This is a genomic window from Pseudolactococcus raffinolactis NBRC 100932, assembly GCF_001591765.1.
In the GTDB taxonomy this organism is placed as follows: Bacteria; Bacillota; Bacilli; order Lactobacillales; family Streptococcaceae; genus Pseudolactococcus; species Pseudolactococcus raffinolactis.
The window spans coordinates 1-115,343 of the sequence record NZ_BCVN01000002.1 but is presented as its reverse complement, the minus strand read 5'-3'; the positions used below and the strand labels follow the sequence as shown (position 1 = coordinate 115,343).

The following is a 115,343-nucleotide window of genomic DNA, read 5'->3' as shown; positions in this document are numbered from 1 at the left end:
CGCTGCTAATTTGGCAATCGGATATCCTGTTGCTTTAGAGGCAAGCGCTGATGACCGAGAGACACGTGGATTCACTTCGATGACGTAGTAATTAAAGCTATCTGGATCAAGTGCTAGCTGTACATTACAGCCACCCTCGATTTTAAGAGCACGAATGATTTTCAAGGACGCATCACGCAACATTTGGTATTCAATATCACTCAAGGTTTGGCTCGGTGCGAAGACGATTGAATCCCCAGTATGAATCCCAACCGGATCAAAGTTTTCCATGTTACAAACGACAATCGCATTGTCAGCTGCATCACGCATGACTTCGTACTCAATTTCCTTGAAACCAGCGATTGATTTCTCAATCAAACACTGCGTCACAGGTGAGAGTTTCAAACCGTTCTCAGCAGTTTCACGCAATTCTTCTTCATTATCACACATTCCACCACCAGTACCCCCAAGGGTAAAGGCAGGTCGAACGATGATGGGATAACCAATGGTATTGGCGAAAGTCACAGCTTCCTCAACCGTATTGACAATCTCAGATTCTGGAATCGGTTGGTCCAACTCTTCCATGAGTTGTTTAAACAAATCACGGTCTTCCGCTTGGTCAATGGCTGAGAGTTTTGTACCAAGGAGCTCGATATTTAACTCTTCTAAAATACCTGTTTTAGATAATTCCATCGCCATATTCAAGCCAGTTTGCCCACCAAGTGTTGGTAGCAAAGCGTCTGGGCGTTCTTTACGAAGAATTCGTGTGACAAACTCAACTGTGATCGGCTCAATATAAACCTTGTCCGCAATTTCTTTATCTGTCATAATAGTAGCTGGATTTGAATTGACCAAGACAACACTGTAGCCTTCTTCTTTTAGTGCCAAACAGGCTTGCGTGCCAGCGTAGTCAAACTCAGCTGCTTGACCAATAATGATTGGTCCAGAGCCGATGACCATGATTTTTTTGATATCGTTACGTTTTGGCATTAAAAGTCACCTTTCTCAAGCTTAGTTGCATCAATCATTTCCATAAATTCATCAAAGAGATAGTCTGCATCGTGTGGTCCTGGTGCAGCATCTGGGTGAAATTGAACTGAAAAAGCTGGCAAGTATTTATGGCGAACTCCTTCGACTGACTGATCATTAATTTCGATATGTGTCACCATCAGATCAGTTTTATCGATTGAGTCAGCATCTACCGCGTACCCATGATTTTGTGAGGTAAAATCAACACGACCTGTCGCAATTTCACGAACAGCATGGTTAAAGCCACGGTGTCCAAATTTCATTTTGCTAGTCGTTGCACCATTAGCCATAGCAAAGAGTTGGTGCCCTAAACAAATCCCGAAAATTGGAAATTTTTCTTGAATACCACGGATCATCTCTAAAGCCTCTGGCACGTCCGTCGGATCCCCAGGACCATTTGTTAGCATAACACCGTCTGGGTTCATATCAATGATTTCTTTAGCTGTAATGGTATGGGGTACAATGGTCAGATTACATTCACGCTTTGATAATTCGCGTAAGATGGAATGTTTAAGACCGAAGTCGACAACGACGATATTACGCCCAGTGCCTGGACTAGGATAGGCAGTATTCGTTGAGACTTGTTCGACTTGGTTAGTTGGCAAAACTGTCGCCCGAAGTTGATCTTGAACATGTTTGATTTCATCACCGGGATTGACAAGTGTAGCTTTCATTGTACCATGATGGCGGATAATCCGAGTCAAAGCGCGCGTATCAATGCCTGAAATTCCTGGAATATTTTTACGTTTCAAAAATTCATCCAGTGACATTTGATTGCGCCAGTTGCTTGCCAAACGTGCATTTTCACGAACGACAACACCCTTACAGGTTGGAACAATCGACTCATAATCGTCACGATTAATGCCGTAGTTGCCAACCAAGGGATAGGTAAAGGTCAGAATTTGACCGTTGTACGATTGGTCAGTAATCGATTCCTGATAACCGGTCATCCCAGTACTAAAAACAACTTCACCCGTCACTTCTATATCCGCACCGAAGGCCGTCCCCTCAAAAATCGTGCCATCTTCTAAAATTAAAAGTCGTTTCATTCTTTCCTCTTTCTGCACTTTCATTACATGAAAGCTTGAACTTGATCTAGGCTTTCACTCCGCTCAAAGTCCTCATTATTGCCTTTAAGCTTTGCCGTTGAGTATAGCTTCTAAAATCGCCATTCGTATAAACATCCCATTGGTCATTTGCGCCACGATCCGAGATCTTGGTGCCTCAACCAAATCGCTTGCGATTTCTACACCGCGATTGACTGGCGCTGGGTGCATGATGATCGCCGACTCCTTCATCTGCGCATATCTCGCATGGGTCAAACCATACTGGTCATGATAGGCTTCTTTTGAAAATGTTTCGCCGGATTCATGTCTTTCATGCTGCACCCGAAGCAGCATCAGCACATCGACACTGTCAATGAGATCGTCCAAGGCCATATATTGACCATAAACGTCAAACTCATCTGAGTACCAACTTTCTGGACCTGTGAAATAAATGTCTGCGCCTAGACGTTTGAGCATTTGCATATTTGACTTGGCAACTCGACTGTGGGTAATATCACCAGCAATCATGATTTTCAGACCATCAAATGTCCCAAACTCTTCATAAATTGTCATTAAATCAAGCAAGGATTGACTTGGGTGTTGACCTGAACCATCTCCACCATTGACAATGGCAGACTGAATAGTTCGACTATCGACCAACTCTTGATAATAGTGTTCGTCTGTATGTCGAATGACACAGACGTCCACTCCAATTGCACTCATGGTCAAGACGGTATCATACAAGGTCTCGCCTTTTTTAACTGAACTCGTTGAGGCATCAAATTCGATGACGTCTAAACCAAGTTTTTTCTCAGCCACTTCAAAAGATTTGTGAGTGCGTGTTGAGTTTTCAAAGAAAAGATTGGCAACAAAGAATTGCCGATTGAAGACTGGTCTAATCCGTTGATATTTGAAATCTTGGGCACGTTTGATTAAGCCCAAGACCTCGTCATTACTGAGTAAGGCCATACTTGTCAAGTGTTTGATGGACACGATACCGTCTGGTGATATTGTCAAGATGAGATTCCTTTCACAAAAAAATGACTACCCTAAAGGCAGCCATAGCTTCGCCCGCGCTCAAAAAGACGGACGTTTTCGTGGACAACCTTCACAGCCTCACGGGACTGGTGTTAAAGGATTTTTATTCGTTTCTATTATTGTAGCAAATGTTCAGTTACTTTTCAATAGTCTTAGGTAAAATTAAGTGCATGAGAATACCGAGAATTGTCGAGAAGGCAACACCTGAAATAGAGATACCAGCAACATTCAAGGTCAAACCACCAATACCTGAAACGAGAATGACACTAGCAATCAAGAGATTGCGTTTATCATCAAAGTTAACCTTGTTGTCTACCAAAATTTTCAAACCACTAGACGCTATCACACCAAAGAGAGCGATTGAGACACCACCGATAACGGGGGTTGGAATGGAATGAATGAGGGCTGAGATTTTCCCGATGAAGCTGAGAACAACTGCGAAGACTGCAGCGCCAGCAATGACGTAAACTGAATGAATTTTCGTAATCGCCATGACGCCAATGTTTTCACCATAAGAAGTCACTGGCGGCGCACCAAAGAAGCCGGCAATAATTTGCGCTATCCCATCCCCTGTTAAGGTGCGTTCCAATCCTGGATCTTTAAAGTAATCATTACCGGTTAAAGAGTTTAGTACCATGACATGGCCGAAATGTTCGGTCATGGTCACAAAGGCAATCGGTGCCATGGTCAAAATCGCTGATGGGTAGAGTTTAAAGTGATAATCGACAAACATGATGTCAAACTTAGGGACGTCTAACCAAGCGCTTTTGCTAATTTCATCAAATGAAATGATCGTCGTGCCGGTGATTTTTTGGACGATGAGAGTAAAGACGTAACCGACGATGATCCCGAGTAAAATCGGAATCAAGCTCGTCAAGCCTTTGCCGAACATGTTAAAGGCTAGAACCGCAAAGAGGGTTACGAGGGATATCATTAGGAAGGTCAGATTGTATTCACCATTTTTATTCATGGCGTCATTCACGGCTGTCCCTGCAAGACTTAGACCGATGACCATGACGATAGGACCAACAACAATCGGTGGGAGAACCTTATCAATCCATCCTTTACCGACAAATTTGACGATTAAGGCGACTAGGAGGTAGACGAAGCCACCGACTACTGCACCTTGCGCAACAGCTGCTATGCCATCTGATTTCATCAGACTTTGCATGGCAAGGATGTAGGCAAAACTTGAGCCCATGTAGGCTGGGATTTTATACTTGGTAACACTTAAGTGAGCTAATGTACCAAGACCACTTGAAAAGAGGGCGATGGCTGGATCAATGCCGACTAGGATTGGCACTAGGACTGTTGCCCCAAACATGGCGAAGAGATGTTGGAAGGATAATCCTACCCACATGCCAACTGGCGGTTTATCGTGTACATCGTAAATCACGTCATTTTTATTGGCAGTCATTTAGTCCTCTTTCTTAATCAAAATGCTATCGGCATCGTCAATTTCAGAAACATGGACAATGATTTCTTCATCACGCGCAGTTGGAATATTTTTACCGACATAATCCGCTCGAATTGGCAGCTCACGGTGACCACGGTCAACGAGGACTGCTAAGCTCACTTTAGACGGACGACCTAGCTCAACCAAACCATCAATCGCCGCGCGGATTGTCCGACCTGTATATAAGACGTCATCAACTAAGATGATTTCACGGTCAGTGATTGAAACAGGGATTTCTGTCGTATTTTCTTCTGTTTTCTTGTCATCACGGAATGGTTTCGTATCTAGTTCACCGAGTGGGATGTCAATATTTTCTAACTGTTTTAAACGCTCTTGAATCCGTTGGGCAATATAGACACCGCGCGTTTTGATCCCAACGATAACCAATTTATCAAGCTCTTTATTACGCTCGATAATTTCGTATGTGATCCGTGTAATCGCACGTTTCATCGTGACTTCATCAATGATTTCTTTTGTTTTTGACATAATCTCTCCTATTATTTTCAACAAAAAATCCCTGCCAGTATGGGCAGGGAGAAATGATAAAAAACAGTCATTTTGCCTTGCCGCCTCTCTGGACGATTTAAAGGTTTATTGGCTAGAGCACTACCCCCAAAAGGGTTGGTGGTCTCTTCTGTTGCTGATTGTCATTATTATATCAAATTTTTTAAACTTTGGCTATAGTTTTTCTCAGATAGTTTTTATCACGACAAAACAAAAACAAGATCGACTCACGCGTCGTCTTGCTCTTTTACTTATTTTTCAACTTTTTTCTTGTTTTTGCCATGACGTTTTTGGCGGAAATCATTTTGACGGACTTCCATGACAACTGGTAAAACAACTGGGCGACGTTTGGTTTGATCGTATAAGAATTTACCAAGGGCATCGCGAATTTCAGACTTGATTTCAGCCCAATCAAAGTTATCGCCAGCCAAGTATGTTTTGACTTTTTCGTCTACTTTAACGGCTGCCTCTTTCATCAAATTACGTGAGTTCTTCACGTAGACAAAACCACGTGTGTGGACTTTTGTCTTACTGATGATTTTTTTCTCATGTTTAGAAATGGTAATTACAGCGATGAAGATACCATCTTCACTCAAAATTTTACGATCTCTTAAAACAATATTACCAATGTCACCAACGCCAGACCCGTCAATCATGACGTTTTCAGCAGCAATTACACCATTAGGTTCAAGATTTCCATTGGCATCAAAAGTGATAACTTCCCCACGTTTTGCTAGGAAGATATTTTCTGGTAAAATCCCCACTTCCATGGCACGCTCTGCGTGCGCTTGTAATTCACGGTACTCACCTTGGACGGGCATCAAGTTTTTAGGTTGAAGAATGTCTAGTAAGAACTGTAAATCACGGGAATTAGCGTGGCCTGAAACCGTCAAATCGCTTGAAAGCATCTTCATGATGCCACCTGCGCGATAGACGATATTTTCAGTTTTAGCGACCATCGTTTCATAAGAAATCGTTGGACTAGTCACTGTGTAGACCAAGTCGCCATCCTTGATTTTAACGGCACGGTGACGTCCTGTCGCCATGTCTCCTAAGGTTTTAAGTGGCTCACCCATCCGACCAGTTTCCAAAATCAAGAGTTCACGATCTTCGTACTTGTTGATGTCTTTTGGATTGATAATCATTTGCTCATCTTCGATGCGCAATTTGCCTAAATCGCTAGCTGTTTTGACAATTCTATCCATGTCATGACCAGTGAAAGCAATGTGACGTCCAACCTTAATGGCACTGTCAATCACTTGTTGAATCCGTGCTAAGTTACCTGCAACAGAGGCGATGATGACACGGCCTTCCCAGTCAGCAATGGTATCAAAAATTTTATCAGCGATTTCTGATTCACTGGCGGGTTGGAGATTAGTCAAAGCATTGGCAGATTCACTGAGCAATGCCAAAACGCCTTGAGAACCAATCTCAGCCAGACGACCGATATTTGTTTTATAACCTTCGCCAACGGCAGGATCGAATTTGAAATCACCTGTGTAGACGATATTGCCATCTTGTGTACCGACTACAATGCCCAAGCTTTCAGGAATGGTATGGGTCGTTGCAAAGAATGAAATGACAGCCGTGCCAAATTCGATTTCAGTAGATTCATCCACCACATGGAAATCATCAAATTTCTTGCTGCCATCAAAGTTTTTCACGCCAATTTTAGCGAGTTCAATCGTTAATTGACTACCAAAAACAGGGACAGGGACTTCAGACACGAGGTATGGTACAGCGCCAATCGAATCTGGGTGACCATGTGTCACAAAAACACCCGCCACACGATCGGCATTTTCCACCAAATAACTTAAATCAGGAATGACAAAATCCACCCCTAACATCTCAGTTTCTGGGTATTTTAACCCTGCATCTAAAACAAAAATGACATCGTCAACTTCAATGACATACATATTTTTACCAAACTCGCGCACGCCACCTAGCGCGGCTATTTTTATATTACTCATACTTAATTTTTTCTCCAATAATTGATATTTTTGCAAATCAAAAGTCGAAACAGTGCTGCTCCGACTTATCTTGTACAGTTACACTTACTATAAGTGTACCATTTATTTGGGTTTATATCAAATGTTCGTTTTCAATTCATGACACTGTCTTTAAAGTTAAACAGCTAACCTTCATTTCTAATTTTCAATCACTTGAATAATGGTCTTGGCTTCTTCTGCCGTTGCTGCCACGAGTGGCAAACGTAATGGTCCAACTTCAAATCCTTGATGATTAAGGACAGCTTTGACTGGCGCAGGGCTTGGTAGTGAAAACAAGGCATCAATTTTAGGTAAGAGTTGACGTTGTATACTTGCTGCGGCTTTGATATTTCCCTTGTCTAGCTGTTCAAACATTTCATAAAAGTCATCACCATTGGTATGGGCTGCGACTGAAATGACACCATGTGCGCCTAGAGCTTTGGCGTGAAATGCATGCCCATCTTCACCCGTATAGACTAGAAAATCATCGGGCGCCTGTTCGATCAGATAGGTCAAGTTTTCAACGCCTGTACACTCTTTGATGGCGATGATGTTGGGATGTTGCGCCAAACGTAGACTTGTTTCAGGTGTCAATTGTGCGACAGTACGACCTGGCACGTTGTAGAGCACGATCGGTAAGTCTGAGGCATCAGCAATGGCTGTAAAGTGTTGGAAAAGGCCTTCTTGACTTGGTTTGTTGTAGTAAGGGACAACGGCAAGGCCGGCTGCAAATCCACCAAAAGCAGCAACTTCTTGTGTGAAGATCACTGAGTCACGTGTGTCATTAGTTCCGATGCCAGCGATTAGTGGAACGCGCCCTGCCACAATTTCTTGCACCACTCTGAAAAGCTCTAACTCTTCATCATGGGTCAAAGTCGGGGACTCGCCTGTCGTGCCAGCCAATACTAAGCCTTGTGTGTGGTGGGCTAGTAAATGCTCGATTAATTTAGGCAGTGCTTCAAAGTTAATGTCGCCATTTGTTTTAAATGGTGTGACTAGGGCTGTGATAATTTGGGCATTTCTCAGTTGTTCTAATGACATAAGCACTCTTTTCTTTCGGGTAGGCAGGCATCTCAAGGATAAGTTAAGAAGGTTGTGGCAGTTAACAAGATTTTAGAGGATATAAAAACAGCCTTCATTTAAAAATTAAAGGCTGTCAAGTTAGTCAAATTGTCATTTGATTAGCTCACCTCTCGTCAAAAGACAAGAGACAGTTCGCGGGATTTAACCCAACGCCCCAAGTCAAATTTCTGTGGTGAAATGTGACTTTCGGCATCTACGCCGCCTGATAATGTCATCGTGTCCACCACTCGATTATCATTCTTCGTATTTGCAACCTCTAATATAGTTTATATTGTAACATATTGTTTTAAAGCTTGTAAAGTGTTTTGTAAAAGACTGACTGACGATTATTTCATCTCGAATTTCAAGTCTTCTGTTGCGCGGACTAAACCCCGTTCATGCAAAGTTTCTGCGATTTGAACTGAGTTCCAGGCTGCTCCTTTGAGCAAGTTGTCTGAAACGACCCACATGTGAATCCCTTTTTCTGCATCCAAGTCTTTACGAATACGACCGACAAAGGTTTCACGATGCCCAGCAGCATTAACTGCTTGCGGGTAAATTTGTTGGCTTGGATCATCTTCCAAAACTGCACCTGGGAAGGCTGAAATCGCAGCTTTCACTTGGTCAATCGGTGCCACTTCTTTGGTTTCGATGTAAACTGACTCTGAGTGTGCCAAAATCACTGGAATCCGGACACAGGTTGCTGAAACGGCAATGCTATCATCTTCCATGATTTTCTTGGTTTCGTTGGTCATTTTCATTTCTTCATAAGTGTAGTCATTGTCAGTGAAAACATCAATTTGTGGTAAGGCGTTAAAAGCAATTGGATAGTGTTTTTTATCGCCACCTGCAGGTAAGATGTCTGCCTTAACGTCTTTAGGATCAACCTGATCATTGACCACTTCTTTGATTTCACGTTCTGTTTCAGCAATGGCTTTAGCACCAGCTCCTGATACTGCTTGATAAGTTGACACGATGATGCGTTCCAAACCAAACTGTTGGCGAATCGGCTCGAGTGCTACCATCATTTGAATCGTAGAGCAGTTTGGACAAGCGATGATCCCATTATGCGCGTCTAGCGCATGGGCATTCACTTCTGGCACAACAAGTGGCACGTCTGGATTCATACGGAAGTTTGAGGTATTATCAACAACGACAGCACCTGCTTTGACGGCATACGGGGCAAACTTGGCTGAGACCCCACCGCCTGCTGAAAAGAGGGCAATGTCAATCCCTTCAAATGAGTTTTCTGTTGTTTCTTCAACGGTGATGTCTTGGCCTTTGAAAGTCAAGACTTTGCCTGCTGAGCGAATGGTCGCAAACAAGCGCACTTGTTTGATTGGGAGCGTTGATGATTCAAGCATTTCAATCATGCAACTACCTACAGCACCAGTGGCGCCGACAACTGCAACAACGTATTCTTTTGACATGTGGGTATCCTCGTTTGAATTTTCTAAAAAATTTTAATAGTCCTATTCTATCACGTTTTGAAACAAAATGAAAGTCCTTTGTGATTAAAAAAATCCCCTCTGTCATAGACAAAGGGGATCCCCAGAGCAACCATTTTAAAAATAGCTGTGCCAAAAAGTTCACATTTCTTGACAAGATTCCATCAATCCTTGACGGGCTAAGCCCCGAATCTCTCAGCGTAAATAAGGAACTTGCGTTCCAAATCGACTCATCGCATAAATCTATCATACACTATTTTTAGGTTTCTTGCAAACGACAAATTGATAGAGTGCTAATCCACTAACTAATATCAATCCTGAGACGATTAAATAGATAACGCCATTGGCAGCGGTCAAGCCGCCGTATAAGATCATGAAAGCTCCTAGGATCGCAAGTATCGGGCAAACATAGCCGAGGAGCTTACTTTGGATCAAGCCTTTTGCTGTGCGGATCATAACGCCAACATACAAACCTGTATAAAAGAGGTACATGATGACAATCGGAATCGATGAAATATCAATCCCAAAGCGGCTGATACTTGGCACCGTGATTGACAAATAATGAATCCCCAACCAGATCAGCGTCATGACAAAGCTCAGCAGTGCTGATAAAATCGAGAGGTTGTATCTGGCATGCAAGACGCCAATTTTATGACTATAGGGTAGCTCCTGACGTAATGCCAAGAAGTAAGGTGCACGAATGTTTGCGACGACCAACCCATTTAGCGTACCCAAAACAGAGATAATCACCGCAACCAACATGAGCTTCTGCCCCACCGGTCCAAACAAACGCTCAGCCGCAGCAGAAAAAGCTAAGTCACCCATTTTCATGATTTCTGCAGGCCCGATCATCAGGGAAATGCCAACAAAATAACTGACATAGACTGCTAAGATGATAAGTGGACTGATGATCAATGCTAATGGTAAATTTCGTTTGGAATTTTTGATTTCATGTCCAATAGATGGGGCAACGGTCCAGCCATCATAAGAAAAGGCAACAGCGACTATCGCACCTGTGGAGGATAAGACCACTGGTAAAGTGATGGCGTGTGATGAAATCGCCTGAGGATCTCCAAAAATCAAGCCACAAATCGCAATCAAAAGTAAGGGAATGAGCTTGATAAACATAGCCGACGTCTGGAAAATCTCTGATAATCGACTTGACCAAAGATTCATGATATATATAGCAACCAAATAGACCAGAGTCATGAGCCAAATGCCAAATTTAGCACTCCCAAACTGAGGGAAGAGTGCTAAGGTATAATTAGCCGCTACAAAAGCAACAATAGCAACTAAAGCTGGAAAATAAACAGTCGTTTGGAACCAGCCCAATAAAAAGGCAAACAATCTACCAAATGCTTTTTCAGCATAAGAAATCAAGCCACCTGCATCATCTGTCAACTTGGCCCACTCTGAAATGGTAATCCCACCAAATATAATCCCAAGTGCACCCAGTAAGAGCACCAGACAGCCCATCATCACATTACCATTGGTTTGCATGAGAATGTCATCAGCCTTGAAGAAAATTCCTGAGCCGATGACAATTCCAATAATCATCGCAATTGACATCAAAAGGCCAAATTTGCGTGTTTTTTCTTGTTTCATTTGTCTCCTATTTTCGCCGCCTGCAGATTTTTCGTAAGCGGTTCCGCTAGATTATTATAAACTACTTTCGACGTTTTAACAAATAATAGCTTTAAATAACAAAAATATTGTATTTTCGGATATCAAAGAAGAGACTGGGACAAAAGACATCAGCTAAGCAATTTTTAAAAAATTATACTAAAAATAGACTATGATCGATTACGATTAACATCGAAAATCGGTCATAGCCTATTCTTTTAAAGTTTATTTGGGAATTAACAATCGGCTCACAGACTACGGTAAATGTTCACAGCATTTTCAACTGTAAAGCCATATTCTTGGAAGACTTTATCGCCTGGTGCTGAAGCGCCCCAAGTATCAATGGTTAATGTTTTACCAGTTAGACCGATATATTTACCCCAACCGAAGCTCGTACCCGCTTCAATGACCATGCGTTTCGTCACGGCAAGTGGTAAAATTTCTTCTTTGTAAGCAGCTGATTGTTCATCAAAGATATTTTGAGCAGGCATTGAGACTACACGTACATTCGTCCCGTCGTTAGCAAGCTCAGCTTGTGTATCAATGGCAAGTTTCACTTCACTACCTGTCGCAATGATGATCCCATCAAGATCAGCATCTTTTTGCTCAGGTGAAATGATATAAGCACCAAAGTTAACACCTGCTTCAGCCAGCTCAGCTGTACCTGGTAAAACTGGCAAGTTTTGACGTGTCAAAATCAAAGCCGTTGGGCGTTTCGTTTCAGTTACTGCACGACGCCATGCTGCAATCACTTCATTACCATCCGCAGGACGAATGACGTTAAGGTTTGGCATTGAACGGACACTTGCTAATTGTTCAACTGGTTCATGCGTTGGGCCATCTTCACCGACAGCGATTGAATCATGTGTCAAGACGTAAACAGTAGGGATATCTTGCAAGGCAGCCATCCGAACAGCTGGCAATAGATAGTTTGAGAAGACAAAGAATGTCCCGCCATAAACACGTGTCCCACCATGAAGGGCAATACCGTTCATGGCTGCTGCCATAGCAAATTCACGCACACCAAACCAGATGTTGCGACCAGCATAATTTCCTACTTCAAAATCACTTTCGACTTTGACCATGGTATTATTTGAGGCAGAAAGGTCAGCTGATCCACCCCAAAGGTTTGGCATTTGTGCTGATAATTTTTGAATCGTTTCTTGTGACGTCACACGGCTAGCAGCTGATGTACCAAGCTCATACTTAGGTAAGTCAAGCTCAGGTGTGACATTGCTGAAAGCATCCGCATATTGTTTGGCCAACTCTGGATAGTCTTTGGCATAGGCATCAAAAGTTTCGCGCCAAACTTGCTCAAGGCTTTCGCCACGCGCACGAAGCGTTTCAAGGAAACGTTGATTCACTTCTGCAGGGACTGTAAAGTCAGGGTACTCCCAACCATAGTTTTTCTTAGCAAAAGCGACACCATCAGGGCCTAATGGCGCACCATGGACACCCGAAGTCCCTTGTTTTTCAGCACCAAATCCAATGACTGTTTTAACTTCAATAATCGTTGGTTTATCAGTTTCAGCTTTGGCACGTGTAATGGCTGCTTCAATTTCTTCTAAATCATTGCCATCTTTGACCAAAATATGTTGCCAGCCATATGACTCGAAACGCATTTTAATATCGTCTGGGAATGATTTTGAAGTTGGGCCATCCAATGAAATGTCATTGCTATCGTATAGCAAAACAAGTTTACCTAATTTGAGCTGAGCTGCGAGAGATGCGGCTTCTTGCGAAACACCTTCCATCAAATCGCCATCACCATTGAGCGCATAGGTATAGTGGTCAACGATTTCGTAGCCAGGACGGTTGTAAGTCGCAGCCAAATGTGCTTCAGCCATCGCAAGACCAACAGCGTTAGCAATCCCTTGACCTAGCGGCCCAGTCGTTGCTTCAACACCATCTGTCCAATCCACTTCTGGATGACCTGGTGTCTTACTTTGCCATTGACGGAAGTTTTTGAGGTCGTCAATCGTCACATCATAGCCTGCCAAGTGCAAAAGCGAGTAAAGCATGGCAGAACCATGACCTGCAGAGAGGACAAAACGGTCACGGTTTGACCAATCACGGTGCGTCAACGGATTGACATTTAGAAACTTACTCCAAAGGACGTAAGCCATAGGTGCAGCACCCATCGGAAGTCCAGGATGACCTGAATTTGCCTTCTGGATGGCATCGATAGACAAAGTGCGAATCGTATTGACCGCGAGTTGATCAGTGTTGTCAAAAGTCATGTTGGGATAGCCTTTCATTTTTTCAAGTTAATAAAATTATACCATATTTTTTTACAGAATTTTCCGAACAAGGTTTTAAATTTACCTTCTTTTAAATTCTGAGAGTTTACCATAAGTCGTTTGATAATGCGTGAGTAAGTCAGTATAGAGTGCTTCTAGTTCACGGTAAGTAGATAAATGCTCTGTTAAAGGGGTGTAGACTGCTCGCGTCGTCACAAGTTGAGTCACCTCATCAAAACTTGCCATGACCCCCAGCGCTTTTTGCGATAGAATTACGGCAGCTAAACAGCCAGCTTCTTGACTATCTGGGATATGAATCGGCATGTCAAAAATATCAGCCAAAATTTGTAGCCAGATTTCAGAGTTGGTAAAACCACCCGTCGCTTGAATATGTTTGAGTTCACCGACGACTTCTTCAAGTGCAACTGCAATCGCATGTATATTATAGCTGATGCCCTCTAAAACGGCGCGGGTCATTTCTGCCTGACCGTGTTCATAGCCTAGGCCGAAAAAAGAGCCCCTTGCCGTCGCGTCCCAAATCGGTGCGCGTTCACCACCTAGGTAGGGATGAAAAATCAAGCCTCCGCTCCCCGCTGAGATGCTTGCCGCCATTTGTGTCATGGTATCCAAAGTAATTCGATCGTCAAAGATCTTTTCTTTCAACCAAGCCAGCACCGATGCACCCGAATTTGTCGCACCGCCAACAACCCAATGGGTTTCATCTAGGGCATAGGTAAAGGTCCTCATCTTTTCGTCAACAATGGGTCGATTGGTCATGACACGAATAGCGCCTGATGTGCCAATGGTCAAGGCCGCAATGCCGGGTTGAATGGCAGCCACGCCGAGATTGGACATAGGACCATCAGCTGCACCCCAGACAAATGGCGTTTCTGGTGGGATGTGCATCATCTGAGCATCAGCTAAGGATAAGCCCAATTCAAAGGCATAAGGCGAGACGATCTCTGGCAGCTGATCCAGCGATAACCCTAGCAAGTCCAAAATATCTTGATCCCACTGTTGCTTTTCTAAATGATAGAGGCCGGTTGCGCTAGCAAGCGACAGATCAAGCTTGTAGACACCAAACAAGCGATGAAAGACATAAGTCTTGATGTCCATAAAATGATCTGCCGCTTGAAAGAGATCTGGCTGGTCGTGCTTGAGCCAGTGTAATTTTGATAAAGGAGACATGGGTTGAATAGGTGTGCCAGTTCTCATGAAGATATTATGTCCCTGATCGGCATTTCGTAAGGCGGTTGCTGCGGCATTAGCACGGGTATCTGCCCAAGTGATCACGCGCGTCAAGGGCTTGAAATCACTGGTTGTAGCAATCAAAGAATGTTGCTGAGCTGAAAACCCAATGGCACACAGTTTATCGGCAACTGTCAATTTCTCAGAAACCGCACGGATGGTACCCACGACCGCATCAAAAATGTCTTCTGGTGCTTCTTCAGCCATTCCTGACGGATCCCGATAAAGCGTATAAATGATTGATTGTGTTGCTACTATCGTCCCTGATTCTGTATATAAGACAGCCTTCGTTGCTGTCGTTCCCATGTCAATGCCAATCCAATAATCCATGTTTTTTCCTTTAGTTTATTTGTACCTTTATCATATCATATCATATCAGCAAGTTCGTGCAAATCTTTACCGATGCCTAAAAGATTGAGCTGTGCTAGTTCTGCATCGGAAAAGACTTTATCAAAACTACAATCAGGTACAAGAAAGACTTTCAAACCTGCTTGTGTCGCAGAAAAGGCGCCAGTAAAAGAATCTTCTACAGCGATAGCCTGAAACTCATGGACACCTAATTTCGAGAGTGCAGTCAAATAGGGATCAGGTAGTGGTTTATGTTTCATCACCTCATCTCCAAAAATTTTAACATCAAAATAAGCTAGTAAACCTGCATTTCCAAGCAAAGGCAAGGCTCTACTACTGACAGTCGAGCTAACAACTGCAAGTTTCAGACCTTTTTTCTTGGCTACCTTTAAGACTTCAGGAGCGCCAGCTTTGATTGGTAGCTGTCCTTCGGTCATTTGTTGTAAAATATAGGATTCACGTGCCTCACGAATTTCTGATACCATGGCTGCGCCAAATTCTGCTTCTAGCATCGTCCGAGTTTGTAGCCAAGAAAGACCTGACCAAGCGTCAATGTCGTAGGCATTTTTATCAATCCCCATCTTTTCAAAAGCATAGAGCCAACCATCCCGATAAGTATGTTCCGTATCAAGCAAAAGACCATCTAAGTCAAAGCAGATTGCCCTTAGATGATGTTTGCCATGTTGATTTTTTTCTTTTTAATAACCGTCATCTTCTTTCCGTATTATTTTCAAGTGATGCTAGTAAATCTGAGATTGGTTCCTGAATCCCCAAGTCAAATGATGAGCTACTATCAAAAAGCTTATATTTGTCAGCGCTTCCATCTCCTCAAATTATACTGAATTAACCAGTATAAAGCAAACTTGTCTGGTGGGATTTACTCAATGTGATACTATAATAAAAACAGTCTTTCAACTCAATAGTGCCGAATGATAGCATTTTTGTCAAAATAAATCATCTTACTTAACGATCTATCTAAAATCTAAATTTATGGGTAGATCAGAATATGACTATAAAAAAAAGATGCCAGAATTTAACTTCTAGCATTCACTTTTTTTGTGTTTGGTGTTTATAAAGTATCTCGCAAGCCTTTATCAAATTGTGCTTTTTTCGCTTTTTCTGGTGTGATGTCGTTGCCTTCAGGATCTACGACCTTGATTGACTCGACATTGTGGCGCAAGCTAGATTTAACGCCAGAAATATAGGCTTGACGGAGTTCAGCCTGCTCGACTTTCTCAGCTTCTGTGAGGCCTTCTGCTTTTTTCTTGCGGGCAAGTTCATTAATTCTTGCGATATCTTGAGGTGTTACCATTTATTTCCTCCTCGTATGTTTAGTCTTGATTATTTGGTGTTAATCAAGGTGAAATCAGCGATTTGTCCTGCTTTTCCTGAAATATCAGCAAGCAAGCTCAAGCGGTTATTTTTAAGGGCTTGATTGTCTATCATGACCATGGTATTATCAAAGAAATCACTGATTGGTGCTGATAAGGCGAATAAATCACTGATATTTTGTGTGCTGTCGTCTGTCAATGTCAAGGCTTGGTTAGCTGCAAATAAAGCTTTTTCAGACGCATTTTCAAAGAGGCTTTCGTCAAGTGCTGGTGCTGCTTCAAGTTTACTTGCCAAGTTAAAGACACGCGACAAGTTTTCGACTGATGTTTTAAAGTCAGCATCACTTGTTTTCGCATCAATGGCTTGAGCTGCAGCTCTTAAACTTGCCACATCAAGCGAATCAGTCGCTAATACTGCTTCGATAATGTCATAGCGTGCTGTGCCTTCAAGCATCTTAGCCACACGACCGTTGATAAAGGTCATAACGTCAGCTTTGCGGTCATAACTGAAACCATTCAAGTCTAGTGTATAAAGTTCGTCAATAAGCGAGTCTAGCTCGATGTCCCATTGTTGTGCTTCAATGATTCGTAAAATCCCTGCTGTCGCACGACGAAGGGCATAGGGATCGTTTGAACCGCTTGGAATTAAGCCAACGGTAAAGAAGGCTAAAATTGTGTCCAGTTTATCTGCGATGGCAAGGACAGCACCAATCTCAGTTTGAGGCAGGTCACCGTCAGCTGATGTTGGCATATAATGTTCACGAATACTTGCTGCGACTGCTGCATCTTCGCCTGCAAGTCGGGCATATTTTTCACCCATGACACCTTGCAACTCGTCAAACTCACCGACCATTCCTGTTAAAAGGTCAAATTTGTAAATATCAGCAGCTCGATCAAGTTTTGCATCGTAATCTGCTGGCAAATTAGCTTGCTGACGTAATTTCTCAGCGATCAGCTTCACACGTCCCATATGGGCATGGACTGAACCGATTTTTTCATGGAAAGTGACTTTTTTGAGTTTCTCAACCAAGTCAGAAATTTTAAGTTTTTGGTCTTCACGCCAGAAAAATTCAGCATCTTCAAGACGCGCAACTAAAACTTTTTGGTTCCCTTTAGCAACATTTTCAATGTGCTCAGCATTCCCGTTTCTGACTGAAATGAAATGCGGTTGGAGATTACCAGCTAAATCTCGCACTTCAAAATAACGTTGGTGTTCGCGCATCGATGTGACCAGGACTTCTTCAGGCACTTCCAAATATTTGGCATCAAAATCACCAACGAAGGCTGTTGGATATTCTACTAAATTATTGACTTCTTCTAAGAGGCCTGGTTCTAGGTAAATCTCCCAGCTATTTGCTTTGGCAATCGCTGCAATTTGTGCTTGGATAGTTGCTTTACGAGCGTCTGCATCTGCTACGACGAAAGCTTGTTTCAGACTTGCTTCATAATCTGACGCATTTTCTAAAACAATTGTATCGTCGAATAAGAACCGGTGGCCGTGCGTGACGTTGCTCGCTGTGACGTCGAGCAGGTCAAATGGCACGAGGTCTGTGTCGAGCAAGCTGACGAGCCACTGGATTGGGCGGACGAAAAGGAAGTTATTGTTGGCCCACTTCATGTAGGTCGAGAAGTTCATTTTGCTGATGACGTCGCTGCCGATTTTTGTCAAAATATCAGCTGTTACGATGCCAGCGATGTGTTTATTGGCGTAGTAATAATCGCCTTTTAGGACCAAATCATCTGGTGTGACACCTTGACCACGCGAGAAACCTTGGATGGCTTTTGACCAGTTGCCTTCTGCATCTTTGGCAATTTTGGCTGATGGGCCTTTGACTTCTTCGTCGATTGATGCTGAAGCATCTGCTAGACCATTGACCAAGACAGCCAAGCGGCGTGGTGTTGAGAATTTAGTGACACTTTCAAAGGTCACGCGGTTTTCTGTCAAAAAGTCTGCCACACGCGTTGCCAGTTGTTGAGATGCAGCACTTACAAGGTGCGCTGGCATTTCTTCTAAGCCAATTTCAAGTAAATAGTTTGCCATTATTTGTCACCTCCAGCAACTTCTGCATATTTGCCATTTTCTCCCAGATATTTATCGCGTAGTTCTGAATCTTTTAAGAGTGGGAAACCAAGTTTCGCGCGCTCATTGATGAAAGTACGCGCCACTTTACGTGCCATCGTCCGCACACGGTGCAAATAACCCGCACGCTCAGTAACAGAAACTGCACCACTCGCATCTAGCAAGTTAAAGGTATGACTTGATTTCAAGATGAAGTCATAGGCCGGATGCACGAGACCCAAATCAAGTAATTTCGTCGCTTGCGCTTCATAAGTATCAAATAGCGTCAAGAAAGTATCCGTTTCGATCTCCTCAAAGGCAAATTTAGAATGTTCGTACTCAGGCTCCGTAAAGATATCGCCATAAAGCACGCCATTACCCCACTCTAGATCATAAACTGACTCAACCTCTTGGATATAAGACGCCAAACGCTCAAGACCATACGTGATCTCAGACGTCACAGAATCGACTTCAATCCCGCCGACTTGTTGGAAATACGTGAACTGCGTCACTTCCATCCCGTCCAGCCAAACTTCCCAGCCAATCCCAGCAGCACCCATTGATGGGTTTTCCCAGTTATCTTCAACAAAGCGAATATCATGCTCTAGGGCATTAATGCCCAATGCTGCTAAACTATCTAAATAGAGCTGTTGGATATTTTTAGGTGAAGGCTTCATCACCACTTGGAATTGGTGGTGTTGGAACAGGCGATTTGGGTTTTCCCCATAGCGACCGTCTGCTGGGCGACGTGATGGTTGCACATAGGCAGCGTTCCACGGTTCTGGACCATTGGCACGTAAAAAAGTATAAGGCGACATAGTGCCTGCCCCTACTTCGTTATCGTAGGCTTGCATGAGATTAGCACCTTGCTTACTCCAAAATTCTTGGAGTGTTAGGATGATTTCTTGAAATGATAGTTTGTTCGACATAATTCCTCCATTATGACTGTCTTGCCATTTAAAATGTTGCATAGAACACAAAAACGCCCTGACACTCAACACACATTGTGTTCTAGTATCAGGACGCCTTATCGACGCGGTTCCACCTGAATTCTTGATTGCTTTATCAATCAAGCGCTCATATTCAATTCAAGCTCCACCCGCGCCACTTGGTTTCATTGCTTTATGATATTTTAACAAATTTACGCTTGTTTGTCAAAATTACCCAAGATAATTATCTTATCCTGATTATTTTCTTTATCATTTCCCCAACTTTTCCAAAATAGCAAAGGTATTATTCACATAATAGTCAACAGCAACAGGAAGTGTCTCATCTTTAACTGTCATATCTGAAAAATGGAGGCCTGGGCTTCCTGGTGCATTACTGCCAATGAAGGCAAAAACGCCTGGAATATGCTCTTGGTAGGCTGCAAAATCCTCACCTGCATTTGACAATTCAGGCACCACGACATCATCATGCCAACGACTTGTCTCATCAAATAGAAAGCTAGACAATTCTGGATCGTTATAGGTCACATTAGTCCCTAAAATCCAGTCAATCTCAGCTGTCACCCCATAAGCTTTGGCAACATGTTCAACGATGTCATAAAAACGCTGTTTAGCAAGTAGGCGATCAGCTTGATTGAAGGTCCGAATCGTCCCCTCAAAAATGGCAGTATCCGGCAAAACATTCCATGTATTACCTGCTGTCATATGTGTAACAGAGACAACAACAGCACGTTGCGGATCCATATTACGCGACACGATTTGCTGTAAGCTCGATACAATCGCACTGGTCGCCACAATACTATCCACCCCTTCATGCGGATAGGCTGCATGGGAACCGACGCCCGTAACGGTCACGAAAAATTGATCAACTGCAGCCATGACCCCTTTGGCACGGATCCCAATCTGACCAACAGGTAAAGTCGGCATATTATGGTATCCGATGATGGCTTGGACATCTGACAAAATACCTGTATCTAAAACTTCACTTGCACCAAAATGTGCTTCTTCAGCATGTTGAAAGATCAGTTTGACCGTCCCCTTTAACTCAGCTTCACGCTGTTTCAAAATTTTGGCAGCGCCTAACAGACTAGTTTGGTGCAGGTCGTGACCGCAAGCATGCATGACACCAGCATTCTTAGAGGCAAATGATAAGCCAGTATTTTCTAAAATCGGGAGCGCATCAATATCTGCACGCAAGGCAATCACAGGTTCTCCCTGACCAACTTGAGCCACCAACCCCGTTTTGAGACCTATCTCTAAAATCTCAATATTTAAGCCCTCCAGATAGGCTTTAAGATAGGCTGTCGTTTCAAATTCCTGACCTGATAACTCAGGATTTTCATGAATATGATGGCGGATGGTAACGAGTTCGTCATAGTGGTCTGCTGAAATGGTCATCTGTAGCTCTTCCTTTTCTGTGTCATTTATCCTCAAAATAGAGATAACTTTCAGTCCATTGTATCATGTTTGAGTAGCTTTTAACAAAGAAATGGTCTAGTCCACCCTTTTGCCAAACAAAATACCGTGACGCTTATTTGGCATCACGGTATTTAGCTTATTTTATACCTGCTAAACGAATCAGGGCCATATCCATAAGGAATTTCTTATCGGCTTGACCTGACTTGATTCTGAAATCGATATCAATCAACTGTCGCAAGGCTTGAGCCAAAAATGCCTTACTTCTGGCACGCGCTGGCCCAACCAAAAATTTCAAACGAAAAGGATTGATTTTCAAAAACTCAACCAGCTGGCGGTCAGTATAGTGCTTATCTAGCAAAAGCTTGATTTGAAAATACAGCCGAAAATTAGTGGTCAAAATCGCCAGCAACTTAATCTCATCTTCTCCCTGCAACACCAGATCAGCAACCAAGGCTCTGGCTTCGACTAATTTCGATTTCAAGATCAAATCCGTCAGGTCGAAAATGTTGTCAGATAGGGATTTAGGGACTGCTGCTTGGACATCGTCAGGCGTGATCGCTCTGTCATCCGCATAAGTTTTAACCATCTCGATATTCTGTCTGATGATGGCGAAGTTAGCATTTGACTTTTCAATGATTAAATTGATGATATTAGGTTGCAAACCTGAATCCGTTACAAAATACTTGGTCAAATCATTTAACTTCAGATCGGTTGCTTCCAGGTCAAAAGCGAGTTTTTTGAGTTTCTTAACAATCCGACGTTTTCCGTCCAACTTACCATGAAAGATAAAGATGACCTTGGTTGTCTCAAGTGGATTATCCAGAAAACTTTCCAAACGGGTTAACTGCTTTTCAGTTAAGACTGATTTTTTAGTAGTCGTCAAATCCCAAAGATTTTCAAGGACGACAAGCATGCCGTCCCCAAAAAAGGGGAGGCTTTCTAATTCTTCGAGGGCTAGATTGGGATCAGACTCGGTCATGTCGAAATAGGCCTGAGATAAGTCAGATGGGTCAAAGCCGACTTTCTGGAAGATCTGTGTCTTCAACTCAGAAATGATATCGTCATTTTCCCCTGAAATCACAGTGAATTGAGGCAGGTTGTCTGCTGATACTCGAGATAGCTCATCAAATACTGTCATGAGAACCTCCATTTTCCAAATCAGCCGCAGGCTCGTCCAGATGAGCAACTAGAACCTTTCGTGGTTTCGTTCCTTCAGCTGGTGTAATGATGCCGGCTGCTTCTAGCTCTTCCATGATGCGGGTTGCTCTGTTAAAGCCTGTCGATAAGCGACGTTGCAGCATAGAGGCTGAGGCTTTTTGACTTTCGATAACGAGCTGTTTGGCTTGCTCAAATAAGGGGTCGCCAGAGTCGGTAGCACTAGCTCCACCGTTGCTGTCAAAGTTTCTAGCATCATCTTCTGCGACTTCACCTGGGTCAAAAGTTTCGTCATATTCTGCACTGGCTTGGTTTTTGATGAAATCAACGACGCTTGCCACATCATCATCAGAGAGGAAGGCGCCTTGCAAGCGAATCGGGTGATTTTCGTCAATTGGTTTGAAGAGCATGTCACCGCGACCGAGTAGTTTTTCAGCACCATTACTGTCGATGATCGTCCGTGAATCGGTCCCAGATGAAACGGCAAAGGCAACACGACTTGGGACGTTGGCTTTGATCAAGCCGCTGATGACATCAACAGAGGGACGCTGTGTCGCAAGGATCATGTGAATCCCAGCCGCACGCGCTTTTTGTCCAATCCGGATAATGGCATCTTCGACTTCTTTAGAAGCGACCATCATCAAGTCGGCCAACTCATCCACGATAACGACAATGAGTGGTAAGGTTTGCTGTTTTTCCTGATTTTCAGCGTTGAATTTTTCGACTTTAGCGTTGTAGCCTTCGATATTACGCGAACCGACACGACGGAAAAGTTCATAGCGATTTTCCATTTCGTCCACAACCTTTTGCAAGGCTCTTGCTGCCTTACGTGGGTTGGTAACCACTGGAATGAGAAGATGGGGAATGTCGTTATAAACATCTAACTCGACCATTTTAGGGTCAACCATGAGAAACTTAACCTGGCTCGGAAGAGCTTTCATCAGGATACTGGTGATAATGCCATTGACCGCAACTGATTTACCAGATCCTGTTGAGCCTGCAACTAAGATATGAGGCATTTTGGCGAGGTTGAAAGTTTTAATCGAGCCGTCAACTGCTTTCCCAAGTGGGACTTCTAATAAATCCTCTGGGTTAGTCTGCGCATTTTCCCACATCTCACGAAAGCCAACCATGGCAACTTCAGAGTTGGGGATTTCAATCCCGACAACTGATTTACCAGGGATTGGCGCTTCGATTCTGACATCTTTTGCGGCTAAGGCTAGAGCTAAGTCGTCTTGGAGATTCAAAATACGACTGACTTTTACACCGGTAGCCGGTTTGATTTCATATTTTGAAACAGATGGTCCAACGACAGCCGATTCAACTGTTGCTTGGATCCCAAAACTTTTAAAGGTTGTTTCAAGTATTTTAATATTATGTTGAACATTTTTACGTTCATTAGTCTGATTTTTGATTGGTGTTGGCGCAAGCAAGGAAGCCTCTGGTAATTGATACCGAGACATTTCCTGTGTTGCTGTGAAATCGATGGGCAGATTATCATCGACTTCATCTGCTTGTGTCACGTCATCCGTTGGCGCTTCTGGCGTCAAAATTTCACCTGTTTCAGGTTCGTAGTCTGGCATGACGATCTCAGGTTCTTTGTAAGGTAGGACGTCATAGTCACTCGGGGCCGTTAGTTCTTCTGGCGCAATACTTGCTACTTCAAGTGCTTGAGTTGCCGCAGCTGCTGCCTCTTCTGCAACACGCGCTTCCTGACGTCTTAATTTTTCTGCCTGACGTTTGACATGATGATCTGCTGAGCCAGCTTTAAGCTTGGCAAAAATAGCCTGCCAAAATTGGGGTGATAAAAAGTACACCCCTGGTAAAAGTAAAAATCCAGCGATCAAATAAACGCCGATGACTGAAAATAAGAATTTCAAAGGTGAATAGATAGCATGTCCAAGCATCCCTGAACCTACAAATTCACTCACTTTCAGTTTAACAAGCTGACTGGAAACCAGAGCCCAGGTGTGGTTAGTGCCGATTACTTTATCAAAATGCGCTTGGAAGCCTAGCACCATTGACACAAAGATTAAAATCAGACCGATGACAGATTTACGGTGTTCTGATGAGAATTCTTTTTTGAAGATGGGGAGGATGATCATAAGGATGCCAGCGACGATTACTGGATAGGCGAGACTGCCAACTGCGATACGAATCAAATTATAGAGCGAAATTCCGACCATTCCGAGACGTGTTGCAGCAAAGATCAGCAAAAATAAGGCAACAAACAGAGCGACGAGTTTTCGTCTTTCTGCTTGTTCAGCCTGTGCCTTTTTAGATATTTTCCTATTTTTTTGTGTTTTTTTCTGAGTTTTTTTAGCCATAATTACTTTAATTATACCATAATTTGGTATACTAATTGTATGGAAAATATAAACAAGACATATCATGCGATGGCCTTTTTCGATCTTGACGGCACACTGTTGAACAAGCAAAGCCAACTTGATGAAGAAGTCATTCAAGCCCTCCACCATATTCGCGACAACGGTATCTTACCTGTGATTGCCACAGGCCGTGGCCATTTTGAACTCGACAATCTCATGGCTCAGTCCGGCATCACTAGTGCTGTGGCCATGAACGGCCAATTCATCATCGTTGAAGGGGAAACAATTTACCACGAGCCAATGACGGTGGCAAGTATCGATAGGCTGAAAACATTAGCGGACGCAAGAAATCAATCCCTTGCTTTTTATGATAAAGACAGTTATTGGGTTTCTGAAATGACAGATCTTGTCAAAGATGCCTATGGCTATACTGATGCACCACTACCAGTCGTCAACGATACACGCTATCTAACAGATGAAATTAATATGCTCCTGATTTTCAGCGACCAAGCATCTGACGTGACCTACTATCAAAATTTGGTACCTGAATTTAATTATTTCAAAAACACACCTTACTCGATTGATATCATCAATGCCGGATCAAACAAGGGAACAGGGATTAAAAAAGTTGTCGAATTGCTTGGTTTTACAGGTGAAACTTATGGTTTTGGCGATGGCCCAAATGACCTCCATCTACTCGAAGCTGTTGACCATGCAACTGCTATGGGAAATGCTATAGATGACCTCAAAGCCATTGCTGACTTTGTCTCAACTGCTAACACCGACCACGGTATCATCAATGCTTTTAAACATTGGGGTTGGCTATAACCATCCAAAAAAGGCTGGGACATTTTGTCCTAGCCTTTTTCAAATAATAATAGCAGTTTTACCAATTTCGCATTGTTTCCCAGATAGAATACCGATTTGGTATAGAATCACCAAAATTTGATACAAAAAAAGGCTATGAAGGATTTCTAGTGTTAATAGAAATCCTTCATAGCCTTTTTTTTTAGAGGACTTTTGTCCCTGATTCATTTTATACTTGAGCCTTACATCAAAGCTTGAGCAGCTGTGATGATTGATAATTTATAAACATCTTCTTCATTCGAGCCACGTGACAAGTCAGAGACTGGTTTGTTCAAACCTTGAAGAATGGGACCAATGGCTTCAAAATTCCCGAGACGTTGGGCAATTTTATAACCGATATTTCCAGACTGTAAATCAGGGAAAACAAAGACACTGGCGTTCCCAGCAACTGAAGAATTCGGGAATTTCAAACGTCCAACTTCTGGGACAAATGCCGCATCAAATTGCATTTCACCATCAATTTTAAGGTCTGGTCGCAAGTCTTTGGCTATTTTTGTCGCCTCAACAACTTTAGTCACGTCTTCTGAAGCGCCAGAACCATTGGTTGAGAAACTGAGCATGGCCACACGTGGTTCAATGTCAAACAATGCTGCCGTTGTTGCTGAATCAATGGCGATTTCAGCCAACTCTTGAGCACCCGGTTTAATATTAATGGCACAATCACTGAAAATATATTTTTCTTTACCGTAGGCACGTACCATTAAGAAAGCACCTGATGTCCGTGAAACTCCTGGTTTCGTTTTAATGATCTGAAGCGCCGGACGTACTGTATCAGCAGTTGAGTGAACAGCACCAGATACCAGACCATCGGCTAAGCCCATATAGACTAACATGGTCCCAAAATAGTTGACATCCAACAAAATGTCACGCGCTTGTTCCTCTGTCACTTTGCCTACACGACGTTCAACAAAGGCGTTAACCATTTCATCAAACTGATCGTAGTCTGCTGGATCAATAACTGTAAAGAGCGATGATTGCAAGCCACGCGAGCGCAATGTTGCTGAAATTTCTTCAACATTGCCCAAAAGAATCGGTGTAACTAACTCTTCTGTCTGCAAACGGTGAGCTGCACCAATAATCCGCGGTTCAATACCTTCTGGAAAGACTATTTTCAAGTTTTTTCCTGCAATTTTCGCTTTGAGTCCATCAAACAAATCATTTTTCATCTATATTTCGTCCCTTACCTTTTTTAGTTTACCGACACATTATAGCATAATTCACAAAGATTTGTAAACGTTTTCTCACTTATTTTCTTTCAAAATTGATGCAATTTTCGTATTAATGATATCTAAACCGACTAAATTACTGATACCTTCAGGAATAATCAGATCCGCATAACGTTTGGTTGGCTCAATAAACTCATGATACATAGGTTTAACCGCCCCCAGATATTGGGCGATAATGCTATCTAGACTACGACCGCGTTCTGACATATCTCGCTTAATTCGACGGATAATCCGAACATCATCATCTGTATCCACAAAGATTTTGATGGCCATCATATCACGTAAGCGCTCGTCTTCTAGGACTAAAATACCTTCGACGATGATAACATCTACTGGTTTTTGACAGTAAGTCTCTTTACTACGGGTATGATTCGTATAATCATAAATCGGAATTGCGACCTCTTTTCCCTGCTGAAGTTCTTCAAGTTGGCTAATTAAATAAGTCGTATCGTAAGCCAAAGGATGGTCATAGTTGGTTTTAAGGCGTTCTTCAAAGACAAGGTGACTCTGATCTTTGTAGTAAGAATCATGCTCAATTAAAGCGATTTGTTCGTTTGAAAAGTTAGTCAGTATGGCTTGGCTAACAGAAGTCTTGCCCGAAGCAGACCCTCCTGTCACACCAATTATCATTGGTTTTTTCATCATAACTTCTATTATATCAATTTTTCTGATTTTTTGGTAAAATATATACTATAATGAACAAAAAGAACACTTTATTAGCGTTAGAAGATGACCAGCTTGTCATCCAAACTGGCGACAAAATTTTGATCAAAGGCCCTATGGCGAGCGGTAAAACTACCTTACTGAAAAAAATAATCGCTAAACTCCCTAAGCATCAATTTGATATCCTTTTTCAAACCCTAGACGATAATTTTGTGCCTGGTACTGTGGCCGAAAACCTCGCCTTTAACTTAGAAAATAACGCTGTCCCTTTTAGGGAAATGCAGACAAGCATTCTAGCCAGTGCTGAAGCTTATCACTTGACAGATGACCTTAACACTGACATTTCTGAGTTGACTACCTATCAAAAGAAATTACTGGCTTTAGCGCAACTCCTCATCCTCCCCACTGATATTTTGGTCTTGGATGAGCCTTTATTTTTACCAGAAGCTTTTGATGGCACACTGATCGTGTCAGGTGACTTTGATCCAAATTTATTCGATCAAGTAATTGATTTATCAGAAGAAATAACTACTAGACAAATAGCAGAACTTGACCTCACTCGTCAAATTAATCCTGATAAAGCGATTCTCTCAGTGACAGAACTTGTAGACCAAATGTCTTTCACCATTTACGAGGGTGAAAAAGTCGCCATTACAGCTCCAGATGAAATTCCCGTTGCAGATATGCTAGCTGGTTTTCGCCCAACATCAGGTGAAATTGATTTCTACTATGAAGATGTCACCCACCAATCTCTTGATAAACGTGGCCGAAAGATTGGTTACATCATGGCCAATCCTGATGACATGATTTTTGTAGAGCGCGTCCGTGATGCAGACATTTCCAATGAGCTGCTCACACTCTGCCAACTAACTGCTGTCAAAGATATTCGCCTGTCTCAGTTATCTTATCGCCAAAAACGTCTGTTCACAACGGCTTGCATCCTCATGCAAGCAACGCCGATCGTCATCATTGATCAACCTGAATTTGAGGGCTTTCCTGAGATTCTAGCCTATCTCGACCGCCAAGGCGTTACGCTGATCCTCGTGACCGATGAAGATAAGTTACTACCTTTCATGGATAGACAGGAGGTTTTCTAATGATTAAATCTTTGACCCCTTTTACTAAATTCCTCATCTTTATCCTGACCATGGTTGCTGCCTTGATAACTAACGATACGCGATTCTTAGGTGTTCTGGCTTTGATAGCTCTGACTTGTTTTATAAGCGCAAAGCTTAAATTCGCTAAATGGCTTTGGATTTTGATTATCCTGCATCTTGTGATTACTTTTAGTCTTGATCCTGATTATGGTGTATCACTTTACCACTACAATATCAGTTGGATCGCAGATTTAACACTTCAAGAAGCAATTTACTTACTCAATATCTTTTTTAAGGATGTGATTATCCTAACTTTCTTTCAGATTTTCTTGATGACGAGTCAGCCATTAGAGATTGCTGCTAGTTTAAATTATGTAGGATTGCCTTATCGGTTGTCATATACTATCGGTCGTCTTTTCGGTTTGAGTTCTCGTTTTAACGCAGCCTATACCAAACTGTATAAGGCTGCTATCGCCCAAAATCAAAAGTTTTCAAGGTTTGACGCTGTGCGATTTTTGCTGAAAGCAAAGCACGACGAGACGCTAGCCAGCCGTCATTTTGGTAAAAAGCAAAAACGCACTTGGTATCAGATGCGCCCGATAAGCGTACGCGATAAACGGGCCATGTGGCTTGCTGGATTTTCTGTTATAATAAGTATCATCTTGATTGTCGTGAATGGCGGTCGACTTTGGAATCCGTTTCGATAGTTTAGGTAGTTTGTCTTGATTGACGAACCTAATTTAAGGAGATAAAATATGAAATTAAAACTTGGTGTGATTGGAACTGGCTGGATTTCCCGTGCTTTTATTGATGCAGCATTGTCGACAAAGCATTATCACTTTTCTGCGATTTATACGCGCAATTTGGCAAGTGGTGTCACTTTCACTGAAGATTTTCATCATGTGGATGTCTTTGAAAATTTGGCTGAGTTTGTCGGATCTGACTTGGATGTGATTTATGTTGCTAGCCCTAATTCCTTGCATTTCGAGCAGGCTAAGGCTGCGATTTTAGCTGGTAAGCACGTCATCGTTGAAAAACCAGCCTTTTCAAACCCCGCTGAACTGGATGAGATCATCAAACTTGCGGCACAGAAAAAGGTTCTTTTCTTTGAGGCGGCACGCAATTTACATGAAAAATCCTTTGAAATTATTCGTGAATTTTTGGCTGATAAAGTCATTGTTGGCGCGGATTTCACCTATGCTAAATACTCATCTAAAATGCCTGCCTTGTTAAATGGCGAGCTCCCTAATAAATTCAATCCTAAATTCTCAGGTGGCTTGTTAGCTGACTTGGGTGTTTACCTGCTTTATGCAGCGCATGCCTTTTTCGGCAAGCCAAAGTATGCCCAGTACACTGCTGAATTACTAGAGTCTGGTATCGACGTTTCCGGCGTCGGTGTCCTGTCCTATGAAGGCTTTAAAGTTGCCTTTAAAACAGGTGGTAACTACAATTCATTTTTACCTAATGAGATTTATACAACAACTGGAACGCTTGTCCTTGATGCGGTCAATGCGATCCACTATGCGCGTTTCATTGAATTAGATGGCACAACGCTTGAATTACCGATCAAGGCACCCAAAGATAGCATGCAAGAAGAAGCACTTGATTTTGCCAGAGTGATTGAAGACCCAAATACCCCGAAACATTATGACGACTATGAAAACTGGCTAAGTATGGCAATTAACGTTGCTGCAACAAGTTATGCCATGAGAGAAAGTGCAGGAATTAAATTTGACGCTGACAAAAAATAAGCTACCCGAAGTCTGGGCAGACGTATTAGCCTCTGTCTCTGACTTTACAGAGATTCAACAACAATCCTTTGATGTGATTTCATCGGGACAAAACGTGCTCGCAACGAGCCCGACTGGTACAGGTAAAACCTTGGCTTATCTTTTGCCGAGTTTACTTAAAGTAAAAAAAAAACAAGGGCAACAACTCTTGATTTTAGCCCCCAACAGTGAGCTCGCCGGTCAAATTTTTGAAGTCGTGAAATCATTAGCTGAACCTCTTAGCCTAAGCGCTAATCTGATTATTTCCGGTGCTAGTATTAAACGCCAAATTGAGCGCATTAAAAAAGGGCCTGAAATTATCGTTGCAACACCTGGTCGTGCGTTAGAGCTGGTCAAGGACAAAAAAATCAAAATGACCGCCATCAATACAATCATTCTCGATGAAGTTGATAACCTTCTTGAAGATTCTCAATGGAAATTTGTAAAACCGATCATCACACGTACACCAAAGGATTATCAGTTTATCGCATCTAGTGCGACGGCACACGAAGTTTATGAGAACATGGCTAGTTTCGCACCTAACTTGGCTGAGATCAATGTCGAAAAAACGGATGCAACGGTTGACCATTTCATGGTCAAAGTCGAAAATCGTAAAAAAATCGACCTCTTGCGACAAATCGCTCACATTCCTGGTATGCGTGGTCTAGTCTTCTTCAACCGTTTAGAAGACCTCGGCAATGCCGAAGAAAAACTGACCTTCCAAAATATCGCAGCAGTTTCTATCGCTAGCGATGTCAATGGTAGATTCCGTAAAACGATTATCGAGAAATTTAAAAATGGTGAGATAACACTCCTGCTTGCAACTGATATCGCAGCACGTGGTCTTGATATTGACGACCTCGACTATGTCATTAACTTTGATATCCCAGTCAATCTTGAAAGTTATACCCACCGAACTGGCCGAACTGGTCGTATGGGTAAATCGGGTGTCGTTGTTAACATTGTCGGCAATTCATTTGACGAAAAGAATGTCAAAAAATATCAAAAACAACCTGAAAAAATGCTCAAAGCAGGTGAATTTATCAATCTAAAATGATATAATACTAAATGGCTAAATGCCATTTATCCGTCCCTCTAGTATAACGGATATTACGGGCCCCTCCTAAGGGTTTGATGCTGGTTCGATTCCGGCGGGGGACATTTTAGCACCATAATAGGCGATAATACGTAAGTAAAAACCCTTGTTTTATAAGGGTTTTTACGTTTTACCTGAAATAGAAAACAATACTTTCTAAAAAAATTTAGCACAAATTTGGCACAAATAGATTATCACACAATCAATGATTGTATTTATAATTAAAAAATAAACAACAAACCATGTAGAATGAATCTACATGGTTTGTTTGTCACTAGCTGAAATTTGAGGTAATGAGACTTTTTTCATTTTTGCAATAAAACTAGATATCTGACCTCTAAAAAATGCTAACAATATGCAAATCGAAAACACTACTAGTGGCTCAAGTAAACTCCTAAAAAGTAAAAAAGAAGAATTAAAGTGGTTTTTATTATCGAATATTTTCTCCCATATCAATGATCTCATGTAGTTATTATCATGGATTAAATAAACATCAAATACTAATGGCGATAAAAACAAAATAAACCTTGATTTTTTTATTTTTATCTTTTTAATCATAATAAATGTTGTACCAGCAAAAATGATTGCATTTATACTTTCTGTCCCATTTAAAAACCAATAAGGAATTTTTGGTAATTCGTTATAAATATAAGGTTGATATACTACCCCTTTAAAAATAATTAGTAATAAGCTACCTGTAAAGAAAAGTACAACAAATTTAAAATACTTATTTGACAGTTCTTGTTCGAAGGATTTGATAAGGTCACCTACCAAGATAACATAAACAAATACTAATTCTATACTAGGGAAAAATAGTTATCCGTTTGAGAAACTAGACCTATGAAAGATGGAATATGGCAAAGTAAAATAACTAACCCTGTCATTTTCAACTTTTGTATTCTGTTGGCTGAAACAAGAAATGGCTGAAGTATTGGTTGAAGTATTAAAATAACCACAAACGATGTTAAAAACCAATATTCCGAAAAAGAAATGGGAAAAATTGCCTTAACAATATCCTGCAAGGACATATGTAGCCCTTTTTCTATAAAAAGAAAGCTTATCACAAGAGCTGGAATAGTATACTATCTTGCAATTGTTGATAGCTGGAAAATTTTTTTAACACTAAATCTTTGCTTAGAATAAAAATATCCAGTTATCAAAACGAAAATAATAACACCAATTTTTCCAAAATTACCTATAATATTTATCAATGCTGTTCTCTTAGAAAAACTGTTAGGAAAAATCCAGCTACTATGAACTGAATAATGATGATAAACAATCAGTAGCATACTTAGTATTCTAAGCAATTCGATGTTTATATTTCTCTTTTTTTCTTGTTTCACCTATATCCATCCACCATATTTAATCATTTATATTATAACATTTTCATAATTATTTTACAAAATTTTATTTCTAAATTAAATATAATTGCACCTAACCTCATAAAACACTACCAAAAATACCATATAAAATACTTAAATGTTAGAAAGAAAATAAATGCACGAAATACAATCTAACAAGTGAAATAAAGGTAAACAATCCCTCAATAATAATAAAAAAATAATCCATTTTAAAGAAAATCGCTTAATAGCGTTCGAACCTTCCTACGTAATCACGAAAATCAAGACCAATAATAAAACGCTAGGTCTTTTTACCGACCTAGCGTTTTTAAAGTTATTTCATTTTAACCTACTGCTTTTCACGCAGAACACCATCTTCCATGAGATAAACCTTATCACAATAATCAACTAACCGTAAATCATGGGTAACCATGATCGTTGCTTTATTTTTTTCTTTGGTTTCTTCCGCAAGGATTTTTACGACCTCAAATGCCTTGTCAGTATCGAGACTTGCTGTCGGCTCATCAGCTAAGATGATCGTAGGATCATGATAGAGTGCACGAACAATTGCGACACGCTGTCTTTCGCCACCCGATAACTCCTCTGGATATTTATTAACCAGGGAAGCCACACCGAGTTGTTTAAGCAGCTCCCCACCTTTTGTCATAGCCTTACTTTTGCTCACCTTATCGACCAGTTTGAGTTGATTTTTGACCGATAAAAACGGCACAAGATTCGAACTCTGCAAAATAAAACCAATCTCATCAAACCGTAATTTGGCGCGTTCTTTTTCCTTTTTACCACTGAAAGTCTTGCCGTTAATCAAGACTTCACCATCGGATGGCGCCTGTAAGCCCCCTGCAATGGTCAAGAAGGTACTTTTTCCTGATCCAGACGGTCCGATAATCGCTACAAATTCACCTTTTTTAACTGAAAAATTGGTGTTTTTTAAGGCCTCAATGGTTGCATCACCATCTTGAAAAGATTTAGTGACATTTTTAAATTCTATTGCATTCATCAGTTACTCCAATCTATCCAATGGCTTTTAAAGGATCAATTTTAACAATTGAGCGTACTGAGAATAACGCACCCAAAATTGCGACCACTACAATCAATATCGCGATAGTAGCGAGAAATACCGGTTGTGTTTGGAATGGCACAGCATCGGGTAATGCCATGGCAGATAGAACTGTTGCGACCAAACCAATCACCACGCCCGAGAAAGCTAGAATAAAAGTCTGCGCTACAACAGAGCGTGCAATATAACCACTTGAAATCCCTTGCGCTTTCATAACACCAAAAATCGCCATTTTCTGCATAGTCAAAACATAGATGAAAATCCCAATGACAATGGCAGTAATCACCACCAAAAAGCCAATCATAAATCCGAAAGTCATGACCTGCGCATTATAACCAGGTAGTTTATAGATAAATTGTTTAATCGATAACTGACTCAAACCTGCTGTTTCACTCGGTTTACCTTTTGTGACAATGGCATTAACACTTGTAGATTGTTGGCCAGCCATGCTGGCACCATAACGCATCAGATGAAAAGTCTCTAATGATGTATAGAGGACAGGTGACACACTAAATTTGGCCTGATCAGTAAAACCAACGATGGTCAAAATCTGACCATTGGTCGCTAGTTTGACCTTATCCCCTAATGCATAACCGTATCGTGTCTCTAGACTCTTATCGGCGACAACGTCACCTGTTTCTTGAAACATTTTTCCTTCGACAATATTAGGTCTGAGAAATTGCCCAGGGTCAATCCCAAAGAAACTCACATTTTCTTTTTTCTGGTCGTCCTTACTGTCGATAATAATCCCTGGTGATTGCGCAAGAACAGCCTTTTCTTTAGCCTTCACTTGATCAAGAATTTTAGGATCCAGTTGAGACATGGATAAGCTATCGTTTGCCTTATCTGACAAGAGGATATCTGTCGCCTGCCACTTATCAATTGCCATCTGATATTCCTGTGCTAGTCCATAGGATAAGCCTGTCAGGAAAAAGACGAGATAGGCAATTAAAAATGTCACGCCGATCACCAATGCATATCTCAATTTTGAGTGTCGAATTTCATTCAGTGCTAAAAACATAGGAAACGCCCCCTTTATTTTTAGTATAGCACAAAAATATATTGCCGTTAGTATTTTTAAATTAAAAAATCTATTTTATTTTAAATCTCCCTCATTTGATACCAACTAGAAAAAAATTGCAGCTAGGCTACAAGTCTAATATTTCATTCGCTCTCCCTACTATTTATAGGGATTGACCGGATTTCGTTTCAGTGAAAAGTGATCGGGGACATAGTCAACACCACCCTTTACAAAAGGGTTACACCGTAATATGCGTGCTGTGCCCATGATCACACCCAGAAAGCCGTGTTTTCGGATGGCAACAATCATGTAATTGGAACAGGTTGGGTGATAGCGACAAGCACCTGGTAACATGGGCGAGATGGCCACTTGGTAGAATCGGACGGGCGCAATGAGCACACGAGTAATCATTTTTTTTAGCATGGTGCTCTATTTTCTTTCGTTTAATAATGTTGTAACGGCTGTAACTTAAGCGCGTAGTTTGATGATGAACTTGGTACCTTGCGGGTGATTGTCTTGAACGTCAATCCTACCACCACAGGCATCAATAATCTGTTTGGCTAGGGAAAGGCCAAGACCAAAACCACCTTTTTGGCGAGTCCTCGCCTTATCCACACGATAAAAACGGTCGAAAATTTTCTTTTTATCATCGTTAGAAATACCATAGCCATTGTCTGAGGTCGTAATTACTAAGCTTTGACCTGTTTTTTCGACTTTGATGTCAATGCAGCTGCCAGTATCTGAATATTTAACGGCATTATCAAATAAAATCGTAAGGACTTGTTTGATCAGGCTTTCATCTAGTTTGACACGATCCTTAAAGTTGACCGAACTCGTAAACTCTCGACCAGAGTTCTCAGCGAGTAGTTTATAATTTTCAAATATTTTTTCAAAATAAGTCTGGTCGACTGAAGTCAACTCGACTTTTAGACCCCCATCACGTTTAGCTAAATTGAGCAGATTACTGGTCAGCATCCTCATATTTCGGACTTCTGCCAGACTTTGCGAAATGTTTTCGCTTTGATCAATGATTGTAGCCGTCGGTTTTTGAAACAAAAGCTCTAATCGATTTTGTAAAATAGCCAAAGGTGTTCTCAACTCATGACTGGCATTTTCAACGAAGTTCTTTTCTTTCTCATAGGCAGCTAGGACTGGTTTTTGTGACCATCTTGAGAGATATATAGAGGCTACCAGAGAAATTAACCAGAAGCTGACCATAGTCGTTAAGATGATGAATTGGCTCCGAGACAGGCTATCTGATAATTGATCAACGTTAACAAAAAGCTGAATATAGGCGATATTCGTTGTAATATTTTTGTCAAAGGAAACTTTGAAGGTTTTTGTACGATATAAGAGAGACTCTCCTGATGCTGTTTTAATCGTGATCGTACTAATCTTGCCAACATCTGATTTATTGAATTTTAGGCTATCTGCGATAGTAGCTGTCCCTAGGTTCGTATCCGCATTTAAAATCTGACCTTTTTTATCATAGAGAATAACCGTTTGGTTGGGTGAAAAAATAGAAATTTGTGAGTTAACTGAAGATGAATCTGAAGCATTACCTTGGTTAACGACTGAACCATCAGAAAAAATGGTTGTGCTATTGTTGCCATGCAAGGCTAGATTCGTCAACAGGAGTGGATTTTTGACCAATTTTTCGATTGATTCGTCTGTTGACTTATAGATACCAGAGGTCATCGTTTGTAGGATGATGACAGATAAGGCCACGAAAATGACAGTAAACACGACGAAAAAATGCAAAAAATGCTTCACATCAAAGCGAAACAGGTCACGACTAGCAATTTTTTTGATGATTTTTTTCATGCGTTTTGGTCTTCATCTTTTTTCATATGATCTGCCCTATCTTAAAATATATCCGACATTACGTAGCGTGGCAAGGTTCTCCACAAATTCTGTACCTTTGAGCTTCTTGCGTAATTTTGACATATAAACTTCAACAACGGTGACCGTTGTGTCACTATCAAATCCCCAAATTCGATCGAAAATTTGCTCTTTGGGTAAAATGACGTTGCGATTTTGCAGAAAATAAAGGAGCAGGTCAAACTCTTTGCCAAGTATTTCAACAGGTTTACCTGATATGGTTACTTGATTATTGGCGGTATTGACAACTAGCGTCTCGCCATATTTAATGGTTGAGGTATCTTCTAGTTTTCCTGAGCGTTTGAGTAAGGCTTGAATTCGTGCTTTTAACTCATCCAGATAGAAAGGTTTAGTTAAATAGTCATCTGCACCGATTTCAAAGCCATGCATTTTATCATCTAAGCTTTCCTTAGCTGTCATGATTAAGACGGGTGTTTTGACATCTTTGGCCCGTAATTCGGCTAAGACTTCAAAACCATTTTTCTCAGGCAACATGAGATCTAGCAAAATAATATCATAAATATTCATTTCCGCTTCATACAAACCTTCATCGCCATCAAAAACCTGTACGACATCTGCGAAATTTTCCAAAAAATCATAAACTGAATTAGATAGAGATAGGTCATCTTCTACTAATAGTATTTTGATCATCTTTTTACTTCCTTCCTCTTTAATAAGGCTATATTGGCCAATCTTTTCTATTGACTTGCTTTCTTTTCATTCTACACTATTTTAGCTTAAAAAACTTAAGATAAACATAAAAAAGCCATCAGTTGACAGCTTTTGTTGATTCACGGACTTTAAGTTCAAAGGGTACAGTCACTTTTTCTTTAAAATCAGTTGGATCAGCGAGCAAATGCAAGAGCTTTTGCACTGAGCGATGTCCCAATTGCGTGATGTTGATATCGAATGTCGTGAGATACGGGTGAATCAGACTCGCAAAGACTGAGTTATTAAAGGAAATCACAGAAATATCGTTGGGAACATTAACCCCACGTTCTGTCAGTCCCTGGATGACTTTAATGGCAAGAATATCATCCAAAACTACGAGAGCTGTAGTCTCACCTATTGTGAGTTTCTCAGTCGTATTAAGTAAATGACCACTGAGACCAAGGGATTGAATCTTCTCACTAAAGCCACGATAACGCTCATGAAAGACTTCACCTTTATTTGTATTTGTCACAAATGCCATTTTTTTGTGCCCAAGATTCGCTAAGTATTGTGCAGCTTCTGCGCCCATGAGCTTGTTATCATTATCAACAGCAGTGATCTCATTAGCCCGCTCAATAGGGGTGCCGACGATCACAAAAGAAATTTTATCTGCTAATAGGTAATTTCGCACATCATCTGCTTCTCCAGCATATAAGACGATAAAACCATCCACACGTTTTTCCTGGTACATGACTCTGACTTGACTTAAAAGTTCTTCGTTTGTATGGCCGGAAGCGATTGAAACTGTGATTTTGTTTTGACGGGCTTCTTCGTTAATAGCTGTCAAAATCTTCATGAAAAAGGGTTGCTCAGACTTGTTTGCAATCGGTGGAAAAATAACACCAATAGCACCCGCCTTGCCACTTGCCAGCATCTGTGCTGCAGAATTCCTTGAATAGCCAAGGTCAGCCATAGCTTTCTTTACTTTTTCTTTGGTCTTATCAGAAATCGCCGAGTGATTATGAATCGCCCGACTCACTGTTGACGCATTTACCCCCGCGCGCTTCGCCACATCTTTAATCGTAACTGCCATAGATTCCCTTTCTGATCGCTATTTTAGTTGTTACTTTAAATCTATTACTTGCTGTTAAGACGCTCCCTCCGTCTAGCAGCCAGAATAGAATTAGTTTTTTATTTATCCATTTACATCATAAGAGAAAAACGGAAAACAGCTTGAAAGCGTTTCCGTCTACTGACTATTTATTTTCCCATACTTTTGTTAAAAAATCAAGCGTCAGTTGGCTTGTATCCGAAACAAGGGCAATATCTGTCCCCAATACTTCTGCTTTACCAACGCCAATTGGTAACACCTTTGCAGCTTTAATCGCTGCAATGCCAGAATAAGCATCTTCAATCCCGATGGCTTGACTCACATCTACGCCAACACCTTCAGCAGCAGCGATGAAAATATCTGGTGCTGGTTTACTTGCGGCCACTTTAGCTGGATCGGCAATGGCATCAAAATAATCTGTCAATTGCATCTGGTCGAGTAAGAAAGGGCCATTTTTTGAAGCGGATGCCAGAGCAATTTTAATGCCTTGTCCCCGTAAATCCTGAAGTAGTTGTAAAATACCAGGATAGATATCTTTTGGTGACACCGCTTGAATCATCTCAACATAGTTATCATTTTTAAGTTTGGCCATAGCAGCAAATTCTTCTGCTGTATAGTCATTTTCCTTGCCACCATGTTCTAAAATACGACGCAAGGATTCTTCACGTGAGACACCTTTTAAATTTTCGTTGAACTCACGGTCAATCTTAATCCCAATTTCCTGGGCCAATTTTTCCCAGGCTAAAAAATGATATTCTGCAGTGTCAGTAATGACACCGTCGAGATCAAATAATACTGCTTGAAACATCTTAACCACCTACTTTCACAGTATAACTAGACGTCAATTCAACTGATTGACTATAGACTTCCAGGTTCAAAGCTTCTCCAGATAGCAAGCTGACCGTGACATTTTCAGTCACTTCAATTTTCAAAAGGCGACCACGATAGTTGATGTGGAAGGTATAACCCGTCCAATCGCTTGGTAAGAATGGTGCAAAGCTGAGTTTACCGTCCCATGTTTTCATTTGGGCAAAGCCTTGAACGATGGCTAACCATGAACCTGTCATTGACGTGATGTGCAGACCATCTTCTGTGTCGTTGTTATAATTATCCAAGTCAAGACGTGCTGTCCGACCATACATTTCTACTGCTTTGGCTTCTTTGCCAAGTTCAGCAGCAAGAATGGCGTGAATGGATGGTGAAAGTGAACTTTCATGCACCGTCATTGGTTCATAGAAATCAAAGTTGCGGCGTTTTTCTTCTAATGAGAATTGGTTACCAAAGAAGTAAATGCCTTGTAGCACATCGGCTTGTTTGATAAATGGTGAGCGCAGAATTTTATCCCAAGACCAGTTTTGGTTGAGTGGTAAATCTGTCGCGTCTAAGGCTGAAACAGGGCGAAGATCTTTATCCATAAAGCCATCATGTTGTACAAAGACGCCTTCTTTTTCATCATATGGATAGTACATTTTATCAACGATTTCTGACCATTTTGCCAATTCTTCCGCTGTAACATTGAGATCAGCACGGCTGTGTTTAGCCAAACTTTCTGATGTATAGCTTAAGACCCAAGCAGCCAGTGTATTTGTATACCAGTTGTTGTTGATGTTGTTTTCATACTCGTTAGGTCCAGTGACACCATGGATCATGTATTTGTCATTACGCGCTGAATAATGGACACGGTCTGCCCAGAAACGAGCCACTTCGACGAGGACATCGAGACCTTCATGCGCCAAGTATGTTTCGTCACCTGTATAGTTCGTATAGTTGTAAATAGCATATGGAATCGCGCCGTTACGGTGGATTTCTTCAAAGGTAATTTCCCACTCGTTATGGCACTCAACGCCTGTAAAGGTTACCATTGGATACAAGGCACCTTTAAGGCCTTGTTGACGGGCATTGTGTTGGGCTTGTGGCAATTGTTGGCGACGATATTTCAAGAGATTTTTCGTCACTTTTTCATCTGCTAAAGAGAGATAAAGTGGGACAGCGTAAGCTTCTGTATCCCAGTAGGTTGCGCCACCATATTTTTCACCAGTAAAGCCTTTTGGACCAATATTGAGACGTTCATCTTCACCGTAGTAAGTTGAGAAGAGTTGGAAAAGGTTGAAACGAATACCTTGTTGGGCTTCATCAGACCCCTCAATCACAACATCAGCAATGTCCCAACGTTTACCCCAAGCAGCTACTTGTGCTTGATAAAGACTGTTATAATCTTGCGTTTGAACAGATTTTTCAACGATAGCTTGGTTACCAGCTTTAACTTCTGCTAAATCAGCATAGTCACGACTTGTCGTCACAACAACACGTTTTTCAAATGTTAAAACGTCACCAACTGTGACTGTTTGTTCAAAGCTATTGAAGATCGTTTTTTCAGCTGAAGTTTGCCCAACTGCCTCAAAGTTTCCTGCAAAGGTTTGACTGGCAACTACGGTAAACTGGTCCACGCCAAATGGATTTTCGATTGTTTGCGTTGCGATGTATGACCCGTTATTCGTCTGACCTTTATCTAGGATGTTCCAGAACTGTTCATCGTAGTTTGCATCTTCATTTTTAACGTCCGCATCGATGATCGCATCAATTTGAATCTTGTGGTCTTGGCCATCAACTGTTTCAAACATAAAGGCAAAAACGGCAAGTTCTAAAATATCAGCTGAGAAAAAGCGTTCAGCAGAAACTTTGACACCACGCACAACGTAAGTATAGCTGAGCGTGCCTTTTGCCATATCAAGCGAGATATTAAAATCGCTAATCGACTCAGTTGCCAAATCTACTTCTGCGCCATCAATGACGAGTTTGATTTTTGCAATATTGAGGGCATTGATTGCCTTGCCAAAATATTCTGGGTAGCCATTTTTCCACCAACCAACACGTGTTTTGTCAGGATACCAAACACCTGCTAAATAAAAACCTTGGTGCATATCACCAGAGTATGTTTCAGCAAAATTACCACGCATGCCCATATAGCCATTGCCAATGGCTGTTAAAGATTCTTGTAAGCGTCTATCTTCGATTTCTAGTGTGTCTGATTTAATTTGCCATGGGTCAATCGCCATAATACGTTTGATTTGATTCATTGTTGATTTCCTCACTCATTCATTTTAGGTACTTTAATTTCAGTGCATTAATTGCATTTGGTGTTTTCAATTCTTTCGGCATTGTTATGCCAGATTAGGAGCTTTTTAATGCAACCGGTTTCACTCTTATAGTTTACCACGCAACCGTTTGCACGTCAAGCTATTCTTTTATTTTTCCTGTAAATACGATAATCCCAGCCAGCTAAAGATAAAGCTAATTGATCCGGTACAGGTGCTTGTGTGATCACATCTTGATAGTCATGCAAAGGTGCATCAAAGCTAATACTTGTAGGTGTTTCAGACAAATTTGTCACGATTAAGAAATCACCTCGCTCGTAGGCTAAAACAGTCGGATGGTCTGGGCATAAAAATTTAATGCCACCATCGGAGATATCTTGGTGCTCATGACGAAGTTGAATCAGATATTTGTAGAGATTTAAGATTGAGTCTGGATCAGCTTGTGCTGCTGCGACATTTCTCTCCAGATAATTAGGATTGATGACTAACCAAGGTTTACCATCGGTAAAACCAGCGTTTTCAGTTGCTTCCCATTGCATTGGTGTCCGAGAGTGGTCACGAGAATTCACTGTTGCTGCCTTAAGCGCTGCCTCTTCTGATAAGCCTTCTGCTAGTTTTTCATTGTATAAGTAGATCGTATCAGTAGCATCGACTTGTGAGATATTTGTATAGTTAAAGTTTGTCATGCCGATTTCTTGGCCTTGATAGATAAAAGGCGTGCCTCGAAGTAACATATAAGCAACCGCTAGTGCTTTAGCCGATGCTTTCGTACCGTCTCCTAGAACATCAATTACGCGCGGTTGATCATGATTCTCCAAATAAGGCGCATTCCATCCACGATCCAGTAAGTCTTCCTGCCACCGCATAATCGTGTCTTTAAAACTGATGAGATCACCTTGACCTTCATCATCTTTAACAGTGTGCTCCAGTTCAAAGATCATATCAATATAACCCTGATCATCCGTCCAATTTGGCGCTTCCTTGCTAGAGACACCACTAGCTTCTCCGACTGTCAATGCATCAAATTCATCAAAAATCTTCTTAAATTCTGCCATGTAAGCTTCGATACCAGCGACATTCATGAAAGGTTCCCAAGGGTCATTATCTTTAAAGGATTTAATTTCAAAATCCCAAGGCGCTTTTTCAATATGACTAATCGCATCTAATCTAAAGCCATCAATGCCTTGCTCCAGCCACCAACGGACCATGGCATAAATCTCCTCGCGCACCTTAGGATTATGCCAATTCAAATCGGGCTGTTCTTTAGCAAAAACGTGAAAATAGGCTTCGCCCGTCGTTTCATCAATGGTCCAAGTGCTACCACCAAAAAATGAAATCCAGTTATTGGGCAAGTGATCCGGTGTCGCTGGCTGCCAATGGTAATAGTCACGATAAGGATTGTCCTTGGACTTGCGACTCTCGATAAACCAAGGATGTTGATCCGACGTATGATTGACGACTAAATCCATGATGACCTTCATACCCATTGAATGCGCTTGCATGATCAAGTTTTGCAAATCAGCCATCGTCCCGAAACGTTCTTCATCCAAGGCATAGTAATCAGAAATATCATAGCCCCCATCAAACTGTGGGCTTTTGTAGATTGGATTAATCCAAATAAAATCAACGCCTAAGTTTTTTAGATAAGGCAACTTTTCGATAATGCCATTGATATCCCCAATGCCGTCGCCATTCGTATCGCGAAATGATTTGGGATAAATCTGATAGCCTACTGCTTGTTTAAACCATTTACTTTTCATGTGTCACTCCATTTTTTATGTCATCGTTTGCAACCATTATACAATGCAACCGATTGCATTGTCAAGGAAAACTCTTATCATTTAAAACTTATATATTGCTTCACCACAGTCTGACCATTTTTTTCTGACAAAAAAGACCGATGGTCATCGGTCAATTTTTATGTTAAACTGTCAAACTTATTCTGAAGCCACTTCAATTGCAAAAGCGTCCCATGGTTGAAGCGCTACGTGCGTCAAATCTTTAGGAATTTGACGGTTGGCGATGATGCCTTTTCCACCCACAAACTGACTGTCAAAACTAGCAACTTCGTCAGAGAAATTGACAACAACTAAGTATTGCTTGCCTTCAAAATGGCGAAGATAAGCAAAAACATTGTCAGACGTTTCGAGTAACTCATAATCCCCATAAACCACCCAGTCATTTTGTTTGCGCAGGGCAATCAATTTCTGGTAGGTATAGAAAATAGAGTCCTTATCCGCTAAGGCTGCTTCAACGTTGATCGTCTTGTAATTACTATTAACGGCTAACCAAGGTTGACCTGACGTGAAACCTGCATGATCAGTCGCATCCCATTGCATTGGTACACGAGCGTTATCGCGACCCACAGCACGGATACTCGCCATAATGTCTTCAGGTTTGTAGCCCTGTTCAAGACGTTCAGCATACATATTGAGCGATTCGATATCCTCGACTTGGTCAATCGTTTCAAATGGATAATTGGTCATGCCAATTTCTTCACCCTGATAGATGAAAGGCGTCCCACGCATGAGGTGAAGCAAAATAGCAAAAGCCTTAGCACATTGCACACGATATGCCGTATCATTGCCCCAGATAGAGATGGCACGAGGCAGGTCATGGTTATTCCAAAAGAGTGAATTCCAACCTTGACCTACCGCTAAATCAGTCTGCCATTTAGAGATAACCGCTTTTAATTTCGCCTTGTCAAGGTCGATGACATCCCATTTTGGCTGATCAGGTTCGTGTGACAAACTGATATGTTCAAACTGGAAGACCATGGACAACTCTTCACGATCAGGCGCTGAGTAAAGTTTGGCGATTTCAGGTGTTGCGCCCCATGTTTCGCCCACTGTTAATAGATCTTTATCGCCAAAAGTGGCTTGATTCATTTCATGGAGATAGTCATGCAGCTTAGGCCCATTCCCAGTGATTTCATCGTCAGGAATTTTTCCAATCAAATCAATCACATCCATTCGGAAACCACCAACGCCCTTATCAATCCAGAAATTCATCATGTCATAGACAGCTTGACGAACTTTCTCATTTTCCCAATTCAAGTCGGGCTGTTTTTTAGAAAATAGATGGAGGTAGTATTGACCACTTGCTTCATCAAGTTCCCAGGCAGAACCTGAGAAAGCTGACGTCAAATTATTGGGTTGATCGCGCCAAACGTAGTAATCACGGAAATCATTATCCTTAGATTTTTTAGCTTCAACAAACCAAACATGTTCATCAGAAGTGTGGTTGACCACTAAATCCATGATGATTTTAATGCCATGTTTATCTGCCTCCGCTAAGAGTTCGTCCATGGCTGCCATGTCTCCAAAAATACTGGCAATATCTTCATAGTCTGAAATGTCATAGCCATTATCGTCCATGGGACTCGCATAAACCGGACTGAGCCAAATCGCTGTGATGCCAAGCTTTTCCAGATAATCAAGACGGCTGGTAATCCCTTTAATATCACCAATCCCGTCGCCATCAGAATCTTGATAACTCCGCGGATAAATTTGATAGGCAACAGCCGTCTGCCACCATTTTTTCTCGAATGTCATGATTTTCTACCCTCCTCAGGCATCTGTAATGTGTTTTTTTAGGATACGAGTACAGTTTAACACAAGTCTTTTGATATGTAAACGTTTCCATATTTCTGATATATTTATACCATATATAAAATTATGGTCAAGTGACTCAATTGATAGTTTTAGATTCAAAAATACTAAAAACACAGATACGCAACAGTATCTATGTTCAATTTTTATTTTCAAACGTTTGACTAAACTTCTTTCAAAATCATAGCCTGATGAAAGGCGACCTTACCATTATTACTTTGAACGATATCACCGGTCAAAAGATCCTCATACTTGCCATTGAGATGTGCTATGCCAATGCCTTGAACTGGGAAAAGACCCACGATTTCTTCAGCGCCTAGAACATATTTACCAATCAAAGCTTGACCATCCGCTTCAATCGTATAATAGCCAGTCTTAAAAATTTCTGCTGAGGTAATCTCTGCTAACCTTGCCAGATAGTCACTCTGATCAAGGCCAGTTTGCCACTCCACCTTGTCCGCATCAAAAAGACTTGGGATGTGTTTGGCATGCACTTCTTGGCCGGCATAAAGTTGTGTTGTGCCTTGTTGAAAGTACATGAAGGCAGTCCAAGTAGCGAGTTTTTCTGGGTCAGGAATCAGGGCTGCGGCCCGGAAATTATCATGGTTTTCCAGGTAGCGCATCTTGATATAATTATCCGGATAAATAACGGTTTGACGTGCCAGAGCCTCAGCATAATCTGCCAAGCTACGTTTGCCTGTCAAGACACCGTTAAAAACCTCAAAGACATCATAGTCATATGCCATGTCAAAGGCTTGGAAGATCTCAGATTCTGAAAGCGCCGTTTGACCTTGACTTCTGTTATAGCTGACGAAACTCTCTTCGACTGATTCGGATAACCAGATAGCATCAGGACGTACTTTCGCGACACCTTGACGGGCTTCTAACCAAAAATTTAACGGCACAAGAGATGCGACATCACATCGGAAACCATCCACAAATTCTGCCCACATTTGAAGCGTTTCAATCTGATAATCCCAGAGGTCATGGTTCAGACTATAATCCAAGTCTTTGACATCCGTCCAATCTCCAGTCTTATTTCCAAAATCTCCATTAGGTTTGCGATAGAACCATTCAGGATGATGCTGGATGAGCCAAGAATCTGGCGAGGTATGGTTATAGACGACATCAATGATGACTTTCATGCCTCTAGCATGGATCGCTTCAGTTAAGTGGATAAAATCGGCTTTTGTGCCATACTCTGGATTGATTTCACGATAGTCTTGAATGGCATAGGGTGAGCCGAGAGAACCCTTACGGTTGACGGCGCCAATCGGGTGAATGGGCATGAGCCAGATGATGTCTGTCCCTAAGGCCTTGATGCGGTCAAGCTCAGGCTCAATCGCCGCAAAAGTGCCAGCCTCGCTGAAATTACGTGGGAAAATCGAATAAATGACTTGTCCTCGAAGTGTTTTAGGTGTATCTACTGCCATTAAATGGCCTCGCTTTCTAAAATAACAACAAATCCTTTAGGTTCTAAGTTGCCGTCATTAAAATGATTAGCAAAAATCACTTGGCTACCGACAGTTAGCATCTCATAGGCAACTTCACTCGCATTAAAAACAGCGGTCAAACGCTTGCCAGATAGACAACGCGTCAAGCTTACGACATCACCCTCAATCTGCCAAGCCAAATCACCGTCAACAAGAACCGCCAACTGATCCTTGCGAAGTTGGATCAAGGCCTTCATAAAAGCATACATATCGTGATCCTGCTTTTCAGGACGCCATTCCATGGGCTTACGGTTATCGGGGTCATTGCCGCCAGTCACGGCATATTCACTACCATAGTAAATATCCGGTGTCCCTTGTTGCAGGAACATAAAGGCATACATTTGTTTGACAATGTCTTTATCACCATTAGCAAGACTGAGCACACGCGGAGCATCGTGAGAATCCAATAAATTATACATCATTTGATTGGTTTGATCACGATTGAGCATGAGCTGGGCATTGAGATTGCTGACAAGTTTGTCTGCTGAAATTTTTCTATTGGCGAAATAATCGATAATTGAACCCGTAAAGGCATAGTTCATCACGCCATTAAATTCATCGCCATTAAGCCATGACTGGGCACTAGTCCAAATCTCACCTAGAATATAAAAATCTGGATCAATGGCAGTGACTGCTTTGTAAAATCTTTTCCAGAAATGGTGGTCAACTTCATTGGCCACATCAATTCGCCAAGCATCAATGCCAAATTCACGAATCCAATAGGTACTGATATCTAATAGGTAATCTTGAACTTCAGGGTTGGCCGTGTTGAGTTTCGGCATGTGGCGCGTGAAGGCAAAGGTTTCATAGTTAGAATTATCGTCATACTCGCTTTTTGGTGTCGTTGTGATTGGCCAAGAATGAATGTGGAACCAATCCGCATATTTAGAATTTTCGCCATTTTCCAGTACATTCAACCATTCTGGGCTTTCATCCCCTATGTGGTTAAAGACTGCATCTAACATGACCTTAATGCCACGCGCATGGGCTTTATCGACCAGTTCTTTAAAATCAGCTTTGGTGCCAAAATGAGGATCTATTTCTAAGTAATTTCTAGTGTCGTACTTATGATTGGTAGGTGCTTCGAAAATCGGGTTGAAATAGATACCATTGATGCCCAAATCTACCAGATGATCGAGATGATCAATTACCCCACGTAAATCACCGCCATAAAAAGCCTCCCGTGTTGGATGCGCTTCTGGATCCCATGGCAGTGTGCCTTCATTATCATTAGACGGGTCGCCATTAGCAAAACGCTCAGGAAATATTTGATACCAGATGGTTTCCTTGACCCATTCAGGTGCTTTGAAGCGATCAATTTCTTGGAAATAGGGCATTTTGAAGTAAGCATTAGAGCCCATGAGACCATCACTGCCAGCCGTTTCATCAATTAATGGTTCAAAGCCTTGATCGCCAAAGAAGAGTTCCTCTCCATCAAGTCCTGTGATATTAAAACCGTAATTCAGTCGATTATGGGGCGCCTGTAGCTTGGCTTCCCAGTATTGATGGGTCTCTGTTGCAAGTCCTCGCATCATTTCAATATCGGCTTCTTTTTGCCATACCCCATTTGAAAAGTCATAGGGATCACCATATACGACGACAATTTTGGCGATATCATTTAAAGCGGTACGAATACGGACTCGCATTTCACTTGCCGTGTAGAGATAGGCATACTCAGATTCGGGTCTGTGGTAAATTGCTGATAAGTTCATCATTATGATCTCCTCTATATAGATAGGTATTCTGTCAATTTTTAGAAATGTAATTGCTTTCAAAAATAGTTTAACATAATAAAGTTAAATTGCAACCGTTTGCACATAGAATGGTCAATATTTTATTTATATAGGAGTCAAACTCTATCATCCCACGATATTAAAAAATGTGACAACCTTATCAGACAGGCGCTATTACTTGATAAAGAGAGAAAAAAGGAAGACTTTTCAAAAAAATAAAAATAATGCTTGACTTTTTAGACAAACGGTTGCATAATAGAGATGTAAAATAAAAACGCTTTCATAAAAGCGATGGAGGATTAACTTATGAAAACTTGGAAAAAAGCTTTGCTCTCAACAGCAGTCCTTGGTACTGCAGCTGTAGCACTTGCTGCATGTGGCTCGTCTAAATCATCTGATGGTGGCTCAAAAGCTAAAACAGATGGTAAAACTGTCCGTCTTTATGTTGATACTGAACAAAAGAAAGCTTACGATGAAATCGTCGCTAACTTCGTAAAAGAAAACAAAGATGTCAAAGTTGAAGTTAAAGCAAACAACTCAGGTGCATCTAATGCTAAAACTGACATCGCAAAAGACCCTGCAAAATATGGGGATGTCTTCCAAGTACCTCATGATCAATTGGGCGATATGGCAGAAAAAGGCTATATCAATGAAATCGCACCTAAATATGTGGATGTTTCTAAAGCAGAAAACAGCGAACTTGCTTTCAACGCTGTTAACTACAAAGGTAAAACTTACGCACTTCCTTACGAAGAACAATCACAATTCATCTACTATGACAAAACAAAACTTACTGCTGATGATGTGAAATCTTGGGACACTTTAACATCTAAAGGCGTAATTGGTACAAACTTTGCCGTACCATACAACGTTTACCCTATCTTCTTCTCAGCTGGTACAACACTTTATGGAGAAAATGGTGAAACTCTTGGTGACATGTCCGTTGACTCAGATAAAGGTGTCAACGCAATGAAATGGTTTGCAGAACAAAAATCTAACAAAGGTGTTATGAACACAGATAATACACTTAACCAATTGAAATCTGGTAAAGTATCTGCTATCATCGACGGCCCTTGGTCATCTACTTCAGTTAAAGAAGTTCTTGGCGACAACATGGCAGTAGCGCCATACCCAACGATTACTATCGGTGGTGAAGAAAAACAAATGCAAGCTTTCCTTGGTATTAAATCAATCGCTGTTAACTCTAAAGCACCTGACCAAGCCGGCGCACAAAAACTCGCAGCCTACCTCACTTCTGAAGCAGCACAACTTGTTCTCTTTAAAGATCAAGGTCTCGTACCAACAAATACTAAAGCACAAGAAAATGCAGATGTTCAGGCTTCAGACTTGACTAAAACAGTTATCACAATGGCACAAACAGGTCACTCTACTTTGATGCCTAAATTAGCTCAAATGTCTATCTTCTGGGACAAAGCAACACCACTTATCAACGGTGCTTACACTGGTCAAATCAAAGAAGCTGACTACAAAGCACAATTGGCAACATTTGCTAAAGACATCAATAAATAATAAATTCGATCAGTGATAAAACAAACATAAAGAGTTAGGTGAAACTAACTTTTTATACTTTAACTTAGCCTAGTCGTCATGGTTAGTGCTAACCAATATCAGCCCGTCATGCGGGCTCGGTCTTATTCAATTTATTTCACTAACTGAAAATTAGGAAGAAACATTATGGCTAAAAAAAGAAAAATTAATGCAGAATCCATCATTTCGGAAGCTGAACGCAATCTGACTATCCGAGATGTCTGGAATGCCGGCAGTGCAGAAAAGCTAACCTTCTTCATCATGGGTCTAAATCAGCTCAAACACAAACAATTTGCTAAAGGTGCCATGTTCTTGGCCTTGGAAGTTGCCTTTCTCGGTTGGCTCATCTTTAGTGGTATCAGTGCCTTGTCGCTCATGACAACACTTGGACCGAATAAGGAGATGACAACTGGGCTTGATAAAGACGGAATTCCTGTCACGATTCAGCCCGACAACTCTGTTATCATCTTACTTTGGGGCGTGCTTGCGTTTCTGATTATCGCTGCTTTTATCGTCCTCTTCATTCAAAACTACAAGTCAAATAAGCACTTGGTTTATTTGAAACAGACAGGGCAGCACGTGCCAACTAACAAAGAAGAGTTGGCATCACTTCTGGATAGCAACTTGCACAAAACCTTGATGGCTGTGCCACTCTTGGGCGTCTTCCTCTTCACAATTTTACCAACGCTTTACATGATCACCATGGCTTTCACCAACTACAATAAAGAGCATGCCATTGCCTTTTCTTGGACTGGGTTTACGTCCTTTGGTCAAATTCTCTCTGGTAACTTGGCTGGGACTTTCTTCCCAGTTCTGATCTGGACACTCATCTGGGCTGTTCTTGCAACTGTCACAACCTTCCTTGGTGGTGTACTACTTGCCATGCTGATCGAATCAAAAGGGATCAAAGGTAAGGGCATGTGGCGTACAATCTTTGTCATCGTCTTTGCGGTGCCACAATTTGTCACTTTACTTTTGATGGCGCAATTCCTTAACACGCAAGGTGCCTTAAATAACCTGCTCATGGATTGGCACATCATCTCTGAACCAATTAAATTCATCACAACAGATTCAAATGCTTGGGTCTCACGTGCTACCGTTATTGTTGTCAACATGTGGATTGGGATTCCTGTATCCATGTTAACCTCAACAGCGATCATCCAAAACTTACCGCAAGATCAAATTGAAGCGGCCCGTATTGATGGTGCCAATAGCTTCAAAATCTTCAAATCAATCACTTTCCCACAAATTTTGTTTGTCATGACTCCAGCCTTGATCCAACAGTTTATCGGAAATATCAACAACTTCAACGTCATCTACCTCTTAACGGGTGGCTGGCCGATGAATGCCAACTATAATTCAGCTGGTGAGACGGACTTGCTAGTAACTTGGCTCTACAAACTGGTCTTTGGTCAGACGCAACAATACAATGTGGCTGCAGCGCTCGGTATCTTAATCTTTATCGTTAATGCCAGCATTTCACTTGTTGCTTATCGCCGTACTAATGCATTTAAGGAGGGGTAAATCATGAAATCTTATGCACATCAACGTCTCTTATCATTAGTCGGACGCTACGCTTTACTAATCTTCCTTGCAATCGTATGGCTATTCCCGATTGTCTGGATTGTCCTCGTGTCATTTACCAAAAACTCAACAGGTTTCGTAGACACGATTATTCCTGATAACTTTACAATCGACAACTATGTTTCACTTCTTAAAAATGAAAATGGTGTCTTCCCATTTGTCAACTGGTTGGTGAACACATTGATCGTTTCTGTTCTATCAACTGTGATTTCTACCCTCATCATCATCATGATGAGTTACGTGCTCTCACGTTTGAAATTTGCCTTCCGTAAACCTTTCTTACAAATCGCCTTGGTACTCGGTATGTTCCCTGGCTTCATGTCAATGATTGCCTTGTACTACATCTTGAAGTCTTTCAATATGCTGAGTATCGGTGGTTTGGTCATGGTCTATGCAGGTGGCGCAGGACTTGGTTTCTACATCGCTAAAGGCTTCTTTGATACGATTCCGCCGTCAATCGATGAAGCTGCTAAAATAGATGGTGCTAACAAATGGCAAGTCTTTACCAATATTACCTTGCCACTTTCAAAACCGATTATCGTCTATACAGCGCTGATGGCTTTCATTGCGCCTTGGACAGACTTTATCTTCTCAGGTATTATCTTAGGTAACAATGATTCAAAATCATTTACCATTGCCTATGGTCTTTATACCATGGTCTTTAACTCAAAAGGCTCTGCAACAACCTACTTTACTCAATTTATCGCAGGTTGTGTGATCATCGCGATTCCGATTACTTTACTCTTCATCTTCATGCAAAAATTCTATGTCAATGGGATTACTGCTGGGGCTGATAAAGGTTAAAATCGACAAAGCTTGTCATTTACTTGACAGGCTTTTTGCTTGCTTAGATATTTTACTGCTATAAAAAAAGCCTAGCGTTTAGCTAGACTTTTGGATTTGATTAATGGTCCATATTAGCCTAATAAGTTTTTCAACTTAGCTTGGTATTTATCAAAATCTATCAATAATCCTGAACCACCATACTGATCTAGAGCTTCAGCCCAGTCTCCATTTTCAGGTACTGTATAACTTTCAATACCTTTTGCTGCATCTAAAGCCAATCCTGGTGCATGCGTCAGCATAAAGAAGTCACTGACATTAGTCGAGGTTACGCCTTTGATCGTGCCAAGAGCTGAACTCCCTGTGAAAAGGGTCAACGGACTCTTCACACCTGACATAATCGCTTGCATGACTTGCTGCTGACGTTTCGTTCTACTAAAGTCGCCTTCATCATCTTTACGGAAACGTGCATAGTTCAGTAATGTTCGACCATCCATTCGCTGTGTTCCGACCTTAATCGTTTGAATCGGATCTTGATGTTCTGGTGTCCAATTCAAATCATCAGGCACATCAACGGACTTAACAACTTGCCCATCAATCGTTGAGAACTTAGCATCAATTTTAACCCCCATAGGATAAAGAGAGTCGATGACAGTCGCAAAACTATTAAAGTTCACTAAGGCATAATACTGGATATCAATATCAAAGTTTTTCTTCAAAACCTCGCGCATATACTCGGCCCCTTGATGATTATCTTGCTCACCAATGTTATAGGCCACATTGATTTTAGTATCAGCGCCATATTGGCTGACACCTGGCTGGTAGACCAAGGTATCCCGCATGAAGCTTACCAGCTTGACTTTATTATCTTTGGCATTGACTTGCATGACCATGATAGAATCACTCCGAGCATCACCAGTCGTCTGGAAGTCACGCTGGTCAGTCCCCAAGATTAGGATATTGGTTGCGCCAGATGGCGTTTTATGTCCGGAAAACTTCTCAGTTTGTAAGCCCTCTGGTGCCCGACTCTTACCTCGATGGTACCCATAGATGAAGAAACCAATCATCAAAACTAGAACTAGCAAAAGAAAGCGTCGTAATTTTTTCCAAAAGCCCACTTTCTTGCGTTTCTTCTTATTTTTGGGCTTTTTGAAAGGACGAGACTTATGATGTTTATTAAAACCATCTGAACTGTTTTGCAGGTCAAAATTTGATGCCTGATCATAGGCTTGCTGCGACTGATAAGCCTGATCTGCTTGATAGGTTTCTTGCACCTGCTGATGTGTGTGTTGTTGGTGCTGTTGTTGGTGCGTCAAATGTTGACCTGTCAGTCGATTATATTCTGCTAACTCGACATCGTTAAGATACTTGAGATTGGCACGTAAATATTCTATTCTTAATTTTATTCGTTGATCCATTCCCTTATTTTATCAAATTCCTGAGCAAATGTAAAAAAAACTGAAATCAATCAGAATTTTTTAACAAAACTTTCAATTTTAGAAACTACTGCTGCAATACTCATTCCAGTCGTGTCAATTAGAATCGCATCATCTGCTTGCTTGAGAGGGCTGACTTCACGTGTGGAATCTTTACGATCCCGCTCAGCAATTTCAAACTTCAATTGCTCGTAATCCGTTTCAATCCCTTTTGCCAAATTCTCCTTATAACGGCGTTCTGCACGTTCTTCGACGGAGGCGACCAAAAAGATTTTAAGTTCGGCATCTGGCAAGACAACTGTTCCTATGTCGCGACCGTCCATGACGATACCACCGTGACTTGCAATCTCACGCTGAGCATCAACAAGGTACTCTCGAATTTCAGGAATAGCTGAAATCTTAGACACAGCATTGGTTACATCATTTTGACGAATGGCATGCGTCACATCCACTTCACCGACATAAACCAATTGCCCTTCTGATGAGGTACCAAATGAAATCGGATTTTCCTTTAAGATGGCAATGATTTGCGCAAAATCGTCATCTAAATCGTTAGATAGCGCGACGTAAGTTGCTGCACGGTACATAGCACCCGTATCTAGATAGATGATATCAAAATCTTTAGCAATAATCTTAGCGACTGTTGATTTACCGCTGGAAGCTGGGCCGTCAATTGCAATTCTAATCTCGTTTAAATTCATTTTAACTTAATGACATCTCCTGGGTTAGCATACCAATTCTCAACAGTCATGCCGTTGGCTTTGGCAATGGTTTGGGCATCTACACCTGTTCTAGCAGCGATTGAATAAAGACCTTCGCCTGCTTCAACAGTCGTTGTAGCACCAGCTACAGCTGAACTAGATTCAGTTGTTTCTGACGCTGAAGGCTTCTCTTCTGACGATACACTTGATTGACTAGCTGAATTTGAAACGCTAGACTTACTGGTATAAAAACTTGACGAAATTTTGGTATTGTCAACTAATCGATTATTCCAGACGATAATAACAACAATACCGCCAATAATCATAAACAAAAGCACAACTAAAAAAGTTAAAAAATTGGTAGAGGCCTCATTTTTTTTCGATGAACGTTTAGGTGGCATGTCACCACGCGATTCTTGCATGGCACCATAAACTTCATTATTCCATGGTTCGTTTTTCTTAGTCATGATGTCCTTTCTCTGTTATACTAGTAGTATGATCATTCAAATACTTCCTGAGCAATGTATTGCTTGTGGCCTCTGCCACACTTATAATCCGATTTTTAACTATGATATTGATGGTTTAGTCCGCTTTGATACAGGGGATACCGAACTTGATATCGCACCTGATGCCAGTCTTGTTCAAGCTGCTAAAGAGTGTCCCACCAGAGCTATCGTCGTTAAAAAAAACTAATGTTAACGCACAGTTATCCTGTGCTTTTTTGATACATTTTAAATTTGACTAAGTTTATTTTTTTTATCTTTAGAGTAGCTATCAAAATAATGGTCAATATGACCAATTAATTCAACTTCTCCTTGGAAAAAAGGATTGGTCGTCAAGGTATCCACAAAATATTTTTTGGGCCATTTTCGCATATAAAAAATCTTACCCTCGACGTTGTGATTGGTATAAATAATAATAGCACGTTTACTGATCTTTATCTTAGAGATACTTGAAATCACTGTTTTACCAGCATAACCTGGCACTAAACCGCGTGACAACAATAAATCTTTATCATCAGAAATTTCAAAATAACGTTGGAAACCAATCCAGACTAAAACGACGAAAATAATAAAAAGAATAAACGACGATCTTGAAATCTTGGTATTTTCATACAATAAAGCTAAACTGATAAAAATAGGCGCAATGGATAAGCACCAATAAGTTATCGTGATAGACAACTCTGGTTGCCAATGATAACGTAATTTACCGAATATTTTAATCATACACCTAACACCCTTTCTACAATTTCACTTCATAAAACCTTGAAACTCGACCTACGCATACGCTCCGTCCATACGGGGCGTTCACGAAACCAGGTCCGCTCAAAGTCTTTCTTTATCAAAGTCCTTACACTAAGTTTATCATATTTTCTGAAATAAAACATAAAAAATAGCGTAAGAATATCCTGTTTTTTAAAAAAATCATCCTCAAGATGTAGGATGATTTATTTTTATAACTAAGTGAATTTTAAAATATTACTTATTTTTAATTTTTTCGATTCGTTTGTCTGGTACAACCCATAGGAGAAAAGAAAGAACATTAATAATCAATCCACCAATTGGTACAAAGAAAGCAATCACTAAGGCTAAGACATTTAACAGCAAAGTCCGGTAAGACTTACGATAGTCTCCCAAAATTTTTGTCACGCAAGCATTATGAGCATTGACCTTAACTAAATTTTTAATCATGCATAACCAAGTCAGATTTGCCAGTAAAAACAAAGCAGCATAAAGGATTTCTGGATCATGTGCCCAGATATTATCACCCAACCAGTTGGTCGTAAAAGGCAAAAGGGTGATTAAAAAGATAAAAGCATTATTCCACCATAGGGTTTGCCCACTCACTTTATCAATGATTTGGAAAATATGGTGATGATTACTCCAGTAAATCACTAAAAAGATAAAACTGATCACATAAGCTGGAAAAATATCTTTCAGGACAATCAAATCTGCAAAGGTAGACCCATGGACATGTGGGAATTCCAATACTAAAATCGTCATCACGATTGCTATGACGGCGTCTGTAAAGGCTTCTGTTCTACTTTTTTTCATATTCTATTTCTGCTCTCTCTCTATTAATTTTTTTAGTGCTTATTTTCCCCAGACGCATGCTTCGCTACTAAAAGATTCACCCGAATCTTTTACCAACGCTCGAACTGTAAAGGCTTCTGTTCTACTTTTTTTTCATATTCTATTTCTGCTATCTCTCTATTAATTTTTTTAGTGCTTATTTTCCCCAGACGCATGCTTCGCTACTAAAAGATTCTGTTCTACTTTTCTACATATTACTACTATTTTCTTAGCAATAACTGATTGTAACGCTCGACCTCAGTCAGAATCATGTCTGTCATTTCAGGCGTTTCATAAATGTTCGACTCAAACCAAATTTTTTTGATTTTCAAGGTATCTTGACGTGTTTTGGTTCGATCTGGTTCAAATCGCCCAATAAAATTATCCCCTAATAAAATAGGTAGAACATAATAGCCGTACTGCCGTAATTTTTCTGGCTTATAGACTTCCCAAACGTACTCAAAGTCAAAAATGGCTTGGACAAATTTTCTATCCCAAATGAAATTATCTAAAGGTGCTATAAATCTGACCTGATCCGCTTTAATTGGCTGATTTTTAACCACTAATAATCGCTGATAGTTATCTTGTGTCAGATACAGCGCTTCTTTCATATCCGTCACCTGAATTTTGACGACTTTGCCTTGCTCAAGGAAGCGCTCAATGATAGCCTTACGTTCTTTCATAGACTGCCCTAGCCACCCAGAACCAGATTTCAACCAATAAACACCCAGACCAGATAACCTTCGGTAAACGAACCAGTCTAAAAAGTCTGCCTCCGAGTCAAATGTCGGCAGATTTGCCAGCCCCTTGGCTTGCATATAGTGTTTATACAGTTTACGCCGCTCTTTTCTCTCAGCGATAACTGCAACACCTTGACACCATAGATGATATAAAACAGTATTACCTAAATTTGAACTTCCCCAACTACTATCTGCTAGCCTACCAAGGTTCAAATCCTGTGGTGAAACTGGCTCAGGACTATTCTGCAAAAGATTTGTCACCTCTTCCAGATAATCCAGTGCCTTATCTTGATCGCGATAACTTAGCGTTCTGAGATTAGCTGCTACCCTTTGATCCCGAGCAAAGGCAAACTGTCCCCACTCATCTCGTAAAAAAAGACAGGCTTCCTTATCAAAACCTTCTATCAGGAGCTCATCCTGATAAAGCAACTCAGTTAAGACCTGAGGAGAATAGTCTGAAAATCGACTTGCCAAAATAATATCGATGTTTGTCCCTATGATATTGATTGGGTCTTGTTGCAAACTCGCAACTTGCTTAATATAGGTTAAGACACCTGATTTTCCTTCACCGTAAGCATCTAGCCGATCTAGCCCAAAATGGTGGATCATATATCGCCGGATGTCTTGTTTTGAAAAAATGATATCAGTCATTCACACATCCCCCTATGTTTTTATACCTTAGCTTTAAGTTCTTTCAAAAAGCGTTGGCCGAGTTCTGATAACAGACCTTTTTTATGGCAAATATAGCCAATCTCAATCTTCTCATCCACTTGCAGCGGGACGCTGACAATATCATCGCCGTTCAAATCGCTGTTTAAAATCCCCGTGGAAATGGTGTAGCCGTCAAGCCCGATCAGTAAATTGAATAAGGTCGCACGGTCAGATACGACAATTGATTTGTCGTGTCTAGAAGTAGACAAAATCTCTTCAGAAAAGTAAAAGGAGTTGCGCTCACCCTGCTCATAACTCAGATAAGGAAAGGCTGCCATTTCTTCAATTGTGACCGACGTTTTACTGGCTAGTGGATGGTGTTTGGAGATAAACACATGCGGAACCGCCTGAAAGAGTGGTGTAAACTCAAGGTTGTTATCCAAGAAAAGCTTGGTCAGAACATCTCGATTAAAATCATTGAGATATAAGACACCAATTTCTGAACGAAAATCACGGACATCATCAATCACTTCATGCGTCCGAGTCTCACGCAAAATTAACTCATAATTACGCATATCATTTTCACGCAAAATGCTTGCAAAACTTTCAACAACGAATGCATAATGTTGCGCAGAAACTGCAAATAATTCTTTTTTCTCACGATTATATTTATAACGTTCTTCTAAAAGTTCAGTCTGCTCAACAATTTGTCTTGCGTAAGATAAAAACTCTACACCGTCTGACGTTAACGTGATGCCTCGCGTCGAACGGGTGAAAATTTTAATTCCCATCTCTTCTTCCAGTTCTCTCACTGCATTTGAAAGTGAGGGCTGAGTCACAAATAAATGCTTTGATGCCTCATTCATAGAGCCTGTTTCAACGATTTTGATGATGTATTTTAATTGCTGGATTCTCATAGTGATTTCCTATTCAGATTCTAATTTTATTTATACTTATAGTTTATAACATTTTTACCAATATACCTAGGGAAAACCGTTTATTTTTTATCAGATTATTTTCCCATCTTCTTAAATAGTCTGTAATAATACAATCTGATGACAAGGAAAACGTTTCCACATTTTGACTTGACAAACTGTTTCATATAGGGGCATAATAGAGTGTAATAATTTTTTTATTTACAATTTCTTATAAGGAGGAACTCAAATTTGAGTATCGGAATCGTAATTGCGAGCCACGGCGAATTCGCCGAAGGTATCCATCAATCAGGTTCAATGATTTTCGGTGAGCAAGAAAAAGTCCAAACAGTGACTTTCATGCCTAGCGAAGGTCCTGATGACTTGCGTGCTAAAATCGACGCAGCCATCGCGACATTTGACGCTGATGATGAGATTTTGGTGCTTGCGGATTTATGGAGTGGTTCTCCATTTAACCAAGCAAGTGCTGTTCTGGCTGAAAATCCAGATCGCAACATCGCTATTATCACAGGTTTGAATCTACCAATGTTGATTCAAGCCTACACTGAACGTATGATGGATGCTGAAGCCGGCTTAGAAAAAGTCGTTGCTAACATCCTCAAGGAAGCGAAAGACGGGATTAGAATTTTACCAGAAACGCTTCAACCTGAAGAAACGGCAACTGCTGCCCCAGCTGAAACAGCAACAGCATCTGCTATTCCTGAAGGTACTGTCATCGGTGATGGTAAGATTAAAATCAATCTTGTCCGCATCGATACACGTTTACTGCACGGTCAAGTCGCAACGGCTTGGACACCAGACTCTAAAGCAGATCGTATCATTGTTGTTTCTGACGCTGTTGCTAAAGACGACTTGCGTAAACAATTGATTGGTCAAGCTGCTCCAAATGGCGTGAAAGCCAATGTTATCCCAATCTCTAAAATGATTGAGATTGCCAAAGACCCACGTTTTGGTAACACACATGCTTTCTTACTATTTGAAAATCCACAAGATGTTTTGGCAGCCGTTGAAGGTGGCGTACCAATTGAGTCAATCAATGTTGGGTCAATGGCACATTCAACTGGTAAAACAATGGTTAACAAAGTGTTGTCAATGGACAAAAAAGACGTTGAAACCTTTGAAAAACTTCGTGATTTGGGAGTTAAATTTGATGTGCGTAAAGTACCAAATGACTCTAGAGCTGACTTGTTCGATTTGATCAAAAAAGCTAACGTTCAGTAAAACGAAAGGAACTAAACATGTCTATTATCTCTATTATTTTAGTTCTCATCATTGCTTTCTTCGCTGGTCTTGAAGGCATCCTCGATGAGTTCCAATTTCACCAACCAATTATTTCTTGTACATTGATCGGTCTTGTAACTGGTCACTTGACAGCTGGTATTATCCTTGGTGGTACAATTCAAATGATGGCACTTGGTTGGGCTAATATCGGAGCTGCAGTTGCACCCGATGCTGCCCTTGCCGGTGTTGCCGCTGCCATTATCATGGTTCAATCTGGTAACTTTGATACAAAAGGTATCACAGTCGCTTTCTCAACAGCTATCCCACTTTCAGTTGCTGGTCTTTTCTTGACAATGATCGTTCGGACGATTTCTGTCGGTTTGGTTCATGGTGCTGATGCTGAAGCTAAAAAAGGTAACTTTGCGGGTCTTGAACGTTTCCATTTCGTCGCACTTTTATTACAAGGTATTCGTATCGTTATCCCTGCTTTGGCCCTTATCTTGGTACCAACTCAAGCCGTACAAAATGCGCTTGAAGCAATGCCAGATTGGTTGACTGATGGTATGGCCATCGGTGGTGGTATGGTTGTTGCCGTAGGTTATGCCTTGGTTATCAACATGATGGCGTCACGTGAAGTTTGGCCTTTCTTTGCCATTGGTTTCGCCCTTGCCGCAGTTAGCAATTTGACACTTATCGCCCTTGGTGCGATCGGTGTTGCCCTTGCCCTCATCTATATCAATCTTTCTAAAATGGGTGGTAACGGTAACAACGCTGGTGGCGGTTCTGGTAGTACAGATCCTATCGGCGACATCTTGAATGACTATTAGAAAGGACGACAAGATTATTATGAGTGAAAAAATTAAACTTTCAAAAAATGACCGTTTAGCCGTTGCTTGGCGTTCTACTTTCCTTCAAGGTTCTTGGAACTACGAACGGATGCAAAACTTAGGTTGGGCTTTCTCTTTAATCCCAGCGATTAAAAAGCTCTACACAACTAAAGAAGACCGTGCTGCTGCTTTGACACGTCACATGGAATTCTTCAATACACACCCATACGTTGCTAGCCCAATTATCGGTGTAACACTTGCCCTCGAAGAAGAACGTGCCAATGGTGCACCCATTGATGACGTTGCTATCCAAGGGGTTAAAGTTGGTATGATGGGTCCTCTTGCCGGTATCGGTGACCCTGTCTTCTGGTTTACTGTTCGTCCTATCTTGGGTGCGATCGGTGCATCACTTGCCTTGAGCGGTAACATCCTTGGACCTATTTTGTTCTTCGTCCTTTGGAACGTCATTCGTTGGGCATTTATCTGGTACACACAAGAATTCGGTTATAAAGCTGGTTCTTCAATTACTTCTGACTTGTCTGGTGGATTGTTGCAAGACATCACTAAAGGTGCATCAATCTTAGGTATGTTTATCCTTGCCGTTCTCGTAGAACGTTGGGTATCTATCAAATTTGCACTTGATGTTTCTAAAGTCAAACTCTCTGAAGGTGCATACATCGAATGGGACAAACTCCCTGCAGGTGGCAAAGGTATCCAAGAAGCCTTCCAAAAAGTTGGTGAAGGACTTTCTCAAACACCTGATAAAGTGACAACTTTACAACAAAACTTGGATGGCTTGATTCCAGGTCTTGCTGGCTTGCTCTTGACTTTCCTATGTATGTGGTTACTTAAGAAAAAAGTTTCACCAATCGCGATCATCATCGGCCTATTTATCTTTGGTGTTGTGATGCACGTCCTTGGTGTAATGTAAGCCTAAGCACTTCTGCTTTTGAAAAGCTTGCCAGTTATGGCAGGTTTTTTTATTAAAAAATTGGTATACTATAACTATGATACAATCACTGAATACACAAACTTCCGCTCCTCTTCAAGCTATTGCCTATGTCGGCCTTGGTAGCGTCTATGGTAAACTCCTCATTGGTGATAAAGCATTTGAGTTTTTTAATGATGCCAATATTGCTGATGCCATTCAAATTCCTTGGGAAACGATTCACCATGTTGAAGGGGTCGTGACACGTCAGCATAAAGTCCGACGACAATTTGTCATTGTTTTAAAAAAACAAGGCAACAGCAAGCGACAAAACAATTTGCGTTTTTCTTCAAAAGACGCAGGTAAAGTCCTGAAACTGGTTCGTGAACATTTAGGCAATGATAAGGTGGTTAAGGCCCCAACACTGGTTAGCAAAGTCAAGAAATTATTGACTAAAAGAAAAAGTTGATTATTCTAGGCTATCTTGCTATAATGTGTTTAGCGGATAAGTAATGCTAATCATTGGTTTAGAAAGGTTGCGGTTGTTGCAAGCAACTCCTTGGTTAGTATGAAATTCTACCGCCCTTAAACAGATCATAATAAAAACGAGATGCTTTCAAAGCAAGACAGGTGGAACCGTGTTGAAAAACGCCCTGTTCATTTTGAAGGCATCTTTTTCATTACTCGGAGGACAGCTATGTTAGACATTAAACAAATTCGCAACCAATTTGATGAGGTAGAAGCCAAACTCAAAACACGTGGTGTGGCATCTGAAAAACTCTATGAATTACGTGATTTCGATGCTAAAAGACGTGAGTTAATTATCGAAACGGAAGACCTCAAAAAGCAACGTAATGAGGCGTCTGAAGCCATTGGCCTTGCCAAACGTAACAAGGAAGATGCTAGCACTGCAATCGCGCAAATGCAGGAAGTTTCAAGTCAGATCAAGGCACTCGACTCAGAGTTGACTTTCTTCGATGAAAAAGTGACAGGTATTCTCGAAACGCTACCTAATATCCCCGCTGACGATGTCCCTATCGGTGCTGACGAAGATGATAATGTCGAAGTCAAACGAGTGGGTGAAGTGCCAAACTTTGATTTTGAACCACAAGCGCATTGGGATTTGGGAGAAAAATTAGGCATTTTGGACTGGGAACGTGGCGCTAAAGTCACTGGATCACGCTTCTTATTCTATAAAGGTTTGGGCGCACGTCTTGAGCGCGCACTCTACAACTTCATGCTAGATGAGCATGCCAAAGAAGGCTACACTGAAATGATCACACCTTACATGGTTAACCACGACTCAATGTACGGTACAGGTCAATATCCGAAATTCAAAGAAGATACTTTTGAATTAGCAGATAGCGATTTTGTTTTAATTCCAACTGCTGAAGTCCCTTTAACTAACTACTATCGCAATGAAATTATTGACGGTAGCGAACTACCAATCTATTTCACTGCTATGAGCCCATCATTTCGTTCTGAAGCGGGGTCAGCTGGCCGTGATACACGTGGTCTCATTCGCTTGCACCAATTCCACAAAGTAGAGATGGTTAAGTTTTCTAAGCCAGAAACGTCTTATCAAGAACTTGATAAAATGGTCGCTAATGCTGGTAATATTCTTGAAAAATTAGGCTTAGCCTATCGTGTTGTCGCTTTATCAACTGGTGATATGGGCTTCTCTGCTGCTAAAACTTATGACTTAGAAGTCTGGATTCCATCACAACACACTTACCGTGAAATTTCTTCTTGTTCTAATACGGGAGATTTCCAAGCACGTCGTGCCCAAATCCGTTACCGTGATGAAGCAGGTAAAACACAGCTCCTTCACACCCTCAATGGTTCTGGTTTAGCGGTTGGTCGTACTGTCGCTGCTGTACTTGAAAACTACCAAAATGCTGACGGGTCTATTACCATTCCTGAAGTCCTTCGCCCTTATCTTGGCGGCGTTGATGTGATCAAATGATGACGGCAAGTTTTGGTGAGAAGGGCTTGACCCTTGTCTTTCCAGATGAATTAGGACAGCTTGAGGTGCAGGATTTGGCAGCCTTAGTAGCTGACAATTCTCAAGCAGTCTGCTACTTCAAGGGACCAAACCTTGTCATGCAAAAAGCGAAAGCTGATCGTGCCCTCGTTTTCAGCCTACCAGTAGATATTGATCCCACTTATTTTAAAAAATATCTGACGGATCAAAAAGTTCCGAGTCATCAAACGAAAGTCTTGACGGCTTATCTGGACAAGCTCACACCCTATCTAGATCTCCTTGGCTATCAATTCAAACCAATGCAAGAAACACCTGCTGCGCCCGCTAAAAGCTCAGGAAAGGCTCAGTATCGCTTTACCAAGGCAATTGCTGAGATACCTTTTTATGTTGATTATGACGGTGCGAAAGCTGAAGTTCAGTGGTTAAAACGTAACGACATGGTCATCAAAAAAGGTGCTGTCCTGAAGCAAGATATGCCCTTGAATCAAGATGGGTCTGTTGGTTTTTCTCAAAAATTTGCTCTGACCTTGCGTCAAGAACATGCGGATGCCATCGGGTCTGATTTTGTGACGACAGCTGATATTCATTTAAAATCAGTCAATGAAGTTGGTCACTTGCTTTATTTTGCGGGGACAAATTCTTGGTTGATCCTCAAAGATCAAGCGGGTCAAACACTTTCAAGTCATGCGATTGTTAAATAAATCAAAAAACTGTCGATTTTTCGGCAGTTTTTTCTTGTTTTAATCAGGCAATCTTTTAGTCATCCAGTAATCATTCAGCATAAAGTCACCTAAGGGCGTATCAACTGTCTTGACAATCTCAAAGTCATAGTGCTGATAGACGGCAACAGCACGCACATTGTAACGATTTACATGCAAGTACAACTGATGCTTGCCAAATTGTTTGGCGGTGTTCTCAAGACGCTTAAAGACTTGACGCGATAGTCCCTGACCCCGACAGCTTGATAAGAGGTATACTTTACTGATAAAAAGCTGACTGTCTTGAAGCTCATAAGCGAGATAGCCGACAGGCTGGTCATCTAATAAGATCAAGTCATACTGGACGCCTTGACTGATTTCCCTTTTGATTTGCTCGACTGACTGGTATGTCGCTAGCATATAGGCGACTTGCGCTTCCCCGATCACTGGTGTAAAGACTTCCGGCCAAATGATTTGGATCAAATCTGATAAGTGTGCTAGTGTTTCTGTCGTCTCTACTTTTTGGTAGCTTAACATCCTGCTTATTTTCCTCCCCCATTTTTCACATTAAAATGACCTTAAAATAAAAAAATCATCTTTCTCGGATGATTATTTATGCTTAATCTCTGCTGCCACCAACTCCGAAGATTCTCAAGATTGAGATGAAAAGGTTGATGAAGTCAAGATAGAGGCTCAAGGCCATGCTCACTGCCCAGCCGTCGGTTACATTGCCGTTGGCTTGGTTATAAAGTGCTTCGATTCTTTGGTTATCCCAAGCGATCAAACCTGAGAAGACGATAACTGAAAGAATTGAAATCATGAAGTCCATGCCTGAAGAACCGACAAATAGGTTAACGAGGCTTGCGATGATAATCCCAATCAAGGCTGCAAACATGGCTTTACCCATGCCTGATAAGTCACGTTTGGTCGTTTTACCAAAGACTGAAAGGGCGAAGAACATACCAGCCGTAATGGCAAAAGCAATGGCAATGCTACTGAGATTAAAATAGGCTAGGGTAAAGGTCAAGGTAAAGCCATTGAGGGCTGAAAATCCGATAAAGGCTGGTAAGGCCATTGGTGAATTTTTAGCAGCCATTGGTGTTACGGCAACGACCAATACCATTTCCAAAATCCATAAAACGAATAACAGCCATGTATGACCCGTTAAGATTGCTGAGATATTATCAGCAAACATTGTCAATGTGATGAAGGCTACCACAGCACTGACGGCAATCCCCATGCCAACTAAAGCATAGATACGCGCGAAGAAATCAGCGAGTGAAAATTTACCTGTATTTTGATTTATTTCGAAAATTTGATTATCCATAATATCCTCCTTTTTGAAAACTCTTCTCTGTTTATTTGGGAACTTTTTTTGTGCTAACACTAAGCCTTGATTACTCTGATTCAGTGAGCTCTTCTAAAGGTGGTTGCACCAAGACGATGGCATCTGCTACTCGTTCCTCATTTCTCATGATTTCAATGTTAATCGTTACCAAATCTTTGTTAGTATCAATTTTGATAATTTCAAAATTGAAACTTAACAAGTCATTGCGAAAAATCTTTTCAATGAGGTTAAGATTGACATTCACCACATGACTACCAGGACCTGGTAGATGTTTGTTAATCGTTGAGGTGATGATGCCGAAAATCAGAGCAGTTGGTACCACTGGCTTGGTCAAACCAAGTTCCTTAATATAATCATACTGCGAATAAAGCGGATTGTCATCGTTCGTAAGACCGAGATAAAGTAAAATTTCTCGATTTTTAATCGTTTCGGACAGACTAAAGGTCTCGCCTTCCACTAGTTCATCAATCGTTTTACCTATTTTGATGTCTTGATTTTGCAATTTCATTAACTTAATTTTTCTTTCTTGAACAGTTTATGATGTTTCCATTTCATCTTCATCAACTGTGTCCATTCCTTAATGGCCACATAATCATCAACGAAAGTCACGACAAAACTTTCTTTATAACGTGGTGGTGCAATGGTTGCGCCCCACATATGTTTGATGATGATGTCTTTTTCTAATTTTGAAATCGTCGTCAATTTTTGGGCGTTTTGGTAGGCGATTCTTGGATGAACATAGGCATGACTGCCTTCGGCAAATTTCGTTTCCCGCCAGTCATAGTAAAAGAGGTCATGTAAAAGTCCTGCACGAGCCGTTGCTTTTTTGTTCCAACCAAATTTTTTGGAAATTTTGTAAGCGGTGTAGCTGACATTCAAAGAATGGAGCAAGCGCGTTGAAATGTAGTGATGTGTAAACTCATTTAATTTTTGAACTTCTGGTGTCTCTAAGAGCCCACCGACATAGGACATGTACTCAGCATCGTACAGCCAGGGAAAATCTTTTTTAGTCATAAAACAATTATACCACTATTTCTTAAAAGCAACTAAATTATTTCTTAATTCTTGGAAGATGTCATCATTTTCTTGTGCTGAATAGCTGTTAGCACCACTGGCCAGCGGATGACCACCACCTGCATGCTCTTTGGCAATGTCATTAATCGGGGCGACTTTTGAGCGCATTCTAACTCGAAAATGACCATCAGGCTGCTCAACAAAAATCGCCCAGGTTTGGATTTCTTTAATTTTTCCTGGTGCAGAGACAATGGCTGATGTTTCAGAATCTGAGATACCATGATTTTTCATCAGCTCTTGTGTGATAAAAATTCGCGCCACACCTTCAGGTGAAATTTCAAGATTTTCATAGACGTAGCCTTGGAGTCTAGCGATTTTCATATCAAAAGAATCCATTTCACGCATGAGGCCTGCTCTATCAAAGCTATGCTCTGCTAATTTTGCAGCAGTGTAAAGCGTTTTGGGTGTTGTCGCTGGATAAAGAAAACGTCCCGTATCGCCAACAATCCCTGCGTACAAGACTCTTGCTGCATCATCAGAAACCTGCAAGTCATTTTCAAAGGCAAAATTCGCAATGATTTCTGACGCTGAACTTGCTGTCGTATCAACGGCTAATAAATTTCCATAGGCATCATCATTAGGATGGTGATCGATCTTGATCAGAAAATCACCCGTCTGATACCGCGCATCATCAATACGAGGTGTATTCGCCGTATCTGTCACAATGACAAGTTTCCCTTTGAAAGTCTCATCAGTCAGCTGATCCATCTGGCCAATAAAGGCAAGCGTCGGCTCATCAAACCCAACTGCTGAGATTTTTTTATCTGGAAAATTCGTCCGTAAGATGTCCCGCAAACCCAATTGGCTCCCCAAGGCATCCGGATCTGGATTTTTATGGCGATGAATCACGATCTCGTCGTAGGCTTTGATTTTATCTAAAATGTCGTTCATAGAGGGTTATAATCCTTTTTCTAGTTAATTTGTAGGGTGACTAAAATCTTGCTGATGATCTGGTAATCCAGATAGACCTCAAAATCAATGGTCGCGCCAAGTCTTGACTCACTGATAATTTTCGGATAAACTTCCAGTTCGTCATCAATGGCAACGGCACCCATAAAATAAATGCTCATCGATTCGATAATAATATTTTTATTTTTCGTTTTGGTCATGACGCGATCGGTGATATTACTGATAATCTCAGCCATCATCCCATTGGCAATGTTACCAACATTATTCATCATGAATGGCTCTACTGTAAAGGTGTAATAGGATTGCACTTCTTTTACAGCACGTGCCACATCATCCGTCATCGTATGTGAAAATTGGCTTTGTTCAGAAGACTCCTGCATACTCCGAAGCATGTCTGACTTACTGATAATCCCTGCATAAGTACTGTCGCTATTGACCACAGGCATCATGTCATAGCCATCAAAAATCATCTTCTGACTGGTTGAAGCAACTGTCATGTCAAACTTAGCCAGTTTGGGATTGCGGGTCATGACTTTATCAATAGTTGTACTATTTTTCTTACCTGTGACATCTCGCATACTGACCACGCCAACAACTAACTTATGTTGGTTGATAACTGCAAATCTGGAACCATTGGTTTTCTTGACCAAATCTAAATAGTCTTTAACCGTCGAAATTTCATAAAGGGTCGGCGCTTGACTTTGATAGACATCTGCTACCGTCGTGATTTCTTTTTTGATCAGTTCATTAGAAAGCGCGCGGTTAATCCGACTAGCAACGGTAAAGGTATCAAAATCCGTCCGTAATACCGGTATCGCTTGCTCATTGGCATAGTCTAACACTTGTGGTTCAATATCAACACCACCTGTAATTAAGACAGCATTGCCTTCTTGTAGGGCTAGTAATTGGATGGATGTCCGGTCCCCTACGATCACTAAACCACCATGTGTCAAGTATTTTCGAATATTTTCTTTAGTCATGGCAGCGATAGCAAACTTGCTGAAGGCCTGGGTTAAACCGGCTTCTCCTGCCATGACTTCGGCACTGGCGATTTTAGCAATCTCGCCAAAGGTCAGGGTTTCAATCACGCGCTGTTCCTGAGTGGCAATCCGCGTTGTACCTGAACGGTCATTAATAGAAACGAGTCCACGCGCCTGTGCTTCCTTAATCGCGCGATAGGCTGTGCCATCAGAGACTTTGAGGCGGGTCGCAAGCCCACGAACACTGACCTTCTTGCCAATTTCCAAATCATCGATGTAGTCTAGTAATTCTTGGTGTTTACTCATGTTCTACCTGATTAACCTTTCTAAAGCGCTTGAAATTTCTCAAAATTTTGGTGTAAGGATTGAGTGCTTTATAGTTTTCTTGCAGGCTAAAGCCTGACTTTTCTGCGACCTTGCAGGATCCTATATTTTCTGAATCGACGACGATATCCAGATGACACAAACCAAACTCAGTCAAGCTAATCTCAGCTAAAGTTCGAACTGCTTCTGTCATAAACCCCTGTCCCCAATAGGTCTGGTTAAGCGTATACCCAATTTCTGCTGTTCTCGCTCTCTCATCTAGTTTCACAAATGTAATCGTGCCAATCATAGCAGACGTTGCCTTCAATTCCATGGCCCATTTGCCCAAGGGTTCTTTCATGAATAAAGCCGCAATTGTCGCACGTGTTTCTGCTAGATTATGATGCGCAGGAAAAACGTAAACCAAGTTTTCTGGTTTACTAGCATAGTCAAACATATCTTCTGCGTCCGTCATAGACAAAGGGCGCAAGATCAGCCGTGGCGTTTCAATAACACTGAAAGTTGCCAATTTCTCGTAGATATTCATGACTGTATTATAACATATTGACTTGAAAGTCGCATAGAAAAAAAGTATTTTACAATGAAAACGGTTTATTTATGGTAAAATGACAGTATGACGAATTTAGAAAATAGGCTTGATCGCGCCTCAAGCGGTGAATATCGACTAAATCCCGATGAACAAAAATTGTACCTGAACACTTTTCGTGAGCGTATTTTTCTTGCCATCACTTTTGATGATGCTAAGACACCTCAAGTAAAAACAGCTTTTGAACGTATTTTGAGCCATTTTGACATGGCAGAACAGCCAATTTTTGTCAAAATTTGTGGTGATTTACCAGATGACTTGACTGGTTATTATCTGAAATTAGCCACTGACCATCATTTTGAGGGCCAGATTTTAACTGAAGCTGCTTCTGATCAGTATGGACTGGTCATTCATACAGATCATGCCATCAATCAGGATAAGATTGAATTAACCGATGTTTTTCCTGATCTCATTTTAGACGAAACACCCGCTCCTCCTCCTCAGAAAAAAGGCTTTTTCTCTAAACTGTTTGGTTAAACTGCCGCAAAAGCTTATAGTTTTAATAAACTACAGAAGAGCCAGATGCTTTTCTGTAGTTTTATTTTTTAGATTATTAAAGCGCTGTGCCCTGTTTCGGGACGTATAAATCGGTCATATCAACACCTTCCAGGGTCAATAGCTTGATTTTATTGGGCAACCCACCAGCATAGCCAGTCAGACTGCCATCACTTCCGACGACACGGTGGCAAGGGATAATGATCGAAATCGGATTATGACCGACAGCGCCACCCACAGCTTGACTAGACATGGTTGATCTGCCCATGTCTAATGCCATTTTTTCAGCAATCTGGCCATAGGTCACGACTTGACCGTAGGGGATTTCTTCTAAAATTTTCCAGACGGCTTGCCTAAATTCGCTGCCAATTGGGGCTAAAGGCAGGTCTGCTATGGCTGGTGCTTCACCTGCGAAATACTGATCTAACCATTGTTTAGCAAGCTCAAATACAGGTAGACGATCATTTTCTACCCATTCTTCAAATAGCGTTTCTCCGTGATATTTTTGACCTTCCAACCACAGACCGATGACATTTTGACCATCACTCGCTAGCGTAATCATGCCAATTGGTGAGGCATACTTTGTTATCTCATAAATAAAAATCACACACTTTCTTATAATGTTTATGTTGAAGCAGATGATACTGTAGTTGCCGCAGCAAGCATTGCAATCATAGCAGTTTGTTGAGCAATCATAATAGACGTAATACTTGTCGAAAGTGCTGCCCTCGTCATTCATCCTTGAACTTATCTGCAAAATCATTCACAACCATTGATGCTGCAAGCATCAACAATTCTTGTTGCGAAACAGAAAATGAACCGAAATCTTTTTGATTTCTCAAAAATGCCTGTGCCCTATCAATCTCAGGAATAAGGCTATTGCTATCAACAGGTAACAAGGCAAGAATACCTAAAATTGGCAAGGTATAAGCCTTGTCCAACTTAATTTTTTCTGAACGGAAGGCGTCACGCAAAACTAATACACGATCAACACCCGCATCATCTGATTCACCAAGTACTAGTACTTGCGCCAAAGTCTGTACACTATTTTTCGTCCAGAATTCATTTTTCAAAAAATCATAAATTTTTTCAATGCGCGCCGTACTTGCTGTAACATCCAGATTGCCCAAGCCCAACATCGTCGCAAAGATATAATCGTCTGCACCTGTATAGAAAAAATGTTTGGCTTTCATGTCATCATAGAAAGCTCGTGTCCGTTGTATCACACGCGCATAATCCGATTTCTGGGACTGCGAAGCGACTTGAAATGCTGCAACGATAAGAAAATCAGATGCCCGAAATCTTTCAGCCTTGAGAAAATCATAAACTATCAACGTTTCTCTAAAAACTGCCTGAGGATCTTCAGTCAAAGACAGCAAGGTCGCAATATACAAACCCATATCGCCTCGAAAAGTAGAAAAAATCCCCGTGTTTTGCTTCATCATATCCTGACAAACTTTAATCGCATCGCAATCAATTTGCTTGCCTTCTTGCGCATACGTAAGCGCTACCAATCTTTTGGTTAGTGCATTTTGAAAGACAAATTTTTTTTGATAACTTGTGCATTTTCTACAAATAGTGCTAATTTATCCATAACATTTTCTCCTACCCTTGAATTTCTCTAGTACAAATCGCATCATCTTCATTAATAATTTTATTTTACTATATTTTTAGATAATTGTATACCTTTTAGAAAGGTAACATAAACTTCACAGATAGCGAAACAGCCAGAGTATTCAAATTTAAGCCCATCAAAAAAGGCACATAGGAACCCTACTTAGGGCTGCTTGCTTCCGCATCTGACCCACTTCATAGAATTACTATTGCCTCACTTATAAGTATATCATAAAATTTATTTTTTGCGGCGATTTTTGAAAAATTTTTGCATCATTTGTGCACATTCTGCTTCCAAAATGCCTGATTCGACATGGAGGCGGTGATTGAGCCGCGGATCCTCTAAGATTTGGTAAAGGGACACAGCCCCTCCAAATTTAGGGTTAGTTGCACCAAAATAGACCTGTGGCAATCGCGCAAGTGAAATCGCCCCCGAACACATGACGCAGGGTTCTATCGTCACAAATAGTGCGCAATCAATCAAGCGCCAATTGCCCACAACGTCATTGGCCAAGTCGATGGCACAGATTTCAGCATGATGTGTAGCTTTCTGATGTAGCTCACGCGCATTATAGGAACGCGCAATAATTTCACCATCCTTGACGATGACAGCACCAATCGGTACTTCTTCATGATCTGCCGCTTTTTGTGCTTCAAGCAAGGCTTGACCCATAAAGTATGCTTTTTCTTCTTCTGTAAAGGTTATCAAAATGTATTAAAATCCCATGTCTTATGTGGCGTAGCAAGGTCAGTTGGCACACCTTGTGCTTCATCAGCTGCTTCTTGACGCAATTGCTCCAAATCACCAAACTGCGGTAAATGCGTGAGGACTAATTGCTTGACCTTTGCTTCTCGCGCGATACGCCCAGCCTCTAGGCTTGAAAGATGATTAGGCATGTTTGACTTGTCTGAGAAAAAGTACACATCCGCTAATAACATATCCGCATCTTTTGAAAAGTCAACTAGACCATTGAACCAGCCGGTATCGCCAGTAAAAACTAGGGTCTGACCTGTTTTACGTTCAGTGATTCGCATGGCGTAACAAATGATCGGGTGTACTGTTTTTGTAAAGGTGATATCGAAAGGTCCGATCTTCTGCACGCCATTGACATCATAAGCAATCCCTTCAGAAACACCGTCAAGTGTGAGGTTTTGAAATTCATGAGTATCTTCGTTATGACCATAGATTTTGAGGATAGCACTGTCCCAATCTGGATCTGTTTTCGGCCAAAGCTGGCGATATTGGCGCAAGACACCGAGATCGGCGATATGATCTTGATGGTAGTGACTCACAATGACTGCGTCGATGCAGAGAGGTGACACCTCGTGTTCTAACTCCGTCACAGCGCGACTGCCGGCATCAATCATGAGATTAAAACCTGAATTACTGGTCAATAAATAAGCGGTGGTACCCGCATCTTTGTAGGGATATCCTCCCCAAACTCCCAAAGCTGTTAATTTCATATAACTCCTTCCATGTGTCTTATGTAGAGCATTTATCTATTTTTATTTTAACACAAAAGATTTAAGTTTACTTTAAGGAGGATGCTCTATACTAGAAACATTCCTAAAAAATTTTTTCATAAGTAACTCCTGAAAACCACCGCCTACTGGATATAGACGGTGGTTTTTTTGGATTGTTTAGGTTTAATAGTAAATTTTATCAGTTAAATTGAGAACTGTTGGAAATAAGCTCTGATAACTCACTAGTACTTTTGATTAGATTGCCTTTAGATGGTATCGTCACTGAAACTTTTTCATTAGAATAAGTGACATTATAAGACAATTTCCCACCAAGGCCATAACCTTGTACTTCTTTTCCAGTAAACTTAAGGACAACATTTGATGTTTTATTTTTGCTATCTACCGTGATGGTCAAGGCTTTAATCACTTCTGGCAATGTTTTTTCAAAATCTTTATCTTTTAACAGATCATCAAATGATTCTCTTGATTTTTTAGGCAACTCAGACAGATAAGCTTTGACAAATTTAGCAAGTTGATCACCAGATAAAGTCATGGTAATAGCTGATCCTTCTTTACTAAAATCTGTTTTATCCAAAGAATTATAAGCCTTATCCAGTGCCTTTTTAGAAGCTTCAGCATCTAAGGAAGAGACTGCCTCTGTCTCTTGTCCGTTTTCTTCAGAAATAGCATTGAGATCAAGATACTTCCCTTTAATCTTTGTCATATCTAATCCTTTACTAGACAGATCATCACCAGAAGACTGAAGATAAATATCAAGTATTGGTTTTAAGGTTTCAAGTTTGAGATAGGCATTGGTATCCTTGGTCACAATTTCTAGAGGTATCTCTTGCCCCGCAAGAGATATATCCATGTTAACCTGAGCATTTTTGCCATCAGTCAGCGATTTGCCAGATAACTTGATACTTGATAAATAACCATTAATGATAGGTGCATAAGCTTCCGCATCACCACTAGCAATGACTTTTAAATCATCTGTTTTAAAATTAAATTTTTGCGTAGAAGATTTCGCTAATATCGCGCTATCTTTAATAAATTTTTCCTTGTCATTCGTCCCACATGCTGTCAATACAACTGCACTGACTACTAAAGCCACGACTGTTCCTAGTTTCTTAAACTTCATTTTTTTCTTCCTCCAATTTTTTCATTCCCCTATACTCAATGTAACATATCTATTATAACATGAATTCTTTATTTTTCATTACTAATTATCATTTTATTTTCAAATAATTAGAGTTTTTCTGAATTTATTATACTTTCTAAGAATATAAAAACACCTCTGCTTAATTATTTAGCAGAAGTGCTTATCTTTCATGTTTAAAAAAACTTTGTACAATGTCAACACTTGCCATGGCGTCTTTAGCATAATAATCAGCACCAACAAATTCACGGTATTCTTCATTAAGTACTGCACCACCAACCATAAAAACAGTGTCCGGTGCAACAGCTTTAATTGCCGCAATCGTTTTTTTCATATTTTGAACCGTTGTTGTCATCAAAGCTGATAGTCCGACCAGTTGAATCTTCTGTGTGACAACCGTCTCCACTACCGTCTCAATCGGTACATCTTTTCCGAGGTCAATAACATCGTAGCCGTAATTTTCTAGAATCATCTTAACGATATTTTTACCAATGTCATGAATGTCACCTTCGACTGTTGCCAATAGCAATTGACCTAGAGATTCTGATTTTTGACCTGACTTAGCAAGTGCTTCCTTCAAAACTTCTTGCGCTTGTTGGGTGGCTTCAGCAGACTGCATCAACTGTGGTAAAAATAGCTCACCTTTTTCAAACTGAGCGCCTACTACATCTAAGGCAGGAATGAAATAAGTATTGACAATCTCAAGGGGTGTCAACGCCTCAAGTAATTTTCTAGTTTCATCAGCTGTCAACTCTTTGCGTCCTTTGATAATCATCCCTTTCAAATCTAGGGTGTCCTCAGACTTTGCTTGCTCACCACTACCATTGGACGATGTCACTGTGAACGTCTCGTTTTGAGTTTTAGCAATGTAGTCTTCTGAGTTAGTATCTTGGCCGGTAAAGACCTTGAGGGAGCGAACAACGCGCATCATCTCATCTGATAAAGGATTCATAATCGGTGCGTCAAGTCCTGCACCAAAGGCTTGTGCCAAAAATGTACTATTTAATAGCGCACGATTGGGGAGGCCAAAAGAAATATTGGATAAACCGACAACTGTTTTGCAGCCTAAACGTTCTTTGACTAGGCGGATGGTATCTAATGTAACGGGTACCTGATCTTGTTGCGCAGAAGCTGTCAAGACCAGCGGATCAATCATCACACGATCCGGTGTAATTCCATATTTACCAGCTTCATGTACGATTTTTTCGGCGATTTGATAGCGCTTCTCAGCCGTTTCAGGAATCCCTGCTTCATCCAGACATAAGCCTAGAATGACACCGCCATATTTAGCCACAATTGGCAAAATTTTAGCCATGCTAGCAGGTTTGCCATTGACCGAATTAATCAAGGGAATCCCATTATAATGACGTGCGCCTGCTTCTAAAGCAGCCACTTCTGATGAATCAATCTGCAAAGGTAAGTCAAGTAAAGCCTGCAGTTCTGTAATCGTTTTGACCATCATCTGGGCTTCATCAATCTCAGGTAAACCGACATTAACATCCAAAATATCTGCACCAGCATCTCGCTGAGCAACGGCCTCCTGAATAATATAATTAATATTATTTTGACGTAACGCTTCTTTCAAACGAGGTTTGCCCGTCGGATTAATTCGCTCACCAATCAAACTCAGGCCCTGACCAATTTCAAGCGTCTTCAGGCCTGAGGTAATAAAAGTGCCAGATTTTGGCTCTGCATAAACTTTTTCAGTTTTATCAATGCAAGCACGCAATTGGCGGATAAATTCTGGTGTTGTGCCACAGCAACCACCAACGACTGCCACACCCTTAGCCAACAGTTCTTGTGTATAAGACACATAAGCTTCAGGCGTAATTTTATAGACCGTCTCACCATTTTCCATCTGCGGTAGACCAGCATTGGCCTGGACCATGACAGGGATTTGGGCATATTCTAAAATCGTCTCAACAATCGGCGCTAACTCTTTTGGGCCAAGTGAGCAGTTAACACCTAGCGCATCAACACCTAAATTTTGCAAAGTCAAGGTCGCAGTTTGCGGGTCAACACCAACAAAAGTTCGCCCATCTTCCTGATAAGTCAGGGTGACAAAGACAGGTAGCTTGGTATTTTCTTTGACAGCTAAAATTGCAATCTTAGCTTCTAATAAATCCGCTACCGTCTCAATGATAACCAGATCAGCACCAGATGCCTCCGCAATGACCGCCTGTTGGGCAAACATCTCATAAGCCACATCAAATGATAAGGTTCCCATTGGCTGTAACAACTGTCCCGTTGGTCCCATATCATAGGCGACGTATTTAGGTTCAGCATTTTTAGCCAACTTGATGGCTACCCGAATCGTCTCCGCCACCTCATCAGCAGTCATTTTCGTCGTATTAGCCTGAAACGTATTAGTTGTGATGACATCTGCGCCAGCCGATACATAATCTCGATGAATTGCTTCTACGATCTCTGGATGGGTCAGATTAAAGTGCTCAGGAATTCCTCCGATTGGCAAACCTCTCTCTTGAAGCTGCGTCCCCATCGCTCCATCAAAAAGCAAAATTTGCGTCTTTAAAGCCGTTAATATCGTCATCTCATATCTTCCTTTATTTGAACTTCAAGCTAACTTCTTGTCAACGCCTAAGTGATAAATCACTAAGGCACGTTGCCTTTAGCTTTTTTTTCGTATACTGCTAAAGCGGCAACTACAATGACATAGGAAAATAAATGATTTCCTACAGAAGTTTCCGACTGCATCGCATCGCTTTCAACATCTTGTTTTTAAGATATTTTTGAAAATGGTCATTAGGATTGGGAAAAAGAGTGCCGTTGACACGGCATGTGCAAGGTCAAACGTCAAGCCACTGATCCAAAAAGGCCAGAAGGGGCTACCGAATAGCTGAGCAGAAAAAATCGAGATAAGAAAACCATACAGCATGGTCAAAATAAAAATCAAGAGTGTTCTCAAAATAATCGATTTTAACCATCTAAAGATCATAGCCCCAAGGCTTAATATCAAGACATAGCTGATGATTTGTCCCAAGATGATCACCGAAAAACCCATCAAGAAGCCCGTCACGATCATAGTCAAAGTACTCACGATAATGGCGTCTGCTAAACCATAGGCTAAAATTAATACAAAAAACAGGGCCGTAATCGGCTTGACGTTTGGAAATGCGCCAAAAGCAATCCGAAGTACACAGGCGAGCGCGGTTAAAATCGCTAGTCTCGTTAGTCTTGTCGTAATCATGGTGTAACACCCATCACATTAAAGTTACCCGTTTTCACCATATTAATCGTCAGATTTTTAGACGGCTTGCGTCTAGGTCGAGCCACTTTATCATCCTCAAATAACCCGAGAATCGCTGTAATAGATTTTCTGGGAATCATCAGATAATTTTCCGTCAAGGTCAGACCAAGTAGCCGATCAGCGCCTAAGGTTTTTAAAAATTGAGGTTGAATCTCTAGGGACAAATCGCCATACCCTGGAGAAAATCTACGATTCAGCACACAATCCGGAAATTGTGCATCAATATCTACTTCTGCTAAATCACAGATTTTTTCAATGTAATCCACACAAGCCGAATCTAGCACAAAAGCTTTTGTCATCTCTGAAAATTCATAGCATCTAACTTGTCGTTCAACTTCGATACCTAGGGTGGCAGCAAGTAAAACGATTTGTTTAGCGTATTTCAAATGGCTATAAAGTTGTTTGGACTTGAGTACCAGATCGGTATTGGTGAGGTGGATGGCTTGATTAGCCTCGTCCAGTGTGAAATCATAAGCTTGATATAGGTAACGAGCATTTGACACTTCTTGAACCTCTAGCATCATCTCATCTACTAGTGTCGAGATAGCCGACGTCAGTACTTGTTTGCGTCTATAGCCAAGATAGCGCAGAACTTCTGATTTTTCTAAGGGTAGATATTGCATAGTCTCTCCATTATTCTCTTAGATTTATGATAGCATAGTTTTAAGTAGTCGACTTATACTTAAACATTACGTCAGGCTATAAGCTATACTTATAGCCAAGCTAACAAAAAAACTTCTCAGATACCAAGAAGTTTTAAGGTTTATCATTTAGTGATCCCAGCAGGATTCGAACCTGCGACCGTTCGCTTAGAAGGCGAATGCTCTATCCAGCTGAGCTATGAGACCAAACACAACTACTAAATTTTACCAAAATTCAGCAGTTTAGTCAACTTTTTAATAAATCGGGTTACCATAGACATCATATTGTGTTTCAGATGTCACAGCTGTTTCTGAAGTGCTCTCTTGAGACGCTTTTTCTGCAGAAGCTTCTTCACCATCAGTGAGCAAGGTTTTTTCGGTTGATTTACCATTTACCGTTGTCGTCACAGTTGGCAAGGTCGCTGCTGGTGCATAGCCACCATAATAATTTTCAAAAGTAATGATATTTGGAGATAAACTTTTCTCAATTGGCTTACCAAGCGAGAGACGCAAGGCATTTTGAACGCTCAGTAGATTATTAGCTGGCATGACCTGATAGGAAATACCATTAATCATCTCACCAAGACCTTGAAGTTTAATTGAACGCATTTTTTGGAATGCGTCTTTATAACCCAATAAGCTTTTCAAAGAATTACCATTCACAGCAAAGTCTGTTTTCATATTACCTGAAATTGCCGTCAAAATTTTCTCATATTTGGTAATTGAATCCAAACTTAAGATTTTACTCACAATTTGTGTGATAACTTCACGTTGGCGTGCTTGGCGGCCAATATCCCCTTCAGGATCTTGATGGCGCATCCGAGCGTAAACCAAGGCTTGGTCACCATTGATATGCTGCTTACCAGGTTCAACTGTCGCGGTATAATCAGGTTCTGTTTCTTCAATCGAAATCGTTTCCCCTAACTTATTATCCACTTCAATACCACCAACAGCATCAACGAGATCTTTCAACCCGTTCATGTTAATCAAGGCATATTTGTCAATATCTAAACCAATTTGTTGCTGAATCGTTGAGACTGCAGATACAGCGCCACCATTGGCGTAGGCGGCATTTAACTTGGCAGTCTCAACAACATCACCGTCTTTATCGATGATACTCGTCAACATATCACGCTCCAAGGATACCATGGTCGTCGTATTGGTCTGAGGATTGATTGTCATCACAATCATTGTATCCGACTGACCTGACCATAAATCTGAACGCGCACTGTCACCTGTATCAACACCCATCAGTAAGATGGTCAAGGGATTAGTCGCCTTGATGATATCGTCCGATTTTTTACTAGAACTCAAGCCTAAATCAGAAAAAGTGGTTTTAAAAGCACTTTCTGTTCGGTTCAAGACAACAGTGGCATAAGCAAAAATGAGGCCTGCAAACACTAAAATTGTCGCTAAAAAGCCGAGTAGCACCTTCTTCCAAAGTCGCATCTTAGGCTTACCATTTTTCTTTAGCTTCCTGTTTTTAGTATTTTTAGAGCCGTGTCTAGCTTCATAATTTATTCTTTGACTTCTTTTCATTACTCCATTTTACCAGAAAAACTGGATTCAAACCTGAATTGGTATAAAATGTTACAAACTTGTAATCTTAATCAAAAAATATTACCATTTCTAATACGTCAATAAGGGTTCCTGATTCATCTCTTGCGCCGAATTTTCGAGTGGATTCAATCTCAAAACCATGTTTTTGGTAAAGATGAATAGCTCTCTCATTGCGTTTCTGAACTTGGAGTTCCAAGCGTTTGATTACACCAATCTCCTGGATGAAGTCTAACATATCCGTCATCAGAATGTGACCGATACCATAGCCTTGAAAGGCTTGACTGACAGTGATAAATAAATCACCGATATGTCGAATACGTTCATGAAAATCAGCTGTCAAACTAATGACACCCGCAATTTGATCGTCTACTAAAGCTAATAGGTAAGCATTATTATCTTTTTCAGAAATTTGCGCTAGATAATCAGACATTTGTTCTTCTGTCATCAAGATCCCTACTTCATCAAGCGTTAAAAAATGGGATTCTTTACCCACTTGATTTAAAAAATTGATTAATTTTTGAGCATCTTGTGGTTCTGCTTCTCTTACAATAATTTCAGTCATATGCCTCCTTTGGCAAATAGCTAAGCTCTAATCTAGATAGGTGTCATAACGATGACCATGGGCAACTAATGTTACCTCTCGTTCATCAACTAGGTAATCAAATACAATCTCCAAATACTCACTCGGCAAATCTTGTGCTAATAGATTTCCCCACTCGATTACAGTGACACCATTGCCAAATAAATAATCGTCTAAATCGATCGAGTCCGGATCATCTCCGATGCGATAAACATCCATATGATAGAGAGGCAAGCGACCTTCATATTCCCGAACAATGGTATAGGTCGGACTTTTAATCATCTGATGAATATCCAATCCGAGACCGAGACCTTTTGTAAAGGTCGTTTTGCCTGCACCTAATTCGCCTGTCAAGACGATAATATCGCCTGCTTGTAATTTTTTGCCTAATCTTTTAGCAAAATCCAACATTTGTTTTTCATTCAATTTCATAGTTTTATTATAACATACTGCGTCCCTTGATAGATACTGATGCGGACTCATTCTGTGTAAAATTAAAGTCTGTTGTTAATAGACAATGACGACTTTTCCAATCATGTGATTACTTGCGACATCACGATAAGCGGCTTCTAAGGTTTCCGCTGAAAAGCCCTTGTAGTTTTTTGTAAGGGTAGTTTTAAGCTTGCCCGATTCAATCAGGTCTGTTAACTTGGCCAAGGCTTGACCTTGTTCTGCCATCCGAATGTCAAAATTGCCTTTGGCAAACATGAACTCCCAAGCAAATTGTGCACCAATATTTTTAAGAGGCCCCATGTCAAGCAGCCCTTCTGTCTCAACAATACTTGCAATGCGACCAAAGGGTGCAATATAGCGTGTTGCAAGGTTCCAATATTTATCCGTCGAATGGAGGAGAACAATGTAAGGAAGCTGATCAATGCCAAATTCTTTGAGTTGCATCCCTAAATCCTCATGGTGATTGAGCACGATATCTGCACCTAGACTTTTAACCCACTCTACACTTTCTGGACGAGAAGCTGTTGTGATGACTTGCAAGCCTATGAATTTAGCCAGCTGAATTAAGATAGAACCAACACCTCCAGCACCATTGACAATCAAGATCGTTTTTCCAGTTGCAACCCCTTCACTGATAGCAAGACCGAGCGCATCTGTTAAAATTTCATAGGCAGTTATTCCCGTCAAAGGTAGCGCTGCACTTTCTGAAAGCGTTAAATTCGCAGGAGCTTTTGCAATTAATCGGCTATCTACTGCTTGGTAAACTTGATTTGTCCCTGACCGAAGTTGTTGGCCTGCATAGTAAACGCGATCACCAGGTTCAAAACCTAAAACGTCATCGCCAACTGCCATCACTTCACCAACGCCATCAAATCCAAGTACAGTGAAGTCGTGTCCTTGATAAGCTTCTGCCATTTTAACATCTACCGGGTTAACAGCACCAGCTAATACCTTGACGATGACATCTAACTGACTGGTCAACTCTGGCATAGCAAGCTCTTTCTCCTCAAAAAGTGTGCCGCTCTCACCGAAATCAACCGCTTTTGAAAAGCCAATTCCTTTATTCTTCATACTAGTTTCTTCTTTCATAAATATTTTTATAAATTCATTATAGCACTTGAGCTCAAACATATTAACATTTTAAATCGCTGTCAACTTTTTGTACCTTCTCTTATGTCATGATTAACGCCCTTAAAATATAAAAGCCTAGGTATCAAAAAACAGCCTTTCGACTGTTTTTTATAATTGGTTAATTTCACGAATACTTTCGACCATCAGGCCCAAGCCTGCTAAGACAATGAGACCTTGTAAAATGGTGGTTTTATTTTGGACAATGAGTGAGATCACGATTGTCACAGCTAAAACTGTCCCAATGATGGCTACAAAAAGATTCAAGCTTTTCTTGATTTCATCAGAAGCCAGAAAGAGATAACACAAGACAAAGAGCCCTAATGCGACTAAATAAAACATCTTATCCCCACCCTTATTTGAATTTTTAGCTAACTATTGCTTAACCTTTTTTCTTTTTGTTGGCTTTTTCGCGCTCTGCTTTGTTCAAGATTTGTTTACGCAAACGAATTGATTCTGGTGTGATTTCGAGATATTCGTCATCAGCCATGAATTCGATTGATTCTTCCAAAGTGAGGATACGTGGTGTTTTGATGACGTTAGTTTGGTCTTTATTGGCAGAACGAACGTTGGTCATTTGTTTTGCTTTTGTAACATTAACTGTCAAGTCATTTTCACGAGAATGTTCACCGATGATCATACCTTCGTATACTTCAGTTCCTGGATTAACAAAGATTGTACCACGTTCTTCAACACCCATAATCGCGTAAGTCGTTGTTTTACCAGTGTCGATAGAGACAAGAGCACCACGGCTACGACCACCGATTTGTTCATGAATCATTGGCATGTATTGGTCAAAGGTGTGGTTCATGATACCGTAACCACGTGTCATTGACAAGAATTCAGTAGAGAATCCGATCAAACCACGAGCTGGTACAAGGAAGATCAAACGAACTTGACCATTACCAGTGTTGACCATATCAAGCATGTTTCCTTTACGTTCTGAGAGTGCTTGGATGATTGAACCTTGATATTCTTCAGGTGTGTCGATTTGTACGCGTTCAAATGGTTCTGAGCGAACACCATCAATTTCGCGTTCGATAACTTCTGGACGTGACACTTGGAGCTCATAGCCTTCACGACGCATTGTTTCGATTAAGATAGACAAATGCAATTCGCCACGACCAGAAACGATCCAACGGTCAGGTGAGTCAGTTGGGTCAATACGAAGTGAGACGTCTGTTTGCAATTCTGATTGCAAACGTTCTTCAACTTTACGTGATGTTACCCATTTACCTTCGCGACCAGCGAAAGGTGAGTTATTGACGAGGAAAGTCATTTGCAAAGTAGGTTCGTCAATATGAAGGATTGGCAATGGATCGATGTGGTCAGATGGTGTCACAGTTTCACCAACAAAGATGTCATCCATACCAGATACTGCAATTAAATCTCCAGCTTTTGCTTCTTGGATTTCAACACGGTCAAGACCGAAGAAACCAAAGAGTTTTGTCACACGGAAGTTTTGTTTCGTGCCATCTAGTTTTGAAAGTGTAACACTGTCACCAACTTTAATCGTCCCACGGAAAACACGTCCGATACCGATACGACCAACGAAGTCATTGTAATCAAGCAATGATACTTGGAATTGCAACGGCTCATCAGAGTTATCAACTGGTGCAGGAATATGGTCGATGATTGTTTCGAACAACGGTTCCATTGTGTGTTCTTGTGTTTCAAGATCATCTGAAAGACTTGATGTTCCGTTGATTGCTGATGCGTAGACAACAGGGAATTCCAATTGTTCTTCGTCAGCACCAAGTTCAATCAAAAGTTCCAAGACTTCATCGACAACTTCTTCAGGACGTGCTGAAGGTTTGTCGATTTTATTAACAACCACGATAGGTGTCAAACCTTGGTCCAAGGCTTTTTTCAACACAAAACGTGTTTGAGGCATTGTACCTTCGTAGGCATCGACAACAAGCACAACACCGTCAACCATTTTCATGATACGTTCAACTTCGCCACCGAAGTCCGCGTGACCCGGTGTGTCCAAGATATTGATGTGCTTATCTTTATATTTAACAGCTGTATTTTTAGCAAGAATGGTAATACCACGTTCTTTTTCAAGATCGTTTGAGTCCATGGCACGGTCATCAAGATGTGCGCGTGCGCTCAAGGTATCTGATTGTTTCAAAAGTTCATCCACAAGTGTTGTTTTACCATGGTCAACGTGGGCGATGATTGCGACGTTACGAATGTCTTCGCGTAATTTAGTCAAGATTTATACCTCATAATTTGAGATCACTTCTAAAAATCCTATTGCGACTTTCATACCCTGCCACTTGAACATTTTTTAGAGATGATCTTTATTCTATTTCAACTTTATAAGTATAACATATTTTTTGCAAAATGCAACAGGAATGCCTACATTAAGCGTTTTCAGTCGATATTCTCTTGACTTAATTTCAAAAGCCCTTTATAATGAAATAATGAATAGAAAAAACTATAAAAAGTATTCTGGGACTGTTGATAGCTCTCTTTATTGTCTAGGTCGTCGTTATCTTAATTGTTATTTTTGCCAAACCATTCGACAAAAATAACATCCGCTAGTCAATATCTTATGGCCGGTGCTGAACAATCCTGTAGTTTTGGTAAAATTCTAATCAAAAATAGTAACGTGCTGAAACATGATACTATTATGAATCAACTTGCTAATTTCAATCTAACAAACCTTGTCCTCATGGCCGGTGGTTACTCTTCCCAAATGGGATTGAGTGGTCAAACCATTGTACCAAGTCAGGACAATCGCCAAGTAGGAGACTTTATTGTCCTAAAATAAATGATGAAAAATACTAAACAATCTAAACGTAGCGCTTCTAAGAACTCATCAAAGGATCAAAAGAAGAAAAAAGCACCTTTAATCATTACCATGATTATTTTACTCTTGGTAGGATCAAGCATCGCTTATGTCCTCCTCAAACCTAAGCAAACTTCTTCTTCAGCGCTCAAACCAATTAAAACGACAGCACCTGATGCGATTATTCCACCAACTTCCGTCTCAATCGCACCTGCACCTGAGGTTGAAGATACAGGTGAAGCTGGTTGGGTTCAAGTCAAATCCAAAACAAAACTTGAAAAATTTACTGATTTATCTGTGCCTGGCGTCACCATTTACCGCGCCAATAATCCGAAAGTTTTGAAAACAGCTGCTGCACAGATTCCGGGAACTGTCATGATGTCGGATATCGTGGCAAAGTATCCTGACTCACTTATTATGAACACCTCTGGTTTTGATATGAACACCGGTCAAATTGTTGGCTTCCAAATTAACAACGGTCAACTGTTTTCAAACTGGTCAAATACAGCATATGGCAGTGCATCTTTTGTCATCAATAAAAATGGTTCCGCTAACGGTTACGATCTCACAACACCTGCAACTGAGATCCTTGAAAAAGGTGGTGAACAAAGTTATGGCTTTGGTAGCATTCTCATTAAAGATGGTGTTGTCTTACCAAATGATGGTTCTGTCAACTGGATGATCCATTCCCACATTGGTAATGATGCAGATAATAACATCTACCTCATTATTTCAGATACCAGTGTTGGTTATGATGGTACGATGGCAGCAGTAGCCAATCTCAATCTCAAAAATCTTGTTGTACTTGATGGTGGCGGTTCCTCACAAATGTCTCTGAATGGTCAAACTATCTTTGCTAGTCAAGACGGTCGTCCAGTAGCTGACTTTATCGTACTACGATAAGTAAACTGATGTAAACTCATGATTTCAAAATCACATAAAAACGCCCAATTACAATTGTGAAATTGGGCGTTTTTGTTATCTATAATGTTGCGTTAAAACTTATTCGTTCAATGCGGCTTCAATTCTATCATGTACCTTATTAATGAGGTCTTCTGACAGAATTTTTTGCACTTTACCATCAATCGTCGTCTCAATTGGTTTAAGATTTTCCTTTGTAATATTACCTAATACACCATTATAATTGACGCCAAGAGCTTTAATGTTACCAAAAACAAAGTCTGTTTTGATATTATCACCAAATGCCGTCACAAATTTTTTATATTTAAGAAGTGTATTGGCAGATTTCATCTTAGGAATAATCGCAATCAGGACTGATTGTTCACGGTCAATCAGGCTTGATTCAGCCTTAGCTGGATCGTCATTAGGACCCGAAACTTTGGTTAGAAAGGCCTTGACTTCATCCTCTTTCTTCAGATTCAGGGTACCAGGCTTAAATTCATAACCACTTGATATAAAATTCGTATCATTTTGCACATCAACGCCACCGACAGCCTCAACAAAATCGCCTAGACCACGCATATCAAAAGTCATATAACGAGGAATTTCAACACCTAAAAGTGTCTGCAAGGCATCTACTTCACCTGCTGTACCTTTTGTCCCATAAAGTTCTTTCAAGGTCGTCGCTTCAGATTGTAAATAAATATTGCGATTTAGGCTAACAACTGTCGTCTTATTTTGCTTGGGATTAACTGTTAAGACTAAAATATCATTAGCTGTTTTCCCATTAACGCCTAAAAACAGGAAGCTAAATGGTGACTTTGATTTGAGACTTGGCAATTTGGCAGATGTTTTCCGGTCAATAGGCTGGTAAGATTTTTCTGATGCTTTTTTAACATCCAGATATCCTTTACCACCAATAGCACCGCCAATCAAGGCAATCAACAAGACAATTAAACCAAATATTTTGAGCCCACGATGTTTTTTCTTATTTTTAGTTTTTACTTTTTTTTCAGGTATGCGCTCGGCACGTCGTCGTCTTGTTTCCATGAGGGATCAAGCTCCTTTTTTTATTTTACCGTGCCAACCCTTCATCCCAGTTTTCAGGATAACAATGTTGGTATAGCCAGCTTTTTTGAGCTTGAGCGCTGCACGAACTGCAAACACTGGCTTAGCATCTTCATATAAAAGAACTGCTTTATCTTTACGAATGGCTGAGATACTTTGGTCAAATTGTGAGAACGGCAAATTTCTAGCACCCAAAATATGGACAATACGGTAAGCCGATGATTCTCGTAAATCAATCAGCTGTGCACCATTAAGCTGTTCAGCAAAAGTAGCATTATCTACAATTTTAGCGACAGATTTAATTCTGAATTTATTAACAATTGGATAGCCAAACAGGCCAATAACAATTAGAAGTAGTAAAATATTAACGTATAACAACATGTTAGACAGCCTCAGTTTCAGTAAATTTCAATGCTAGGCTGGCTGCGCCAATAATCCCAGCATCATTGCCTAGTTTAGCAATTTTTATTTTAGTCGAATTTCGAACTTGTGGGAAGGTATAAAGATTGAAGTATTTTTCAATCCGTGAGCGCAAGAATTCTCCTGCTGCAGAAACACCTCCACCAATGACAATAGAGTCTGGATTCAGAGTGTTACCTAAATTTCCAGAAGCCAAGCCGAGATATTGACTGACTTGCTCCACAACTGAATTGGCAAATTTATCATCTGCTTCAGCTGCTATAAAGATATCTTTTGATGTCACAGCATCGCCATTGTCAATCGCCGCTTTAATCGTTGATTCACCTTCGTATTCCTCAGCGAGTTTACGGGCAACACGGACAACACCTGTTGCTGAAGCGACAGTTTCTAAACATCCTGATTTACCACATGTACAAGCAAAAGCATTGGCACTCGTATCAACCGTCACATGACCAATTTCTCCACCAGCACCAGCAACACCGTGAATCAAGTTGCCTGCAGCGATGATGCCCCCACCAACGCCAGTACCAAGTGTCATAAAGATGACATCAGGATTATTTTCTCCTGCACCAACCCAACGTTCACCAAGTGCTGCCACATTTGCATCATTATCTATGGCAAATGGTAGACCAACACCAGATTCAATGGCTGCCCCTACTTCTTGCAAGGTTTCCCAACCTAAATTATAAGCACCAATGACCGTATTTTTGACGATATCAACAGATCCTGGAGAGCCCATACCAATCCCTAGAAAATCAGCTTTATCGAGTTTATAGAGTTCTAGTCGATGGTTGATGGATGCGATGATATCAGGCACGATATGTTGACCGTTACCGATGATATTTGTTTCAATTGCCCATTTATCCTGAACTTCACCAGCTACTGTCAAGATTCCAAATTTAATCGTAGTCCCGCCAAGGTCAATCCCGATAATTTTTTTCGTCATAAGTCTTCTTCTCACTTTCAAGTCTGTGTTCTCGCCGTAGAATTAAGTCTGCGGTAAAATAATCGTTTTGATCCGGAATCAAGCCAGCATCGTATAAGGTTTTCAGCTCTTGTGCCATGAAAAAAATAGCATCAAGTCGATTGCTAAAAAGATTAATATAACCATGCTTTTTCAAAAATTCCTGAACATCATATAAAGTTTTCATCCTTTCACATTTTATCATATTTTGAAAACATTTTCAAACATGAATTGATTGATTGACAGCGCTTTTGTAAAACTATTTGTTTTATGATAGATTACAAAAAACTCGCTTAATAGCGAGCTTCTTTATCTTTATTTTTTATCAGATACCTGGTGCTAAACCAAGTTCAGATTCTAACATCCAAATCGTTTTTTCAATGTCACCCTTGGCATCAGCAAAGAGACCGTTCGTCACATCATCATCTTCTTCATCTGTCGCATGGACACCATCTTGGAAGAGGTTTGATAGATATTTGTAAGCTTTAACAACTTCTGTCAAACGTTCTTCTGTCGTCTTATCCCAAGTAGCTGTTTCAAGTTCGATATTTGACAATTCATCAAATTCTTTCAAAGTTGAAACTGGCGAACCACCGATGGTAATCAGACGTTCTGATAAGACATCTAAATGATCATTTAATCCTGCCATCAATTCATCCATTTTAGGATGCAATTTCATGAAACCAGGACCACGTAAGTACCAATGTACTTGATGTACCAAAGCTGCTGCTTTTGATAAATCTGCAACGGATTGATTCAAAACTGCTTTTGTTTTTTCTCTTGACATTTTCTCTCCTCCTTCAGGACTAATAAGCTATTTTTCCTAAGAAACAACTGCTTACAAGTCATCTTGCTAAGTTGATGAAACCAGGAACATTTGCTTAGGGTATCTCTAACATCAGTTGATAAAGATTACCCCAACACTTTCATTATAGAAGAAAACAACTATTTTATCAAACATTTAAGTCCTTTTTTCGTATAAGTAAATATAACTATTTTTTTTATTTTTACAGTTGGTACAGTTTGGGGCTCATTCTTTGGTTTGGTCATAGATCGCTTTCCAGACACTTCTATCATCAGGCCTAGATCTCATTGTGGACAATGTGGACAAACACTGATTTGGCGTGACCTAATCCCTATCGTGTCACAGTTCATCAGTCAAACAAAATGTCGCTATTGCGGTGTCAAGTTGACGCATTGGTATAGTATATTAGAATGGTTTTGTGGTTGTCTTTTTGTCATCGGATGGTTAGAAAAAGTTGATCTTACTTTTTGTTTGATTTGCCTTGCCTCTTTTTTAATGGTGGGCTTTGATCTTAAAAATCACGCCTTTCCGTTGTGGATCTGGACTATCTCTTTTCTACTCCTCAGCTTCACCAGTCCTTACAAGTCTCCCATTTTTTTTTGTATCCTACTAGCAATTTTGACAGAATTTTCATCCCTCAAGATAGGTAGTGGTGACTGGCTTTATTTAGCTTTAGTTTCTTTTTCTGCAGACTTTTTCCAATTAACCCTTTGTCTATTTCTCGCAAGTCTTGGCGGACTTCTTTATTATGCTTTAAAAATCAAACAAAAAAAGGCAGAAATTCCTTTTCTACCTTTTCTATTTATCGGCTACCTCTGCAGCATACGCATGATGACCATATTTTCTATTCTTGATTAGGTTTCACATTTGATTTTAAGTGACTTTCGCCTGGTAAAATAGTGACAAATCTTGAGATACATTTTGAAGGTTCAAGTTTTTTTTGAGCGCACTAAAGTATGATGACTCTGTCTACGCGACAGAATTTGATTGCCACGTAGACGTGCATCTTCTTTGTTATCTTGAATGACAACAACAGCACACAAAAGCCCAATGACAATAAGGGCAATTTCGATAAGATAGACAATCTTATTCTCAATTACTTTTTTCATATTGTGACCCACCCTATTGGCTAATATTGTATCACAAATTACAAAATAAGCAACTTTATTGTTTTTATAAGCCCGTCACTGTCACACCTAAAAGGCGGATACCGATATTCTCACGCAAAGCATCATCCAATAATTTTTGTGCACTTTGGTCAATTGTGCTGACATCAGACACTTTTTCATCTAAAGATAGACGCTTGGTAAAAGTCGTAAAGTCCGCATAGCGAATTTTGATGACAATAATATGCCCTTTCAACTTTTTATTTTGTAAAACCATGGCCACTTTTTTCGATAATTTACTGACTTCAGCTTTGATATCTGTTTCCAAATATAGCAACTTTCCATAAGTTTTTTCTTTGCCGACTGACTTTCGAATTCGATTAGGTTTGACAGGTGACCGATTGATACCATTGGCTTTGAGATAAAGTTCCCAACCAAAGACACCTAATTTTTCGGCTAAAAATTGAGGGGAGCTATTTTGAATATCTCGGCCTTCAGTAATCCCCAAAGCTTCCAATTTCTCCGCTGTTTTAACACCAACACCATGGAACTTAGCCACTGGTAAGTCGGCCAAAAAAGCTAAAGCCTCTTCTGGTGCAATCAAGGTCAAGCCTCGTGGTTTTTCAATATCAGAGGCAATTTTAGCTAAAAACTTATTATAGGAAACGCCTGCAGAACTCGTCAGATGCAGTTCCGTAAAAATATCGTGCTGGATCATCTTAGCAATCTTCACTGCACTTGTCGCATTGATTTTATTCACCGTCACATCCAGATAAGCTTCATCTAAGGCCATGCCTTCTACTTCATCCGTATAGCGATGAAAAATTTCATGCATCTGGCATGAAATCTCTTGATAATGGGCATAGTTACCTGATACAAAAATCGCTTGCGGACAAAGGTCGTAAGCTTCTTTGGCTGACATGGCAGAATGAATGCCGTACTTTCTTGCTTCATAGTTTGCAGTTGAGACGACACCACGCCCACCTGTCTCTAAAGGATTTCTAGCAATGACAACAGGCTTACCTTTTAATTTTGGGTTATCCCTTTCCTCAATAGACGCAAAAAAGGCATCCATGTCAACATGGATGATTTTACGACTGGTATCATTGATGAGTGGGAATACTAGCATAATTACATTTTACCATTTTACGTTAGTCAAAACAACTAACACGCAATACTTAAAATTTCAGGGATCAAAAAATGACCGCGAAGGCCATTTTCATTAAATATCAATTGTTGAATACTGGGCATTGGCTTCAATGAAGTCACGACGAGGTTCCACACGATCCCCCATCAGCATGTCAAAGATTTGATCTGCTTCTGCGGCATCTTCAACACTGACTTGTGCCATTGTCCGATGTTCAGGATCCATGGTCGTTTCCCAGAGTTGGTGATCATCCATTTCACCAAGCCCTTTATAGCGCTGAACGATAGGCTTGCGATTACCCGTTGTCATCTCAAGCACAGCTGTTTGCAGTTCTGTCTCTTGGTTCACTCCAGGTTGAATATAGGTAATCTTATCACCTAGTTTTACCCCATAAATCGGTGGCTGAGCGATGTAAACATAGCCCGCTTCGACAACAGGACGCATATAGCGATAAAAGAGGGTCAACAATAAGGTTCTAATATGAGCACCATCGACATCGGCATCGGTCATGATAACCAGTTTTTGGTAGCGGGCTTTAGACACATCAAAATCAGCACCAAATCCTGTTCCCATAGCTGTAAATAAGGAGCGAATTTCTTCGTTAGCCAGGATTTTTTCCATGCTAGCTTTTTCAACGTTGAGGATCTTACCACGAATTGGCAAGATGGCTTGGAACTCACGGTTCCGACCAGACTTAGCTGACCCACCGGCAGAATCTCCTTCGACGATGAAAATTTCAGTTTGCGTCGGATCATTTGACGAACAGTCTGCTAGTTTCCCTGGTAGATTTGAAATTTCAAGACCAGATTTTTTCCGTGTTACTTCACGCGCACGTTTGGCTGCGATTCTAGCCTTGCTAGCTAAAATCCCTTTTTCCACGATACGTCTTGCGACCTGTGGATTTTCCAAAAGGAAAGTACCGAATTCCTCACTAAAGAGTTTGTTAACAATCCCTGAGACTTCAGAGTTACCAAGTTTCGTCTTCGTTTGACCTTCAAACTGTGGGTTCGGGTGTTTAACCGAAATCACGGCTGTTAAGCCTTCCCGCACATCATCACCGGTCAGGTTTTCTTCATTTTCCTTAAGGAGCTTGTTCGATTTAGCATAGTTGTTAATCACGCGCGTCAGAGCAGTTCTAAAGCCTTGTTCGTGCGTCCCACCCTCGTGGGTACTGATATTATTGGCAAATGATAAGACCATTGAGTGATAGCCACCCGTGTATTGCATGGCAACTTCAACAGCGATCCCATCCATCTCACCTTCTGTGAAAATGGCGGGTTCAAATAAGACAGTCTTTTCTTCATTGAGGTATTCGACATAAGACTGAATCCCACCTTCATAGTGATAGTGGAGGCTTTCGGATTCGTCTGGTCGTTTATCGGTGATTGAAATGCGCAAACCACGGTTCAAGAAAGCTAACTCACGCACACGTTTTGCCAATTTTTGAAAATCAAACTCTGTTGTTTCCGTAAAAATCGTTGGGTCTGGCGTAAAGTGAACAGTCGTCCCGTGACGGTCTGTCTCCCCAATCATTTCCAAATCACCACCTACAACACCGCGATGGTACTCTTGGTAGTATTTTTGACCTTGTTTAAAAACAGTGACATCTAATTGGGTAGACAAGGCATTGACGACAGATGAGCCAACACCGTGCAGACCACCTGATACTTTATAGCCGCCACCGCCAAATTTACCACCAGCATGAAGGACTGTAAAAACAGTTTCGACCGCAGGACGGCCCGTTTTTTCTTGGATATCAACTGGAATACCACGGCCATCATCCACAACCGTAATTGAATTATCAGGCTCGATAAAAACCTCGATATGCGATGCAAAACCAGCTAAGGCTTCATCGATCGAGTTATCCACGATTTCCCATACCAAATGGTGCAGGCCTTCGGATGAGGTCGAGCCGATATACATCCCTGGCCGCATCCGAACAGCTTCAAGTCCTTCTAAGACTTGGATCTGACTGGCGTCATACTCCGCTGCTTTTTCTTTTTTATCTTGTATCGCTTGTAATTCTTCTGTTGTCAACTCTTGCCTCTTTCATTATATTCAATCAGTTAAAAAGTAACACATATCTATTTCAATCAGAATGATCACTTTCTTCTATCACCAGTTCATAACTGGTAATAGCGTTTCTACCACAGAAAATCATTTTGTGATCAAATAACCTAAAGATGTGCTACTTTTAAGGGATTCAATACACAACACATTGGTTTAATTATACCACAATTCACGATTTTTTGCTTGATCTTTCCGTTAATCCTAGATCCCTTTAAAACTCATTTAAAACAGGGCTTTGTTGCCTATTTATTTTAACTCTTGATCATCTCGTTTGCCTTGTTTGACAATCTCCTGATAATGATCCTTACCACCTGTCAAATTATAGACGGCTTTAAATCCTTCATGCCGTAAAATATTTTGCGCAGCATTGCCTGCCACACCTTTATAACAGTAAACAATGGTCAACTTCGCTTTATCCAGTTTGGCGGATTCTTCACGAAGTGCTGTCAAAGGAATGTGAACCGCTTCAGGAATATGACCCTCAGCGTAGCTTTCAGCTGTCCGTGTATCAATAATCGTCATATCTGTCTGTTTGGCTTGTAAGGCTAATAACTCTTGAGCTGTCATCAAGGGAGCTGTATTCAAAGCATTGGTCAGGGCCATGCCCGTATAGGCAACCGCATCTTTAGTCGTTGAAAAAGGTGGCGCATATGCCAGATCCATATGAAATAAATCCTCTGCTTTCACCCCTAAAGTAATGGTTGATGCAAAAACATCAATCCTTTTGTCAACCCCCTGTGGGCCTATGATTTGAACCCCTAAAATTCGATGCGTCTGCTTATCTGCAATCGCTTTAATCACCATTTCTTGTCCCGCCATATAAGCAGGTTTATCAGGTTTGATATTGAATAAAACAGCAACATCATACCCTTCACCTAGCGCTTCTTTTTCAGTCAAGCCAGTTTGGGCAATGGTTAAGTCAAAAAAGCGTAAGATGCCTGTGCCAAGAATACCTTGAAAACGAAGCGTGCCACCTGTCATAGCATCGCCTGCAATTCTGCCCATTTTATTGGCAGTTGTCGCCATGGGGCGGTAAATGGGCTTTCCTGTGATCACATGAAAACTCTCAGCCACGTCGCCAACTGCATAAACCCCTTCAAGGTTGGTTTGCATGGTCGAGTCTGTTACAATCGCGCCCGTTTCACCCAAATCAACTCCGATAGAAGTTGCGAGCGCTGTATTGGGGAGCACACGTGTCGCAATGATATAAAGGTCAGCTTCAAGCACTTCTCCTTTGGTCGTAACAGCTGATTCAAGTCGCGTCGTTCCGCTGACCTCAGCAATCGTTTCTTCTGGTCGAAAGTGGATGCCTTGCTTGCGCATCTCATCTTCAATTCGAATCGACATATCCCAATCCAAATGCGGCATAGGATGTTGACCTCGCTGGAGAACAGTCACGTCAATTCCTTGTGCTTTCAGTTGTTCTGCCATTTCAAGCCCAATATAGCCAGCACCAACAATGACCGCAGTTTTGGGCTGATGAGTCGCTATATAGGACTTAATGACTTTCCCACTCTGAATATTTCTAACTTGAAAAACATTGTCAAAATCATGGCCTAGAAAAACTTCAGGCGTCTGATAGCGGGCACCTGTCGCAAAGACAAGTAAGTCATAATGATCTTCAAATATCTCACCCGTCAAGAGATTTTTGACCCAAACTGTTTTAGCAGTGTGATCAATCCGCAAGACCTCATGTGACGTGTGAACGTCAACATTGTGACGCGCCTTAAACCATTGGGCGTCGCGTGGCGTTAGCTCATCAAAGTCGCCAACTTCCCCACCGATGGCATATGGAATCCCACAGACAGCATAGGAAATATCTGTATCCTTATCATAGAGCGTAATCATCGCACTTTCAGAATTACGGCGTGCCTTGGTCGCGACACTTGTTCCCGAGGCAACGGAACCAATAATTATAATTTTCATAGCCGTTCACTTTCTTTACTTATTTTTTCTAATCTTTATCTCCAATGTAACCAATTGCGCCAGTCTTGTCAAGAATAAAAGCATCCTGCGCGGTTGGCACAAGATGCTTCTCTTTTATAGAGTCAAAATATCAAGTAATTGCGTCACATGATGGGTGGCTTTAACCGTTTCTTGATTTTCTGGCGCAAAATAAATCGTCTCAATCCCCGCATTTTGACCGGCGAGAATATCAATATCACGATCCCCGATCATAACAGGTTGCGTTGGGCTATATTTATCTAGCAAATAACGAATCGAATCTGGGCTCGGCTTTCTAGCAAAACCATTACTAGACGTCACGACTTCAGTGAAATATGCCGCGATGCCAGCCGTCTCAAGAATTTCTAAAACCTGATCATTGCGGTGTGAAATCATAAAGTTCCGATGACCATTTTGGACAATGGTTGCAAGCACACGCTCAGCGTCAGGAAATAAAACCGGCTTGGTCAGGGTTTGGGCCTCTCTTTTTTTGTAGATGGTTGTAAAATCAGGCAATCCAGCTGCAAATTGAGAGACTGCAAATTCTGTCGAGACCCGAAGCGCATCGTAGACTGCGTCATATGCAACATTGATTCCAAATTCTTCAAGTAAGACCTCTTGGAAAGCTGTCGCTGAGGTTTGGTAGTTATCAAGTAAGGTGCCGCCTAAATCCCAAATGTAATCTGTATAACTCATGATTTTCCTTCTTCTAATGACAATAAGATAACGCTGACTAAGGTCACCAACATCGAGATGCCAACCACTGCGTCAAATGGCATGTCGAATAAAAAGATACTGAAGACTGCTGCTAAAATCGGCTCCATGGCCGCACAAACTTCTGCGACGATGGCAGAGACGTACTTGATCGCACTCATGTTAAACATGAAGGCGATGGCTGTACCAATAACTGCGACACCAAGAGCCAGTAAGAAACTCTCAGTCGTCAGCGTAAAGTCCAGATGCCAAACTGGATGGACACAATTCATGACAAATCCTGCGATAATCATCCCCCAACCGGTCACATTCATGACATCGTAGGTCTGTAAGAGTCGCTTAGGAATCAAGGAATAAGACACCACCGCAATCGCTGATAATCCGCCAAGGAGCAGCGCCAGTGGTGATAAAGCCATGGTCGAGATATTCCCGTGGGTTGTTAGGAAAAAGATCCCTGTCATAGCAATCAAGACTAAGATTAGTGATTTGAGGTTGGGTTTCTGACGCCGAAAGATGGCTAAGTAGGCCAGTAAGAAAATTGGTGACGTGAACTGAAGCACCGTTGCGGTTGCAGCTCCAGCTACCTGAATACAAGCATAGAAGGTCAGCTGAACCATCAGGACACCAAAGATGGCATAGCCAAATAATGGTGCGTAATTTTTTTTATCCTTCCAAATTGAAAAAAACTCGGACGGCTTTTGTATCAATGAAATCGTTAGCAAAATAATGCCTGCAACAGTTAAACGAAAGGTTGTAATCCATAGCGCATTCCCACCATACTGTTCAAAAAAGATTTGACCAAAGACCCCTGAAAATGCCCATAGAACGCCTGCTAAAATGGCATATATTGTGCCTTTAAAAATGTGAGATTTGCTATTTTTCATTCTTTTATTTTAACATAAATTTTGAGATTTTTTTCACTTACTGACAACATTCTTGAAGGGAACGAGTGCGATTATCTGATCAGCAATATTTTTGACAAAGGTGACATCATGTTCAACGACTAGCAATGCGGGTTTAACCGTTTTTAACAAGGTCTCAATTTGCTCATGGTTGAAGACATCTAAATAGTTCAAGGGTTCATCCCAGATGAAAAGTTCAGCGGATTGAGACAGGGATTTTGCCAACTCCACCTTTTTTTGCTGACCCATGGACATATCTTCTATTTTTTGATGGAAGACTGTGCGTTCCATGCCTAGTTTTCTCAGGTTATTGAGAAAGAGACTATAGTCTAGCTGATGATCATCCGCAAATGCTTTCAAATCCCCACGATTGTCATCATAAATCTGGCGGACGCGAGAAATTTTAAGCTGTTTACTTTCGGCTAAGGTAACCATTTTTTCTAGGAGTTGTGATTTGCCAATACCATTGGGGCCTGTGATGGCTGTGATTTGACCAGCGTTTTGTTGCAAATTAATGGGCTCAAATATGGGCTGTGCCTCAAAAGAGACGGTCAATTCTTTTTCGTCCAATAAGACTTGGTGATGACTTGGCTGATAGACCATTGATAAGACATCAACTTTTTCAATATTTTTGAGTAATTTTTCTTTTTCCGAAATCTCTGACTGCATCCGATGCTCTAAGACTTTGGCCTTTTTCATCTGACGGGCACTTCTAGCGCCGATAAATCCTGTGTCTCCAATAGCACCACTACCTTTTTTACGGGGATCACCGTATTTATCCTTTTCTCGACTACGTGACCAGTCAGCCTTGTCACGTGCCGTCTGTTTCAGGCGACCAATTTCTGACTTGAGTTTATCATTTTGCGCCCACTCAAATTCATCGCGCTGTTTTTTCTGTTGTTCATAAGTCGAGAAATTCGCTGCTAGGAGTTCCAGACCATTGCGCTCGATGGCAAGTAAGTGATCCGATACCTCGTCCAAAAAATGACGATCATGGCTGACGACGATATAACCAGATTTACGTCGTTTTAAATAGTTGGCGATTTTAGCGCGACTAGCCGCATCCAAGTGGTTTGTCGGCTCATCAATCAAGGGGAAGTTTCCTTCATTTAGAAAAAGCCCTGCGAGTAAGACCTTAGTTTGTTCGCCACCGGATAGGGTATTGAACGGCCGCCATAAAATGTCTTCTGGTAGCCCTAGCAAGTTCAGCTCTCTGTGAATCTGCCAATCTTCTGCATCATACAAATCGTCCAAAACAAATTTGGTTAACTGCGTTTTGTCTGTAATCGTTTGTGGGAAGTAGACAAAATTCACGTCCGACTGAATCCGTCCTGCATGGGGTAGATCACCCAAGAGTAGTCTCATCAGCGTCGTCTTGCCACGACCATTTCGCCCGACCAGAGCTAGTTTCCAGCTGGCATCAAAAGTGACAGATACATCTTCAAAAATCATCTTGTCATCGTAGCCAAAGCTTAATTGTTTTATTTCTATCAAAAAAAGCACCTCCATTGACTTAAATTACTTAAGCTGAGTGTGCCTTAAAAAGCCTTGTTTTTACTACCAGATCAAGACGACAAAAAAATATCCTGGATTAGGTAGTCAAGGTGAAAAGTCCGCACAAATAAGCTTAAGAAAAATTCGTTAAAAATTTTCAATCACTTAAATGCGCAATGGACCCCACCTTATCAACGTTTGAACGCCGATACCTTCTTTATTTTTTCTAATTTTAACACAAAAAAACCACCTTTTCAAGTGATTTTCTTAAATTTTTTATCCTTTAAGTTCGATGGCAAGATCAAGACCTTTGTCACCTTGCATCAAACCATACATTTGCATTGGGATGTCTTTAACAGGTGTTTCAGGGAATTTTTTAGTCACTTCGTCAACCATGTAACGTGCTTGTGGGCCAATCATGATAACGTCTGCTTTAGGCCCTTCTGAATCAACTTCTGCAAGTCCGTATGCTTTAACGTCAAAGTCAAGACCACGTTTTTCAGCTTCTTGCTGCATTTTTTGTGCAAAAAGTGAAGTTGACATGCCTGCTGAACAGAATAATTTTACTGTAGTTGTCATTGTGAGTACCATATCCGTTTACAATCTTTTTATAATTGCAAACGCTTTCTTTTATTTGATAATCTTATTATATACCAAAAATACTACTTTGAAAAGTAGTATATAGTTTTATTTATTATGAGACAGTTTATCTGTTCTATAATGCCTAGGACTACTTGACCGTTTTTTGATATGTTCTATCGGAAAATTTGGTTCTTGATTATATTTCATTGATAGCACCAAGCCTATCCCAATCAAGTTTCCAATGAGTGAGCTACCGCCCTGAGAGATGAAGGGCAGCGGAATTCCGGTTAGGGGTAGGACACCGATATTGGCACCGATATTTTCAAAAACGTGGAAGAGAATCATCATCGTAATCCCAGTCGAGACATAGATGTAGAATTGATTATTGGCACGAATCGTCACGCGAATCATCCGATAGATAAGAATAAAATACAGTAAGATAACAAATGCTGAGCCTAGAAAACCAAAGTTTTCTCCAATTACCGTAAAAATCATATCAGACTCACGCACAGGAACGCTAATATTGGCAACATTAAAGCCTTTACCAAACAAACCACCAGTTCCAATCGCAAGTAACCCTTGGGCTTGCTGATAAGTAGAACCTTGAGCATTGGCAAATGGATCTCGCCAAGCATCAATCCTTAGAATTTGGTAGTTATCCATACCGGCAGATTTTAAGAACTCACGTCCAGCATCAAATGTCGTCAGATAAATGACTCCGCCTCCAAGTAGCGCAACAATGATCACAACAGGCAAAATTAGTCGCCAAGAAACGCCCGATACAACGACGATCCCTGCAAAAATCGCCATAAAGACGAGCGCTGTCCCGAAGTCTTTTTGTGCAGCTAGAAGCACCATCACCGGTACCGTCACCAGAAACATGAACAAAATCAGCAAGATATCATCTTTTAATAAGCGCTTCTTCAGGCGGTTTTGAAAGCTCACAACGACCCGCGCCATTAATAAGATATAGGAAATCTTCATGAATTCTGAGGGTTGAAAAAGATTGCTGCCACCCAGATAAACCCAGTTTTTAGCACCTGTCAATGCAACAGTTAACGGATCATAAAACTTCAAAGGCAAAATCATCAGCACAATGCCCAGACCATATAAAATCGGTGTAAATTTCCAAAGCATCTTGGCATCGAAATGCATAACGATAAGCGCCACAATAACGCCAGCAATGCCCCAAGTAATCTGTTGGGTCATGACTTTCGCTAGGCGACTTGGATAATCATGACTCGTCGCAACATAGAGAACTAATAAACCTATCAAATTTAGTAAAAACGCTGGTAATATTAAAGCATAATCTATTCGGCTATCAAAAGTTAGTTTTTGTTTTTTCATTATGCTTTATTATATCACACCCCACTCAGCAGTCCAAGACCAGACCAACCAAAATTTCCTTAACCATTTTGCAACAGACTTACGACCACCTAGAAGTCTATCCAAAAAAATCCGACACACGGTCAGATTTTCTTCGTATTCAGTAAGAGCGAACTAATAATCACGCTGACACTTGATAAGCTCATAGCTAAGGCTGCAAACATAGGATTGAGTAACCCAAATGCCGCAAGCGGAATCCCCACAAGATTGTAGATAAAGGCCCAGAAATAATTTTGATGAATCTTTCTGACCGTTTTTTGAGATAAGCGAATCAAACTGATAATTTTCGACAGCGAATTTTCAGACGTGATGACCACATCTCCCGACTGCATGGCGATATCACTACCTGATCCCATGGCCACACCAACCAAAGCGCTAGATAAAGCGACAGAATCGTTGATGCCATCCCCAACCATCATAGCATCAGGGGTATTACTAACGACTTGCGCTTTTTTCACTGGGTTAGCTTGCGCAATCACAGTATCTGCCTTAACTAACGCATTGATCTTAGCGGCGGCCGTTTCATTATCTCCCGTCAGCATAATCGTTTTGATGCCCATTTGGGAAAGGTCAGCTAGCGTTTGTACAGCGTCTGCTTTGATCTCAGAAGAGAAGGTCGCAATGCCAAGTAGATTAGTCGCAGTAGCTAGATAGATGCTAGTGTCTGAAGATGCTTCAACCGCTATGCCTTGTTCAGCCATCAACTGCGCATTTCCTGCAAAATAAGTTTGATCTTGAATCATCCCTGTTAGACCTCGCCCAGCCAATTCTTGAAAATTTGAGACAGGCAGTATATCAATCCCTTTCAAGGCTTGTGCCAAGGGGTGGTTAGAGTAACTTTCTAGGCTTGCCAGAATTTGAAAGTCAGCGTCAGAACCTGACCAATTGGCCAACTGAAAGTGACCTGTCGTAATCGTGCCAGTCTTATCAAAAATAACTGTCGAGATATGTTTGCTATGTTCAAGTGCGTTGGCATCTTTAATCAAAATACCGTTTCTAGCGCCCAGACCTGTTGCCACCATGACGGCCGTGGGTGTCGCTAAACCTAGGGCACATGGACAAGAAATGACGAGCACACTGGTCGCATGTAAGAGCGCTTGACTGATATCTTTAGTGAAGATGGCTGTCAGAAGGAAGGTTATCAAGGCGATGCCTAATACGACGGGGACAAAAATGGCTGAAATCCGGTCTGCCGTTTTCTGAATTTCTGGCTTGGTGGCCTGTGCTTCTGCCATAGCTGCCATCATTTGTGAAATGGCAGAATCATCCAACGTATGGATGACACGTGCTGTGATAACACCATCCAAGTTGACTGCACCTTCCATGACTGTTTGACGCACTGTTTTCGTTACGGGAATCGCTTCACCAGTCAGTGAAGATTCATCAAAACTTGCACGTCCTGTTAGGATTTCTAAGTCTAGTGGCACACGCTCACCTGGTTTAACGAGAATGACTTGATTTTCAGCAATCGTATCAACTGGTGTATCAATTTCCTGGTCATCTTTTAAGAGATGAACCGTTTTAGCCTGTTTCTTTTGCAGGCTATAAATCGCTGCAGACGTATTTTTTTTGGCACGATTTTCTAAATTTTTACCAAGCAGGACCAGTGTGATAATCACCGCAGCAGATTCAAAATTGACTGCTGACATATTGCCCATGAACAAACCAAAAACGAGACTTGAGACATAGGCAACGCTTGTGCCGAGTGCGACAAGCACATCCATATTGGCTGACTTATTTTTCAAGGCCATGTAGGCACCTTTATAAAATCGCGCCCCAAATACAAACTGAACAGGTGTCGCAAGGAGAAACTGGATCCTGGGGTTGTGAAAAATCATCAAGCTGTGCACATGTAGCGTCCCTGCAAACATCCCCAGTAACATGGGTAAGGTTAAAATCGCAGATAGGACAAAGGACCAGAAAAGGTTTTTCTCAGCACGTTGTTTAGCTAGCCGTATTTTCTCACGATGGGCCTTGTCATCGACGATCGCGCCATAGCCTGCTTGACGGACGGCCGCAATAACGGTTTCAACATCACAGTCATCTTGCATGACGACTTTAGCTTTTTCTGTGGCCAAGTTGACACTGGCTTCTAAAATTTGATCCGAGGCATTCAGCGCTTTATCAACCCTCATGACACAGTTGGCACAGGTCATGCCTGTAATGACAAAAGATTGTGTTTTCATATCAAAAGTCTTTCCTATTTTTTAAAAAAGCAGTGGCCTATATTAGAGCCACCGCTTAATCACGATACTAGACTAGACCACTTTGTAGCCAGCTGCAGCAACTGCTGCGCTTAACTGTTCAAGCGATGCGTCTTCTGATTTCACGACTGCCTCACCTTTTTTAAGGTTAACTTTTGCAGAGGCAACACCAGCAACACCTTCAAGTGCTTCTGTCACGTGTGACACACAGTGTTGACAAGTCATGCCTTCAATTTCTAAATGTGTTTTATCCATCATACAGTCTCCATTATTTCCATATCCTCAGTTGCATGATCATGATCACAAGTGCACGCACTGAATTTTTCTAAACAGTCACAATTAACATGACAAGCCGGTGTCTTAGCAGCTAAAGCTTCTGAGATCAATTGCAGATTTTCAGCTGTCAACATGGCATCATCGATTAAATTTACCAAGACATTGACGTGCTTTTGAGCGCAAACCTTATCCAATAATTCTTGCCCCATCAAGCCGACTGCCTGACATTCTGACATGGTCGGGGTGTAGATAAATTTCCGTCCCGATTTTGTCGTTGTCAGCATTTCTTTTTTTACTAAACGCCCTAAAAGGGTCTTTATAGTTGCCACAGACCAATCATTAGATGCCGCGATTTGACAGGCAATTTGGTCAACGGATGCTTGCTCCAAAGTCCAAATCGCTCGCATCACGATCATCTCTGAGTCTGATATATTCATTTTCATATTATCACCTCTATTCATAGTTTACAATTGTAAACGAAAATTGTCAAGTCAAACACTCTCTAGTTTAACTGTTTATCCCCATTAACTTAGTCCCTAGCTTGAATCACTGCAACAATGCCTGACTCAAGCTCAATGGTCACAGACTTATCACCAACAAATTCATTTGAAGAAAGCGAAAAGTTTGTCGGATAATCTGTCTTTGCCAATTCGTACTTGGCTTCCTTTATCGAAAACCCTAAGACGGGCGTCAGACTGGCAAAGGCCAAATAAGTCATCTCAGGCATCTTCGTTAAAACATGACGCCCAGCCCCGACAAATCTGATGATGTTCTGCGTATCTAGCAGGGTAATTTTAGATAATAGTCCAGAAAATCTAGCCTGTAAGACCAGATAAAAAATCTGAATTTCATGGTCAAAACGACCACCCAGTCCGCCTAAAATCAAAATTTCACTAGCATCTGGAAACTGTTCTATGGCAGTCAAAACCGCAAGTTCTAAATCTGTGTCATCTTTTTCAGCAGGTGATTGCTCAATTTGGTCTGCATAGGCACGAACTGCCGCATACTCTTCCGGATTCAAACTATCAAAATCCCCAATCGCAAGATGGACTGGAAAACCAGCCTGCATCAAGCGAAAGGCGCCACGATCGACACCGATAAAAAAAGTATTCGTATTATCTGTATGCGCCTTGATTAAAGTATCGAAAGCTGTTGCAGGCCCACCTGCTAGAATGACTATTTTCATAAGTCTCATTATACCAAAAAAACGCCCGAAGACGTTTGATTCTGGTTGATTTATAGATAATACGTGCTCAAGTATCAAAATACAAAAGATTACGACTAGTTTCAGCCCGCTCTTCGTCAAATATATTGGTTTGCATACTGATACGATTGCGCTTATTTTCCTTGAATCGATTAAAATTATCTCGAAATCTTTTATATCATTTTTGATAGATTGAAAACGTCCATCTTATTTATAGAGTGACTTAGACTTGCCATACCACCAATTAAAGAAGTGTTTTTGTATCCATGGTTGGATCCATTTATCTAAACCAAACGATCGACCTGAACCATTCATGAGGGCGATAGCGGCAAAGATGAACCAGATGTTAACCCAGTAGAACATACCTGAAAGGGAGAACATGACGGTTAAGGCTGCTGTTGCGGCTGCTGCGATCCAAGTGAAGGCACCAACGATCAAAGCAAGCGCTAGGGCTACTTCGACGATTGACATGAATTTCTGCATGAAAAGGGCCACTTCTTTGTTTGGAATCATAAACTTGAAGACAGGTTCTAACCAGCTAGGTATTTTGTCGAGGACTGCCATTGGTTCATGACCATAAGAGTATGAAAGACCGAATTCAGCGGCAGATTTTGTTGCTTCAGCTGCACCGGATGTTGCTGCACCACTGGCTGCTGCTGTGGCATCAGATGCTTTTGTAGCAGTTTCAGCTGCACCAGTTGAGGCACCAGCGGCGGCATCGGCGGCAGTTGCCGCAGTTTCTTTGAGCCATGCAAATGGAAAGTGGAGATCGTTAGTAAACCATGAACCTTTACCAAACCAAGTTGTCGGATTCAAGAGTTTGCCATCGCCGACCACTTTGGCAGAAGCTTCTACCAACCATACCAAACCATAGAAAATACGTAAGGGTACTGACCAGAGAACGTTACCTAAACGAGAGGTGTGTCCACGGAAAATGTTACGTTCATTTGGTGTGTGGAAGAATTCATTTTTTAGGTAAGTAAAGAAATACCAGAGGCTGCCAATTTGAAAAATATACAAGATATTGATCAAGTGTTTAACTGCCATGGCAAAGAAACCTGACAAATGGAATTTGCCCATGAGGGATGCGACACCCCACTTAGAGCCCACTGATACCATAGTACCTTGATATTTACCAACAAACTTGTGCTTTTCCCCGCCCTTGATATCTGCGATGATATTTTCAGAGGCTGTATGCGCTGTTTGTTCAGCAGCTTCAACGATTTGTGGTGTTGGGCGACCTGTTGTCTCTTCGATGAAACCTGACACGTCACCAGCGACATAAATTCCTTGACCTTCAAAGCCTTGTGCTTCCATATAGGCGTTGGCTGTCAAACGATGACCGCGTTCACTTTCGGAAAGACCATAAGCTGCGGCTTGGGTATTGCCTTGTACACCAGTTGTCCAAATCAAGGTATGGGTTGGAATATCAGCGCCATCTTTGATTTTGATGTGATCAGGTGCGACTTCTGTAATCGCGTGATTTAAGAGGAGGTTTACGTTTTTCTTGTCGAGATATTTGACCACTTTATCGGCATCAGAACGATCTAAAGTGTTGAGAATCGTTGGCATCATTTCAACGACATTAAGCGTGATTTCTGATTCATCAAGCTTGTAGTCACGTGCAACGACTTGGCGCCAGTCGATTAACTCACCAACCATTTCGATCCCAGTAAAGCCTGAACCTGCGATGACAAAATTAAGTAAAGCCTTACGTTTAGCATCATCATGCTCAAGTGCTGCTTGTTCAACGACTGTTTCTAAATGACGTTTAATTTTAAGTGCATCTTCCATTGACCATAGCGTGAAGGCGTTTTCTTTTACGCCCGGCACGCCAAAGTCATTTGGTTCACCACCGATGGCAACGATGACATAGTCAAAGTCTAGGACACCACTTGCTTTAGTTGTGACTTTTTTAGCAACCTTGTCCAAACCGTTAACTTCATCTGTCAAGATTTGCACATTCTTACGATGAGCAAATAACTTCTGCAAATCATACTGGGTATTGGCAAATGGTACACGGCCAGCTGCAACTTCATGTAACTGCGTCATTATCGTTTGATAGCTGTGTTTGTCTATCAAGGTGATTTCTGCTTCATTTTTCAGTTTTTTCGATAGGGTTTTTGTCGCCTTAACGCCGGCAAAGCCAGCACCAATCACGATAATCTTCTTCTTAGACATTTAACGTCTCCTAATATTACAAATTCTAATTTTTTTGTAAAAACCTACATTTTAATTATAATTTATTTGATCCAAAAAGTAAAACTAAAATGAGTTAATTTTTGAATTATTTGATAAATAAGCGCATAATAAAATTGTAAAGTTTTGATGAGTCTTCTATGGCTAAATACTCTCAAAGTTTGACTAATAAAAAACGTCTCAGCTATACTCATCACATCGGTCTTTACCTATCGTTTTTCTTATTTCATAGAAAAAGGAGCACATCATGAGCTACATTACCTCAACACAAGAACGCCACATTGACATCTTGGATATTCCAGCACTTGAAACCAAGGTCGCAGCCAATATGGAAAAGGGCGCTTTCGGCTATCTATCAGGAGCTGCTGAAGACGAGTTGGTTTTAAAAGCCAACCCTCTTGCTTTCAACCATAAGCTGATAGCCCCGCGTGTCCTGCAGGACATCGAAAATCCTGATTTGACAACTGAATTTCTTGGACTCAAACTCTCAGCACCGATTATTGCTGTACCGATTGCCGCACACGGGCTAGTTCATGAACACGCTGAACTCGATACGGCACAAGGGGTTGCGGATGCTGGAACCATTTTCAGTTTGTCAACTTATGGCAATGCAACCGTTGATGATGTTGCAAAAATTGCTCCTGAATCTCCTAAGTTTTTCCAACTTTACATGAGTAAAGACGACAACTTCAATCGCTGGATTCTCGACAAAGCCGTCAAAGGTGGCTATAAAGCGATTATCTTAACCGCTGATTCCACACTTTGTGGTTATCGTGAAGCTGATATTGTCAATAACTTCACCTTCCCAAATGTCATGCGCAACCTAGAAGAATGGTCTAAACTCTCTTCCGACGGCGAAACAGGTTCTGGTGAAGGGATTGCTGCTATCTATGCCAAGGCCAAACAAGCCTTGAGCCTGAAAGATATCGCCTTCATCAAAGACTATACGAAACTTCCTGTTTTCGTCAAGGGCGTTCAGTCATCAAAAGACGGTGAACCTTTGATTGAGGCTGGCGTTGATGGCATCTGGGTTTCTAACCACGGTGGCCGGCAATTAGACGGTGGCCCAGCTAGTTTTGATGTCTTGGCTGATATCGCCAAAGTCGTCAACAAACGTGTACCTATCGTCTTTGACTCAGGTGTTCGCCGCGGTCAACATATCTTCAAAGCACTCGCAATTGGTGCCGATGTTGTCGGCATCGGCAGACCCATGCTTTGGGGTCTTAACCTCGGTGGTAGCCAAGGCGTGACCGATGTCTTTAATCATTTCAAAAAAGAGCTCATGATTACCATGCAACTTGCAGGCACGCATAATGTTGCTGAAATTAAAGCAACCGAGCTATTGGACGCCAAGTTAACAATTGGATAAAAACACCTGCTCTTAAAAATAGGTGATGAACGATCAGCGGTATTAATCGACGGTTGTTCATCGCCTATTTCTGTATGATAACTCGATTAATCGTAGAAACAATACGTAATTGGTTAAAAATTCGCTGATTTTCTACCAAAAAGGTATTCTTTCTGGGAAACAATGACAAATCGGTAGAAAAAATGCTAATTCTTTACCAAAACAGCATTCTTTTGACAAAACAATGACAAATCGGTAGAAAATAAGCGAATTCTCTACCAAAACAGTATTCTTTTGACAAAACAATGACAAATCGGTAGAAAAATCGCTGATTTTTTACCAAAACGGTGTTCTTTTGACAAACAAAGATAAATCAGTAAAAATCTGCTGTTTCAATGCGAAATAAAAAAACGCCTATTCTTCAGAAAAGGACGTTCTAATTCGCATACTCTTGAATCACTTTAAGAAAAGCTTGACCAAATTGATCGGCCTTTTTTTCGCCAATTCCTGAGACATTGAGCATCTCGGAAAGTGATAAGGGTTTGGCATCTGCCAAGTTCATTAAGACTTGATCTGAAAAGACCATGAAAGGTGGGATAGCCAGTTTTTTGGCGAAGACTGTGCGCTGTTGCCGTAGGAGTTCAAAGAGCTCTCCACCAACTTCGCGTTTCGATGAACGGGACTTCTCTAGCGTTTCTTTGACTTTAATTTCGCGCATGGTTACCGTCAGCTGCCCTTTTAAGACTTGGACACCATTTTCAGATATACTGAGACCATTGTACTCACCGGCGACGTCTAGATAGCCATCTGCGACTAAGTAATCGACAAAACTATTGATTTTTTTGAGCGACCAGTCTGACATGAGGCCGTAGGTTGAGAGCGTGTCAAAACCGGTCCAAAGCATTTTTTCGGGCAATTTACCGCGTAAGACATTGACCACTTGGGTCCGTGAATAGCTGCCATCACGCATCTGACTCATCCGTACGATATTTGATAGAACTTTTTGGGCATCGACTGTCACGTCAATCAGCTCACGTTCATCGGTACAGTTGGAACAAATGCCACAATCGGCCATTTCTTCGCCAAAATACTGAATGATATAGCGCTGCAAACACATCTGCGTGCTGGCAAAAGCGGTCATTTCCTGTAATTTTGCAAGTTCTTTGTGGCGATAAGCAGGATCTTGATTTTCAGCCATATCAATGAAAAATCGCTGGAGCTGGATGTCACGTGCCGAATACAGGAGGATACTTTCGCTAGGTAGGCCGTCACGTCCTGCACGACCAATCTCCTGATAATAAGCTTCAATGGCGCCAGGCATGGTAAGATGCAGGACGTATCGTACGTTGGTTTTGTTGATCCCCATACCAAAGGCATTAGTGGCGACAATGACTTGGTAGTCATCATAGAGAAAGCCATTTTGCGCCGCTTCACGTTCTTGATCTGACATACCTGCGTGATACCGACCAGCTGAAATGCCCGACTGATTCAGCAACTCCCATAATTCATCAACTTTCTTGCGCGTTCCGGCGTAGATAATCCCGACATCATCTGGATGATTTTTGACATAGGAGACCACATACTTCCGCTTTTCGGCATCACTCAAACCTTTCTCGATTTTGATGGCAAGATTGGCTCTAGCAAATCCTGTAACAACCGTTTCATCAATGTTTAAGATTCGAACTAAATCGGCTTGTACTTTTTCAGTCGCTGTTGCAGTCAATGCCATGACATTGGGATGATTGCTCAAGCCTTCAATTAAATCTACAGCTCTCAAATAGGCCGGTCTGAAATCATGTCCCCACTGGGATAGCACATGAACTTCGTCGATGACTACCAAACTCAAGTTTAAAGACTGGATGAAGTTATAAAAGTAAGGATCTTCTAGCCGTTCAGGGGCGACGAAAAAAATTTGATAAACACCCTGACGAATGTCGTACGTGCGAGCTTTGATGTCCTCAAAATCTAGTGAACTGTTGATCATGGTCGCTGAAACGCCAGCAGCAATAAGCTCATCAACCTGGTTTTTCATTAGTGAAATCAGAGGTGAGACAACCATCGTTAGACCATCTGATAAAATCGCAGGAATCTGGTAAGTCAATGACTTCCCACCACCTGTGGGCATAATGCCAAGTGTGCGTTTCCCCGATAAAACACTATTAATAATCGCTTCTTGTCCATCTCTAAAACTATCATAACCATAGATGGACTTTAATATGTCGTGTGCATTTGTCATATTTTAATTATATCATACCCCACCATCTGAGATGGGACCAAGCCATTTCATTTTCAATTTTCAGAATACTCAAATTAGCTTCTGCTTTCATTAGTTGGCTTGACGATACGTCTAGGAAAAAATTATTTTCGAGTACATCTTATAAGTCAAGTAAAAATACACAAAATAAATCATCAAGAAATCAGTGATTGGTAGGGCAATTGAATCATAGGGATTGGTTAACAATACCTTGAAAAGTTGTAAGCCAAATAAGACATGTAGCGTACCAAGAAAAGCTGGAATTGTAAAGACAACTAACAACTCTTTTTGGATCACACGATTTATCCCACTTTTATTTGCTCCTATTTTTAGCAAAATTTTATATCTTTCTTGATCTGTCTTATAACTTGTCAAAATCTTAAACATGAGGCAACTCGTTAACATGGTTAGAAAAGCAAGCCCTAGGAAAAAGCCCATATATTGAAACCCAACAAAACCTTTTGCATGTGCTTGATAGCGATGTACTTTTTGAGCTGATAGAAAGATAAAATCTAAGTTCTTATTTGGCTCAATTTTCTTGACAATTGAGGCCAACATCTCATAATTCTTTTTAAAATTTTTCGTCTTCACTAAAACAAGTGCTTGAGTAACACCATTGGAAACCCCAAATTCTTCCTGAGAGACAAAGGAGATTTTCTTATCTTGTAGAGCTTCTGGCAGCATATTGCTGAAGTTTTTCTGTGCTATTTCACTTTTTTCCATAGCACTACCATTAAAGCTTTTCTGAACAACATCCCCTTGCGCACTTATCGGGCCATTAACAATAAAAGCTCGTTTATCAAAATCACCTTTATTAATCAAAACATGTTCACCAACTGCTTTGAAGCGATATGCTGTTTTACTTTTGATATTATTTTGATCCAATTGATTGAGGACATGACTGTTTTCTTGAGTCAAAATCAAGTCATAAAATAATGCCTTGTCCGCACTTTTGTAGGCTTCCTGACCAAAACCTAAACCAACCGTAAGCGCACCTAAGGCTAATGCAAACAACATGGCAATCACAGTCAAAATTTGCGTATAGGATTTGATCCGATACTCGATTTGAGCGACTAAAATCGCATTCATCTCCTTGAAGTAATAATTTTTCCTTTGTTTGACAAAACTTAATATCAAGATGACGCAAGAGTGTATGATCAGATAGCTTCCCCAAAAAATGGTGATCATCGCGATGACAACAGCTTTCACTTTCCAACTCAAAACATGATACATAGCATAATAGCCCAAACCCAGACAAAAGCTGCCTGAAATGAATTGTAGGACCAAGTACCAAAGCTTCGAATCTGTAAAGTCTGGGGTAGCTTGTTTTTTCATTAGATTAATCAGTTGTTGTTTAGCTAAACTACTACCATTAACAATTGCTGTCAGGAAAAAACAGATGACGAAAAAGACTAAGGTGATCAAAAAAGCTTTTAGATTAACAAGAGAGTTAGCCATTAATTCAGTGTCCAAAATATTTTGCAAGAATAAAGTCACAATTTTGGATAGCATAAATCCCACTAAATTACCTGCCAAGGTTGATACTAAACCTATCCCTATCGTTTCAAGAAAATTCAGGAATATGATTTTAGATTTGCTGGCACCTAACATCAGTAGCATGCCATATTCTTTTCTTTTCAGATTCATCAAAAAAGAGTTAGCATATAGGAGATAAAAGAATGTGATTACCCCTAATAAAATACTCCCCAAATGAATGACTATCGTAATCGTTGAAGCATTTCCTGATTGATGAATTAAACGGTCATTGGTTGCCAAAGACTGAAACATATAAAAAATACCCGATGCCATGATCAAGCCTGAAAATAGCAGTAAGTAATCTTTTATTTTTCCTTTGGTACTATACCAAGCAATTTTCGTTATCAAATCATAATCCCTCCGGTCCAGTTGGCCAATGCTCGTTAATAGCTTTTCATGGAATTCCTGTCTAGATTGATCTTCTTTGGTAATTTCTTGAAAAATCTTTCCATCTTTAATCAAAAGGATGCGATCACAATAACTTGCTGAGTAAGGATCATGCGTCACCATTAAAATAGAAACATTTGCGTGAACATTGAGCGATGCCAACATTTCTAGCAGACCTTTAGCACTCTCTGAATCCAAAGCCCCTGTCGGTTCATCAGCCAATACAATTTTGGGATTTGTCACAAGAGCACGCGCAGATGCGACGCGCTGTTTTTGACCTCCTGATAATTGAGCAGGGTGTTTATCTAATACCTGATGGATACCTAAACGACTTGAGATGTCGTTTACTTTTTGAATGATTTCATCGGTATCCATGCCTTGTAATGCCAGAGGAATCGAAATATTATCAAAAGCACTAAGGTTATCCAATAGACTAAAATCTTGGAAGATAAAGCCTATTTTCTCCCCTCGAAAAGTCGAAAGCTTCTTGCCTTTAATCTTTGAAAGATCTTCACCGTCTATCAGGACTTGTCCATGTGTTGGTGTATCAAGCGTTGAAAGGATATTGAGTAAAGTTGTTTTACCAGATCCAGACGCCCCCATGATACCAACAAATTCACCAGCCTTAACTGTAAAGGAGAGGTTATTTAAGGCTGTCGTCTTCTCCTCTTTTCCATTGCCGTATATTTTGGTTACTTTATCAACTGTAACTACTGATGTCCTCATTTATTTTCCTCCATTGCTTTCAAGACCTTTTGGGGTAATGCCGCTTCATCAATGTAGTCATAGCTTCTAACACTCTGCCCTTTTGTTTTTATCTTTAAAAATTTAACATCCTGACTTATTTTTGAGCCAAAGGTTGCGACCTGTACAGTCCTGTTCTTACCAGATTTAGAGTAGGTCTTCACATGATAACCATAATCTTGTCCACCATTAGCAGCATCTTGCCAATTTGAAACAGGTTCTGCTGGTACTTTACCATAAACTTCTTCCATGGTGACAAAAGGATTGAGCAAATCAATCGTATAAGCTAGCATGCCTGTTTTATTTTTCGTCAATTGTGATGCAAGCAAAAGCGATGCCATAAGCCCCACAACTACTATTACAGTTATTTTTAGTATTTTTTTCATTTTATTTCCCTTTCAAAGGCTTTCTGAAATCTCAGAAAATTAACCGACGTTAATGCGACGTACAAACGGGGAGCATTCAACAATTTAGTCTACTCAAAGTCTTCCTGTTATAACTCTAGTTTAAGCTATAATTTTGAAGAAATGATGAAGAAAAAGCCATGTTTTGAGTTAACATGACTTCTTTAGTTAAGCGACTAAGTTTTAGATATTATGAACAATAATTTATTGGGGAATTGTGATCATAACGCTAGCACCTCCTAAAGCAGAGGATTTACCGAGTGTAATTTCTCCGCCACAGCGTTCTACATTTCGTTTAGCAATCGTCAAACCCATACCAAAATGATTCATCCCAGACCGACTAGAATCTCCCATATATGATGTCGTAAATGCTTTTTCTAAAAGTTCAGAAGAAAATCCTGGTCCATCATCTTCAATTATTAGATTTAATTCCTGCTTATCTCTATGAATGACTAGTTTGATTGTGCCATTGAGTGATACAAAGTCAATCGCATTAGAGATAATACTTGTGAGCGCCTGAGTTAATAGAAATGGATCTAAACTTATCTGTCCATCATCTAGCTCAAAAGTTGTATCAAAAGAAATTTTCTTCACTTTTATCACAGGCATCAAATTTTGCTTTATATCGTCGATGAGTTCAACCAGATTCACCTGACTGATACTTAGTTCAATTTCTTTAGCCTCACGAGTGACTTGCATCAAGGTATTGACCAATTGCTCAATTGCTTCCGTACTTGCTTGTAAGTTTTTTAAATAGACTGACTGCTCCACCGTCAACTCTGTTTCGCTCAGTAACTCTCCCCAACCGATAACACCTGTTAAAGGGGTCTTGACATCATGAACCAAAGCAGTAAGTTGGCTGCGATGATTCTCCTCAGATTGCCATCTTTCTTCTAGTGCCCCTCTTAAAGACTCTTTTAACTCAGTAAAACTTACTAATACATCATCAAATTCAGTAATCGTTGAAGTCCCAACTGTAAAATTTAAGTCATTATCTTGGATATGCTTCACAGCACGTGTAATAGGGGATAAATTAAGACGAATCATATGACTAAATCTTTTGACAGACATGACGACTGTAATAACCAAGATGATGATAATCCCTACAAGTATCAAAGTATCAGGAGAAAGAAAATACTTGTTTAAAAAATCATTTGTATAACTCGGCTTCAGCTTATAGTCTATGACAAGATAACCAGTTCCTAACCTGGTTTGTAGGAAACTACCACTATCTATTTTTCCTATTTTAACTGCTTGAATCGCTGCTTGTTATAGAGACTTATCCATAGATGATCCCATCAACTCATAGTTTTGGTTTAGCTGCACGTATTTATTTTGAGAAGATACCCAAGTCGGGTCAAAAGATTGCATTTTTTGAGTCTTCATAATAACAGCTCTGGCCGTTTTTTCACCAGCATTCGCTTCATTCACGTACCCAAATTTTTCACCGATCAAAAAAAGAAGGAGTGGGATGACGATACTTAGGATGACACCGACTAGTAAGGTTAATATAAACTTTATGAATAACCTATAAAGCCCGTAACTTTTTTTCACTGCCATAAATACCCTACACCCCACTTAGTCTTAATTGGATAATCATCTGGGTTGGCAAATTTTTGTCGAATATTTTTAATATGTGTCGCAATTGATTGACTGTCTCCTCCAGCGTCATAGCCAAAAACAGCCTCATAAATTTGTTCCCTAGAATAAATACACTGTTTGTTTTGCCCTAAATATTCGCAAATTTCATACTCCCCTTTGGTCAAGATGACTAATTGATCATGAAAATAAAGTACTTTTTGAGCGAGATCAAATCGAAAAGCGCCAATGTTCAGCGTGATATGATGTTCTCTATTTTCTCTTCTTAGATGCGCATTAATACGTGCCCTAAGTTCAGTAATGCGAAATGGTTTCGTCAGATAATCATCAGCGCCTAAACCCAAGCCATAAGTAATAGATGTTTCCGTGGCTAATGCTGTCAAAAAAATGATTGGATTATCTGTCATTTTTCTAATTTCTTGTAATACATGATAACCGTCCTTTTTAGGCATCATTACATCCAATAAGATAAGATCGTAAAAATGTAAATTTTTTTCTAATAGTTTTTCAGGGTCATCTATCACCGTCACCAGATGGCCATCTTTTTCGACCCCTATTTTGATTATTTCCAAAATACTCGCTTCATCATCAATTGCTAAAATATTTGCCATTGCACGCTCCAATCATAAGCTCTATACCACTTTATAACTTATATCAAAATCAACCATAAGTTGTCATTATCATAGGCTTATTATAACATGCACCTACCTGCATTGTCATTTTAAACTTATAATAAAACAGCTTTCCTCACAAAAATGTGAACCAATCACTTTCCTTTGTAAAATGTCAATCAGAGCGGTATAATAACAGTAGGAGGTAATCTCATGAAAATTACATTTGACGAACAAGTACTTGCTAGACTGTCTAACTGGTCTAATGCGGATGTCGTTTTAGATTTTGACAATACGCTTGGTGAGACAGGTCGCCCTGTCGAAGGTTGCTCTATCGGCACCAACTATCGCTTGATAGCAATCGATAAAGGTACGGTGCCTGAGGTCTTTGATATCATCATTGACTCAAATCTTGCCCCCCTTCATTTTAAGAAATATGGTGAAATGTTCCTAGAAAATGGCATGACCATCACAGAAAATACTGACAAACGCATCCAATTTAAAGCCGCTGGTGAAATCATTGATAGCAACGTCCAAGTCTTAGATTATCGACAAGCTAAATAACTTATTGACGACATCACAAACAGATAAAAACACCATCTGAAAAT

General features: G+C 40.8%; 108 protein-coding genes, 2 tRNA genes, 1 other RNA gene and 1 riboswitch (1 of these 112 running past the window's edge). Of the genes, 22 read left to right on the top strand and 89 right to left on the bottom strand.

Translation table 11 applies throughout. The features are described 5' to 3' along the window. The 18 genes from carB to LRA01S_RS01505 all read right to left on the bottom strand — a co-directional run. A protein-coding gene (gene carB / locus LRA01S_RS01600) for a carbamoyl-phosphate synthase large subunit (protein WP_061773901.1) crosses the window boundary here: on the bottom strand, positions 1 to 969 show its 5' end (the start). The gene continues 2,220 nt to the left of window position 1, outside the view; 969 of the gene's 3,189 nt are visible here — the first part of the coding sequence; the start codon lies at positions 967 to 969; its stop codon lies off the left edge, out of view. Continuing rightward, a complete protein-coding gene (locus LRA01S_RS01595; protein WP_061773900.1) occupies positions 969 to 2,057 on the bottom strand; it encodes a carbamoyl phosphate synthase small subunit in 1,089 nt (362 codons plus the stop codon). Before LRA01S_RS01595 ends, carB begins: the two co-directional genes overlap by 1 nt. Positions 2,058 to 2,141: 84 nt before the next feature. After that, positions 2,142 to 3,065: an aspartate carbamoyltransferase catalytic subunit gene (locus tag LRA01S_RS01590; RefSeq protein WP_373279972.1), complete on the bottom strand. Its 924-nt coding sequence runs from the start codon at positions 3,063 to 3,065 to the stop codon at positions 2,142 to 2,144. A gap of 163 nt (positions 3,066 to 3,228) precedes the next feature. Continuing rightward, a complete protein-coding gene (locus LRA01S_RS01580) occupies positions 3,229 to 4,509 on the bottom strand; it encodes a uracil-xanthine permease family protein (protein ID WP_061773897.1) in 1,281 nt (426 codons plus the stop codon). After that, positions 4,510 to 5,034, bottom strand: coding sequence for a bifunctional pyr operon transcriptional regulator/uracil phosphoribosyltransferase PyrR (gene pyrR / locus LRA01S_RS01575; RefSeq protein WP_061773896.1), 525 nt, complete (start codon positions 5,032 to 5,034; stop codon positions 4,510 to 4,512). 269 nt (positions 5,035 to 5,303) lie between these two features. Then, complete coding sequence (locus LRA01S_RS01570) at positions 5,304 to 7,022, bottom strand: ribonuclease J (RefSeq protein WP_061773895.1); 1,719 nt, start codon at positions 7,020 to 7,022, stop codon at positions 5,304 to 5,306. Positions 7,023 to 7,199: 177 nt separating this feature from the next. Next, positions 7,200 to 8,081, bottom strand: a complete 882-nt coding sequence (gene dapA, locus LRA01S_RS01565; RefSeq protein WP_061773894.1) for a 4-hydroxy-tetrahydrodipicolinate synthase — start codon at positions 8,079 to 8,081, stop codon at positions 7,200 to 7,202. A gap of 133 nt (positions 8,082 to 8,214) precedes the next feature. Further along, positions 8,215 to 8,390: riboswitch (Lysine riboswitch) on the bottom strand. 59 nt (positions 8,391 to 8,449) lie between these two features. Next, positions 8,450 to 9,532, bottom strand: a complete 1,083-nt coding sequence (locus LRA01S_RS01560) for an aspartate-semialdehyde dehydrogenase (protein ID WP_061773893.1) — start codon at positions 9,530 to 9,532, stop codon at positions 8,450 to 8,452. A gap of 264 nt (positions 9,533 to 9,796) precedes the next feature. Then, positions 9,797 to 11,155, bottom strand: coding sequence for an APC family permease (locus tag LRA01S_RS01550; protein ID WP_061773891.1), 1,359 nt, complete (start codon positions 11,153 to 11,155; stop codon positions 9,797 to 9,799). Positions 11,156 to 11,421: 266 nt separating this feature from the next. Further along, a complete protein-coding gene (gene tkt, locus LRA01S_RS01545; RefSeq protein ID WP_061773946.1) occupies positions 11,422 to 13,413 on the bottom strand; it encodes a transketolase in 1,992 nt (663 codons plus the stop codon). A gap of 81 nt (positions 13,414 to 13,494) precedes the next feature. Beyond that, the gene (locus LRA01S_RS01540) at positions 13,495 to 14,991 is read right to left on the bottom strand and encodes an FGGY family carbohydrate kinase (protein ID WP_061773890.1); all 1,497 of its coding nucleotides are present in this window, start codon (positions 14,989 to 14,991) and stop codon (positions 13,495 to 13,497) included. 35 nt (positions 14,992 to 15,026) lie between these two features. Continuing rightward, complete coding sequence (locus LRA01S_RS01535; RefSeq protein WP_061773889.1) at positions 15,027 to 15,668, bottom strand: HAD family hydrolase; 642 nt, start codon at positions 15,666 to 15,668, stop codon at positions 15,027 to 15,029. A 410-nt stretch (positions 15,669 to 16,078) separates the two neighbouring features. Beyond that, positions 16,079 to 16,321, bottom strand: a complete 243-nt coding sequence (locus LRA01S_RS01530; RefSeq protein ID WP_061773888.1) for a DUF896 domain-containing protein — start codon at positions 16,319 to 16,321, stop codon at positions 16,079 to 16,081. 29 nt (positions 16,322 to 16,350) lie between these two features. After that, positions 16,351 to 18,381: a glycine--tRNA ligase subunit beta gene (gene glyS, locus LRA01S_RS01525; RefSeq protein WP_061773887.1), complete on the bottom strand. Its 2,031-nt coding sequence runs from the start codon at positions 18,379 to 18,381 to the stop codon at positions 16,351 to 16,353. Continuing rightward, entirely contained in the window at positions 18,381 to 19,331 is a 951-nt protein-coding gene (gene glyQ, locus LRA01S_RS01520) for a glycine--tRNA ligase subunit alpha (RefSeq protein ID WP_061773945.1), read from the bottom strand. The genes glyS and glyQ overlap by 1 nt, the downstream gene beginning before the upstream one ends. A 267-nt stretch (positions 19,332 to 19,598) precedes the next feature. Next, positions 19,599 to 20,744: an amidohydrolase gene (locus tag LRA01S_RS01515; RefSeq protein WP_061773886.1), complete on the bottom strand. Its 1,146-nt coding sequence runs from the start codon at positions 20,742 to 20,744 to the stop codon at positions 19,599 to 19,601. A 157-nt stretch (positions 20,745 to 20,901) separates the two neighbouring features. Continuing rightward, positions 20,902 to 21,903 carry a DNA polymerase III subunit delta gene (gene holA, locus LRA01S_RS01510; protein ID WP_061773885.1) on the bottom strand — a complete coding sequence of 334 codons (1,002 nt, stop codon included), beginning with the start codon at positions 21,901 to 21,903 and terminating at the stop codon, positions 20,902 to 20,904. Beyond that, a complete protein-coding gene (locus tag LRA01S_RS01505) occupies positions 21,890 to 24,247 on the bottom strand; it encodes an FtsK/SpoIIIE family DNA translocase (RefSeq protein WP_096824021.1) in 2,358 nt (785 codons plus the stop codon). Before LRA01S_RS01505 ends, holA begins: the two co-directional genes overlap by 14 nt. A 39-nt stretch (positions 24,248 to 24,286) precedes the next feature. On the opposite strand from LRA01S_RS01505, the gene LRA01S_RS01500 reads away from it, so the two are divergent. Then, positions 24,287 to 25,075, top strand: a complete 789-nt coding sequence (locus LRA01S_RS01500) for a Cof-type HAD-IIB family hydrolase (RefSeq protein WP_061773884.1) — start codon at positions 24,287 to 24,289, stop codon at positions 25,073 to 25,075. 221 nt (positions 25,076 to 25,296) lie between these two features. Here the strand turns inward: LRA01S_RS01500 and pta are convergent, their stop codons facing one another. Next, positions 25,297 to 26,280: a phosphate acetyltransferase gene (gene pta, locus LRA01S_RS01495; protein WP_061773883.1), complete on the bottom strand. Its 984-nt coding sequence runs from the start codon at positions 26,278 to 26,280 to the stop codon at positions 25,297 to 25,299. 75 nt (positions 26,281 to 26,355) lie between these two features. Next, positions 26,356 to 26,982, bottom strand: coding sequence for a uridine kinase (gene udk, locus LRA01S_RS01490; protein ID WP_061773882.1), 627 nt, complete (start codon positions 26,980 to 26,982; stop codon positions 26,356 to 26,358). A 53-nt stretch (positions 26,983 to 27,035) separates the two neighbouring features. On the opposite strand from udk, the gene LRA01S_RS01485 reads away from it, so the two are divergent. The 5 genes from LRA01S_RS01485 (at position 27,036) to LRA01S_RS01465 (ending at position 31,030) form a co-directional block, all read left to right on the top strand. After that, positions 27,036 to 28,100, top strand: a complete 1,065-nt coding sequence (locus LRA01S_RS01485; RefSeq protein ID WP_061773881.1) for an ATP-binding cassette domain-containing protein — start codon at positions 27,036 to 27,038, stop codon at positions 28,098 to 28,100. Beyond that, positions 28,100 to 28,807, top strand: coding sequence for an energy-coupling factor transporter transmembrane component T (locus LRA01S_RS01480; protein ID WP_061773880.1), 708 nt, complete (start codon positions 28,100 to 28,102; stop codon positions 28,805 to 28,807). Before LRA01S_RS01485 ends, LRA01S_RS01480 begins: the two co-directional genes overlap by 1 nt. 48 nt (positions 28,808 to 28,855) lie before the next feature. Continuing rightward, the gene (locus LRA01S_RS01475; protein ID WP_061773879.1) at positions 28,856 to 29,851 is read left to right on the top strand and encodes a Gfo/Idh/MocA family protein; all 996 of its coding nucleotides are present in this window, start codon (positions 28,856 to 28,858) and stop codon (positions 29,849 to 29,851) included. Continuing rightward, positions 29,817 to 30,926: a DEAD/DEAH box helicase gene (locus LRA01S_RS01470; RefSeq protein WP_061773878.1), complete on the top strand. Its 1,110-nt coding sequence runs from the start codon at positions 29,817 to 29,819 to the stop codon at positions 30,924 to 30,926. Before LRA01S_RS01475 ends, LRA01S_RS01470 begins: the two co-directional genes overlap by 35 nt. 32 nt (positions 30,927 to 30,958) lie before the next feature. Then, positions 30,959 to 31,030 (top strand) — tRNA-Arg (locus LRA01S_RS01465). A 190-nt stretch (positions 31,031 to 31,220) separates the two neighbouring features. Here LRA01S_RS01465 and LRA01S_RS01460 read toward each other — a convergent pair. The 14 genes from LRA01S_RS01460 to LRA01S_RS01390 all read right to left on the bottom strand — a co-directional run bounded on the left by LRA01S_RS01460 (position 31,221) and on the right by LRA01S_RS01390 (position 47,958). Continuing rightward, entirely contained in the window at positions 31,221 to 31,739 is a 519-nt protein-coding gene (locus LRA01S_RS01460) for a hypothetical protein (protein WP_061773877.1), read from the bottom strand. A gap of 308 nt (positions 31,740 to 32,047) precedes the next feature. Then, positions 32,048 to 32,308: an acyltransferase family protein gene (locus LRA01S_RS11390; protein WP_061773875.1), complete on the bottom strand. Its 261-nt coding sequence runs from the start codon at positions 32,306 to 32,308 to the stop codon at positions 32,048 to 32,050. A 346-nt stretch (positions 32,309 to 32,654) separates the two neighbouring features. Further along, positions 32,655 to 33,323 (bottom strand): ABC transporter ATP-binding protein, encoded by a 669-nt coding sequence (locus tag LRA01S_RS01445; protein WP_061773874.1) that lies wholly within the window; start codon positions 33,321 to 33,323, stop codon positions 32,655 to 32,657. 13 nt (positions 33,324 to 33,336) lie between these two features. Next, positions 33,337 to 34,404, bottom strand: coding sequence for an ABC transporter permease (locus tag LRA01S_RS01440; RefSeq protein ID WP_061773873.1), 1,068 nt, complete (start codon positions 34,402 to 34,404; stop codon positions 33,337 to 33,339). A 159-nt stretch (positions 34,405 to 34,563) separates the two neighbouring features. Then, complete coding sequence (gene yidD / locus LRA01S_RS01435) at positions 34,564 to 34,815, bottom strand: membrane protein insertion efficiency factor YidD (protein WP_061773943.1); 252 nt, start codon at positions 34,813 to 34,815, stop codon at positions 34,564 to 34,566. 57 nt (positions 34,816 to 34,872) lie between these two features. Further along, positions 34,873 to 36,228 carry a sensor histidine kinase gene (locus tag LRA01S_RS01430; protein WP_061773872.1) on the bottom strand — a complete coding sequence of 452 codons (1,356 nt, stop codon included), beginning with the start codon at positions 36,226 to 36,228 and terminating at the stop codon, positions 34,873 to 34,875. 36 nt (positions 36,229 to 36,264) lie between these two features. Then, positions 36,265 to 36,936 carry a response regulator transcription factor gene (locus LRA01S_RS01425; protein ID WP_061773871.1) on the bottom strand — a complete coding sequence of 224 codons (672 nt, stop codon included), beginning with the start codon at positions 36,934 to 36,936 and terminating at the stop codon, positions 36,265 to 36,267. A gap of 118 nt (positions 36,937 to 37,054) precedes the next feature. Further along, positions 37,055 to 38,029 carry a LacI family DNA-binding transcriptional regulator gene (locus LRA01S_RS01420; protein WP_061773870.1) on the bottom strand — a complete coding sequence of 325 codons (975 nt, stop codon included), beginning with the start codon at positions 38,027 to 38,029 and terminating at the stop codon, positions 37,055 to 37,057. A 163-nt stretch (positions 38,030 to 38,192) separates the two neighbouring features. Continuing rightward, positions 38,193 to 38,855: a beta-phosphoglucomutase gene (gene pgmB / locus LRA01S_RS01415; RefSeq protein ID WP_061773869.1), complete on the bottom strand. Its 663-nt coding sequence runs from the start codon at positions 38,853 to 38,855 to the stop codon at positions 38,193 to 38,195. 1 nt (position 38,856) lies between these two features. Continuing rightward, a complete protein-coding gene (locus LRA01S_RS01410) occupies positions 38,857 to 41,124 on the bottom strand; it encodes a glycoside hydrolase family 65 protein (RefSeq protein ID WP_061773868.1) in 2,268 nt (755 codons plus the stop codon). 155 nt (positions 41,125 to 41,279) lie between these two features. Further along, positions 41,280 to 42,902 carry a glycoside hydrolase family 13 protein gene (locus tag LRA01S_RS01405; protein ID WP_061773867.1) on the bottom strand — a complete coding sequence of 541 codons (1,623 nt, stop codon included), beginning with the start codon at positions 42,900 to 42,902 and terminating at the stop codon, positions 41,280 to 41,282. 177 nt (positions 42,903 to 43,079) lie between these two features. Then, positions 43,080 to 44,696, bottom strand: coding sequence for a glycoside hydrolase family 13 protein (locus LRA01S_RS01400; protein ID WP_061773866.1), 1,617 nt, complete (start codon positions 44,694 to 44,696; stop codon positions 43,080 to 43,082). A gap of 221 nt (positions 44,697 to 44,917) precedes the next feature. After that, positions 44,918 to 46,186, bottom strand: coding sequence for an alpha-amylase family glycosyl hydrolase (locus LRA01S_RS01395; RefSeq protein ID WP_061773865.1), 1,269 nt, complete (start codon positions 46,184 to 46,186; stop codon positions 44,918 to 44,920). Then, the gene (locus LRA01S_RS01390) at positions 46,186 to 47,958 is read right to left on the bottom strand and encodes a glycoside hydrolase family 13 protein (RefSeq protein WP_061773864.1); all 1,773 of its coding nucleotides are present in this window, start codon (positions 47,956 to 47,958) and stop codon (positions 46,186 to 46,188) included. The genes LRA01S_RS01395 and LRA01S_RS01390 overlap by 1 nt, the downstream gene beginning before the upstream one ends. Positions 47,959 to 48,285: 327 nt before the next feature. On the opposite strand from LRA01S_RS01390, the gene LRA01S_RS01385 reads away from it, so the two are divergent. The 3 genes from LRA01S_RS01385 (at position 48,286) to LRA01S_RS01375 (ending at position 51,915) form a co-directional block, all read left to right on the top strand. Then, positions 48,286 to 49,509, top strand: a complete 1,224-nt coding sequence (locus LRA01S_RS01385; protein WP_061773863.1) for an extracellular solute-binding protein — start codon at positions 48,286 to 48,288, stop codon at positions 49,507 to 49,509. A 165-nt stretch (positions 49,510 to 49,674) separates the two neighbouring features. Next, the gene (locus LRA01S_RS01380) at positions 49,675 to 51,051 is read left to right on the top strand and encodes a carbohydrate ABC transporter permease (RefSeq protein ID WP_061773862.1); all 1,377 of its coding nucleotides are present in this window, start codon (positions 49,675 to 49,677) and stop codon (positions 51,049 to 51,051) included. Positions 51,052 to 51,054: 3 nt separating this feature from the next. Then, positions 51,055 to 51,915: a sugar ABC transporter permease gene (locus tag LRA01S_RS01375; RefSeq protein ID WP_061773861.1), complete on the top strand. Its 861-nt coding sequence runs from the start codon at positions 51,055 to 51,057 to the stop codon at positions 51,913 to 51,915. A 113-nt stretch (positions 51,916 to 52,028) separates the two neighbouring features. Here the strand turns inward: LRA01S_RS01375 and LRA01S_RS01370 are convergent, their stop codons facing one another. From LRA01S_RS01370 to LRA01S_RS01360, 3 genes are read right to left on the bottom strand one after another with little or no spacing between them, the layout of a single operon-like run. After that, positions 52,029 to 53,312: an LCP family protein gene (locus tag LRA01S_RS01370; protein ID WP_061773860.1), complete on the bottom strand. Its 1,284-nt coding sequence runs from the start codon at positions 53,310 to 53,312 to the stop codon at positions 52,029 to 52,031. Positions 53,313 to 53,362: 50 nt separating this feature from the next. Next, the gene (cmk, locus tag LRA01S_RS01365) at positions 53,363 to 54,031 is read right to left on the bottom strand and encodes a (d)CMP kinase (RefSeq protein WP_061773859.1); all 669 of its coding nucleotides are present in this window, start codon (positions 54,029 to 54,031) and stop codon (positions 53,363 to 53,365) included. Next, positions 54,028 to 54,498: an SAG1386/EF1546 family surface-associated protein gene (locus LRA01S_RS01360; protein ID WP_061773858.1), complete on the bottom strand. Its 471-nt coding sequence runs from the start codon at positions 54,496 to 54,498 to the stop codon at positions 54,028 to 54,030. The genes cmk and LRA01S_RS01360 overlap by 4 nt, the downstream gene beginning before the upstream one ends. A 28-nt stretch (positions 54,499 to 54,526) precedes the next feature. Between LRA01S_RS01360 and LRA01S_RS01355 the strand changes: the two genes are divergently transcribed. Then, a complete protein-coding gene (locus tag LRA01S_RS01355; protein ID WP_082785343.1) occupies positions 54,527 to 54,724 on the top strand; it encodes a ferredoxin in 198 nt (65 codons plus the stop codon). A gap of 38 nt (positions 54,725 to 54,762) precedes the next feature. On the opposite strand, the gene LRA01S_RS01350 is transcribed toward LRA01S_RS01355, so the two are convergent. The 4 genes from LRA01S_RS01350 to LRA01S_RS01335 all read right to left on the bottom strand — a co-directional run bounded on the left by LRA01S_RS01350 (position 54,763) and on the right by LRA01S_RS01335 (position 58,411). Continuing rightward, positions 54,763 to 55,257 carry an EbsA family protein gene (locus LRA01S_RS01350; protein ID WP_061773856.1) on the bottom strand — a complete coding sequence of 165 codons (495 nt, stop codon included), beginning with the start codon at positions 55,255 to 55,257 and terminating at the stop codon, positions 54,763 to 54,765. A 252-nt stretch (positions 55,258 to 55,509) separates the two neighbouring features. Then, complete coding sequence (locus LRA01S_RS01345) at positions 55,510 to 56,085, bottom strand: TMEM175 family protein (RefSeq protein WP_061773855.1); 576 nt, start codon at positions 56,083 to 56,085, stop codon at positions 55,510 to 55,512. A gap of 239 nt (positions 56,086 to 56,324) precedes the next feature. Then, the gene (locus LRA01S_RS01340; protein WP_061773854.1) at positions 56,325 to 57,494 is read right to left on the bottom strand and encodes a DNA glycosylase AlkZ-like family protein; all 1,170 of its coding nucleotides are present in this window, start codon (positions 57,492 to 57,494) and stop codon (positions 56,325 to 56,327) included. Between the two features lie 20 nt (positions 57,495 to 57,514). Next, entirely contained in the window at positions 57,515 to 58,411 is an 897-nt protein-coding gene (locus LRA01S_RS01335; RefSeq protein WP_061773853.1) for a LysR family transcriptional regulator, read from the bottom strand. Positions 58,412 to 58,660: 249 nt separating this feature from the next. On the opposite strand from LRA01S_RS01335, the gene LRA01S_RS01330 reads away from it, so the two are divergent. The 6 genes from LRA01S_RS01330 (at position 58,661) to LRA01S_RS01305 (ending at position 64,090) form a co-directional block, all read left to right on the top strand. Next, positions 58,661 to 59,650: a PTS sugar transporter subunit IIB gene (locus LRA01S_RS01330; protein WP_061773852.1), complete on the top strand. Its 990-nt coding sequence runs from the start codon at positions 58,661 to 58,663 to the stop codon at positions 59,648 to 59,650. A gap of 17 nt (positions 59,651 to 59,667) precedes the next feature. Beyond that, positions 59,668 to 60,477, top strand: a complete 810-nt coding sequence (locus LRA01S_RS01325; protein ID WP_061773851.1) for a PTS mannose/fructose/sorbose transporter subunit IIC — start codon at positions 59,668 to 59,670, stop codon at positions 60,475 to 60,477. A gap of 19 nt (positions 60,478 to 60,496) precedes the next feature. Next, a complete protein-coding gene (locus tag LRA01S_RS01320) occupies positions 60,497 to 61,408 on the top strand; it encodes a PTS system mannose/fructose/sorbose family transporter subunit IID (protein WP_061773850.1) in 912 nt (303 codons plus the stop codon). Between the two features lie 76 nt (positions 61,409 to 61,484). After that, a complete protein-coding gene (locus tag LRA01S_RS01315) occupies positions 61,485 to 61,874 on the top strand; it encodes a DUF956 family protein (RefSeq protein WP_061773849.1) in 390 nt (129 codons plus the stop codon). Positions 61,875 to 62,102: 228 nt separating this feature from the next. Further along, a complete protein-coding gene (serS, locus tag LRA01S_RS01310) occupies positions 62,103 to 63,371 on the top strand; it encodes a serine--tRNA ligase (protein ID WP_061773848.1) in 1,269 nt (422 codons plus the stop codon). After that, positions 63,368 to 64,090: a hypothetical protein gene (locus LRA01S_RS01305; protein ID WP_061773847.1), complete on the top strand. Its 723-nt coding sequence runs from the start codon at positions 63,368 to 63,370 to the stop codon at positions 64,088 to 64,090. The genes serS and LRA01S_RS01305 overlap by 4 nt, the downstream gene beginning before the upstream one ends. 39 nt (positions 64,091 to 64,129) lie before the next feature. On the opposite strand, the gene LRA01S_RS01300 is transcribed toward LRA01S_RS01305, so the two are convergent. From LRA01S_RS01300 to LRA01S_RS01270, 7 genes are all read right to left on the bottom strand, one after another. Next, the gene (locus tag LRA01S_RS01300; protein ID WP_061773846.1) at positions 64,130 to 64,624 is read right to left on the bottom strand and encodes a GNAT family N-acetyltransferase; all 495 of its coding nucleotides are present in this window, start codon (positions 64,622 to 64,624) and stop codon (positions 64,130 to 64,132) included. Positions 64,625 to 64,706: 82 nt separating this feature from the next. Then, a complete protein-coding gene (locus LRA01S_RS01295) occupies positions 64,707 to 65,414 on the bottom strand; it encodes a Bax inhibitor-1/YccA family protein (RefSeq protein ID WP_061773845.1) in 708 nt (235 codons plus the stop codon). 70 nt (positions 65,415 to 65,484) lie between these two features. Then, on the bottom strand, positions 65,485 to 65,943 hold the full coding sequence (locus LRA01S_RS01290) for a hotdog family protein (protein ID WP_061773844.1): 459 nt from the start codon (positions 65,941 to 65,943) through the stop codon (positions 65,485 to 65,487). Then, positions 65,943 to 66,449, bottom strand: a complete 507-nt coding sequence (locus tag LRA01S_RS01285; RefSeq protein ID WP_061773843.1) for an HD domain-containing protein — start codon at positions 66,447 to 66,449, stop codon at positions 65,943 to 65,945. Before LRA01S_RS01285 ends, LRA01S_RS01290 begins: the two co-directional genes overlap by 1 nt. A 15-nt stretch (positions 66,450 to 66,464) precedes the next feature. Beyond that, positions 66,465 to 67,400: a DHH family phosphoesterase gene (locus tag LRA01S_RS01280; protein WP_061773842.1), complete on the bottom strand. Its 936-nt coding sequence runs from the start codon at positions 67,398 to 67,400 to the stop codon at positions 66,465 to 66,467. A 20-nt stretch (positions 67,401 to 67,420) separates the two neighbouring features. After that, on the bottom strand, positions 67,421 to 68,704 hold the full coding sequence (locus LRA01S_RS01275) for a DRTGG domain-containing protein (RefSeq protein ID WP_061773841.1): 1,284 nt from the start codon (positions 68,702 to 68,704) through the stop codon (positions 67,421 to 67,423). Beyond that, positions 68,697 to 69,248, bottom strand: a complete 552-nt coding sequence (locus tag LRA01S_RS01270) for a GNAT family N-acetyltransferase (protein WP_061773840.1) — start codon at positions 69,246 to 69,248, stop codon at positions 68,697 to 68,699. Before LRA01S_RS01270 ends, LRA01S_RS01275 begins: the two co-directional genes overlap by 8 nt. 87 nt (positions 69,249 to 69,335) lie before the next feature. On the opposite strand from LRA01S_RS01270, the gene LRA01S_RS01265 reads away from it, so the two are divergent. After that, positions 69,336 to 69,785, top strand: a complete 450-nt coding sequence (locus LRA01S_RS01265; protein WP_061773839.1) for a DUF1694 domain-containing protein — start codon at positions 69,336 to 69,338, stop codon at positions 69,783 to 69,785. A 76-nt stretch (positions 69,786 to 69,861) separates the two neighbouring features. Here the strand turns inward: LRA01S_RS01265 and LRA01S_RS01260 are convergent, their stop codons facing one another. The 16 genes from LRA01S_RS01260 to typA all read right to left on the bottom strand — a co-directional run bounded on the left by LRA01S_RS01260 (position 69,862) and on the right by typA (position 83,888). Next, entirely contained in the window at positions 69,862 to 70,401 is a 540-nt protein-coding gene (locus LRA01S_RS01260; protein WP_061773942.1) for a methylated-DNA--[protein]-cysteine S-methyltransferase, read from the bottom strand. Positions 70,402 to 70,534: 133 nt separating this feature from the next. Further along, positions 70,535 to 71,380, bottom strand: coding sequence for a DUF4003 family protein (locus LRA01S_RS01255; RefSeq protein WP_255211710.1), 846 nt, complete (start codon positions 71,378 to 71,380; stop codon positions 70,535 to 70,537). Between the two features lie 165 nt (positions 71,381 to 71,545). Further along, an RNA gene (ffs, locus tag LRA01S_RS01250) (signal recognition particle sRNA small type) lies at positions 71,546 to 71,644 on the bottom strand. Positions 71,645 to 71,655: 11 nt separating this feature from the next. After that, positions 71,656 to 72,123, bottom strand: coding sequence for a tRNA adenosine(34) deaminase TadA (gene tadA / locus LRA01S_RS01245; RefSeq protein WP_061773941.1), 468 nt, complete (start codon positions 72,121 to 72,123; stop codon positions 71,656 to 71,658). Continuing rightward, positions 72,123 to 72,881 carry an MBL fold metallo-hydrolase gene (locus LRA01S_RS01240; RefSeq protein ID WP_061773837.1) on the bottom strand — a complete coding sequence of 253 codons (759 nt, stop codon included), beginning with the start codon at positions 72,879 to 72,881 and terminating at the stop codon, positions 72,123 to 72,125. Before LRA01S_RS01240 ends, tadA begins: the two co-directional genes overlap by 1 nt. 199 nt (positions 72,882 to 73,080) lie before the next feature. Further along, a complete protein-coding gene (locus LRA01S_RS01235; protein WP_061773836.1) occupies positions 73,081 to 74,022 on the bottom strand; it encodes a hypothetical protein in 942 nt (313 codons plus the stop codon). A 181-nt stretch (positions 74,023 to 74,203) separates the two neighbouring features. Continuing rightward, entirely contained in the window at positions 74,204 to 76,591 is a 2,388-nt protein-coding gene (locus LRA01S_RS01230) for a homocysteine S-methyltransferase family protein (RefSeq protein ID WP_061773835.1), read from the bottom strand. A 174-nt stretch (positions 76,592 to 76,765) separates the two neighbouring features. After that, on the bottom strand, positions 76,766 to 77,248 hold the full coding sequence (locus tag LRA01S_RS01225) for a hypothetical protein (RefSeq protein ID WP_061773834.1): 483 nt from the start codon (positions 77,246 to 77,248) through the stop codon (positions 76,766 to 76,768). After that, positions 77,245 to 77,931, bottom strand: a complete 687-nt coding sequence (locus tag LRA01S_RS01220; RefSeq protein ID WP_061773833.1) for a methionine synthase — start codon at positions 77,929 to 77,931, stop codon at positions 77,245 to 77,247. The genes LRA01S_RS01225 and LRA01S_RS01220 overlap by 4 nt, the downstream gene beginning before the upstream one ends. Before the next feature lie 151 nt (positions 77,932 to 78,082). Then, positions 78,083 to 78,156, bottom strand: a tRNA-Arg gene (locus tag LRA01S_RS01215). A gap of 48 nt (positions 78,157 to 78,204) precedes the next feature. Next, on the bottom strand, positions 78,205 to 79,488 hold the full coding sequence (locus tag LRA01S_RS01210; protein ID WP_061773832.1) for an LCP family protein: 1,284 nt from the start codon (positions 79,486 to 79,488) through the stop codon (positions 78,205 to 78,207). 67 nt (positions 79,489 to 79,555) lie between these two features. Then, a complete protein-coding gene (locus LRA01S_RS01205; protein WP_061773831.1) occupies positions 79,556 to 80,071 on the bottom strand; it encodes a GNAT family N-acetyltransferase in 516 nt (171 codons plus the stop codon). Positions 80,072 to 80,098: 27 nt separating this feature from the next. Continuing rightward, complete coding sequence (gene tsaE / locus LRA01S_RS01200; protein WP_061773830.1) at positions 80,099 to 80,521, bottom strand: tRNA (adenosine(37)-N6)-threonylcarbamoyltransferase complex ATPase subunit type 1 TsaE; 423 nt, start codon at positions 80,519 to 80,521, stop codon at positions 80,099 to 80,101. Positions 80,522 to 80,596: 75 nt separating this feature from the next. Further along, on the bottom strand, positions 80,597 to 81,613 hold the full coding sequence (locus tag LRA01S_RS01195; RefSeq protein WP_239519148.1) for a zinc-binding alcohol dehydrogenase family protein: 1,017 nt from the start codon (positions 81,611 to 81,613) through the stop codon (positions 80,597 to 80,599). 168 nt (positions 81,614 to 81,781) lie between these two features. Next, on the bottom strand, positions 81,782 to 82,012 hold the full coding sequence (locus tag LRA01S_RS01190) for a DUF3165 family protein (RefSeq protein WP_061773829.1): 231 nt from the start codon (positions 82,010 to 82,012) through the stop codon (positions 81,782 to 81,784). A gap of 40 nt (positions 82,013 to 82,052) precedes the next feature. Beyond that, positions 82,053 to 83,888, bottom strand: coding sequence for a translational GTPase TypA (gene typA, locus LRA01S_RS01185; protein ID WP_061773828.1), 1,836 nt, complete (start codon positions 83,886 to 83,888; stop codon positions 82,053 to 82,055). A 342-nt stretch (positions 83,889 to 84,230) separates the two neighbouring features. On the opposite strand from typA, the gene LRA01S_RS01180 reads away from it, so the two are divergent. Together LRA01S_RS01180 and LRA01S_RS01175 are read left to right on the top strand one after the other, a co-directional pair. Continuing rightward, complete coding sequence (locus tag LRA01S_RS01180; RefSeq protein WP_061773827.1) at positions 84,231 to 84,449, top strand: hypothetical protein; 219 nt, start codon at positions 84,231 to 84,233, stop codon at positions 84,447 to 84,449. A gap of 3 nt (positions 84,450 to 84,452) precedes the next feature. Beyond that, positions 84,453 to 85,370, top strand: coding sequence for a phosphodiester glycosidase family protein (locus LRA01S_RS01175; protein ID WP_061773939.1), 918 nt, complete (start codon positions 84,453 to 84,455; stop codon positions 85,368 to 85,370). A 99-nt stretch (positions 85,371 to 85,469) separates the two neighbouring features. On the opposite strand, the gene LRA01S_RS01170 is transcribed toward LRA01S_RS01175, so the two are convergent. The 5 genes from LRA01S_RS01170 to LRA01S_RS01150 form a co-directional block, all read right to left on the bottom strand. Next, positions 85,470 to 86,417 (bottom strand): LCP family protein, encoded by a 948-nt coding sequence (locus LRA01S_RS01170; protein ID WP_061773826.1) that lies wholly within the window; start codon positions 86,415 to 86,417, stop codon positions 85,470 to 85,472. Positions 86,418 to 86,423: 6 nt separating this feature from the next. Further along, a complete protein-coding gene (locus tag LRA01S_RS01165) occupies positions 86,424 to 86,816 on the bottom strand; it encodes a rhodanese-like domain-containing protein (RefSeq protein WP_061773825.1) in 393 nt (130 codons plus the stop codon). Position 86,817: 1 nt separating this feature from the next. Beyond that, complete coding sequence (locus tag LRA01S_RS01160) at positions 86,818 to 87,801, bottom strand: ROK family glucokinase (protein ID WP_061773824.1); 984 nt, start codon at positions 87,799 to 87,801, stop codon at positions 86,818 to 86,820. Further along, positions 87,776 to 88,006, bottom strand: coding sequence for a YqgQ family protein (locus tag LRA01S_RS01155; protein ID WP_003138303.1), 231 nt, complete (start codon positions 88,004 to 88,006; stop codon positions 87,776 to 87,778). Before LRA01S_RS01155 ends, LRA01S_RS01160 begins: the two co-directional genes overlap by 26 nt. A gap of 138 nt (positions 88,007 to 88,144) precedes the next feature. Next, entirely contained in the window at positions 88,145 to 88,606 is a 462-nt protein-coding gene (locus tag LRA01S_RS01150) for a Dps family protein (RefSeq protein WP_061773823.1), read from the bottom strand. 201 nt (positions 88,607 to 88,807) lie between these two features. On the opposite strand from LRA01S_RS01150, the gene LRA01S_RS10720 reads away from it, so the two are divergent. Beyond that, the gene (locus LRA01S_RS10720) at positions 88,808 to 89,482 is read left to right on the top strand and encodes a prepilin peptidase (protein ID WP_082785341.1); all 675 of its coding nucleotides are present in this window, start codon (positions 88,808 to 88,810) and stop codon (positions 89,480 to 89,482) included. 71 nt (positions 89,483 to 89,553) lie between these two features. Here the strand turns inward: LRA01S_RS10720 and LRA01S_RS01140 are convergent, their stop codons facing one another. The 14 genes from LRA01S_RS01140 to LRA01S_RS01075 form a co-directional block, all read right to left on the bottom strand. After that, the gene (locus LRA01S_RS01140; RefSeq protein ID WP_061773821.1) at positions 89,554 to 89,733 is read right to left on the bottom strand and encodes a hypothetical protein; all 180 of its coding nucleotides are present in this window, start codon (positions 89,731 to 89,733) and stop codon (positions 89,554 to 89,556) included. A gap of 64 nt (positions 89,734 to 89,797) precedes the next feature. Beyond that, a complete protein-coding gene (gene dinB, locus LRA01S_RS01135) occupies positions 89,798 to 90,859 on the bottom strand; it encodes a DNA polymerase IV (RefSeq protein WP_061773820.1) in 1,062 nt (353 codons plus the stop codon). Positions 90,860 to 90,952: 93 nt separating this feature from the next. After that, positions 90,953 to 92,914, bottom strand: coding sequence for a DNA topoisomerase (ATP-hydrolyzing) subunit B (gyrB, locus tag LRA01S_RS01130; RefSeq protein WP_061773819.1), 1,962 nt, complete (start codon positions 92,912 to 92,914; stop codon positions 90,953 to 90,955). Positions 92,915 to 93,193: 279 nt separating this feature from the next. Then, positions 93,194 to 94,873: an FAD-dependent oxidoreductase gene (locus tag LRA01S_RS01125; protein WP_061773818.1), complete on the bottom strand. Its 1,680-nt coding sequence runs from the start codon at positions 94,871 to 94,873 to the stop codon at positions 93,194 to 93,196. 114 nt (positions 94,874 to 94,987) lie between these two features. Further along, the gene (locus LRA01S_RS01120; protein ID WP_061773817.1) at positions 94,988 to 95,587 is read right to left on the bottom strand and encodes an HAD-IA family hydrolase; all 600 of its coding nucleotides are present in this window, start codon (positions 95,585 to 95,587) and stop codon (positions 94,988 to 94,990) included. After that, positions 95,584 to 96,489, bottom strand: a complete 906-nt coding sequence (locus tag LRA01S_RS01115) for a DMT family transporter (RefSeq protein ID WP_061773816.1) — start codon at positions 96,487 to 96,489, stop codon at positions 95,584 to 95,586. The genes LRA01S_RS01120 and LRA01S_RS01115 overlap by 4 nt, the downstream gene beginning before the upstream one ends. A 33-nt stretch (positions 96,490 to 96,522) precedes the next feature. Next, on the bottom strand, positions 96,523 to 98,016 hold the full coding sequence (gene abc-f / locus LRA01S_RS01110; RefSeq protein WP_061773815.1) for a ribosomal protection-like ABC-F family protein: 1,494 nt from the start codon (positions 98,014 to 98,016) through the stop codon (positions 96,523 to 96,525). Positions 98,017 to 98,277: 261 nt separating this feature from the next. Then, entirely contained in the window at positions 98,278 to 98,580 is a 303-nt protein-coding gene (locus LRA01S_RS01105) for a PTS sugar transporter subunit IIB (RefSeq protein WP_040525803.1), read from the bottom strand. Positions 98,581 to 98,688: 108 nt separating this feature from the next. Continuing rightward, the gene (locus LRA01S_RS01100) at positions 98,689 to 99,930 is read right to left on the bottom strand and encodes an FtsW/RodA/SpoVE family cell cycle protein (RefSeq protein WP_061773814.1); all 1,242 of its coding nucleotides are present in this window, start codon (positions 99,928 to 99,930) and stop codon (positions 98,689 to 98,691) included. A 122-nt stretch (positions 99,931 to 100,052) separates the two neighbouring features. Continuing rightward, positions 100,053 to 102,155, bottom strand: a complete 2,103-nt coding sequence (locus tag LRA01S_RS01095; RefSeq protein WP_061773813.1) for a heavy metal translocating P-type ATPase — start codon at positions 102,153 to 102,155, stop codon at positions 100,053 to 100,055. Positions 102,156 to 102,227: 72 nt separating this feature from the next. Further along, positions 102,228 to 102,431, bottom strand: a complete 204-nt coding sequence (locus LRA01S_RS01090; RefSeq protein WP_239519144.1) for a heavy-metal-associated domain-containing protein — start codon at positions 102,429 to 102,431, stop codon at positions 102,228 to 102,230. Further along, on the bottom strand, positions 102,428 to 102,892 hold the full coding sequence (locus LRA01S_RS01085) for a CopY/TcrY family copper transport repressor (RefSeq protein ID WP_082785340.1): 465 nt from the start codon (positions 102,890 to 102,892) through the stop codon (positions 102,428 to 102,430). Before LRA01S_RS01085 ends, LRA01S_RS01090 begins: the two co-directional genes overlap by 4 nt. 86 nt (positions 102,893 to 102,978) lie before the next feature. After that, on the bottom strand, positions 102,979 to 103,635 hold the full coding sequence (locus tag LRA01S_RS01080; protein WP_061773810.1) for a thiamine diphosphokinase: 657 nt from the start codon (positions 103,633 to 103,635) through the stop codon (positions 102,979 to 102,981). 225 nt (positions 103,636 to 103,860) lie between these two features. Continuing rightward, complete coding sequence (locus LRA01S_RS01075; RefSeq protein ID WP_061773809.1) at positions 103,861 to 105,834, bottom strand: NAD(P)/FAD-dependent oxidoreductase; 1,974 nt, start codon at positions 105,832 to 105,834, stop codon at positions 103,861 to 103,863. 265 nt (positions 105,835 to 106,099) lie between these two features. Here LRA01S_RS01075 and LRA01S_RS01070 point away from each other — a divergent pair, with 265 nt between their 5' ends. After that, a complete protein-coding gene (locus tag LRA01S_RS01070; protein WP_061773808.1) occupies positions 106,100 to 107,221 on the top strand; it encodes a lactate oxidase in 1,122 nt (373 codons plus the stop codon). 415 nt (positions 107,222 to 107,636) lie between these two features. On the opposite strand, the gene recQ is transcribed toward LRA01S_RS01070, so the two are convergent. The 6 genes from recQ to LRA01S_RS01040 form a co-directional block, all read right to left on the bottom strand. Further along, the gene (gene recQ / locus LRA01S_RS01065) at positions 107,637 to 109,436 is read right to left on the bottom strand and encodes a DNA helicase RecQ (protein WP_061773807.1); all 1,800 of its coding nucleotides are present in this window, start codon (positions 109,434 to 109,436) and stop codon (positions 107,637 to 107,639) included. 111 nt (positions 109,437 to 109,547) lie between these two features. After that, a complete protein-coding gene (locus LRA01S_RS01060; protein ID WP_061773806.1) occupies positions 109,548 to 112,103 on the bottom strand; it encodes an ABC transporter ATP-binding protein/permease in 2,556 nt (851 codons plus the stop codon). Continuing rightward, entirely contained in the window at positions 112,100 to 112,507 is a 408-nt protein-coding gene (locus tag LRA01S_RS01055) for a YxeA family protein (RefSeq protein ID WP_082785338.1), read from the bottom strand. The genes LRA01S_RS01060 and LRA01S_RS01055 overlap by 4 nt, the downstream gene beginning before the upstream one ends. Before the next feature lie 222 nt (positions 112,508 to 112,729). Next, a complete protein-coding gene (locus tag LRA01S_RS01050; protein ID WP_061773804.1) occupies positions 112,730 to 113,572 on the bottom strand; it encodes a sensor histidine kinase in 843 nt (280 codons plus the stop codon). A gap of 222 nt (positions 113,573 to 113,794) precedes the next feature. Further along, complete coding sequence (locus tag LRA01S_RS01045) at positions 113,795 to 114,085, bottom strand: hypothetical protein (protein WP_061773803.1); 291 nt, start codon at positions 114,083 to 114,085, stop codon at positions 113,795 to 113,797. Further along, a complete protein-coding gene (locus tag LRA01S_RS01040) occupies positions 114,076 to 114,735 on the bottom strand; it encodes a response regulator transcription factor (RefSeq protein WP_061773802.1) in 660 nt (219 codons plus the stop codon). Before LRA01S_RS01040 ends, LRA01S_RS01045 begins: the two co-directional genes overlap by 10 nt. A gap of 213 nt (positions 114,736 to 114,948) precedes the next feature. Between LRA01S_RS01040 and LRA01S_RS01035 the strand changes: the two genes are divergently transcribed. Continuing rightward, positions 114,949 to 115,299, top strand: a complete 351-nt coding sequence (locus LRA01S_RS01035; RefSeq protein WP_061773801.1) for an iron-sulfur cluster biosynthesis family protein — start codon at positions 114,949 to 114,951, stop codon at positions 115,297 to 115,299. The last annotated feature ends 44 nt before the right edge of the window (positions 115,300 to 115,343 follow it).

Excerpts from the sequence above, each read along its gene's own strand:
- LRA01S_RS01595 (WP_061773900.1), bottom strand. The coding sequence starts at position 2,057 with ATGAAACGACTTTTAATTTTAGAAGATGGCACGATTTTTGAGGGGACG.
- LRA01S_RS01580 (WP_061773897.1), bottom strand. The coding sequence starts at position 4,509 with ATGACTGCCAATAAAAATGACGTGATTTACGATGTACACGATAAACCG.
- pyrR (WP_061773896.1), bottom strand. The coding sequence starts at position 5,034 with ATGTCAAAAACAAAAGAAATCATTGATGAAGTCACGATGAAACGTGCG.
- LRA01S_RS01570 (WP_061773895.1), bottom strand. The coding sequence starts at position 7,022 with ATGAGTAATATAAAAATAGCCGCGCTAGGTGGCGTGCGCGAGTTTGGT.
- dapA (WP_061773894.1), bottom strand. The coding sequence starts at position 8,081 with ATGTCATTAGAACAACTGAGAAATGCCCAAATTATCACAGCCCTAGTC.
- LRA01S_RS01560 (WP_061773893.1), bottom strand. The coding sequence starts at position 9,532 with ATGTCAAAAGAATACGTTGTTGCAGTTGTCGGCGCCACTGGTGCTGTA.
- LRA01S_RS01550 (WP_061773891.1), bottom strand. The coding sequence starts at position 11,155 with ATGAAACAAGAAAAAACACGCAAATTTGGCCTTTTGATGTCAATTGCG.
- tkt (WP_061773946.1), bottom strand. The coding sequence starts at position 13,413 with ATGACTTTTGACAACACTGATCAACTCGCGGTCAATACGATTCGCACT.
- LRA01S_RS01540 (WP_061773890.1), bottom strand. The coding sequence starts at position 14,991 with ATGGATTATTGGATTGGCATTGACATGGGAACGACAGCAACGAAGGCT.
- LRA01S_RS01530 (WP_061773888.1), bottom strand. The coding sequence starts at position 16,321 with ATGGTAACACCTCAAGATATCGCAAGAATTAATGAACTTGCCCGCAAG.
- glyS (WP_061773887.1), bottom strand. The coding sequence starts at position 18,381 with ATGGCAAACTATTTACTTGAAATTGGCTTAGAAGAAATGCCAGCGCAC.
- LRA01S_RS01515 (WP_061773886.1), bottom strand. The coding sequence starts at position 20,744 with ATGACCATTTCAGCAGACCACTATGACGAACTCGTTACCATCCGCCAT.
- holA (WP_061773885.1), bottom strand. The coding sequence starts at position 21,903 with ATGACAGTATTTGATGAGCTATCTCGAGTATCAGCAGACAACCTGCCT.
- LRA01S_RS01505 (WP_096824021.1), bottom strand. The coding sequence starts at position 24,247 with ATGGCTAAAAAAACTCAGAAAAAAACACAAAAAAATAGGAAAATATCT.
- LRA01S_RS01500 (WP_061773884.1), top strand. The coding sequence starts at position 24,287 with ATGGAAAATATAAACAAGACATATCATGCGATGGCCTTTTTCGATCTT.
- pta (WP_061773883.1), bottom strand. The coding sequence starts at position 26,280 with ATGAAAAATGATTTGTTTGATGGACTCAAAGCGAAAATTGCAGGAAAA.
- udk (WP_061773882.1), bottom strand. The coding sequence starts at position 26,982 with ATGAAAAAACCAATGATAATTGGTGTGACAGGAGGGTCTGCTTCGGGC.
- LRA01S_RS01485 (WP_061773881.1), top strand. The coding sequence starts at position 27,036 with ATGAACAAAAAGAACACTTTATTAGCGTTAGAAGATGACCAGCTTGTC.
- LRA01S_RS01480 (WP_061773880.1), top strand. The coding sequence starts at position 28,100 with ATGATTAAATCTTTGACCCCTTTTACTAAATTCCTCATCTTTATCCTG.
- LRA01S_RS01475 (WP_061773879.1), top strand. The coding sequence starts at position 28,856 with ATGAAATTAAAACTTGGTGTGATTGGAACTGGCTGGATTTCCCGTGCT.
- LRA01S_RS01445 (WP_061773874.1), bottom strand. The coding sequence starts at position 33,323 with ATGAATGCAATAGAATTTAAAAATGTCACTAAATCTTTTCAAGATGGT.
- LRA01S_RS01440 (WP_061773873.1), bottom strand. The coding sequence starts at position 34,404 with ATGTTTTTAGCACTGAATGAAATTCGACACTCAAAATTGAGATATGCA.
- yidD (WP_061773943.1), bottom strand. The coding sequence starts at position 34,815 with ATGATTACTCGTGTGCTCATTGCGCCCGTCCGATTCTACCAAGTGGCC.
- LRA01S_RS01430 (WP_061773872.1), bottom strand. The coding sequence starts at position 36,228 with ATGAAAAAAATCATCAAAAAAATTGCTAGTCGTGACCTGTTTCGCTTT.
- LRA01S_RS01425 (WP_061773871.1), bottom strand. The coding sequence starts at position 36,936 with ATGATCAAAATACTATTAGTAGAAGATGACCTATCTCTATCTAATTCA.
- LRA01S_RS01420 (WP_061773870.1), bottom strand. The coding sequence starts at position 38,029 with ATGGCAGTTACGATTAAAGATGTGGCGAAGCGCGCGGGGGTAAATGCG.
- pgmB (WP_061773869.1), bottom strand. The coding sequence starts at position 38,855 with ATGTTTCAAGCAGTATTATTTGATCTCGACGGTGTCATTACTGACACT.
- LRA01S_RS01410 (WP_061773868.1), bottom strand. The coding sequence starts at position 41,124 with ATGAATCAAATCAAACGTATTATGGCGATTGACCCATGGCAAATTAAA.
- LRA01S_RS01405 (WP_061773867.1), bottom strand. The coding sequence starts at position 42,902 with ATGAAAAGTAAATGGTTTAAACAAGCAGTAGGCTATCAGATTTATCCC.
- LRA01S_RS01400 (WP_061773866.1), bottom strand. The coding sequence starts at position 44,696 with ATGACATTCGAGAAAAAATGGTGGCAGACGGCTGTTGCCTATCAAATT.
- LRA01S_RS01395 (WP_061773865.1), bottom strand. The coding sequence starts at position 46,186 with ATGGCAGTAGATACACCTAAAACACTTCGAGGACAAGTCATTTATTCG.
- LRA01S_RS01390 (WP_061773864.1), bottom strand. The coding sequence starts at position 47,958 with ATGAACTTATCAGCAATTTACCACAGACCCGAATCTGAGTATGCCTAT.
- LRA01S_RS01385 (WP_061773863.1), top strand. The coding sequence starts at position 48,286 with ATGAAAACTTGGAAAAAAGCTTTGCTCTCAACAGCAGTCCTTGGTACT.
- LRA01S_RS01380 (WP_061773862.1), top strand. The coding sequence starts at position 49,675 with ATGGCTAAAAAAAGAAAAATTAATGCAGAATCCATCATTTCGGAAGCT.
- LRA01S_RS01375 (WP_061773861.1), top strand. The coding sequence starts at position 51,055 with ATGAAATCTTATGCACATCAACGTCTCTTATCATTAGTCGGACGCTAC.
- LRA01S_RS01370 (WP_061773860.1), bottom strand. The coding sequence starts at position 53,312 with ATGGATCAACGAATAAAATTAAGAATAGAATATTTACGTGCCAATCTC.
- cmk (WP_061773859.1), bottom strand. The coding sequence starts at position 54,031 with ATGAATTTAAACGAGATTAGAATTGCAATTGACGGCCCAGCTTCCAGC.
- LRA01S_RS01360 (WP_061773858.1), bottom strand. The coding sequence starts at position 54,498 with ATGACTAAGAAAAACGAACCATGGAATAATGAAGTTTATGGTGCCATG.
- LRA01S_RS01355 (WP_082785343.1), top strand. The coding sequence starts at position 54,527 with ATGATCATTCAAATACTTCCTGAGCAATGTATTGCTTGTGGCCTCTGC.
- LRA01S_RS01350 (WP_061773856.1), bottom strand. The coding sequence starts at position 55,257 with ATGATTAAAATATTCGGTAAATTACGTTATCATTGGCAACCAGAGTTG.
- LRA01S_RS01345 (WP_061773855.1), bottom strand. The coding sequence starts at position 56,085 with ATGAAAAAAAGTAGAACAGAAGCCTTTACAGACGCCGTCATAGCAATC.
- LRA01S_RS01340 (WP_061773854.1), bottom strand. The coding sequence starts at position 57,494 with ATGACTGATATCATTTTTTCAAAACAAGACATCCGGCGATATATGATC.
- LRA01S_RS01335 (WP_061773853.1), bottom strand. The coding sequence starts at position 58,411 with ATGAGAATCCAGCAATTAAAATACATCATCAAAATCGTTGAAACAGGC.
- LRA01S_RS01325 (WP_061773851.1), top strand. The coding sequence starts at position 59,668 with ATGTCTATTATCTCTATTATTTTAGTTCTCATCATTGCTTTCTTCGCT.
- LRA01S_RS01320 (WP_061773850.1), top strand. The coding sequence starts at position 60,497 with ATGAGTGAAAAAATTAAACTTTCAAAAAATGACCGTTTAGCCGTTGCT.
- LRA01S_RS01315 (WP_061773849.1), top strand. The coding sequence starts at position 61,485 with ATGATACAATCACTGAATACACAAACTTCCGCTCCTCTTCAAGCTATT.
- serS (WP_061773848.1), top strand. The coding sequence starts at position 62,103 with ATGTTAGACATTAAACAAATTCGCAACCAATTTGATGAGGTAGAAGCC.
- LRA01S_RS01305 (WP_061773847.1), top strand. The coding sequence starts at position 63,368 with ATGATGACGGCAAGTTTTGGTGAGAAGGGCTTGACCCTTGTCTTTCCA.
- LRA01S_RS01300 (WP_061773846.1), bottom strand. The coding sequence starts at position 64,624 with ATGTTAAGCTACCAAAAAGTAGAGACGACAGAAACACTAGCACACTTA.
- LRA01S_RS01295 (WP_061773845.1), bottom strand. The coding sequence starts at position 65,414 with ATGGATAATCAAATTTTCGAAATAAATCAAAATACAGGTAAATTTTCA.
- LRA01S_RS01290 (WP_061773844.1), bottom strand. The coding sequence starts at position 65,943 with ATGAAATTGCAAAATCAAGACATCAAAATAGGTAAAACGATTGATGAA.
- LRA01S_RS01285 (WP_061773843.1), bottom strand. The coding sequence starts at position 66,449 with ATGACTAAAAAAGATTTTCCCTGGCTGTACGATGCTGAGTACATGTCC.
- LRA01S_RS01280 (WP_061773842.1), bottom strand. The coding sequence starts at position 67,400 with ATGAACGACATTTTAGATAAAATCAAAGCCTACGACGAGATCGTGATT.
- LRA01S_RS01275 (WP_061773841.1), bottom strand. The coding sequence starts at position 68,704 with ATGAGTAAACACCAAGAATTACTAGACTACATCGATGATTTGGAAATT.
- LRA01S_RS01270 (WP_061773840.1), bottom strand. The coding sequence starts at position 69,248 with ATGAATATCTACGAGAAATTGGCAACTTTCAGTGTTATTGAAACGCCA.
- LRA01S_RS01265 (WP_061773839.1), top strand. The coding sequence starts at position 69,336 with ATGACGAATTTAGAAAATAGGCTTGATCGCGCCTCAAGCGGTGAATAT.
- LRA01S_RS01240 (WP_061773837.1), bottom strand. The coding sequence starts at position 72,881 with ATGAAATTAACAGCTTTGGGAGTTTGGGGAGGATATCCCTACAAAGAT.
- LRA01S_RS01235 (WP_061773836.1), bottom strand. The coding sequence starts at position 74,022 with ATGAAGTTTAAGAAACTAGGAACAGTCGTGGCTTTAGTAGTCAGTGCA.
- LRA01S_RS01230 (WP_061773835.1), bottom strand. The coding sequence starts at position 76,591 with ATGACGATATTAACGGCTTTAAAGACGCAAATTTTGCTTTTTGATGGA.
- LRA01S_RS01225 (WP_061773834.1), bottom strand. The coding sequence starts at position 77,248 with ATGATTACGACAAGACTAACGAGACTAGCGATTTTAACCGCGCTCGCC.
- LRA01S_RS01220 (WP_061773833.1), bottom strand. The coding sequence starts at position 77,931 with ATGCAATATCTACCCTTAGAAAAATCAGAAGTTCTGCGCTATCTTGGC.
- LRA01S_RS01210 (WP_061773832.1), bottom strand. The coding sequence starts at position 79,488 with ATGAAAAGAAGTCAAAGAATAAATTATGAAGCTAGACACGGCTCTAAA.
- LRA01S_RS01205 (WP_061773831.1), bottom strand. The coding sequence starts at position 80,071 with ATGACTGAAATTATTGTAAGAGAAGCAGAACCACAAGATGCTCAAAAA.
- tsaE (WP_061773830.1), bottom strand. The coding sequence starts at position 80,521 with ATGAAATTGAATGAAAAACAAATGTTGGATTTTGCTAAAAGATTAGGC.
- LRA01S_RS01195 (WP_239519148.1), bottom strand. The coding sequence starts at position 81,613 with ATGAAGAATAAAGGAATTGGCTTTTCAAAAGCGGTTGATTTCGGTGAG.
- LRA01S_RS01190 (WP_061773829.1), bottom strand. The coding sequence starts at position 82,012 with ATGTTTTATTTAGTCGCATTAGGGCTCTTTGTCTTGTGTTATCTCTTT.
- LRA01S_RS01180 (WP_061773827.1), top strand. The coding sequence starts at position 84,231 with ATGGCCGGTGCTGAACAATCCTGTAGTTTTGGTAAAATTCTAATCAAA.
- LRA01S_RS01175 (WP_061773939.1), top strand. The coding sequence starts at position 84,453 with ATGAAAAATACTAAACAATCTAAACGTAGCGCTTCTAAGAACTCATCA.
- LRA01S_RS01170 (WP_061773826.1), bottom strand. The coding sequence starts at position 86,417 with ATGGAAACAAGACGACGACGTGCCGAGCGCATACCTGAAAAAAAAGTA.
- LRA01S_RS01165 (WP_061773825.1), bottom strand. The coding sequence starts at position 86,816 with ATGTTGTTATACGTTAATATTTTACTACTTCTAATTGTTATTGGCCTG.
- LRA01S_RS01160 (WP_061773824.1), bottom strand. The coding sequence starts at position 87,801 with ATGACGAAAAAAATTATCGGGATTGACCTTGGCGGGACTACGATTAAA.
- LRA01S_RS01155 (WP_003138303.1), bottom strand. The coding sequence starts at position 88,006 with ATGAAAACTTTATATGATGTTCAGGAATTTTTGAAAAAGCATGGTTAT.
- LRA01S_RS01150 (WP_061773823.1), bottom strand. The coding sequence starts at position 88,606 with ATGTCAAGAGAAAAAACAAAAGCAGTTTTGAATCAATCCGTTGCAGAT.
- LRA01S_RS01140 (WP_061773821.1), bottom strand. The coding sequence starts at position 89,733 with ATGAAAAAAGTAATTGAGAATAAGATTGTCTATCTTATCGAAATTGCC.
- dinB (WP_061773820.1), bottom strand. The coding sequence starts at position 90,859 with ATGCTAGTATTCCCACTCATCAATGATACCAGTCGTAAAATCATCCAT.
- LRA01S_RS01125 (WP_061773818.1), bottom strand. The coding sequence starts at position 94,873 with ATGAAAATTATAATTATTGGTTCCGTTGCCTCGGGAACAAGTGTCGCG.
- LRA01S_RS01120 (WP_061773817.1), bottom strand. The coding sequence starts at position 95,587 with ATGAGTTATACAGATTACATTTGGGATTTAGGCGGCACCTTACTTGAT.
- LRA01S_RS01115 (WP_061773816.1), bottom strand. The coding sequence starts at position 96,489 with ATGAAAAATAGCAAATCTCACATTTTTAAAGGCACAATATATGCCATT.
- abc-f (WP_061773815.1), bottom strand. The coding sequence starts at position 98,016 with ATGGAGGTGCTTTTTTTGATAGAAATAAAACAATTAAGCTTTGGCTAC.
- LRA01S_RS01105 (WP_040525803.1), bottom strand. The coding sequence starts at position 98,580 with ATGACAACTACAGTAAAATTATTCTGTTCAGCAGGCATGTCAACTTCA.
- LRA01S_RS01100 (WP_061773814.1), bottom strand. The coding sequence starts at position 99,930 with ATGAAAAAACAAAAACTAACTTTTGATAGCCGAATAGATTATGCTTTA.
- LRA01S_RS01095 (WP_061773813.1), bottom strand. The coding sequence starts at position 102,155 with ATGAAAACACAATCTTTTGTCATTACAGGCATGACCTGTGCCAACTGT.
- LRA01S_RS01090 (WP_239519144.1), bottom strand. The coding sequence starts at position 102,431 with ATGATGGATAAAACACATTTAGAAATTGAAGGCATGACTTGTCAACAC.
- LRA01S_RS01085 (WP_082785340.1), bottom strand. The coding sequence starts at position 102,892 with ATGAAAATGAATATATCAGACTCAGAGATGATCGTGATGCGAGCGATT.
- LRA01S_RS01080 (WP_061773810.1), bottom strand. The coding sequence starts at position 103,635 with ATGAAAATAGTCATTCTAGCAGGTGGGCCTGCAACAGCTTTCGATACT.
- LRA01S_RS01075 (WP_061773809.1), bottom strand. The coding sequence starts at position 105,834 with ATGTCTAAGAAGAAGATTATCGTGATTGGTGCTGGCTTTGCCGGCGTT.
- LRA01S_RS01070 (WP_061773808.1), top strand. The coding sequence starts at position 106,100 with ATGAGCTACATTACCTCAACACAAGAACGCCACATTGACATCTTGGAT.
- recQ (WP_061773807.1), bottom strand. The coding sequence starts at position 109,436 with ATGACAAATGCACACGACATATTAAAGTCCATCTATGGTTATGATAGT.
- LRA01S_RS01060 (WP_061773806.1), bottom strand. The coding sequence starts at position 112,103 with ATGAGGACATCAGTAGTTACAGTTGATAAAGTAACCAAAATATACGGC.
- LRA01S_RS01055 (WP_082785338.1), bottom strand. The coding sequence starts at position 112,507 with ATGAAAAAAATACTAAAAATAACTGTAATAGTAGTTGTGGGGCTTATG.
- LRA01S_RS01050 (WP_061773804.1), bottom strand. The coding sequence starts at position 113,572 with ATGATTCGTCTTAATTTATCCCCTATTACACGTGCTGTGAAGCATATC.
- LRA01S_RS01045 (WP_061773803.1), bottom strand. The coding sequence starts at position 114,085 with ATGGCAGTGAAAAAAAGTTACGGGCTTTATAGGTTATTCATAAAGTTT.
- LRA01S_RS01040 (WP_061773802.1), bottom strand. The coding sequence starts at position 114,735 with ATGGCAAATATTTTAGCAATTGATGATGAAGCGAGTATTTTGGAAATA.
- LRA01S_RS01035 (WP_061773801.1), top strand. The coding sequence starts at position 114,949 with ATGAAAATTACATTTGACGAACAAGTACTTGCTAGACTGTCTAACTGG.